Genomic DNA, 101079 nt, shown 5'->3' on the forward strand with positions numbered 1-101079 from the left:
TCCGGTCAGCAGCGCTGTGGACGGCACGGACGTATCGGCGGTCACGCGGTTCGCTCCTCGCTGAATTTCATGGGAGACCCTTTGGGGTAAGGGCCCGGCTTCGGTCGCCGTTCAGAGGGTACCGAGGCCTGGTAGAGCCGTTGTAGCACCACCCTCGCACGAACTCACCCTAGTCCAGGATCGCATGGGTGTTCGATCCCTCGATGGAGTGAAGTACATATCACGTTCCCTTCGAGGCATGAACCATTTAGGCTCCGGGCACGTCCTCATGAACAACCGGCAATCCAGCCGGGAGGACCGACACCTGACAGACAGCGCGAACCCGTACAGACACAAAGACACGCAATACGGCTCATTCGCCGCCACCCGGCAGCAGACAGCCGCCTCGAAAGAAAATTTCGAGGAAAAGCCGCGAGCGGGAACGTTTTCGGCCTGGTTGGATGTTGACCCTGGTACGACAGCTCGTCGAGCTAGAGAAGAGGCGACGTGACTACTGTTCTGACCCCCGCGAGCCCGCTGACGGCCGCTGACCGCTGCGACCGTTGCGGCGCCCAGGCATATCTGCGCGTCGTCCTCCTGAGCGGCGGAGAACTGCTCTTCTGCGCCCACCACGGTCGCAAGTTCGAGCCGGAACTCAAGAAGATCGCCGCTGAGATACAGGACGAGACGGAGCGGCTGACGTCCGTTCCCGAGAGCGTCAACGACGAAGAACGCTGACCTTCGCATCAACGACGAGCGGGTACCGGCGACAGGCCGGTGAGTGGGCGGTCACACCCTGGAGACAGGGAGTGACCGCCCACACTCGTACCGCATCGTCGAGAGTTCTCAGCGGCCTGCCTTCAGTGCCTGGACGGCCTCTGAGACCCGTGTGTAGACCCCTGGGCTCCCCGGGCGCCCACAGCCGCTCCCCCAGGACACCAGGCCGATGAGACGGCCCTGGGCGACCAGCGGCCCGCCACTGTCCCCCTGGCAGGCGTCACGGCCGCCGGCGGGCTCTCCGGCGCAGACCATGGACGCGGCGTCGTAGGTGCCGGACTCGTCGCCGGGATAGGCCCGCTCGCAGGCCGTGTCGGAGAGCACGTGCACATCCGCGGCCCGCAGGCTGCTCGCGTAGTCACCGCCGCCCGTCAGATCGCCCCAGCCGTAGACGGTGGCGGCGGTCCCCGGCTCGTACGCCGGATCCCCCGAGGGGGCCATTCGGATCACGGAGGCGGCCGGCAGCGGCTCGGCGAGGGTCAGCACGCCGAAGTCCCCGGCGTTCGTATCACTGTCGTAGTGCGGGTTGACCCAGATGTCGCTCACGGCGATCTCCTTGCCGTCGCGGGACATCAGGTCCCCGCGGCCCGCGATGACCTTCAGATCGCGGTCGTCGCGTGGTGGCGCCCCCAGCACGTCCTCGCCGAGGCAGTGGGCCGCGGTCAGGACGGTGGTCGGACCGACGACCACTCCTCCGCAGAACTGTCCTGCGCGCGTACCCCCGAACCGGTCACGGCTGGACAGGGCGACCGTCCACGGACTGTCGGAGATCTGGACCGGACGGCTTCCTATGACAACGCTGTCGGAGGACGCCAGGGCGGGGGTGGTCAGTGATATCACCGCGGTGGCGGCCGCAAGGGCCAGCGTCGGGGCGTAGGGACGGCGCATGCGCGCTCCTCACACTGGGAGGGTCGTGGAACACCCAGAGTGATCCAGCAGGCGATCACACGCATTCCGCGCGCACGGCGAGGGCCCGGCCTCCGAGAGGAGGCCGGGCCCTGGTCGACGTGCGGCCGAGGCCTAGTCGAGGTAGTCGCGCAGCACCTGCGAACGCGACGGGTGACGCAGCTTCGACATCGTCTTCGACTCGATCTGGCGGATCCGCTCACGGGTCACGCCGTACACCTTGCCGATCTCGTCGAGGGTCTTCGGCTGACCGTCGGTGAGACCGAAGCGCATCGAGACGACGCCCGCCTCGCGCTCGGACAGGGTGTCGAGGACCGAGTGCAGCTGCTCCTGGAGGAGCGTGAAGCTGACCGCGTCGGCCGGGACGACGGCCTCGGAGTCCTCGATGAGGTCACCGAACTCGCTGTCGCCGTCCTCGCCCAGGGGGGTGTGCAGGGAGATGGGCTCACGGCCGTACTTCTGGACCTCGATGACCTTCTCGGGGGTCATGTCGAGTTCCTTGGCCAGCTCCTCCGGGGTGGGCTCACGGCCCAGGTCCTGGAGCATCTGGCGCTGGACGCGCGCGAGCTTGTTGATGACCTCGACCATGTGCACCGGGATACGGATGGTGCGGGCCTGGTCGGCCATGGCGCGGGTGATCGCCTGACGGATCCACCAGGTGGCGTACGTGGAGAACTTGTAGCCCTTGGTGTAGTCGAACTTCTCGACCGCGCGGATCAGACCGAGGTTGCCCTCCTGGATGAGGTCCAGGAAGAGCATGCCGCGACCGGTGTAGCGCTTGGCCAGGGAGACCACCAGACGGAGGTTGGCCTCCAGGAGGTGGTTCTTGGCGCGGCGGCCGTCCTCGGCGATGATCTCGAGCTCACGCTTGAGCTTGGGGGCGAGCTTGTCGGCGTTGGCCAGCTTGTCCTCGGCGAACAGACCGGCCTCGATGCGCTTGGCGAGCTCGACCTCCTGCTCGGCGTTGAGCAGCGGGACCTTGCCGATCTGCTTGAGGTAGTCCTTGACCGGGTCGGCGGTGGCACCGGCGGCCGCGACCTGCTGCGCGGGCGCGTCGTCCTCGTCCTCGTCGGACAGGACGAAGCCCTGGGCGCCGTCCTCGGTGGGCTCCTCCGCACCGGGCTTGCCGGGGGTCTCCTCGACCGTCTCCTCGTCGACGAGCTCGGCGTCGTCCTTCTTGGCGCTCGTCTTCTTGGCCGCCGTCTTCTTGGCGACCGTCTTCTTGGCGACGGCCTTCTTCGCCGTCGTCTTCTTGGCTGCGGTGGGCTTGCCTGCGGAGGCGTCCTCGGCCGAATCGTCGGCGAGGGCAGCCGGAGCCGCGGTGGCGGTGGCCTTCTTGGCAGTCACCGTCTTGGCCGCCACGGTCTTGGTGGCGGTGCGCTTGGCCGGACTCTTCGCTGCGACGCTCTTTCGGGTGCGCTTGGGCTCCGCGGCACTGACCATCAGCGTCACACCCTCTTCCTCGAGGATCTGGTTGAGGCTGCGCAGTACGTTCTTCCACTGAGTGGCCGGAATCTGGTCAGCTTCGAAGGCCCGACGCACGTCATCGCCGGCGATCTGCCCCTCAGCCTTTCCCCGCTCGATGAGCGCCATGACAGAGACGGACTCGGCGATCTCCGGCGGGAGCGTACGGGATGTGCTGGCCGACACGAACAACCTCTCGGAACGTTGGAAAACGGCTTCCGGCCCTGTCCGCTGTGGACAGGAACCGACGACCGCCGACTGGGGATGGGCCGACGGCGCGGGCGGGGACCGGGAAGATGCACAGCGCCACACACGGCGTCTGTATTCCTTCCTCGGCTATCACCTCTTAGGTCATCGCGCTGCCCCGAAGAGCGTTACGCCCAATCTGCGTGGCCCGAGTCACACCCCGTAAGTGCCCAAAAGATGACAGATCCTGTCAATCCAGGTTAGTTCATGATCCGCCGCCCGGTCGCACCGTCGGGACCTCACCTCATCCGGGAAGGATTCGGTGAGGTCCCGACGGGTGATGACTCTCGGGTCCGACGCCGCCACGGAAGCGCACACGCTCCGGACCGCGTCACCCCCGCCGCGCGATCAGTGCTCGCGCGGCGCGGGCACGACACGCTCCACCTCGGGGTGGACGGTGAGGAGCTGCCGCATGGCCGTCTCGGCCGCCGCGCCGTCCGCCGCCGCCAGGGCGTCGACGATGCGCGCGTGGTGACCCAGCGAGGCCTCGTTCGGCCGGTCACAGCCGGTGACCGGGCTGCCGGAGACCTGGAGGGCCGCCGACACGATCCCCGAGAGGTGCTCGAGCATCCGGTTGCCCGCGAGCTGGATGAGCAGCGAGTGGAACTCGGTGTCGGCCCGCGAGAAGGTCAGGGCGTCACCCTGCGACATGGCGTGGCCCATGATCTCGACCATGTCGCCGAGGCGCTGCTGGACCTCCTCGCGCCCGTGTCCGGCCGCGAGGCGCGCGGCGAGCGGCTCGATCGTCCAGCGGAGCTCGCTCAGCTCGCGCCGCTGGTCGTCCCGCTGCGGACCGAAGGCCCGCCACTCGATGATGTCCGGGTCGAGGAGGTTCCAGTCGCTGACGGGGCGCACGCGCGTGCCGACGTTCGGGCGGGCACTGACCAGCCCTTTGGCCTCCAGGACGCGGAGCGACTCACGGACGACGGTCCGGGAGACCTCGAATCGCTGGCCGATCTCCTCCGGCACGAGCGGACGGTCCGCGCCGAGGTCTCCGGAGACGATCATCTGGCCGAGCTGCTGGACGAGTTGGCCGTGCAGTCCGCGGCCGCGGCTGCCGGCGGCGCGTCGGCCGACGCGGCCGAGCTCCGGCTCGGCGCTCTCCCACACAGGGGGACCGACGCGGTCGGCACCGGGCGCGTCGGCATAGGGGTAACGGTCGAGTTCGCCCGGTCCGGCGAGGCCGGAGTCTGAGGAACGGGCGGCGGTCATCATGGTCTGCGCAAGGATACTCACGGGTCTTTTGTCGGCGCCGGTTCCAACTGCCTTGAGGTCTTTGGTGAAAAGCACACGAAAGGGTGATCGCTCACACCGTCGCAATTGACGCCTTATCGGAAAGAAATGGGCGTTCTCCGGGGAGTTGTGCGCACAGGGGGAACGGAAGGGTGCGGACGGTCGTCATCGGGCCCGGCTCCGCAGGGTCGTGAGCAGATATGTGCAGAGCAGTGCGGTGAGCGACAACAGCAGTGCTTCGCCCACGGGTTGGGCGAGTACCCGCACGACGGCCGCCAGGTAGCGCTCCCCGCCGAACGGCCACTGCATGAGGACCAGCTCCCGGAGCCGCTCCGGGAACCCGGCCGCCGACCGCACAGACGGTCCCTCAAAGGCTTTTTGTACGAGCGGTACGACGACGACCGGCACCGCGAGGACCGCGGCGAGCCCGGCGGCGGTGGACCGGAAGACGCCGGCCGCCAGCACGCCCGCCCACGCGCAGCCCACCACGAGACCGAACCAACTCGCGCTCAGCGACAGCCAGTCCGACGGAACTCCGGCGAGCTCCCGTCCGTAGACGAGGTAGAGCATTTCGAGGTCGCATCCCACGGTGAGGAACGCCAGTGTCAGCGCGGTGGCCGAGGCGAAGAGGAGCTTGGCGGTCAGCAGTCCCAGCCGGCGCGGGACGGTGCCGCGGTCCGCGGCCAGGGCGGGGTGGCGGAACTCCTCGCCGAAGGCGACGGCTCCCAGCAGTCCGGCGCCGAGCGCAGCGGGCGGGAGCGGGAGTTCCCGCGGCCACGCGGCCAGCAGACGCGGCTGCGGCGTGTGACCGATTCTGGCCAGCAGGAGGGACAGGAGGACCGAGGTGACGAGAACGGCGGCCGCCGTGAAGTAGCCGGTACCGACACCGGCGGCCCTGCGCAGTTCGTAGCGCAGGGGGCGCAGCGGGCTCCGGGCCTGGCGTACGGCAATGGGCGGCGGAAGGGCGGAGGCGTCGTCCGAGGCCGGGGTCTCGGCGAGGCCCGGCTCGTCCGCGGAGCCTGGCTCGTCCTTGGAGCCCGGCTCCTCGGCGGGTCGCTCACCCTCCTCCGACGGCGCCTTGGCCGACGAGGGCCCCATGTCTCCTGTCTCGTCGGCGAGTTGGTGTACGAGGATGCCGTGCCGGAAGGCCGTCTCGCCGACGTCGGCGCAGGTGCTGCCGTACACCGAGAGCCGGTTGCCCTCCTCGCGCACGACTTCCACCGAGCGCTGCGCCGTTCGGGCTTCCTTGGTCAGCAGGGAGCCCAGCCGGGCGGCATGCGGGCTGCGGACGGCGACGCGCGGCCGGAGCCGGGTGCGGGCGAACTCGGCGGCCTCTTGGTCGGCGACGAGGCGACCCCGCTCCAGCGTCACGACCCGGTCGGCGGTCCGTGCGGCCTCCTTGGGGTCGTCCGTCGTGAACAGCACGGTGCCGCCCTGGTTCGCGTGCGCGCGCAGCATCCCGTGCAGCCAACGGCCTTCCCTGACGGACAGTCCGCCCGCGGGGGCGTCGAGCACGAGGGTGTGGGGATCGGGCAGGAGAGCGCAGGCGAGCCCGAGCCGGCGGTCCATGCCGCGGGAGAGCGTGCCCAGACTCTCGTCCCGCAGGCTGACGAGCCCGACCACTTCGAGGACTTCGTCCGCACGGCGCGCGGGTACCCCGGCGGCGGCGCAGAGCATGCGGAGCTGACCTCGGACCGTGCGTGCCGGATGACCCGGCACCTCGCCCAGGAGTACACCGACCTCACGGGCGGGATGGGCGATCCGATGCAACGGCCTGCCCCGGAAGTAGGTGACTCCGCGGCCCTGTTGGAGTTCGAGCATGAGTCTCAGGGCCGTCGTCTTGCCCGCGCCCGGGGCTCCGAGGAGCGCCGTGACGTGTCCCGCGTGCGCCTCGAAGGACAGGTCGTCGACAGCGGGCGGACGCGCCTTGCGGGAGTTGCTGGTCAGTCCGATGGCCTGGATCACTCAAAGCAAGATAGCGCGACATTCCGGATTTTCCGGGCACCATGCGACACCATGCGGCTCGCCTCCGGCAGGCCTCGCGGCTCCGACGAGGGCGCCGAGGTCCCGGCGCCCGGAACCGCGTTCGCGGCCTTCCTCAGACCTCGGGGCGCAGCATCGGCGGGTTGAGCAGCGTGGCGCCGCCCGCACGGAACAACTGGGCGGGGCGGCCGCCCTGGCGCGTGGTCGTGCCTCCGGTGGGCACGAGGAAGCCCGGTGTGCCGGTCACCTTGCGGTGGAAGTTGCGCGGGTCGAGCGCCACGCCCCACACGGCCTCGTAGACACGACGCAGCTCGCCCACGGTGAACTCCGTCGGGCAGAAGGCGGTCGCCAGCGACGAGTACTCGATCTTGGACCGGGCGCGCTCCACACCGTCCGAGAGGATCTGCGCGTGATCGAAGGCGAGCGGTGCCGCCTGCTCCCCGTCCCGCCCGTATCCGCCCTGCTGCAGCAGTTCCTCGACCGGCGCCCAGCGCGCGCTGTTCGCGTCACCGCCCGCGCGCGGAGCGGGCAGGTCGGGAGCGAGGGCCAGGTGCGCGACGCTCACCACCCGCATCCGGGGGTCGCGCTTCGGGTCGCCGTAGGTCGCGAGCTGCTCGAGGTGCGCGCCGTTGTCCTGTGCGGGCACCGACGGGTCGTGGGCGCACAGTCCCGTCTCCTCGGCCAGCTCACGGGCCGCGGCCTGCGCCAGGTCCTCGTCGGTCCGCACGAATCCGCCGGGCAGCGCCCATCGCCCCTGGAACGGCTGCTCGCCCCGCCGTACCGCCAGCGCGCACAGGGCATGGCGGCGCACGGTCAGCACGACCAGGTCCACGGTCACGGCGAAGGGCGGAAAGGCTGACGGGTCGTAGGGCATGCCGCGATCATAGTCGTCTGCCTGACGATAAACACCTCCTTCGGAAGCCCGGTACAAGGTTGATCGACTTCGGTCCCGTACGGCGCACCGCCGCCCGGAAGCCGGTCGACGACGCCTCCCGCGGCGTCACACCCCCAACTGCAGTCCGTCACCCGCTTCCTCGACCATGGCGAGCCCGAGTCTGCTGACGCGCACGGAGAAGGGAGCGCCCGAGATCCGCAGGCCCGTCAGCACGATCTCTCCCAGAGGCGCGGCCCGGAACGGGCGCAGGGTCACTGTGCCCGCGGGCGCATCGGGGCGAATCCCTGCCAGGGCGCAGAGCAGCAGTACCCCTGCGGCGGCCGAGGTGGCCGCGGGCCGGGAGGCGGCCGGATGAGGAACCGGCGCACTCCCCCGCGCGCGCTGCTCCCCCGCGTACATCTCGGGCAGTCTGCCGCCGAAGGACTCGGCCGCCGCCAGTACGCCACGCAAGAGGGAGCCGGCCTCCTTCTCGTGGCCCGCGGCGGCGAGCCCCGTGACGGCGACGGCCGTCTCGTGGACCCGTACCGCCCCGCTGCGATGACCGAACGGGTTGTACGCCGCCTCCTTCGCCCCGAGGCTGCGCAGCCCCCAGCCCGAGTCCATGGGCGGACCGCCGAGCAGCCGCGCAAGCTGCTCGGTCCGCGCCTTGTCGAGCAGACCGGGGGCGTGCTCACCCGCGCCCGACAGGCCTGTGTCGAGGAGATGGGCGGCGCCCGAGCCGAGCTGAGGCACGGGGCGTCCGTCCTTGGTGCGGGCGGCGGCCGGTCGGCCGCCGGCCGGGTCCTCGATCCAGAAGTCGTCGCGGAACGCCCCCCGCATCGCCCGGGCCCACTGCCGCAGCCCCGTGCCGCCGGTCCGTCCGTGCGCGTCGAGCAGATCGGCGCCCAGCAGCGCGGCGCGATGGGCGTGTGCCTGTGTCTCGCAGCGGAACGGTCCGCCCGGTTGGGGGTCGGGCAGATAGGTGCCGTCGCCGATCGTGGTCCGCAGCCACTCCAGGCACCGTTCGGCCGCGGGCAGCAACTCCTCCACCTCCCGCTCGGGCAGCCCCCAGCGCCAGGCCTCGGCGAGAAGCACGGGGAAGAGCAGGGTGGCCTCGGTCGCCGTGCAGCCGGGCGGTAGGTGCGGCCCGCTGTCCCGGAGCGGTCCCGGGATCAGTCCGGCGTGCGGTCCCGGACCGGCGAGTTGGGTGCGGGCCAGAGTGCGCAGCGTGCCGGCGGCGAGACGGGTGCCCAGCGGCAGGGTCATCCGGGCCGCTGCCAGTGCCTCGGCCGGAGCCAGCCCGCAGCGCCAGGGCGCTCCCGCCGCGAGGTGGGTGTCGGCCGGGTGCCGGGAGTCGCGCAGCAGCAGGGCTCGAAGGTCGTCGACGCTGGTTCTCAGCAGCGCTTTGGCTCCGGGCTCGCCGCTCACCACCCGGGCCTCGGCGAACGGGCTCGCCGCGCCCCGGCCCGCCGCTCTGAGCGGCCCCTGGCCGTCCGGTCTGACACGCAGTTCCAGCGTGAGCGAGCCGCCCGGCGCCAGTTCGACTTCCCAGCGCAGCAGTCCCGCCGAAGCCAGGGCGTCGGTGGGCGGCGGATCGGCGGAGACGATCACATGGCCCGTGGGGCTCGACCAGCGCAGACCGGCGGCGTGGACACTCGCGGGCAGCTCGGCTCCGGCCCGGCCCGAGGCGACGTCGCCCAGTTCCGCGAGGTCCGTCCCGAGGGCGACCTCGACGGGCAGGCGCAGGGCGCGAAGAGCCGAGCTGCGCAGGGTGATCCTTTCGACGCCGTCCGCCTGGCGGGTTCTTTCGACGATCACGTCCGGGTCCGGACCGGTGTCGGGGCAGGCGCGCAACGTACCCACGAAGCGGGCGCGGTCGGCCGCGAGCATCCGGGCCTGCATGGCCAGCGGCTCCCGGCCCGCGACCCGCACGAGGCAACGGGACAGAGTCCGTCGGCCCGCCATGTAGAAGCCCTCGAGGCCACGGCCGGTGAGCTGTCCTTCCTCCGTCGAGATCACCAGTCCAGGCAGGGCGGCACAGATCAGGGTGGTGTGGGCCGGGGGCAGATCCGCCGGCCGGCCCGGCACGGGAAGGGGCGTCCGCGGAGCACCGGGACCGCGCCCTGCCGGGAGCAAGGGCGCGCCGGGTTCGCGGCCCGGCCGTGGGGCCGCCGGAGCGCCCCCGCGTCCGGCGGGCTGTGCGGGCTCGGGACCGGACGGGCGACCGCCGTCGGGCGCCGAGGACGGATGGGGCATGGACATGGGCTTGCTTCCTCCGCGCTCGATGCGCCTGGAGTGCGCTGGGCTCCGGGTGGGGGCTCCGCGGGGTTGGCGGCGTTGGGGCGGCGCAATCCGGCCACGGATTCCGCCACTCAGGTGAACGGGCCAGCCCGGTCCCGGGTCACGCGTTTGACCAGGAAGCCGACCGAATGGCGGTGGGGCCGGGCACCGGTCGCTCCAGCGTCGGTGGGACGGTGGCCGACAGCGCGGGTCCTGCCCCGGCCCGTCGAGGGACCCGCCGTCGGGCAGTGGCGTGCCCCGGAAGCTCACCCTTCCTCCCCGGCGCCATGTCGCTCGCCGTTCTCCGGCCCTCGCCGTTGGCCGTCGGCCCGGTCCGCAGCTCGCCGGGGCCGGTTTCCGGTTGGGGAGGCGTCGCCCGCCGGGCGGCGCCCCTGGGGGGTCGAGGCCCCAGGGCCGCGCCGGGTCGCCCGGCCGCCGCCGCTCGCCGCGGAACGAGGCCGGCGGCGGCGCGGTGCGGCGGGCGTCGAGAGGGGGGCGGCCGTCGTCGGCGTGGCAGCCGTAGAGGTGGGGATGGCCGGTGTTGTGGGCGGGGTGGCCGTCGCGGGTGAGGTGGCGGACGTCCTCGACGGAGTGGCCGTCGAGGGCGGCCCGGCCGATGTCCTTGGGTCGGTGGCCGTCGGCGGTGCGGCGGCTGGACTCGTGGGCAGGTCGGCCGGTGTGGGGGAACCGAGCGGCGTGGAGTCGGCGGACGGCAGGGGCGGGCAGGAGTCGACCGGGCGTTCCGCTTCGGTTGGCCGTTCCGTGTCGATCGGCGGTTCCGTGCCGATCGACCGCATGTCCTCGGTGGACCGCTCTGCCTCGGTCGGCTGCACACCCTCGGTCGGCCTTTCCACCTCGGTCGGCCCTTCCACCTCGCTCGGGTCGCTGTGCGTGCGTTCCGCGCGCAGGCAACGGCGGACGGATTCGGGGTCGAGGCCCTCATTGCAGGCCTGGTGGAGGAGGCGGGCGAAGAGATACTCGGGGTCGGCACCGAGCGCCATGGCGAGTGCCTCGCGCGCTTCCAGCTCATCTCCCATGGACCAGGCGACCCATCCCGCGAGGGTGAGTGGTGCCGCGGCGTGCTCGCGGTAGGGGCCGACGCAGCGACGGGCCAGGGCCCGCCACAGGCGAAGCGCCGGGGCGGCCTCGTCGCCCTCCATCCACTGGGCAGCGCGGTCGCGGGTCGTGCGGTCCTGGAGGCCGAGGATCAGTGTGGCGGCCTCGTCGTTCTCCAGGAGTCCGTCGTCGCGCAGGTCCGACGGGCGTGTGCCCGACACGGGAAAGGCCGCGGCGAACCGGTCCCTGATCCGCCGGGCCAAGGCGAGGGTTTCCTCGGCCACCTCGGCCCGGCTGTCGTCCATGAGGATCCTCGGCACGAGCGCGATGCTTGCTGTGTCGAGCGCGAGTTCCTGCCCCAGCGCGGCCGTGGACTCCCAGGGTTGGAACCTGGCTGTCAGGTCCTTCAGTGATCCGCGCACCTGAAGGCCCGCGTACGTCGCGGCGGCGGCGAGGACGGACGTCCCCGGCAGCCCCATCGACGTGCCCTCCGGCGGGCAGCATCCCTGCCCCGGGCAGGTGTAGGTCCAGAAGCGTCCGTCGGAGATGCAGAGTGCCTCGATCACCGGAACGTCGAGACGCCCGCATGCCGTCCGCAGCATCTGTGCGAGCGGGCGCAGACGTTCCATGACGTCCCGGCCCGATTCACCGCGCCCGGGTTCCTGGCACAGGTACACCACCATGCTCTCGGGACGGTTGCCCCGGCGCTCGCTCCCCTTCACCAGCCCCTGGGCGAGCTGATCGGAGGCCGCCGGCCAGTCGTCGGCTTGGGCCGGGATGCCGAGCCGGGCCCGGCCCCCGAACCGGCCCCGCCGCTCCCTGTCGTGAAGGGCGACCAGCACGATGCTGTCGTCCGGGCGGTATCCGAGGAGATAGGGCAGCGCGTCGGCCAGCTCCACCGGGGTGCGGAGAGTCACCTGATGCTCTCCGCCCGGAAGGCCCACGCCGCCCGAGTGATGATCGTCGCGGGTCCGCTCCGCGTCGCCGCCGTGGCGCAGCCCGCGAGGAATGGCCGGACCGCCGTGGATCACCGGGCCGATCTGACCGACCGGCCGGGCCCGGCTCTCGTGGCCGGGCCGACCGGCTGGACCGTCCCGACGGTCGACGGTCCGGCCGCCCGAGCCGTCCAGCCCCTCGCGGGAGTGGCCGCCCAGACCGTCCGCGCCTGCGCGGGAGTGGCTGTCCAGCCCCTCCAGTCCTTCACGGGAGCGGGAGCGGCCGTCCAGCCCCTCCAGCCCTTCGCGGGAGCGGCCGTCCAACCCCTCCAACCCATCGCCGGACCGTCCGTCCGGATCGTTCCACGCGTCGGCGCCGAGGCCGCCCGGCCCGCTCCGGCCACCCGGGCCGCATTCGGTGCGCCCGCTGCCCTCGCCACCTACGAGGCCTTCCTCACCGGATCGATCGCGCTCGGGGTTCCAGCCGTATCCGCTGACCGAGCCGATGTTCTTGTCGCCGGACGTGCCGGTCGATTCGTCGCGATTAGTCATGCGGTGACCATCCCGCGGATCGCAAGATTCCGGTTGGGCCTGTGGATAACCGTCACCATGATCACGACAGAAGTTGTCCACAGCTCGACGTCTCGTTCGCGCTTTGTCCGACCCATCCGGTTGCATGGAGCCATGACCAACGCAGACCCGCGACCCACAGACCCCGACAACGCACACGACACCACCCGCGCAGAACTCCGGGCAACGGCCGACGCCGTCCTGGCCCGCCTCGTCGGCGCGCCGGCGGGCGAGGCGCGGCTGCGCGAGGACCAGTGGCGCGCCATCGAGGCGCTGGTGGCCGACAAGCGCAGAGCGCTGGTCGTGCAGCGCACCGGCTGGGGCAAGTCCGCGGTCTACTTCGTCGCGACCGCCCTGCTGCGCGAGCAGGGCGCCGGTCCCACAGTGATCGTCTCGCCGCTTCTCGCGCTGATGCGCAACCAGGTGGAGGCGGCGGCCCGTGCCGGAATCCGCGCACGGACGATCAACTCCTCCAACACGGAGGAGTGGGAGACCATCCAGGCCGAGGTGGCGGCGAGCGAGGTCGACGTCCTCCTGGTGAGTCCGGAACGACTGAACAATCCCGACTTCCGTGACCAGGTGCTGCCGAAGCTGGCCGCGGCCACGGGCCTGCTGGTGGTGGACGAGGCGCACTGCATCTCCGACTGGGGTCACGATTTCCGCCCGGACTACCGCCGTCTGCGCACCATGCTCGCCGACCTCCCGCCCGACACCCCGGTGCTGGCCACCACCGCGACGGCCAACGCGCGCGTGACGGCCGACGTCGCCGAGCAGCTCGGCACCGGCGTGAGCACGGACGCGCTGGTGCTGCGCGGCCCCCTGGACCGGGAGAGCCTGAGCCTCAACGTGCTACGACTGCCGGACGCCGCGCACCGGATGGCCTGGCTCGCCGAGCATCTGAACGACCTGCCGGGCTCGGGAATCATCTACACGCTGACCGTGGCCGCGGCGGAGGAGGTCACCGCGTTCCTGCGTCAGAGCGGGTACACCGTGGCCTCGTACACCGGGAAGACGGAGAACGCCGACCGTCAGCAGGCCGAGGAGGACCTGCTCGCCAACCGCGTCAAGGCACTGGTCGCCACGTCGGCGCTGGGCATGGGCTTCGACAAACCCGACCTCGGCTTCGTGGTGCACCTGGGCTCACCCTCCTCACCGATCGCCTACTACCAGCAGGTGGGACGCGCGGGCCGCGGCGTGGAGCACGCCGAGGTCCTGCTCCTGCCGGGCAAGGAGGACCAGGCGATCTGGGAGTACTTCGCCTCGATCGCCTTCCCCCCTGAGGAGCAGGTGCGGCGCACTCTGGACGTCCTGGCCAGGGCCGAGCGTCCGCTCTCCCTGCCCGCGCTGGAACCACTGGTCGAGCTGCGCAGATCCCGCCTGGAGACCATGCTCAAGGTGCTCGACGTGGACGGGGCCGTGCACCGGGTCAAGGGCGGCTGGATCTCCACCGGTATGCCCTGGACGTACGACACCGAGCGCTATGCCTGGGTCGCCAAGCAGCGGGCGACCGAGCAGCAGGCGATGCGGGACTACGTGTCGACGACCGGTTGCCGCATGGAGTTCCTCCGGCGGCAGCTCGACGACGAGGGCGCCGCGCCGTGCGGGCGCTGTGACAACTGCGCCGGCGGGCGGTTCCAGGAGTCCGTGTCCGCGGCAGCGCTGGACGCGGCGACCGGCGAGCTGGACCGCGCGGGTGTCGAGGTCGAGCCCCGGAAGATGTGGCCGACCGGGCTGGCGGCGGTCGGCGTCGACCTGAAGGGCCGCATCCCAGCCGGCGAACAAGCCGCTCCGGGCCGCGCCCTGGGGCGACTCTCGGACATCGGCTGGGGCAACCGGCTGCGGCCCATGCTCGCCCCGCAGGCCCCGGACGGGCCTGTTCCGGACGATGTCGCCCAGGCCGTGGTCGGTGTCCTGGCCGACTGGGCGAAGGGCCCTGGTGGCTGGGCCTCCGGGCAGCCCGACGCGACGCCGCGCCCGGTGGGCGTGGTGACCATCGCCTCGCGCTCGCGGCCGCAACTGATCAACTCGCTCGGCGCGCGGATCGCGGAGATCGGCCGGCTGCCGCTGCTGGGGTCCGTGGAGTACGTCGGCGAGGCGTCCCAGATCTCCCGCAGCAACAGCGCGCAGCGGCTCAAGGCGCTGGACGGCTCCCTGACAGTGCCGCCACGGCTGGCCGACGTCCTGAGAGAAGCGGAGGGTCCGGTATTGCTGGTGGACGATGCCACGGACACGGGCTGGACGCTGGCGGTGGCATCACGGATGCTTCGCAGAGCGGGAGCCCAGGCAGTGTTGCCGCTGGTCCTCGCCGTACAGGCGTGACTCGTGTGTCGCTATTCGAAACACCGGGCAGGTATATAGGACGCTAATCGCCCGAAAACGGTCGGTGGCCCCAATTGCTCGTTGCCGCAACCCAGTTCGACAGGAAGAATTGAGCTCCGCTCCCCGCACGGTTTGCCCGTGGTCCGGTAGGGCTCTGCTGCGGCGTGCCATTCCCCCAAGTCCGACCCCGCCCGCTGTCCGGGCACGTAGCCGAAGGGAGGACCGTGACCTTCGGATTCGCTCCGTCCTCGGCGGCAACCATGTCTCCCGACCTGTCCGCCGCTTCCACCAACCCACTCACCCGCATGCTGGAACCCGCCGAATGGGCCTCGGCCGGAATTCCGCTTCTGCGCGATCCCCGTGAGGTCGTGAGCGGCCTTCACGCCCGGCACCGGCCCAGACCGACGACCGCGGTCGTCGCGGTGCTCGACCAGGACGAGCGGCTGTTGGCGAGCGCCTCCTTCACCCGGCGTTCGGCACCCGCCGACGGCTGGATGTTCCGTAACGCGCTGCTCGCACAGCTTCGCCGGGTCATCCCGCACGACCTGCGGCGCCGCACTCCCGCGCGCACGGCCGTCCTGCTGTACTGCCGGGAAGGCGACGCGCGCTGGACGGAGGAGGACGGGGCCTGGATGTGGGGGCTGCGCGACGCCTGCACGCTCCACGGGCTGCGGTGCGGTGCGTACATCACGCTGACACGTGACGGCTGGCAAGTGCTCGGCGAGGGCCGGGGCGGACGCCGCCCCAACTCGGAGTCGGCCCCGGAGTTCTACGTGGGTGAGGTGCTGCCGCCCCTGCCCCGCACGGGCGGCGTCGCCTCCGAGGTGATGCGCCGGGCGGCCGCCCGCTGAGGTCCGGTCCGTCACAGCCGGTGGCCCGCCTGGGGGAAGGCGGGCCGCACACGGCGGCCGGACGATTCGCTGGTCCGTACACACACGCGGCCGGGCGGTACGAAGGGGTCTTCAGCACGCGCCGGCGAACCGTGGTGCCTCGCCCCTCTCAGCTAGGTGAACCCGCGGCCGTGCAACTCGCGCACCGATGCGGCACGAGCGCGCGGCCCGATCCGGAGCACGCCGAAGCTCGGCGATCGAGAGGGCATACACCGAACGCCTGCCGCCGTCGGCGTGCAGGCCGAACCCAGCGATGCGCCGCGGTGCACGCAAGGTGACCGTGCACATGCCGGACCAAGTACTCCAGAGAGCGCCAGTGGAAAACAGGAAGGCGCGCATGTGGAGCGGTCGGGCTCGGGGCCGCGGCACCGGCCGGGATGCCACCCTCTGGCATCGGCTCGGATGCCGACCTGCGGCATTCGGATGCCGACCTGTGGCATCGGACGGGATGCTGAGCAGGTCCGCAGGTGCGCGGCGGACTCGACGTGTGTGGGTACGCCGAAGGGACCGCCGTGCAGGTGCCGCCGTGGCGGCACCCTCAGCGTCCCGCCGGGCGCGTTCCGGACCGGGTCCGGAACGCGCTCAGACGCCTGCGGCCAGGACCGAGTTGATCTGCTGCGGGTCTCCGCAGACGATCAGCAGGGCACCGGCCCGGCCGAGGGCCAGGGGCAGGGCGGTCGCGGCGACCTCGCCGGAACCACCGTTGACCGCGACCACGACCACGGGACGGGAAGCGGCGCGGGGCGCGGCAGCGGCGTCGGCGTAGAAGACGTCGTCGCCGGCGTCGTGCTGCGCCCAGTAGGCGGCCTCGCCGAAGGAGAGCTCGTGCGCGGCCCACGGGTGGGGATCGCCGGTGGTGATCACCAGCACCTCACCGGGGGCGCGGCCCGACTCCAGCAGCAGGTCGACGGCTTCTTCCGCGGCGTCCAGCGCACCGTCGGCCGAGGCCGGGACGAGCTGGATCTGCGGGGTGACGGCCGCGGGTGCGGCCGGCTTGGCGGACGGCCCCGGTGCGGCCACGACCGGCTCGCGCGGGGTGCGTTGGGCCGGCATCGGCCGGACAGGACCCGGACGGCCGGGACGCGGCGGGGCCGCGGGACGGGGACCGGGTACAGGGCGGGGGGTCGGCGCGGTACGGCCACTGGCCGGAGTGACGCGGGGACCCTGGGCACTCTCGTGAATCTGAGGCTCCTCGGGAATGAGAGGCATGAGCTGATATCTATCAAACGCCGGTGCGACGGGCCCCGGCGGGTGGCACATGAGTGCGAACGGAGTCGTCAGAAGTCGAAGCCGAGCTGGCCTTCGATCTCCGGGACGTTTCCGTCCGTCAAGCTGCGGGCCTTCTTGAGGTGCCGCCACTGGGGCAGCGCATCAAGATACGCCCACGACAGCCGGTGGTACGGGGTGGGGCCCCGCTCCTCCAGCGCGGCTTTGTGGACCGGCGACGGGTACCCGGCGTTGGCCGCAAAGCCGAAGTCTGCATGGTCGATGCCCAGTTCGGCCATCATTTTGTCGCGCTGCACCTTGGCGATCACCGAGGCCGCCGCGACGGCGACGCAGGACTGGTCGCCCTTGATCACCGTACGGACCTTCCAGGGAGCCCCGAGATAGTCGTGCTTCCCGTCGAGGATGACCGCGTCGGGGCGGACCGGCAAGGCATCAAGGGCGCGTACGGCCGCGAGGCGCAGCGCAGCCGTCATGCCGAGTCGGTCGATCTCGTCCGGGGAGGCGTGCCCGAGGGCGTACGCCGTCACCCATTTCTCCAACTCCACGGCGAGCGCGGTCCGGCGCTTGACGGTCAGGAGCTTGGAGTCGGTGAGCCCGTCGGGCGGGCGACGCAGTCCGGTGACGGCGGCGCAGACGGTGACGGGGCCTGCCCAGGCACCGCGCCCCACCTCGTCGACACCGGCAATGACCTTCGCTCCGGTCGTGGCGCGGAGGGAGCGCTCGACGGTATGAGTGGGGGGTTCGTACGGCATGGCGCCCTCAGACTACGCCGCCCGGAGCCCCGCGCGACACCCAGGTCCCCGGGCCGCGGGAAAGCCCTCGCCTGCACCGGCGGAGTCGACCGTCACGCTGCCCAGTGCCACCCGGCGCGCACCGGCGGAGCCACCCCAGAGCCAACCCCACGCGGACCGGCGAAGCCGCCTCGCGGACACCGGCGGGGCCGGCCGAGGCGCGCCCGTCACCCCAGGCACTCCCACCGGCCGGCCGGTCCGGCCAACCGCCCCACACCGACAAGTCGGCCAATCCCCCGCCCACCCATGACGCCGACAAGATCAGCCCGATGGGGACGACCCTCACAGCAAGATCAGCCCACCCGCACGCACAGCAACGGGACCATCATCTGGTCGATCATCTCCTGGAGATCCCGCTCGCTCCATTCGCTCGCGCACACCTTGGCGCGGTACATCATCATCGCCGGGACGGCGTCGAAGACGTACGAGTTCGCGGCCTCGGGGCGCACCTCGCCCCGGTCGATACCGCGCTGGACGACCTCGCGGAGCAGATGCAGCGTGGGTTCGACAACCCGGCCACGGATGACCAGATTGAAGCGCTCGGCCTGCCTGACATCGCATTCGTGAAGCACCGAGCGAAGCGCGATTCCCGGCGGCGAGAACATCGCCTCGCGCACCCGGCGGCACACCTGGAGCAGATCCTCGCGGACGCTGCCGAGGTCGGGGGCTCGCGTCAGGTCCGGCAGTCCGGCCTGGAGGGCGTCCGCGACCAGGTCGACCTTCGAGGGCCACCGGCGGTAGACCGCGGCCTTGCCGGTCTGCGCGCCGGCGGCCACGCCCTCCATGGTGAGGCCGTTCCAGCCGACCGCGCCGAGCTGCTCCAGGGCGGCTTCCAGGATCGCGCGCTCGAGAACGGCGCCGCGACGGCGCGAGGCGGGCGCCTGAGCGGGGGCGGCCGTCCAACGCGAAGTAACCATCAGAGTGTCTCCGTCGTACAGGGAGCGGTATTCAGGGAGTTCGGACTTCAGGGACTTCGGACTTCAGAGAGTTCGGACTTTCGGACGAGGGGTGTGCGCGGCCGGGTCGTCCGCGTCGGGCAGCGGCTTCAGTGAACGCTTGCGTTCACTGACGGGGAGTCACTACCGTTGACGCGCAAGTGAACGCGTGCGTTCACTAACTCACTTGTGGGGGAAGCATAGTGACAACCTCTCAGTTGATTAAGGACAGCAATCCAGGTGCGGCACGCCGGGAGGGACATCCCGGCATCGCGCTCACCGTCATCGCGGCCTGCCAACTCATGGTGGTACTCGACGCGACGATTGTGAACATCGCGCTCCCGCACATTCAAGACGCACTCGACTTCAGCACGACAGACCTGACATGGGTGGTCAGTTCGTACACCCTCACCTTCGGTGGCCTGCTACTTCTCGGCGCACGGGCAGGTGACATCCTCGGTCGGCGCCGGGTCTTCATGACCGGCATCCTGCTGTTCACCTTCGCCTCGCTGCTCGGCGGACTGGCTCAGGAGCCCTGGCAGTTGCTGGCGGCGCGGGCCCTGCAGGGCGTGGGTGGCGCGATCGCCTCCCCGACATCGCTGGCCCTGATCACGACGACCTTCCCCGAAGGCCCGGAGCGGAACCGGGCGTTCGCCGTCTTCGCAACGGTGTCGGCAGGTGGCGGCGCCATCGGCCTGCTCGCCGGAGGCATGCTCACGGAGTGGCTGGACTGGCGCTGGGTCCTCTTCGTCAACGTGCCCATCGGCATCCTGATCGCCGTTCTCGCGCCGATGTACATCAACGAGTCCCGGCGCCACCCCGGACGCTTCGACGTCGCGGGCGCGCTCACCTCGACGGCCGGTATGGCGTCCCTGGTGTACGGCTTCATCCGCGCGGCGGAGAACGGCTGGCGGGACGGTCTCACGATCGGGTCGTTCGGCGCGGCCGCGGTGCTGTTGCTGGCCTTCGGGATCATCGAGACGCGGGCGAAGGAACCCATCACCCCGTTGAGGATGTTCGCCGACCGGAACCGTTCGGGCACGTATCTGATCATGCTGAGCCTCGCCGCCGCGATGTTCGGCATGTTCTTCTACATCGTGCTCTTCGTGCAGAACGTGCTGGGGTACACGCCGATCTCGGCCGGTGTGGCGTTCCTGCCGGTGACGGTCGCGATCGCGGTCGGCGCGGGACTCTCGCAGCGGTTCCTGCCGGTGCTCGGCCCCAAGCCGTTCATGGTCACCGGCTCGTCGCTCGTCGCCCTCGGGCTCGGCTGGCTGACCTTCATCAGCCCCGACGACTCGTACGCCGGTGGAGTTCTCGGACCGATGCTGCTGTTCGGCTTCGGCATGGGCCTGAACTTCGTGACGCTGACGGTGACCGCGGTCTCCGGCGTCGCCCAGCACGAGGCGGGCGCGGCCTCCGGTCTGCTCAACGTCACCCAGCAGGTGGGCGGTTCGCTCGGCCTCTCCATCCTCACCACGGTCTTCGGCTCGGCCAGCCGCGACGAGGCCCAGAAGCAGATGCCGAAGTTCCTGGCGGACGGCTCGGCCGAGCAGAAGGCGGCCTTCGCCAAAACCCACCAACTGCCCGCGCCTTGGGGGCATGACGTGCTCGCCCACGGCATCTCGACCGCCTTCATCCCGGCGGTGGGCATGGCCCTGCTCGCCCTGACCACCGCCGCACTGGTGATCAGGGTGCGCAAGAGCGACATGGAAGCTCTCGCGGGGACGGCGGCTCCGGCAGCGGGCTGAGGGCGCACGCCGCACCGCCGGGACACCTGCGGTGGGCCCACGGGCGCCGTGAGCCCAAGGGCGCTCCCGCCGGTGCGGCGAGAGCGCCCTTCCGGACCGAGATCGCGGTCCAGTGATACGCGGTACGGGCCCAGGCATGCGCAGACGCAGCCGGTCTCAGCCCGTACGGAGCCGGTACGCAGCCGGTCCTAGCGGTACGGGCCGGTCAGGCCGGCCGCCGGTGACGCCGGTTGCACCGCCGGCTGGTCGCACCGGCGATCGGCGACCGGTGACGCCGGTCGTCCCGATGACCCGGCTCGTGCCGGTGACGCCGGTCGCGCCGTTGGCGCCGAAGACCAGCCACGCCGAGCATCGGCCGAAGGCGTCAGCGGTACTCGGGCACCTCGGTCAGCGAGTTGCACACGCTCTCGTCGACCGACGCGGCGGGCGGGTCGTCACGAAGGATGTCCCGGGCCCGGGCCTCACCCCAACTCATCGCGTACCAGGGCGTGTCGTCCTCGCCCAGTTCGTCGGCGATCGCACTCAGCACACAGGAACGCGCCGGCTCCTTGAGCTTGTCGAGGGCCGGTACGGCGTCGGCCGACAGATCGCGGGCGTACAGGATGTCGAACTTGCCCGTGTCCTCGTACCGCTGGACGTTGTTCTCGGCGATCAGGCCGTCCGGCGACATCAGCCCGAACGCGAGGACGCCGACCGCCGCGCTGGCCGCGACGACGCGGGGCAGCCAACGGGCACCCCAGACACCGGCCGCCATGATGAGCACGATGACCAGGCCCAGCCACAACTCCCCGGCCAGCACCGAGATCCTGAGCCGCGTCAGCCCGTAGGCCTCCACGTACATGTCCATACGCCGCACGGCGGATGCCACGACAACGAGCGCCAGGGCGCAGAGAGTTCCCAGCACACCCCGCACCAGCTTGCGGTCGCCGGCGCCGTCCCGCGGCGCCCAGCGCAGCGCGAACACCACGACGAGCAGGGTCAGCAGCGTGACGATCAGGAGCTGCCAGAAGCCCTGGCGCGCGTACTCCGCGTACGTCTGGCCGGTCTTCTTCAGCACGGCGTCGTAGCCGCCGAAGAGCACGACGAGCTGGACCGCGTTGAAGGCCGCGAAGAGCACCGTGAGCACGATCAGCGGGAGGGCCCACTCGACACGGTTGCGCGGGGTCCCGGGGCGCACCACGACCCGGTCGAGTCGCACCGGCGCGGCCGCCGTGTGGGCCGCGGCCAGCGCCACGACCAGGCCCGCCACCAGGAGCACCACGCGCACGGGTCCGCCGGTGACCGAGGTGTCCGGCACCAGGTCGCCGAGCAGATCGGCGAAGGCGGCGTCGGCTCCGGCGAACAGGGCGCCGAAGACCAGCAGCAGAAGCACGCTCACCACGAGCGAGCGCAGGCCGACGCCGACGCCGCGACGGGCCCCGCCGAATCGTTCCCGCAGTCCGAGCCAGCCCCAGGTGACCCCGGTGACGACCGAGTTGATCACGCTGATGGGGCCGAGCAGGATCGCGGGCCAGGTGCGGCCGCCGTTCAGCGCGAGCGAGCCGAGCCCGATGGCCGCCGTGACGGCCAGGAACGAGGGCCAGTCCGCGTCCCGCAGAGCCGGCACCGCCAGCAGGCCGAGGCCGCCGATGCCCCAGACCAGGCTCCACGCGCGCGGGCGGCGCCCGGCGGCCCGGCCGGCGAAGTACGCGGCGAGCCCGGCGGGGATCGCCGCCAGCAGGAGGTTGATCCCGAGACCGCCGTCGAGGAGCAGCATGCTCAGCACGCCGGTCGCGAGCACGGCCCACAGCGTGGGCGTGCGTACCGGGGCGGGCGATGTGACCCACAGCCCCGACGACCACACGTCCGGGGCGGCCGATGTGCCCGCCTTGCCCGTCCTCGCCTGCGGCGGCCGGGCGGCCTGAGCCCGCGCCCCGCCTACGGCCCCGGCACCGGCGGCCCCGGCACGGGCGGCCCCAGGCGCATCCGCACCGTCGGACTCATCCGCTCTCTTGGAGCCACCTGCGCCCCCGGACTCCTCCGTGCCCTCGGAGCCACCCGCACCCCCGGACTCCTCCGCGCCCCCCGACGCGGCAGGATCCGTGGAGTCCGTGGGCTCCTGTGTCTCCGTGGGCCGGGGCTCGGCCTCCGGAATCGCTTCGCCTGCCTCCGGTCTCTTCCGCTGCTCCGATGCCTCGTCTCCTCGCTCAGGCGTGGACGGTATGTCGGACAAGGGATCCCCTCCCAGCCGGTCACCGGGCAGCCCGGATCACGCCACTGGGGCGGAGAGGCTGTCAGCCGGTGTTTCGTCGGCACACACCCGTCATGATCAACGGGCGGCGTGGCGCACAGGGTATCCAGGGGCCATGCGGCTCACCACGGCGCTACGGGGCTGTAGCAAGCCTGTGACACAGCCCGGCGCCCTCCGAGGTCCAACCCCCGCGCCCGCCCTCCCCAGAGCGCCCCAGAGGCCGCTTCACGCGGCATCCAGGGACCTTCGTAGGCGTCCCCGACGAATCCCCGGAAGCAGCAGTACGAATCCCAAGGGCTCCGCGCGGCAGCCGTACGAGGAACGGCGCCGAACGCACCCACCGCACCGAACATGCCAACCGCCGGGTCCCCCGGACACCTGGACACACCGCAGCCCGGTACTCGACACACCACCGCCCGCCACGCCCCGCACACCCCACGAGCCGCCCACCCACCCGCCGGACACGCGGCCTACCCGCCGGACACGCCCCCCGGCATCCATCCCGGCAGCGTCTCCGTCGCCTTCAGCCACGGCCCGGGGGGCGCGCCGGCCTTTCCGGAGGCGATGACGCCGCCGACGATGGAGCAGTTCGTGTCCACGTCGCCGCCGACCTGGGCGGTGGCCCAGAAGCCCTCCTCGTAGTCGCCCAGGGCGCGGGCCGCGGACCAGAGGGCGAAGGGGACGGTGTCGTGTGCCGACGTACGCCGTCCGCAGCCCAGCACGGCGGCCACCGTCGCGGCGTCGCCGTAGTCGAGCATGTCGCGGGCGCGGCGCAGGCCGGCGCCCACGGCGCTGCGGGGTACGAGCGCGATGACGCCGTCCAGCAGGGCCTCGGCGCTGGGCGGGCCCGCCGGGTCGGCGGCCAGGGCGGCGGCCGCGGCGACGGCCATGGCGCCGACCACGGCCTCGCGGTGCTGGTGCGTCGGATAGGCGGAGATCTCCGCCTGGTGGGTCGCCTGCTCCGGGTCGTCTGCGTACCAGGCGCCCAGCGGAGCGATCCTCATCGCGGCGCCGTTGCCCCAGGAGCCCTGTCCCTTGAAGAGGGCCGACGCGAGCTCGCGCCAGTCTCCGCCCTCCCGGATCAGCCGCAGCAGCCGGTTGACCGCGGGGCCGTAGCCGCGGTCGAAGTCGTGGTGGTCGGCGAAGGAGTGGGCCAGTGCGTCCTGGTCGACACGGTGGTGCGTGGCCAGGACGGCGACCACGGAACAGGCCATCTCGGTGTCGTCCGTCCACTGCCAGGGACGGGGCGGCAGCTCTCGGCGCTTGAGGAGGGGGTAGTTCGCGGGCACGAAGAACTGCGAGCCCAGCGCGTCTCCCACCGCGAGTCCGCGCAGGCTGGCGAGGGCGCGCTCGAAGCGCCCGTCGGGAGAGGTGTCAGCGATCATCGCCCTGCCACTCTATCCGGTGGCTCCGAACGACTTCCGGATCACGCCACTGCTCGAAGGGACGGTCGAGGGTGTACCGGCCGTCCTCCCCCAGAACGAGCATCCTCACCTCCGCGTTCCCCGGGTTGGAGAGCGATTCGAACTCGGCGACCGTCCAGTGGAACCAGCGCATGCAGAACAGCCGCATGGCCAGGCCATGGGTCACCAGCAGTACGTTCGGCGGGTGGTCCGGGGCCTCGAAGCTGCGGTAGAGGCTCTCCAGGAAGCCGCCGACCCGGTCGTACACGTCGGCGCCGGACTCTCCTTGCGCGAACCGGTAGAAGAAGTGCCCGTACGCGTCGCGATAGGCCTTCTGGAGGCGTACGTCGTCACGGTCCTGCCAGTTGCCCCAGTCCTGCTCGCGCAGTCGAGGCTCCTCGCGCACCCGCACGAGCTCGGGGTCCAGATGGAAGGCGCGGAAGGTCTCGTGGGTACGACGGTAGGGGGAGACGTAAACGCTTACGCGCTCCCTTCCGAAGAGCTCGCGCAGCCGTTTGCCGGTGTCCTCCGCCTGTTGCCACCCCGTCTCCGTGAGCGCCAGTGCGTGGTCGGGCTCGCGTTCATACACGGTGTCATCGGCATTGCCCACCGACTCGCCGTGCCGGACAAGGACGATGCGCCGTGGTCGTGCCATGCCAAAACCCTAGATCGTGTCGGCTCCGTTCGAGCGGTCGTACGGTCTCATAAGGCGCAGGTCACACCGTTCCGGCAGTACAGGTCACACTTTCCCGCACATCAGTTCGCCCGACGGGGGGTGCCGTCAGACGATCCAGCCGGGTTCGAGCTGCACGACGTCTCCCGCGAGGGCCGCTATGTCGGCCTCGAGCTGGGCGCGCAGCGCCAGCCGCTCCAGCCGCTCGGCGCGGTACTTCCCGTGCTCGGCCGCCGACTGCCACATGGACAGGACCAGGAACTCACTGCCGGGCGCCTCGCCGAACATGCCCCTGATCATGCCGGGCGAACCGGCCATCGCGGGGTTCCAGACCTTCTCCTGCATCAGGGCGAAGTGTTCCGCGCGTTCCTCGTGGACACGGCAATGCGCGACCCGGACCACGTCGGAGTCCGTGAAACGCGGTTCGAAGCCGGTCTTCACGTCGAAGCGGTAGTCGAACAGCTTGACCTGGGAATCCTTGAAGGTGCCGGACTGCGACGCGGCGAGCCGGTCGTGGGACCGGGCCATGAAGGAGTCGTAGAAGGCGCGGCTCTCCCAGAAGGAGAAGATGTGCGCGACACCGGACCGTCCCACACTCCACCCTCCCCCCTGTCCCCGGAATCCCGGCTCCCCCAGAAGCCCCGCCCACTTTCGCTGCCCGCGTTCGAAACCGCGGCGGTCGACCACGGTGCAGCGAATCCACTTGACCAGCACCGCGCCATCGTAAGGCCCCGGAACGTGGCGCCGGTCACGCTCCGGCGGAGTGGATCCGGGCGCACGCCCCGGCGCCCATGGCACGATGGGCAACCGGCCCTGCTCTCAGGGGAGTTGGACCGGCGACTGTTGAGGAACGGGGAGGGGACATCCGGTGAACGGTCTCAACAAGGGAATCCGCAAGGCCGAGTTGGCGATCAAGTGGGATCCCAGCCCCGTGGGCGAGCCCGCGACCGATCTCGACATCGTGGCGGCGACGTTTCTGGCGTCCGCGCCGAACGGCAACCCGGACTACGTGGTGTACTTCGGCAGTCGCTCGCCGGACGGCACCATCTATCTGAACCGCGACAGCAAGGACGGCAAGGGCTTCGGCTGGGACGAGGTCATGACCCTGGAACTCGACCGCCTGGACAGCCGGTACGCGCGCGTGGTCGTCGGGGTCCTCATTCAGCAGCGCACCGAGGCGCGGACGTTCGTCGGTGTCCTGAACCCCGCCTTCCGTCTGCGCGAGGGCTACACCGTGCTGACGGAAGGCGACTTCGGCGACGTCCTGGGTTCGACGGCCGCGACCATCGGGGAGTTCGTGCGCGACCACTCCGGTGAATGGACGTTCCACGCGGGCATCCACGGCTACGACACCGACCCGGCGACCTTCGCGAGGGTCATGGGCAACCCGCAGGAGGCGTGAGGCCCAGCCCGGCGACCGCCTGCCTGCGCCGACCGCGCTGTCCGCATGGCGCCGGCCGTCCGGTCCGCGCCGCGTCGGCCGTCGGTGCCGAGCCGCCGCGGGCCCGCCCGATGACGGCGGGTATGACGGCGGGCGTTCAGCCGCTCTTCCAGCCCGGAACCGTCGGCAGCACCAGCTCGGCGACGCGGAACAGCGCCGCGTCGTCGGGTGCCACGCCGTCCTGACGCCAGACGGAGATCTCGAACGAACCGCCGCCCCCCTTGGGGTCCTTGGCGACCAGCAGGCTGCGGGCGGCGCCACCGGGGCCGCTCTCGGCCTTGCCCGAACCGAGACTGAGGGCGATCGTCCGGTCCGAGTAGAGGACCGCCGGGTGGCCCAGGATCTGTCTCGGCTCCGCCTTAGGCAGCAGATCCAGGCCCTGTGAGACGGAGAGCCGGTCGTCCGAGGCCGACAGCTTCACGGAGTACGTCTTCAGGGTCACGTTCGCCTCAGGGCTGGCGATCTTGGTGCCGCCGTCGAGGGTGATCCAACTGTCGTCGCCGTCGGCCGTCCGCGCGCGCTCGTCCGGCGTCCCGAGCAGAACCGGCAGATCCGCGCGGTTGAGCGCCTGGCACAACTGCACACCGGAGACGCGCTTCGGCGGCGGGGTGCTGAGCCGGTCGGAACACCTGACCGGGTCGTCGGCGCCGCCGCCGCTGTTCGGAAGGATCCGCGAAATCCCCCATATGCCCCCCGAGACGCCCGCGACGAGCACCACCGCAGCCACGGCCTGAACCCCCGCGTTCAGGCCTCTCCTCGATCCGACCACCTTGTCGGCCATGTCCCCCGCCCTCCCCCTGCACGCTCCGTGCGCGCGGAGGGAGACTAGCCGTTGATCGTTTCATGGGAAAGGCGAATTCGTCCCGGTCCGCCGCCGGACCCGGCGGCGGCCTCCGGCAACGCCGAGGGCGGTGGAGCCGACTGCTCGCTCCACCGCCCTGATCAGCCTCTTACGCCCGGCAGGCGCGCGACGTCAGCCGCGCCGCCCGTCCGGCCCGTGTCAGCTGCAACCGCTCGTCGAACCGCAGCCCTCGCAGATGTAGCAGGAACCGGCCCGCTGCATCTTCGTACCGCAGGAGAAGCAGAGCGGGGCGTCGGCCTGGATGCCGAGCTGCATCTCCACCAGCTCGGCGCTGGTGCGGACCTGCTTGGGAGCGGGCTCGGCCACGACCGCCTCGGTCTTCGGGGCGGCGACGGCCTTCAGCTCCTGGGCGAGGGGCGCGGACTGGGCCAGACCCTCGACGTCGAGCTCGTCCTCGGAGGGCTCGTAGGAACCCGTCTCCAGGTGACGCTGACGCTCCTCGGCGGAGTGGATGCCGAGCGCGGAGCGCGTCTCGAAGGGCAGGAAGTCGAGCGCCAGGCGGCGGAAGATGTAGTCGACGATCGACTGCGCCATCCGCACGTCCGGGTCGTCCGTCATGCCGGCCGGCTCGAAGCGCATGTTCGTGAACTTCGAGACGTACGTCTCCAGCGGCACGCCGTACTGCAGACCCACCGAGACTGCGATCGAGAAGGCGTCCATCATGCCCGCGAGGGTCGAGCCCTGCTTCGACATCTTGAGGAAGACCTCGCCGAGACCGTCGTCGGGGTAGGAGTTGGCGGTCATGTAACCCTCGGCGCCGCCGACCGTGAAGGACGTCGTGATGCCGGGACGGCCCTTGGGCAGGCGCTTGCGGACCGGGCGGTACTCGACGACCTTCTCGACCGCGGTACGGATGGTGTCCTCGGCCTTGGCCGTGACCTCGGCCTTCTCCTTCTCCTTGGTCTTGGCGGAGAGGGGCTGGCCGACCTTGCAGTTGTCGCGGTAGATCGCGAGCGCCTTGACGCCCATCTTCCACGCCTCGAAGTAGACCTCTTCGACGTCCTCGACGGTCGCCGTCTCCGGCAGGTTGACCGTCTTGGAGAGCGCGCCGGAGATCCACGGCTGGATCGCGGCCATCATGCGGACGTGGCCCATCGCGGAGATGGAGCGCTCGCCCATGGCGCAGTCGAACACCTCGTAGTGCTCGTGCTTGAGACCCGGGGCGTCGATCACGTTGCCGTGCTCGGCGATGTGGGCGACGACCGCCTCGATCTGCTCCTCCTGGTAGCCCAGGCGGCGCAGGGCCTGCGGGACGGTGCCGTTGACGATCTGCATCGAGCCGCCGCCGACGAGCTTCTTGAACTTGACCAGGGCGAGGTCGGGCTCGAGGCCGGTGGTGTCGCAGGACATCGCGAGACCGATGGTGCCGGTCGGGGCGATGACGGAGGCCTGCGCGTTGCGGAAGCCGTTCTTCTCGCCGAGGCGGATCACGTCCTGCCAGGCCTCCGTGGCGGCGGCCCAGATCGGGGTGTCCAGGTCGTCCACGCGGACGGCCGAGGTGTTGGCGTCGGCGTGCTGCTTCATGACGCGCTGGTGGGGCTGCGCGTTGCGGGCGTAGCCGTCGTACGCGCCGACGACCGCGGCGAGTTCGGCGGAACGCTTGTACGACGTACCGGTCATCAGGGAGGTGATGGCGCCGGCGAGCGCGCGGCCGCCGTCGGAGTCGTACGCGTGGCCGGTCGCCATCAGCAGGGCGCCGAGGTTGGCGTAGCCGATGCCGAGCTGGCGGAAGGCGCGGGTGTTCTCGCCGATCTTCTCGGTCGGGAAGTCGGCGAAGCAGATGGAGATGTCCATCGCGGTGATGACCAGCTCGACGACCTGGGAGAAGCGCTCGACGTCGAAGGACTGGTGGCCCTTGCCGTCGTCCTTCAGGAACTTCATCAGGTTCAGGGAGGCGAGGTTGCAGGACGTGTTGTCCAGGTGCATGTACTCGCTGCACGGGTTCGAGCCGTTGATACGACCGGACTCCGGGCACGTGTGCCAGTGGTTGATCGTGTCGTCGTACTGGATGCCCGGGTCAGCGCAGGCCCAGGCGGCCTCGGCCATCTTGCGGAAGAGGGACTTGGCGTCGACCTCCTCGATGACCTCACCGGTCATGCGCGAGGTGAGACCGAACTTGCCGCCGGTCTCGACGGCCTTCATGAACGTGTCGTTCACGCGGACCGAGTTGTTGGCGTTCTGGTACTGGACGGACGTGATGTCGTCGCCGCCCAGGTCCATGTCGAAGCCCGCGTCGCGCAGGGCGCGGATCTTCTCCTCTTCCTTGACCTTGGTCTGGATGAAGTCCTCGATGTCGGGGTGGTCGACGTCCAGGATGACCATCTTGGCCGCGCGGCGGGTGGCGCCGCCCGACTTGATCGTTCCTGCGGAGGCGTCGGCACCGCGCATGAAGGAGACGGGACCCGAGGCGTTGCCGCCCGAGGAGAGGAGCTCCTTGGAGGAGCGGATGCGGGAGAGGTTCAGGCCGGCGCCGGAGCCGCCCTTGAAGATCATGCCCTCTTCCTTGTACCAGTCGAGGATCGACTCCATGGAGTCGTCGACGGCCAGGATGAAGCAGGCGGAGACCTGCTGGGGCTGGGGGGTCCCGACGTTGAACCAGACCGGGCTGTTGAAGCTGAAGATCTGGTGCAGGAGGGCGTACGCCAGCTCGTGCTCGAAGATCTCGGCGTCGGCGGGCGAGGCGAAGTACTTGAAGTCCTCGCCGGCCTTCCGGTACGTCTTCACGATGCGGTCGATGAGCTGCTTGAGGCTCACCTCGCGCTGCGGGGTGCCGACGGCACCCCGGAAGTACTTGCTGGTGACGATGTTGACCGCGTTCACCGACCAGAAGCCGGGGAACTCGACGCCACGCTGCTCGAAGTTGACCGAGCCGTCGCGCCAGTTGGTCATGACGACGTCACGGCGCTCCCATTCCACCTCGTCGTACGGGTGCACGCCGGGGGTGGTGTGGATGCGCTCGATGCGCAGTCCCTTGCTGGCCTTGGCTCCGCCCTTCGCGCGGGAACCTCGTGCCGGACCGCTCGCCGTCTCTGTCATGCCGCCTCCCTGTAACAGGCTAAAACGCGCTCAAGTGCCGCGAACTTCCCGTGGCACGGTGTGTGTCTGATGCCGCGCACGCCGTTGGTACGGCCGTGCGCTGCAAGTCTGTGGTCGCCGCCCGCGGGCGGGCCCGGAGGACCCGAGGGGTCCGGGCCGCGGTCAGTCGGCGGCGGTGGCGGGCACGGGAACCTCGACGGTTCCGCGCTGCCCGTGATCGGTCTCCTGGCGCACCGCGTCCGGGACGTCGTCGTCCTCGGCGGGGCGCTGATTCACCTGCCTGAGTTCCGCGATGGCGGCTTCGAAGTCGTCGAGCGAGTCGAAGGCCCGGTACACGGACGCGAACCTCATGTAGGCCACGAGGTCGAGTTCCTGCAAGGGTCCGAGTATGGCCAGCCCCACGTCGTGGGTGGTCAGCTCGGCGCTTCCGGTGGCTCGCACGGCCTCCTCGACCCGCTGCCCGAGCTGGGCGAGCGCGTCCTCGGTGACAGGCCGTCCCTGGCACGCCTTGCGCACGCCGTTGATGACCTTGATGCGGCTGAAGGGCTCGGTCACACCGGAGCGCTTCACCACCATCAGGGAGCACGTCTCCACGGTCGTGAAGCGACGGGAGCAGTCGGGGCACTGGCGGCGCCTGCGGATCGACGTGCCGTCGTCGGTCGTACGACTGTCGACGACGCGGCTGTCCGGGTGCCTGCAGAAGGGGCAGTGCATGGCTCCAACCCTCCTTCACAGCACGACTCAGAAACCTCGCGGGACCTCACGGGCCCCTCGAAGCAGGCTCCAGCATAGGCGATGCCCGAGGGTCAGGAGACCCGGGGGACCACAACTTCTGGGATGCCTCCGCAATCCAACCACTAGATGTGGGGATCAGCTCGTGAAACCGCCCACGCCGCGCGTGTCGTACACGTAAGGGCACGTGCCGCACAGGCATACCCATCCCGGACACACGGGGATAGCGTGGTCGACGCACGGAAGGGGCCGGTTCCCGGCCGGTCGGCCATCGGATGGCAGACTGGGCGACGGCCCAGGTCAGCCGACACGGCGGCCGCCTCCGGCGCTGAAGGGTACAGCAATGGGCCCTTTTGTCCGCCAGGCGCGTCGACAGCCATACACCCGGACACATGCTCACGTCAGGCAATTCGCGGTTTTTCACTCGAACGTGTGTTTGGCGCAACCTTTCGAAAGCAACTACCGTTGTCCAGCAGGGAGACCATCGAGAGGGGCCGACGTGACCACCACCGCAGACAGCGCCACCATCACCGCCCAGGACCGCTCCCAGGGCCGACTCGAGCCGGTGCATGTGATGAACGAAGCCGCGAATCATGAGGGGCCAAAGCGCTCCCTGCCTGGCCGACCTCCAGGCATCCGGGCCGACAGCTCGGGACTCACGGACCGGCAACGCCGGGTGATCGAGGTGATCCGGGACTCCGTGCAGCGGCGCGGCTACCCGCCGTCGATGCGGGAGATCGGGCAGGCCGTCGGCCTCTCCAGCACCTCCTCCGTCGCGCACCAGCTCATGGCGCTGGAGCGCAAGGGCTTCCTGCGGCGCGACCCGCACCGCCCCCGCGCCTACGAGGTGCGGGGCTCGGACCAGTCGTCGGTGCAGCCGACGGACACGGCGGGCAAGCCGGCCGCGTCGTACGTACCGCTCGTCGGCCGGATCGCCGCCGGTGGCCCGATCCTCGCCGAGGAGTCGGTCGAGGACGTCTTCCCTCTCCCCCGCCAGCTCGTGGGCGACGGGGAGCTGTTCGTCCTGAAGGTCGTCGGTGACTCGATGATCGAGGCCGCCATCTGCGACGGGGACTGGGTGACGGTCCGCCGTCAGCCGGTCGCCGAGAACGGTGACATCGTCGCCGCGATGCTGGACGGCGAGGCCACGGTGAAGCGCTTCAAGCGGGAGGACGGCCACGTGTGGCTGCTGCCGCACAACTCGGCGTACCAGCCGATCCCCGGTGACGAGGCGACCATCCTCGGGAAGGTCGTCGCCGTACTGCGCCGGGTGTGACACCGCGACGGGCGGTCCACCGCCCCCGCCCCTGACCGGGCCCCGGAACCACTGCGCCGGTTCCGGGGCCCTGCGCGTTCTGGCCGGGGGCCCTGACCAGGGGTGACTGGTCCGGGGTCTCCGGGCGACCCCGGGTCCCGGAGACCTCGTGACCCCGACGGGTCCCGAGGTCGGGCGAACCCCGGGAGGGGTCCCGGGGGGGCGGACGAACCCTGGGGGTCCCGGAGATCAGGCGACTTCGGCAGGTTTCGGGGTCCCGGGGAGATCCCGGGGAGAGGTCCCGGAGATCAGGGGGCCCGGCGGGGTCCGGAGGCCGGGGAACCCGGGGATGTCCCGGAGGTCGGGCGAAGCCCGGGAGCGGTCCCGGAAGTCGGGACACCCGGCAGGATTCGGAGGCCCGGGGAACCCGGGGAGGTCCCGGAGGTCGGGACACCCGGCGGGATTCGGAGGCCCGGGGAACCTGGGGAGGTCCCGGTGGTCGGGTGAACCCCAGGGCTGTCCCGGAGGTCGGGCGAAGCCCCGGGATCTCGGGCTGCCGGGCGGACCCCCGGAGGCCGGGGGCTGCGCCGCGGTGCTGGACGGCTGGGCAGGCGCCGGGCTTCGTTGAGCGGTACGGGTTCGCGAACTGGCCTTCAGCCATGGCCAGGTGCCGGACGGCCCGGCGCGGGGGCGTCGAGCCGACCCCGGGCCCCAGGGGCGCCGGGGCGGGGCGGGCGACCAGGCGGCGGGTTGGCTGGGACCGGGTCGGGTTACTCGGGGTCCGGGGTCGGGGACGGGGCCGTGGGGAGTTCTGTCGTTCTGGCTTTTTCGTCGATCGCAGCCAGGGATCTGCGGACCTGGTTCGGGTCCGTGGTGTACCAGAAGTCCGGGAGCGAGGCCTTCAGATAGCTGCCGTAGCGGGCCGTGGCCAGACGCTGGTCCAGCACGGCCACCACACCCCGGTCACCCGTGGCACGGACCAGGCGGCCGGCGCCCTGGGCCATGAGGAGCGCGGCATGGGTGGCGGCGACGGCCATGAAGCCGTTCCCCCCGTTCTCCTCGACCGCTTTCTGGCGGGCGCTCATCAGCGGGTCGTCCGGGCGCGGGAAGGGGATCTTGTCCATGACGACGAGCTGACAGCTGGGCCCCGGCACATCGACGCCCTGCCAGAGCGAGAGGGTGCCGAACAGGCAGGTCTTCGGGTCGGCCGCGAAGTTCTTGATCAGCTCGCCGAGCGTCTCCTCGCCCTGGAGCAGGATCGGGAACTCGGGGATTCGGGTCCGCAGCTCCTCCGCCGCGAGCTGGGCCGCGCGCATCGAGGAGAACAGACCGAGCGTGCGACCGCCGGCGGCCTGGATCAGCTCTGTGAGTTCGTCGAGCATGTCCCCGCGGTCGGCGTCCCGTGCGGGGCGCGACAGATGCCGGGCGACGTACAGGATGCCCTGCCGGGGGTAGTCGAACGGCGAGCCGACGTCGACACCCTTCCACGGCGGGACGTCCTCGCCCTCCGTGCCCTCGGGCGCGAGCCCCATCGAGGCTCCGACACCGTTGAAGTCACCACCGAGCTTGAGCGTGGCGGACGTCAGGACGACCGAGCGGTCGGAGAACAGCTTCTCCCTCAGGAGCCCGGACACGTTCATCGGAGCGACCCGGAGCGAGGCTCCGAAGCGGTCGTGCCGCTCGTACCAGACGACGTCGTACTCGGAGCCGTTGGCGATGCGCTCCGCCACGGAATGCACGGACTCGACGGACGCCAGTGCCTGCTTGCGGACGGCGTCCTCGTCCTGGACGGACTTGTCCCGGGTGGAGCCGAGGGCGGTGATCACCGTACGGGCGGCGTCGCGCAGCGCCATCAGCGCGTACCCGAGGTCCTCCGGGATCTCCTCCAGGCGGCCCGGCAGCGCCAGCTCCATCAGCCGTTCGAAGCCCTCGGCGGCGGTCTGGAGCTGGTCGGCGGCCTTTTCGTTGACGAGCTTCGCGGAGCGGCGCACGGCGCGGTTGACCTGCCCCGGGGTGAGCTCGCCGGTGGCGACACCGGTGACCCGGGAGACCAGCTCATGGGCCTCGTCGACGATCAGCACCTCGTGCTGCGGCAGGACCGGCGCGCCCTCGATGGCGTCGATCGCGAGCAGAGCGTGGTTGGTGACGACGACCTCGGCGAGCTTGGCCCGCTCGCGGGCCATCTCGGCGAAGCACTCGGCTCCGTAGGCGCACTTCGTGGCGCCGAGGCACTCCCGGGAGGACACCGACACCTGGCCCCAGGCCCGGTCGGAGACGCCGGGGGTGAGGTCGTCCCGGTCACCCGTCTCGGTCTCGTCCGACCAGTCGCGCAGCCGCAGCAGGTCCTGTCCCAGCTTGCTGGTGGGCGCGGCCGCCTCGAACGGGTCGAAGAGGCCCTCCTCCTCGTCCTGCGGCACGCCCTCGTGCAGGCGGTGCAGGCACAGGTAGTTCGACCGGCCCTTCAGCATCGCGAACTCGGGACGGCGGCGCAGCAGCGGATGCAGCGCGTCGACGGTGCGCGGCAGGTCCCGCTCCACGAGCTGGCGCTGGAGCGCCAGGGTGGCCGTCGCCACGACCACCCGCTCGCCATGCGCGAGCGCGGGAACCAGGTACCCGAGGGACTTTCCGGTGCCGGTGCCCGCCTGGATCAGCAGGTGGGAGCTGTCGTCGATGGCAGCCGCGACGGCTTCGGCCATCGTCACCTGGCCGGGGCGCTCCGTGCCGCCGACAGCGGTGACGGCAGCATGCAGGAGTTCGGGGAGTGAGGGCTTCGTCATAGCGTTGCCAGCCTACGGGGCGCCACTGACAACCGAGCGATCAAGGCCGGAACCGAGGGCGTGATCGCGCCGGACGCGCGCCGGGGGATCACGGCTGGTGAAGGGCCGCGCGCGGCGGGTGTCTCCCGGGCGTCCGGGGCGGCGGAGGGATGGGACACGGGGACTCCTCGGCGGGGAACCGGGTCGGGGGTGATCGGCCGGTGGACCGGGAACGGCGGCTCTACAGCAGATCGCGCAGGGCCCGGTCCCGGATCATGAGGGCCGCCCTCTTGTCCGGCAGATCGACCTCCGCGGAGAAGCGGAAGCCCGCGCTCAGGAACGCGGACACGGAGGGCGTGTTGCGGAGGTCGGGTTCCGCGACGACACGGGCGCAGGAGGCGCGCTGGTCCAGTACGTGGTCGGCGACGGCCCTGAGCAGGGTGGACCCGAGCCCGCGCCCGCGGTCGGCGACCCCGCCGATGAGGAGGTGGATGCCGGTGTCGTGGGGCCGGGCGGGGTAATGGCGGGCCAGGGGATCGAGGTCCGCGCGGTAGATCTCCCAGTAGCTCATCGGGGTGCCGTCGAGCACGCCGAGACACGGGACGCTGCGTCCGTCGCCGTCGAGCTGCCGGAGCACGTGCTCCTCGACCACGGACACGGATCCCGCCAGCTCCCAGAACTCCGCGACGGCGGGGTCGTTCATCCAGCGGTGGACGAGCGCCAGGTCGCGGCGCGGACGCACCGGGACGAGCTGGAGGACGCCTGCGGGTGTCTTCGCCGGCCCCCAGCCGCCGACCCGGTCGAGCAGATCGCCCCCGTCCGGCCTCCTGTCCGCGGTCTGGTCCCGGGATCCGCCCGGGACTCCGTCCGGAGCCTCTTCCCCGGTCTCGTCCCCCGATCCGGCGCCCTGCGCGAACAGGGCGATCAGTTCGTCGGAAAGGCGCAGGTCGAGCGTGTCCTCGCAGTCCGTGCCGGTGCCGGGGTCGGTGCTCTCATCGGTGGGGGGCACGACGGCGCTCCTCTCGGGAGACGGGGTGGGTCATGCTCCCCAGGGATGAGGGGAGTCGGAGATCAGGAATGGAGAGGGTTGGCGATGGTGACGTAGACGGACTGGGTGTCCACGGGGCCGACGAGTTCGTCGAGGCCGTGCAACCGGGTCAGCAGGTTGGCCTTGCACCGCAGGACGGGTGAGTCGAGCAGCAGGGCGGGCAGCGGAGTCCGCAGCCGGGCCGGGCCGGTGATCACGCCGCCGAGGAAGCGCCGGAACGCGGCGAGCAACAGGGCCTCGTCGGCGAGCCGTTGGGAGCCGAAGGCGCCGATGAGCCCGAACACGTTGTTGATGGCCAGGTAGTACGCGAAGCGTTCGTCGGTGACCTCGTCGGGGACGAAGGTGTCGCTGTGCGCGCCGATGCCGGGCAGCCGCCGGTCGAGTTCGGCTCGCCGGGACTCGCGGAAGTAGTAGCCCTGGTTGTCCCGGTAGCGGCCGCCCGTGGGCCAGCCGTCGGCGTCCAGCACGAGCAGGGTGTTCTGCTGGTGGGCCTCCAGGGCGATGCCCGCCTCGCTGTCCAGCCAGAGCACGGGGCGGACGACCTGTTCGAGATAGCGCAGGAACCATTCGGTGGCGACGGCGCCGCGCGGGCGGCCGGTCCGGCCCGCGAGCCCGGTGACGACCTCGGTGAGCCGGGACCGCATGAAGGGGCCGCGCTCGGCCGGGTTGTGCGTGCCCAGGCGGGCGTACGGCCGGGGTGAGACCAGTCCCGCGACGCAGCCGACGTCGTCGGTGGGCGTGAACGGGTTGTGCCGGATCATCACGTCGAGCCCGGGGAGCGGGTCGCCGTCCCGGTCGTCGACGGCGAGCCAGGACGGGTCGCGGACGATGTCGAAGCCGGGATGGACGGACTGCCACTGCTCGGACAGGCCGCCGCGCAGCAGACGGTGGACCTCGGCGCCGCGGTGGAGTTCCTTGCGGAGGTTCTCGCGGCGGGAGTTGGTGATGCGCAGTCCCAGCGACAGTTTCAGCATCGCGGGGGCACCGGAGCGGTAGACGGTGCGGACGGAGGAGGTGGGGTGCCAGGGCGTGCCGTGCGGGCCGAGGTCGCGGAGCAGCCCGGCGTCCAGCAGGGCCGCGGTCCCGGGACGACTTCGGACCTCGCGCATCTGCCAGGGGTGCAGGGGCAGTACGGCGGAGAAGCCCTCGGGGAGGGACAGGCCGGGCCCGGCCAGCCGCAGGGTGAGCTGCTCCGCCGACACGGGGCGGCCGCGTTCCGTCCAGGCCGAGTCGGACGCGAGGACCGAGGGGGCGACCGCCATCCAGTGCAGGGGGAAGAAGCCGCGCAACTCGGGTGAGTAGAGCATGCCTTCGGTGTCGGAGAGGCCGTCGCGCCCCTTGGGCATCGGGTGCAGGGGGTGGCCGAGGAGGAGCGCCTGTTCCGCGGCGAGGAAGTGGTCGGGCGGGTCGGCGGGGTGCTCCCTGCGGTCCCTGATGAACACGGCGGTGCGCCGGACCGAGTCGGCGACGCGGCCGACGAGGTCGGTGCCCTCACCGGCCGGACTGTCCGTGTGCCCGGCGCCGGCCTCACCCGACGCCTCAGCCCCAGCCCAAACCCCCGAAGCTGCCGCGCCCGGTCCCGTTCTCGTTGCCGCTGCCGCTGCCGCTGCCGCTGCCGCAGGGTCGTCGGCCGGTGCCGGATGCACCGTGTCCGCGGCCGGAGTCCCGGGAGCCGTCTGGCGAGCGAGAAGGGCCGCCACGGTCACCGCGTCGACGGCCGGTGCCTGTTCGGGCGTTCCGGCCAGACGGGGAAGCCCGAAGCGGTGCCAGCCGGAGCGGGACCAGTGGTGGACGGGTACGAGCAGGGTCACTCCGCTGGCCGGCAGTGCGATGCGCAGCGTTCCGTCGTCGGGGGCGGCCAGGTCGTTCTCCCGTACCCAGCAGCGCAGCAGATTCTCGACGGCCGCCGCCTGCGCCGCGGTCCGGGTGTCGGGGTGGTCGAGCAGGTCCAACAGGTCCAGCGGGTCCACGGTGGCCCGGCCCGGCCTTCGGGGCGCCCGGGCCGCGTCCGTCTGCCGGGGAACGGACTCGGGTGCGGGCAGGTGCGGGGCCGGTACGGGGACGGCCGTTCGCTCGTACGGGGAAGGAGGGCTGTCGGGTGCGGGGGTGGTGTTCACGAGAGGTTCCTTGCGGGTCGTTCGGGCTCGTGCGGCGACGTGACCGGGCCTGAGCCGGAGTGCGCCGGGGCTCTTGGCGTTCCGGGTCGGTCCGTGGAGCGGCGGTGGGGCGGGGAAATACCGAGGGGCCGGGCCGTCACTCGGGACCGGCGGCCCCCGGCGCCCCGTCCCTGCCCGGTCTCCGCTCCCCCAGGGCCGCCGCGCTCACCGCGCTCACCGCGTCCGCCAGGCGGTCGAGCACGGCGGAGGCCTGTTCGTCGCTGATCGTCAGGGGTGGAAGGAGCCGTACGACGCTCGACCGGCGGCCTCCGAGCTCCACGATCAGACCTCGGCGCAGGCACTCCCGCTGGACGGCGGCGGCGAGTTCGGGGGAGGCGGGACGGGGGCCGTCGGGGGTGGGGTGCGGCGGTCCTTCGGGGTCGACGAGTTCGAGGCCGATCATCAGACCCCGGCCGCGTACGTCCCCGACGCACGGGAACTCCGAGGCGAGCGAGCCCAACCGCTCCAGCATGCGGGCCCCGACGGTCGCCGCGCGCTCGGCGAGGCGGTGCTCACGGACGTAGGCCAGGGTGGCCGTGCCGGCGGCCATGGCCAGTTGGTTGCCGCGGAAGGTGCCGGCGTGGGCGCCGGGCTCCCAGACGTCGAGGTCGTCGCGGTAGACGACGACGGCCAGGGGCAGGCTGCCGCCGATGGCCTTGGACAGCACCATCACGTCCGGGGTGATCCCGCTGTGTTCCACGGCCCAGAACGCGCCGGTCCGGCCCACTCCCGTCTGGACCTCGTCCACGATCAGCGGGATGGACCGGGCCTCGGTGATCTCGCGCATCCGCCGGGTCCAGGCGTCCGGCGCGGGAATGACCCCGCCCTCGCCCTGGACGGGTTCGAGGATCATCCCGGCGGGGAGCGGCACCCCCGACTTGCTGTCGTCGAGGAGGGACTCCGTCCAGCGCGCGGAGAGTTCGGCGCCGTGCTCACCGCCGATGCCGAACGGGCAGCGGTAGTCCTGCGGATAGGGCAGGCGCGCGACCCGTACGTCGGTCGCGCCCCCGGAGGCTTCGAGCGCCCCCGCGGTCATCCCGTGATAGGCGCCGGTGAAGGCGAACATGCCCGTGCGGCCGGTCGCCGCGCGCACCAGCTTGAAGGCGGCCTCCACGGCGTCCGTCCCGGCCGGTCCGCAGAACTGGACCCGCGCGCGCTCGGCGAACCGCGGGGGGAGGCTGCGGAACAGCTCGGTGGTGAAGGCGTCCTTGACCGGTGTCGCGAGGTCCAGGACGTGCAGCGGCGCCCCCGAGTCGAGGACCTTTCTGATCGCTTCGAGGACGACGGGGTGGTTGTGCCCGAGGGCCAGGGTCCCTGCTCCGGAGAGGCAGTCGAGATAGCGGCGCCCGTCGGCGCCCTCGATCGTCAGCCCGCGAGCCCGTACGGGGACGATCGGCAGGGCGCGCGCGTACGTACGAGCCGCCGACTCGCGCGCCGACTGGCGCCGCAGAATGCCCTCGTGCGCGGCGCGCGCCCGCTCGGCCGCTCCGGCGCCGGCGTCCCGCGCCCCCTCGGGTTCCCCTGGCGCCCCCACCGGCACCACCGCTGACTCGGTCACGGCCACGACTTCAGGTCCTCCCGCTGTTCAGAGGCGAGTTGGCAGGAGGGTCCGGACGCAGGCGGCAGGCCCCCCGTACGTACCAACGACGCCGGTCGCTTTGGGAAGCGGGTGGATTCGGGGTTCCTTACCGGTTCTTTGCCGGGACGGAACGGCGGCCCGCACAGTGACCTTCCGTCAGGAAGCGGCGGGAGCGGCGGACGCACGCCCCCGTAGCTGAACCGTTGCCGTTCCGTCGGGCGTCCCGCACAGCGACCGCATAGTCTGTGATGCCGTTCGGCCGTGCCGGACGTACCGCTCAGGCGCCCGCAGACGCACCGCACAGTTCCCATACGTTCAGGGGGAGTTACCCACCATGCGATCCATACGCCCGCCCTTCGCCGCCCGTCGAGGCAGGAGCGCGCGCCGCAGACCGTCCCCCGTCCTGGCGGCTCTCGGTCTGGCCGCGGCCCTGACGCTGACGGCCACCGCCTGCGACTCGGGCAGCGACACGGCGAGCGGCGAGCCGACCGCCTCCGCGTCCCAGGGCGGCGACGGAAAGATCCAGATCCCGGACGACATCAAGAACAAGCTCAAAGAGCACGGCATCGATGTCGACAAGTGGAAGAAGGGCGCCTGGAAGAACTGGGACAGGGACGAGTGGCTGCGCCAGGCCGACGACTTCATCAACCCGATCATCAAGGGGCTCTGGGACCCGTCCCGTATGCGCGGCGCCGACGACCCGGACAAGAACAAGGGCGTGGACGACGCCGACCTGAGCGGTGACCAGGGTGTCACCGACCCGGAGCCGGCCCCGGTGACGGCGCGGGCCGTGAATCCGTCCTACCACGCCAGCGTGCCGGTGGCGGGCAAGGTGTTCTTCGACGCCCCCGAGGGCACGATGGTCTGTTCGGCGACGGTGGTCGAGGACCCGGCGCACCCGGGCAAGTCCAACCTCGTGTGGACCGCGGGCCACTGCGTGCACGCCGGCAAGAAGGGCGGCTGGTACCGCAACATCGCCTTCGTGCCCTCCTACAACGACCAGGGCAAGACGGAGGCGCAGTTGGAGAGCGCCCCGCGCGAGGAGGTCGCTCCCTACGGTGTCTGGTGGAGCGACTGGGCGCAGACCTCGGACCAGTGGATCGAGCAGGGCGGTTCCACGGGCGGCCAGGGGGCGTCGTACGACTACGCGGTGCTGCACGTGACGCCGGAGAAGGGCAGCGGCGGCCAGTCCCTCGAGGAGACGGTGGGTTCGGCGCTGCCGGTGAACTTCAACGCTCCGGCCGTGCCCAAGGTGTCCGCCATCACGGCCACCGGATATCCGGCGGCGGCGCCGTTCGACGGCCAGAAGCTGTACCAGTGCACGGACAAGCCGGGCCGGCTGTCGGTCACCCGGTCCGACCCGACGATGTACCGCATCGGCTGCACGATGACCGGTGGTTCCTCGGGCGGCGGCTGGGTGGCCACGGGGTCGGACGGCAAGCCGGCCCTGGTGTCCAACACCTCGATCGGACCGGTCAAGTTCGGCTGGCTGGCGGGTCCGCGGCTGGGCGATGTGGCCAAGGGCGTGTACGACTCGGTGAGCGCGAAGTTCGCCGGGCGGTGACACGCGTGACGTGACACGTCCGGGCGGGCGCGGGAGGCCGGGGCGGGGGATTCCCCGCGGAGCCGCCCGCGCCCGGCCGGCACGGAGACAGGGATTCGACCGGGGGGTACGAAAACCGATGAGATTCTCAGGACCGCGACGCAGGGCCCTCGCCGCCGGCCTCATGGCCGCCCTGGCACTGGCCGCGACCGCCTGCGGCACCGGTGACGACCGGGCGGACGGCGGGTCCGCCGCCTCCGCTTCGCGGGGGTCGGCGAGCGGCGACGACAAGATCGACGTCCCGGACGGCATCAAGGACCGGCTCAAGGAGCACGGGATCGATGTCGACCGGTGGAAGAACGGCGACTGGAAGAACTGGGACAAGGACAAGTGGCTCGGTGAGGCCGAGGACTTCGTCAATCCGGTGATCGACGGGCTGTGGAAGCCCGAGCGGATGAAGTCCGCCAAGGACCCGGCCAAGACGGTCTCCGTGCAGGACGCGGCGGCGGACCAGGGCGTCAGCGACCCCGAGCCGGCCCCCGTCGACGCGCGGGCCGAGCAGACTCCGTACCACGAGCACGCCGCACCGGTCGGGAAGGTCTTCTTCGACTCCCCCGAGGGCTCGATGGTCTGCTCGGGCACGGTCGTCAAGGACGTGAACCACCCCGGAAAGTCCAACCTCGTGTGGACCGCGGGCCACTGTGTGCACGCCGGAAGGAACGGCGGCTGGTACCGCAACATCGCCTTCGTGCCCTCCTACAACGACCGGGGCAGGTCCGAGGCACAGCTCGCCGGTGCCGGCGCCTCGGAGATCGCGCCGTACGGCCAGTGGTGGGCGGACTGGGCCTCGACCTCCGACGAGTGGATCTCGGGCGGTGACGAGACGGGCGGTGCGGGCGCCCCGTACGACTACGCGGTGCTGCATGTGCGTCCGGAGCAGGGCGGAAGGTCGCTGGAGGAGACCGTCGGCAACGCGCTGGACGTGGACTTCTCCGCGCCGTCGGCCCGGGACGCCGGGACGGTGGGCGCCTGGGGCTACCCGGCCGCGCCGCCCTACGACGGACTGAGCATGTTCAAGTGCGTCGACACGCCCGGCCGCCTGTCCCTGAGCCCGGCCATGCCCACGATGTACCGCATCGGCTGCACCATGACCGGCGGTTCGTCCGGCGGCGGCTGGTTCCGGGTCGTCGACGGCCGGACCGAACTCGTCTCCAACACCTCGATCGGCCCGGCCGCGCACACCTGGCTGGCGGGACCGCAGTTGGGCGGGGAGGCCCAGGCGCTCTACCGGCAGATGAGCGAGGAGTACGGCGGCCGGTAGCCGGCTCCGTCCGCCGATCGCGACCTCGCGCACGCGTGCACGGCGAAGGCCCGCCCCCTCGAGAGGGGGCGGGCCTTCGTGCGTACTGAGCGATCGCCCGCCGACGTGCCGAACCGGTTGCCCGACGGAGCGCCAGCGTGCCGGCCGGTCGTCGCCTAGCGGAGTGCCGGCGCCGCCACGTACGGAGCGAGGTCCGCCGCCAGTTCCTCGTGGACCCTCACCTTGAGCAGGGTGCCCTCCCCGGTGTGCTCCTCGGAGATCACCTCGCCCTCGGTGTGGGCGCGGGCGACCAGCTTGCCGTGCGTGTACGGAACGAGCGCCTCGACCTCGACCGAGGGGCGCGGCAGCTCGTTGTCGATCAGCGCGAGCAGTTCCGCCATGCCCTGGCCCGTGCGCGCCGAGACGGCGATGGAACGCTTCTCGATGCGCAGCAGGCGCTGGAGCACCAGCGGGTCCGCCGCGTCCGCCTTGTTGATCACCACGATCTCGGGGACCTTGGTCGCGCCGACGTCGGTGATGACCTCGCGGACCGCGGCGAGCTGCTCCTCCGGTGCCGGGTGCGAACCGTCCACGACGTGCAGGATCAGGTCGGAGTCGCCGACCTCCTCCATCGTGGAGCGGAACGCCTCGACCAGGTGGTGCGGCAGGTGGCGGACGAAACCGACCGTGTCGGCCAGCGTGTACAGCCGCCCGCTCGGGGTCTCGGCCCGGCGCACGGTCGGGTCGAGGGTCGCGAACAGCGCGTTCTCGACGAGGACGCCCGCGCCCGTGAGGCGGTTGAGCAGCGACGACTTGCCGGCGTTGGTGTAACCGGCGATGGCGACCGAGGGCACCTTGTTGCGGCGGCGCTCCTGGCGCTTGATCTCGCGGCCGGTCTTCATCTCCGCGATCTCCCGGCGCATCTTCGCCATCTTCTCGCGGATGCGGCGCCGGTCCGTCTCGATCTTCGTCTCACCGGGACCACGGGTGGCGAGGCCGCCGCCCTTGCCGCCGCCCATCTGACGGGACAGCGACTGACCCCAGCCTCGCAGCCTCGGCAGCATGTACTGCATCTGCGCGAGCGCCACCTGCGCCTTGCCCTCGCGGGACTTGGCGTGCTGGGCGAAGATGTCGAGGATCAGGGCCGTACGGTCGATGACCTTGACCTTGACGACGTCCTCGAGGTGGATGAGCTGGCCGGGGCTCAGTTCACCGTCACAGATGACGGTGTCGGCGCCGGTCTCGATGACGATGTCCCGGAGTTCGTTGGCCTTGCCGGAACCGATGTACGTGGCCGCGTCGGGCTTGTCGCGGCGCTGGACGACGCCGTCGAGCACGAGCGCTCCCGCGGTCTCCGCGAGGGCGGCCAGCTCGGCCAGCGAGTTGTCCGCGTCCTGGATGGTTCCCGAGGTCCAGACACCGACGAGGACGACGCGCTCCAGGCGGAGCTGTCGGTACTCGACCTCGGTGACGTCCTCGAGCTCGGTGGAGAGGCCCACCACGCGGCGCAGGGCCGCGCGCTCGGAGCGTTCGAACTGCTCGCCGTCCCGGTCTCCGTCGATCTCGTGGCTCCAGGCGACGTCCTCTTCCATCAGGGCATCGGCCCGAAGACCTTCGGGGTAGTTCTGCGCGGAGGTCTGCGCGTCCTGGGAAGGGGAAGAAGAGGAGGTCATTGGATCCTTACGTAGATGGGGTGAGCCGCGGGCCGACGTACGCCGCCCGTCACAGTGCACAACGTGTGCGACCACCGGGAGATTCCCGGATCCGGCCGGGGCAACCCTCCGAAGGGGCCGCGCCGCCGGCTCGAAGATGGTCGCACGGCACTGTACGGCGCGTCACGCGACTTATCGTGACCCGCCGACCACCCCTCGGACACGCACGGACACCGCCGAAGACCACCGAAGACCACCGGAGACCACCCGGCATCCCGCGGACATCGCTGCCCGCGGGATGCCGCGTACGCCCGGCCCCGGACCCGGCCCCGGCCCTGGCCCCGGTGCTCCGGGACGCTTCAGCCGCTCCGACGGCCCGGCCGGCGGGCCGCTCACGTGTGCTTGCGAGCCTTCGGGGCGTCGCTCTTCCAGTCCGGGTGACCCGGCATGGGGGGTGTCTTCGCGGCGTAGAGCCACTGCCTGAAGAAGCCGGTCAGGTCCCTTGCGGCGACGGCGGACGCGAGGTCCACGAAGTCGGCCGTCGAGGCCACGCCGTCGCGGTTGACGCCCACCCACGTGCGCTCCAGGCGCTCGAAGGCCCTGCGCCCGATCTCCTGGCGCAGCGCGTACAGGGCCAGGGCCGCGCCGTCGTAGACGTTCGGCCGGAAGATGCTGATCTTCTGGCCGGGCTTGGGTCCCTTGGGCCGCGCGGGCGGGCCGCCCGTGGCACGCCAGGAGTCGGACAGCCGGTAGGCGGCCTTCATCCGCTTCTCCATGGGCTGGTGCGCCTTCTCCTCGGCGTACAGGGCCTCGTACCAGGTGGCGTGCCCTTCGTTCAGCCACACGTCGGACCAGGTGCGGGGGGTGACGCTGTCGCCGAACCACTGGTGCGACAGCTCGTGCACCATGATCGAGTCGACGTACCACTTCGGGTAGGCGGGCTGGGTGAAGAGTTCCTTCTCGAAGAGCGACAGCGTCTGCGTCTCCAGCTCGAAGCCGGTCTGGGCCTGGGCCATCAGCAGCCCGTAGGTCTCGAAGGGGTACCGTCCGACTTTGCTCTCCATCCAGGCGATCTGGCCGGGGGTCTTGCGCAGCCACGGCTCCAGCGCGGCGCGGTCGGCGCTGGGGATCACGTCCCGTACGGGCAGACCGTGCGGGCCCTCCCGGTGCAGCACGGCGGAGCGGCCGATGGACACCTGGGTCAGCTCGGTGGCCATGGGGTGCTCGGTCCGGTACGTCCAGGTCGTGGCCCCGCGGGCACGGCGGGTGCCCTCGGGGAGACCGTTGGCGACGACCGTGTACCGGTCGGGGGCCGTGACGCTGATGGTGAACAGGGCCTTGTCGGAGGGGTGGTCGTTGCACGGGTAGACCAGGTGGGCGGCGTCGGCCTGGCCGGCCATCGCGAGCCCGTCCTTGGTCCGTACCCAGCCGCCGTCCTGGCCCTTGGCGCTCACCGGGTCGCTGGTGTGCCGCACGGTGATGCGCAGCGGGCTCCCGGCGGGCAGGGGTTCGTCCGGCGTCACGACCAGGTCCTCGCCGGCCTGGGTGAAGCGGGCGGGGGTGCCGTCGATCAGGACCGACCGGACGCTGCCGTGCGCGAAGTCGAGGTTGACGCGGTCGAGCGTCTCGGTGGTCACGGCGTCGATGGTGGTGACGGCCGTGAGCGGCTTGTCGTTGCTGCCGGGGTAGGTGAAGTGGAGGTCGTACGACTCGACGTCGTACCCGGGGTTGCCGAGGGTGGGGAAGAGACGGTCGCCGACCCCCAGGGGCACGGCCGGGTCCGGGGCGCTCGCGGCGATCAGGCAGACGGAGACGGCCGAGGCGAGCAGGGCCGCCGTGACACGGCGGCTCCTCGGGCGTGCGGGCGTGGGGGTGGGGTTGTGCGACATGGACCACGGCTACCAGCGCGCACCCCCTCGGCGCCGCCGACTCGCATCCGTCCCACCCGAACGGGTCGATCCCGGGACTCATTGGGGCCAGCACGGAACCCGCGGCTCCGAGCCGTGCCACCGGGCCGCGGACGCCCGCTCCACGGGCATCGGCCCGACCGGACACCGACGCCCGCTCGACCGCGCTCCCGCTGTCCGGTCGGCCGGGACACCTTCCCCCGGTGCGTCCGGGGCGCCTTGACCCTACTGGGGCGTCGGGGTCGGGTGCTGCGGGCGGCTCACGTCGTACACGCCGGGTACGTTGCGCATCGCGCGCATCAGGGCGGGGAGGTCGGCCGCGTCCGGGAGTTGGAGCGTGTACGTGTGGCGCACGCGCTGCTGGCTCGGGGGTTCGACCGTCGCGGAGACGATGGCGACCCCCTCGGCGGCGATGGCCTCGGTGAGGTCGGCGAGCAGGTGCGGCCGTCCGAACGACTCGGCGACCAGGGTGACGCGGCACTCGGTGGTGTCGCCCCAGCGCACTCCCACCTCCGGGCGCCCCGCGCTCTTCATGCGGGCCGCTCCTGCGCACTCGACGCGGTGCACGGTGACCACTCCCCCGCGGACGGCGAAGCCGGTCACCTCGTCGGGAGACACGGGTGTGCAGCAGCCGGCCATGCGGACGGACGCGCCGGGGAGGTCGGCGACGGCGCTCGCGGGGCGGGCGGCCTGCGTCTCGGTACCGCGGGCCGCCCCCGCCTCGGCGGGCCGGGCCGGGGCCGCGACGGGCTGCCGGGGTCCGGTGGCGGAGGCGGTGGCCGCGTCCTCGTGGCCGGGGGCGGGGTGGGTGGCCATCCAGCGCTGGATGGCGATCCGCGCGGCGGGCGTGTGCGCGTGCTCCAGCCACTCCCTGGACGGCTCGGAGGCGGGGTCCTGACCCATGAGGAGCTGAACGGTGTCGCCGTCCCTCAGGACCGTACTCAGCGTCGCCAGGCGGCCGTTGACGCGGGCGCCGATGCAGGCGTGCGCGTCCTCGCCGTACTGCGCGTACGCCGCGTCGACGCAACTGGCGCCCTCCGGAAGGCCGAGCGAGCCTCCGTCGGCGCGGAAGACGGTGATCTCCCGGTCCTGGGCCAGGTCTTCGCGCAGCGTCGACCAGAACGTGTCCGGGTCGGGCGCGCCCTGCTGCCAGTCGAGCAGCCGGGACAGCCAGCCGGGGCGGGTGGGGTCGGCGCGCTCGCCGTCGAAGGGGCGCTCGCCCGCGCCGTCCGACTGGTCCTCCGACGGTGCCGTGTAGGGATTGCCGAGCGCGATGACTCCTGCCTCGGCGACCTTGTGCATCTGGTGGGTACGGATGAGGACTTCGGCGACCTGGCCGTCGCCGCGGGTGACGGCCGTGTGGAGCGACTGGTAGAGGTTGAACTTGGGGACGGCGATGAAGTCCTTGAACTCCGAGACCACCGGGGTGAGACAGGTGTGGAGTTCGCCGAGGACCCCGTAACAGTCGGCGTCCTCGTTCACGAGGACCAGGAGGCGGCCGAAGTCGGCGCCGCGCATCGGGCCGCGTTTGCGCGACACCCGGTGCACGGACACGAAGTGCCTCGGCCTTATGAGGACTTCGGCCTGGATCCCGGCGTCGCGCAGGACCGCGCGTACCTCCTCGGCGATCTCCGCGAGGGGGTCGTCCTCGCGGTTCGCGTTCTCGGAGATGAGCTCGCGGGTGTGCTCGTACTCCTCGGGGTGCAGGATCGCGAAGACGAGGTCTTCCAGTTCGGTCTTGAGCGCCTGGACGCCGAGACGCTCGGCGAGCGGGATGAGCACGTCCCGGGTCACCTTGGCGATGCGCGCCTGTTTCTCGGGGCGCATGACCCCGAGGGTCCGCATGTTGTGGAGCCGGTCCGCCAGTTTGATCGACATGACCCGGACGTCGTTGCCGGTGGCGACCAGCATCTTGCGGAAGGTCTCCGGTTCGGCGGCGGCGCCGTAGTCGACCTTCTCCAGCTTGGTCACTCCGTCGACCAGGTAGCAGACCTCGTCGCCGAACTCCTCGCGGACCTGATCGAGCGTCACTTCCGTGTCCTCGACGGTGTCGTGGAGCAGGGAGGCGGTCAACGTCGTGGTCTCGGCGCCGAGTTCGGCGAGGATCAGGGTCACGGCGAGCGGGTGGGTGATGTACGGCTCGCCGCTCTTGCGCATCTGGCCGCGGTGCGAGGACTCCGCGAGGACCCAGGCCCGGCGCAGGGGCTCCAGTTTGGCGTCGGGGTGGTGGGCGCGGTGGGCCTCGGCCACGTGCCCGATGGCGTCCGGCAGCCGGTCCCGGGCCGCGGGCCCGAGCAGCGCGGCCCGCCCCAGCCGGCGCAGGTCGATCCGCGGCCGGGACTTCTTGCGGTGCGCCGGGGGCACCTCCGGCTCCAGGGACGCCGAACGCCGGCTGGCGGGCGTAACGGGGCCTGGCGTCGCGGGATTCGTCGCCTCCGCACTCATGGGCACCTCCGGCTGCGTCAGACCGGCGGACGGGTGCCCCATGGCGAACTCGGCTCAGGGGATGGTGTCGATCCCCCGTCCGGGCCGGTGCTTGATGCTACCGACCCCACCACGCCCGGCTGACCGCCTCTCGCCGAGCGTGAAACGGATCACTCATTCGAGCGAAGGTTTTGGGGTTTACGGTTTCGATTTTCTGGAATGGACGGCAAGGACGTACGACGTCCGTCCTGCACGACGCGGCGCGCCCGGCGCCGGCTCGACACAGCGCCCGGCTCGGTGCGGCTCCGGCATGCCCCGCGTGGCTCAGCGCAGCGCGCCGTCCAGCCAGTCCGCGTCGATCTCGCCCTCGGCGACGATGACGGCGGGGCCGGTCATCTCGATCTCGCCGTCGGCGTGCTCGGTGATGACGAGGCGTCCGCCGGGCACGTCGACGGTGTACGTCACCGGGGTGCCGGTCACGGCGGGGTCGGCGCCGTCGCGGCGGGCGGTGGCGACGGCCACGGCGCAGGCGCCCGTGCCGCAGGAACGGGTCTCGCCCGAGCCGCGTTCGTGGACCCGCAGGGCCACATGACGCGGTCCCCGGTCGACGACGAACTCGACGTTGACCCCGTCCGGGTAGGCCGACGCCGGGGCGAACGGCGGCGGGGTGAACAGGTCACCGGCGTGCGCGAGGTCGTCCACGAAGGCGACCGCGTGCGGGTTGCCCATGTTCACGTTGCGCGCGGGCCAGCTCCGGCCGCCGACGCTGACCGTGACCTCCCCCTCGGGCAGGAGCGCCTTGCCCATGCCGACGGTGACGTCTCCGTCCTTGGCGATGTGGACGGGCTTCACGCCTCCGCGCGTGGCGATCGCGGTGTCGCCCTCGGGGACGAGGCCGGCGCGGTGGAGGTGGTGGGCGAACACGCGCACGCCGTTGCCGCACATCTCGGCGACCGAGCCGTCGCCGTTGCGGTAGTCCATGAACCACTCCGCCTCGGCCGCCATCCCGGCGGCCTCGGGGTGCGCGGCGGACCGCACGACGTGCAGCAGACCGTCGCCGCCGATGCCCGCGCGGCGGTCGCACAGAGCGGCGACGGCGGCGGGAGGAAGGTCGATGACGTTCTCCGGGTCCGGGATGATCACGAAGTCGTTCTCGGTCCCGTGCCCCTTGAGGAAGGCGATCCGCGTGCTCATTCCTCGATCGTAAGGGGTCGCGCCGACAGCCCCGTCCACGCGGTGCGGGTGCCGCTGCCGGGACGGCACCCGGGGGTCAGCGCAGTCGGGCCACGCGTCCCACGGCCAGCACGGCCACCGCGGCGACGATCACGACGTACGCGAGGACCACACGCCAGTCGGGGCGTCGGCCGGAGCCGCGCGACGGGAAGCCGGGCAGCGTGTAGCCGACCCGGCGGGCCGCCATCATGCCCCAGCCCGCGGCGCACAGGCAGATCAGCAGCCCCAGCATGGCGACCACGGCACCGCCGTCACCGAACTCGAAGGCGAGCGGGAAGGCGAACATCAGGGAGCCCGTCGCGCCCAGCGCCACGATCGGCGCGAGCTGCCAGATGCGCAGCAGACGCTGCGGGCGCAGCTCGACCTCGACCTCAGGCTCCGGGGACATCTCGCCGGGGCCCGGACCGTCGGCGATCACTCCGCCGGGGGTGTCCTCGGGGCCGTCGGAGCTTAGGCGCTCTTCACCCAGCTCCGGCTCGACGCCGTGGTCGGCGTCCGGATCGATGCTCAGACGAACTCCGTCCCGATCGGCACCGTACTCGGTGCCGCGTGCAGTGTCGCGAGGGCCGGCCTCCATCGCCACGCGCCCTCCCAAACTCGGACTTCACTGGTCGATCGAAGCTCGATGATGGCACGGCGCCGGAGGCCCGGATGACGGCCGGAGCGTCCCGATGCCATGACGTGATCAGGCTGTGACCGGTCGTTCGAGCAACGTCAGTGCGAGTTCCGGGAGTTCTGTGAGATCCGCCGCAGCCCCACTGAGCCAATGCACCCTGGGGTCCCGCCGGAACCATGAATCCTGACGGCGCGCGAAGCGCTTGGTGGCGCGAACGGTCTCGGCCCGGGCCTCGTCCTCGGTGCACTCCCCGGCGAGCGCCGCGAGGACCTGCTGGTATCCGAGCGCGCGGGAGGCGGTGCGCCCGGCGCGCAGGCCCTGCGCCTCCAGCGTGCGCACTTCGTCCACGAGGCCGGCCTCCCACATGCGGTCGACCCGCCGGGCGATGCGCTCGTCGAGCTCGGGGCGGGCCACGTCGACGCCGATCTGGAGGGTGTCGTAGACGGATTCGTGGCCGGGCAGGTTGGCGGTGAAGGGCTTGCCGGTGATCTCGATGACCTCCAGCGCGCGGACGATCCGGCGGCCGTTGCTGGGCAGGATCGCCTGGGCGGCCCCGGGGTCGGCCATGGCGAGCCGCGCGTGCAGGGCTCCGGAGCCGCGCAGGGTGAGCTCCTCCTCCAGGCGGGCGCGTACGGCCGGGTCGGTGCCGGGGAACTCCATCTTGTCCACGGCCCCGCGGACGTACAGCCCGGAGCCGCCCACCAGGACGGGCCAGCGCCCCTCGGCGAGCAGCGCGTCGATCCGGGCGCGGGCGAGCCGCTGGTACTCGGCGACGCTGGCGGCGACCGTCACGTCCCAGATGTCCAGGAGGTGGTGCGGGACGCCGCCGCGCTCGGCGGGCGTCAGCTTGGCGGTGCCGATGTCCATCCCGCGGTAGAGCTGCATCGAGTCGGCGTTGATGACCTCGCCGCCGAGACGCCTGGCGAGGAAAACGCCCAGATCGGACTTTCCTGCGGCGGTAGGTCCGACGACGGCGATGACCCGGGGTGCGGGAGGTGCGCTGCTCACGGTCCCAGTCTCGCAAACCCTGGGACCTCCCCCGCAACGAGCCGCGTGACGCGGGGGTTCCGGGTTCGTTCCCTCATGCGGGGTTCCGGCCGCCGGTCCCGAGGACCGGTGACCCGGGTGACGCAACGGGCCGCACCGGGCGACGCGGAACTTCGCCCTCACGAGTAACGTAAGGAGCTGATATGGGCGTTTTTGAACGGCTTCTCCGGAGGTCGAAGGCCACCGAGGAGGCACCGGCCGTCGAGGCGCGGGTGGCCGTGGAGGCCGAGGGTTCGTCCGAGGACGAGGGCGGGGCGACGGCGGGCGACGCCGGGACCGCCACCGCGGAGGACGTCGGCATCCCCAGGCAGCAGACGCCGGAACAGGCGGCCGACCACGAGGCCGGCAAGGGCTCCCGCACGTAACTGTCCCGCCAGGGAAGGCGAACCATGGGTCTGATGGACAATCTGAAAGCCAAGCTGGAGCCCGCCAAGGACAAGGTCTCCGGGCTCGCGCAGCAGCACGGGCACAAGGTCGCTCACGGCCTCGACAAGGCCGCCAAGGTGGTCGACGACAAGACCAAGCACAAGTACAGCGACAAGATCCACACGGGCACGGGCAAGGCGAAGGACGCCGTGGACCGCCTCGCGCACAAGGACGGCGGCCCGGACGCGAGTCCGCCGGACGCGCAGACCCCGCCTCCGGCGTCCTGAACGGCCCGGACGACGGCGGACGGCCGCGAGGAGCCGGGCTCCTCCCGGCCGTCCGCCGCGTCTGACCTACGACCAGGCCGCCACCACGTAGCCCACCCCGTAGGGCGCGTCCTCGTAGAGCAGGGCGCCGCCCAGTCCCGCGCCCTCGGCCGCGCCCGCGAGGACCTGCCAGGGGGCTCGGCCCGCGGCCTTCAGTTCGTACGCCAGAGACGTGTCCAGCGCCTTGAGGGCCTCGACGTCCGCCGCCCCGAGCGCCCGCGCGACCTCCGCGTCGAATCCCTCCGCGCGCTCGTCGAGATAGCCGGGCGCCTTGAGGGTCCTGCACGCACTGGCGTCCCCCATCACCAGCAGGGCGACCCGTCCGGCCCGCCCGCCGATCTGCTCCCCGGTCCGGACGCACCGCTCGGCCTCCAGCGGCTCGCCGACCCCGAGTCCCTCCACGGGGGCGTCGGACCAGCCGGTGCGCTCCAGCAGCCAGGCGGCGACGGCGAGGGAGGGCGGCAGCTCACGTTCCGGGGCCGCTGAGTCGGCGCCGTCCGGGTCCGGGAGGGAGGCGTCCGCCTTCGGACGGCCGAGGCACACGTCGAGGTCGACCCCGAAGCCGCTGAACGAGCCCCGGGTGCCCTCCGGATGGAGCCCGCGAGCGTTCTCGTCGGCCGGGCCGACGACCACCAGCAGGTCGGGACGCGACGCGGCGAGCACACCCAGCGCGTCCGTGCACGCGGCGCGCGCGGCGTCCAGTTCGGGGGCCGCTCCGGCGGCGACATCGGGGACGAGCAGCGGGGGGCAGGGGCAGACTGCGGCGGCTACGAGCATGACCCGCAGCGTATCGCCGCACACCACCGGCACGCTCCGGCGCGACGGCCCCGCACGAGCGCGCCGACCGTCGTCGGGCCGGTCGCACCGAGCAACGGCCCGCCGCCGGGACGGCAGCGGGCCTCCGTGGCGGTCCCGGTCAGTCGCAGCCGCAGCCGCTGCCCGTCGCGACCGGAAGCGGTTCCGGGGCGCCGATCCTCGGCAGGCCCAGCATGACGCCGGCCGGCTTGGCGGCCTCCGCGGCGTTGCGCTTCTCCCAGGCGTCGCCCGCGCGGGTGCGGCGCACGTCGAGGACGGCGCCCTCGGCGAGCAGGTGGTGCGGGGCGGCGTACGTGATCTCGACGGTCACCACGTCACCGGGGCGGACCTCCACGTCGGGCTTGGTGAAGTGGACCAGCCGGTTGTCGGGGGCGCGGCCCGAGAGGCGGTGGGTGGCCCCGTCCTTGCGGCCCTCGCCCTCGGCGACCATCAGCTCCAGGACGCGGCCGACCTGCTTCTTGTTCTCGTCCCAGGAGATCTCCTCCTGGAGGGCGACGAGACGCTCGTAGCGCGCCTGGACGACCTCCTTGGGGATCTGGCCCTCCATGGTGGCCGCCGGGGTGCCGGGGCGCTTGGAGTACTGGAACGTGAAGGCCGCCGAGAAGCGGGCCTCGCGGACGGCGTGGAGGGTCTGCTCGAAGTCCTCCTCCGTCTCGCCGGGGAAGCCCACGATGATGTCGGTGGTGATCGCCGCGTGCGGGATGGCGGCGCGGACCTTCTCGATGATCCCGAGGAAGCGCTCCTGGCGGTAGGAGCGGCGCATCGCCTTCAGGACGGTGTCCGAGCCGGACTGCATCGGCATGTGGAGCTGCGGCATGACGTTCGGCGTCTCGGCCATGGCGGCGATCACGTCGTCGGTGAAGTCGCGCGGGTGCGGCGAGGTGAAGCGCACGCGCTCCAGTCCCTCGATCTTCCCGCAGGCGCGCAGCAGCTTGCTGAAGGCCTCGCGGTCGCCGATGTCGCTGCCGTACGCGTTGACGTTCTGGCCGAGGAGGGTGATCTCGGAGACGCCCTCACCGACCAGTGCCTCGATCTCGGCCAGGATGTCGCCGGTCCTGCGGTCCTTCTCCTTGCCGCGCAGCGCGGGCACGATGCAGAAGGTGCAGGTGTTGTTGCAGCCGACGGAGATCGACACCCAGGCCGCGTACGCGCTCTCGCGGCGGGTCGGCAGCGTGGAGGGGAAGGCCTCCAGGGACTCGGCGATCTCGATCTGCGCCTCTTCCTGGACGCGGGCGCGCTCCAGGAGGACCGGCAGCTTGCCGATGTTGTGCGTGCCGAAGACGACGTCCACCCAGGGCGCCCGCTTGACGATGGTGTCGCGGTCCTTCTGGGCGAGGCAGCCGCCGACGGCGATCTGCATGCCGGGGCGCTTCGTCTTCATCGGGGCGAGGCGGCCGAGGTTGCCGTAGAGCTTGTTGTCGGCGTTCTCCCGGACGGCGCAGGTGTTGAAGACCACGACGTCCGCGTCGCCGTCCGCGCCCTCGGGAGCCCGCACGTAACCGGCGTCCTCGAGGAGCCCGGAGAGCCGTTCGGAGTCATGGACGTTCATCTGACACCCGTAGGTGCGCACTTCGTACGTCTTGGATTCCTGAACGTCCACTGCCTGACTCCGGTCGCCGCTGCTCATGGGACAAGGGTAGGCGGTGCCGGGAGTGCGTCCGGACGCCGGAGCGGGCGCCGGCCGTCGTCCGTCACCCGACGTGCGGTTTCCGGTACCCGGCGTGCGGTCGCACCGCCGCCGGTCAGCCGCCCGGTGCGGCGAACGGTTCGGCGACGAACCGCTCGGCGACGGTCCTCGCGGCGGTGCCGAGCAGGATCGTGTAGTGGTTGGAGCCCTCGATCAGTTCGGCGGGCAGACGGCCGGGGCCGCCGGTCCAGTCCTCGACGACGGACGGAGCGAGCATGGGCGGCTCCTGGCCGAGCAGTCCGAGCGGCGCGTGCAGCAGCAGGGCCGGGACGCTCAGGCCGGTGAGGGCGGCGGCGACGGGGCCGACGGACGTCAGCAGGTCGCGTCCGTCGTGCCGCACGGCCTCCTCCCGCACCTTCGACCGCCTGGCGCCGCCGGTCCCCGTGACGTCGTAGCGCACGTACGCCTCGATGTCCGCGTTCCAGTGCGGTCCGAGTGCCGGGTGCGCGCGGAAGAAGTCGACGTAGGCCTCGTCGCTCTCGTACGTCCGGCCGAGGCGGGCCAGCGCGGGTCCGAGCGTGGTGTCGAGGACGGTGTCGGGGTCCGTTCCGGGCGGGACGGGCAGCGGCAGGCCGCCGTCGACGAGCAGCAGCCGGTCGAACAGTCCGGGTCGGCGCGTGGCCGCCCGCAGCGCGGTGTAGGCGCCCATCGAGTGCCCGGTCAGGGCGACCGGCCGGCCCTCGCCCAGGTCCTCGGCCAGGCGGCACAGGTCCCCGGCGTGCCGGTCGAGGCCGTACGGGCCGGGGGTGTCCGCGCTTCCGCCGCGCCCGCGCAGGTCGGGCGCGAACAGGCTCCACTCGTCGGGGAGATGACGGGCCACGGCGCGGAAGGACATCCCGGATCCGGTGATGCCGTGGGCCGCGAGGGCGGTCCGCGGGCCCTCTCCGAACCTCAGGACACGGAGGGTTCCGCCCTCGACGGGCAGATCGAGTTCGGCCGGCTCGTTCATGCGCTCTCCTGCTCGTCGCTGGTACCCGTACGGTGGCCGCGCCCCCATGGCCTCCCCGCAGAGGGCGGCCTTCCTGCCGGGGGCGGGGCGGTTCGGCCTCCCCAGGGCGGCGCCCCGGGTATGGCCTCCCCATGGCGGCGCCGATGGCAACGCCCCGGGGAGGGCCTTCCCCTGTCCCCCGCTCCGGGTGTCACGCGTCCGGTGCGCTCCACCCCTGCCGCCGCAGCACCTCCGACACGTCCGGTGCCCGGTAGTGCTCCCCCTTGAGGACCTTGCCGTCGGCCCTGCGGGCGACGTGCCCGTCGGGGCCGAGCTTCGTCATGTTGGCCCGGTGGATCTCGGCGATCACCGCGTCGAGGTCGATTCCGTGGACGAGCGCAGTGCCGTACGCCACGTACACAACATCGGCGAGCTCGTGCGCGAGCCGGTCGAGCGGGCCGCCGACCGCGACCTCGGCGACCTCGGCGGCCTCCTCCGCCAGCAGCTCGCCCCGGTGGGCGGCGAGCTGCGGGGAGACCTCGGTCGGCGTGCCGCGGACGTCGAGGCCGAAGGCGAGGTGGAACTCACGGACCAAGGAGGCCGGTGAGGGCCCCGGCGCGAGCTGGGACGCGGCGGATCCGGACGGCGGGACGTGCGACGGCGGGGACGGCTGCATTCGGCGAGCCTACCCAGCCGCGGGGGCCCACTCCCGGGTCCGGCCCTGGCCAGGACCGGGCCCGGGCTGGCAGGATCGCGCGCATGTTCCAGGCACTCACCCGTATCGGCCGGCGTCGCGCCCTGTTCGGCTCGGCGGCCGTCTGCGCGCTCGCCGGGCTGCTGCTGTGGTGGCTGCTGCCGCTGGGCGAGGAGTCCCCGAGCGGGACGATCACCTTCAGCACGGGCACCCCGACCGGGGTCTACCAGATGTACGGCAAGCTCCTGCAGGGCGCCATCGCCAAGGACATGCCCGACCTGGACGTGCGGCTGCTCAACAGCGACGGATCGCAGGAGAACATCAGCCGGGTGGCCACCGGCAAGGCCGACTTCACCATCGCGGCGGCCGACGCCGTGGAGACGTACCTCCACCAGCACAAGCCGGGCGCGAAGCGGCTGCGCGGCTGCTCGCGGCTCTACGACGACTATGTGCACCTGGTCGTCCCGCGCTCCTCGCCCGTGCAGTCCGTCGAGGACCTCAAGGGCATGAAGGTCGCCGTGGGGCCGGGCGGATCCGGGGTGCGGCTGATCGCGAACCACGTCCTCGAGGCGGCGGGCCTGGACCCCAAGAAGGACATAACACCCCTCGACGAGGGCATCGCGACCATGCCGGGACTGCTCGAACAGCACAAGATCGACGCGTTCTTCTGGTCGGGCGGTCTGCCGACGAACGCCGTCCAGAAGCTCTCCAGGTCCTACGACATCCGGCTGGTGCCGATCGGCAGCGACCTCGTCGAGAAGCTGCACGAGCAGGGCGGCGCCTCCAGCTACTACCGTTCGGCCGTGATGCCCGCCGACGCCTATCCCGCGTCGCAGCGCGGTTCCGCCGTGCCGACGCTGGCCGTGGCGAACTTCCTGATCACCCGGGAGGACGCGGACGCGGATCTCACCGAGGAGCTCACCCGCACGGTGATCGCGAGCCGCGACCGCATCGGCGCCGTGGTGCACGCGGCCCAGCTCGTGGACCTGCGCACGGCGATCTACACGGACCCGCTGCCGCTGCACGAGGGCGCCCGGCGGTACTACCGGTCGATCAAGCCGTAGGGCCTGTCCGGCCCTTCCCCTCCGCCCGGCCCGGCGTGACCGCGGTGGGGCACGCCGGGGGATCCGGGCACGCCGGGGGATCCTTCAGATCACCGGCTCCGACCTGGGCACGGTCACCGTCACCCGAAGACCGTGCGGTTCGTGGTGGCCGTACGCGATGGAACCGCCGCCCGCGGCGAGCAGGGCCCGGGAGATGGAGAGGCCGAGGCCCGAGCCCTTGATGTTCTGGTGGGCGGCGCTGCGCCAGAAGCGGTCGCCGATGCGGGCCAGGTCCTCGTCGCCGAGGCCGGGGCCGCCGTCGGTGACCACGACGGTGGAGGACGCCCCGTTCGAGGCGACCGTCACCTCGACGCTCTCCCCCTCCGGCGTGAACTTGACCGCGTTGTCTATGACCGCGTCCAGGGCGCTGGACAGGGTGACGGGGTCGGCCCACGCGGTCGTGGGCGGGCAGTTCCCCGCCAGCCGCACGCCCCTGCTGTCGGCGACCGGCTGCCAGGACGCCACGCGCTCGGCGGTCAGGGCGCCGATGTCGGTCAGGCGCACATCGGCTTCGGCGTGCTCGGCCAGTGCCAGGTCGAGCAGGTCGTCGAGCACCTGGGTCAGCCGCTTGCCCTCGGTGCGTACGGACGCGATCTCCTCGTTGCCCTCGGGGAGTTCGAGGGCCAGCAGCTCGATCCGCAGCAGCAGCGCCGAGAGGGGGTTGCGCAGTTGGTGCGAGGCGTCGGCGACGAAGGCGCGCTGCTGTTCCAGCACGCTCTCGACGTTGTCCGCCATCTCGTTGAACGACCGTGCCAGCCGCTGGAGTTCGGGCGGCCCGCCGGCGGGCGCGACCCGGGACTTCAGCCGGCCGGTCGCGATGTCGTGGGTGGTGGCGTCGAGGACGCGTACGGGCCTGAGCACCCAGCCGGTGAGGCGCAGCGCGGCGCCGAGCGCGAGGAGCATCGCGGCGATCTCGCCCGCGCCGATGATCAGCCAGCCGTGCAGGGCCGCCGAACGCATCTGCCCGGTGGGCGAGTCGGTGACGACGACGCCGATGACGTCGCCGTCCCTGATGACCGGGGAGGCGACGACGAGACGGTGGTGCTGCCAGGGCCAGACCTGTCCGGGATCGTGGCTGCGACGGCTGACGAGTGCCTCGTTGAAGGCGTCGCGGGCCGGCCCGGTCTTGGGCAGGAGCCAGCTCTCCGGGGCGTTGGCCATCGGCTCGTCGTCGCGGTAGAAGACGCCGACGCGGATGCCGTACACCTCGTAGTAGCGGGCGAGTTCGGTGCGCAGGGTCTCGCCGCGCTCGTCCGGGAAGCCGGCCCGGGAGCGGCTCGGGGAGTCGGTGACGTACTGGGCGAGGGCCGCGAAGCGCGCGGTGTCGTCGATGCGGTCGACGACGACGCGCTGCTGCTGCTGCGCGGCGACGCTCGCCGCGAGCGGGACGCCGAGCGCGAGCAGCACGGCCGCCATCAGGACGATGAGCAGCGGCAGCAGTCGGGTACGCACCGGTGCCCGCTACGCGGCCGGGGCGACGAGCCGGTACCCGACGCCGCGCACGGTCTCGATCAGCGCCGGCATGCGCAGTTTGGAACGCAGCGACGCCACGTGCACCTCCAGCGTGCGGCCGGTTCCTTCCCAGCTCGTGCGCCACACCTCGCTGATGATCTGTTCCCGGCGGAACACCACTCCGGGGCGCTGGGCCAGCAGCGCGAGCAGGTCGAACTCCTTGCGCGTGAGCTGGACCGCCGAACCGTCCACCGTGACCTGGCGGTTGGGGAGTTCGATGCGCACGGGTCCCAGGAGCACCAGGTCCTCGCCGGGCGCCGACCCGTCGTCGTGGGCGGTGCGCCTGCTGACGGCGTGGATCCGGGCGAGCAGTTCCCCGGTGTCGTACGGCTTCACCACGTAGTCGTCGGCGCCCAGGTTGAGGCCGTGGATGCGGGAGCGGACGTCCGCGCGCGCGGTGACCATGATCACCGGTGTGGCGGTCCGTTTGCGGATCTTGCCGCAGACCTCGTAGCCGTCCTGGTCGGGCAGTCCGAGGTCGAGCAGCACGACGCCGAAGCCGTCGCTCTCCGGGACGAGGGCCTGGAGGGCCTCCTCGCCGCTGCGGGCATGGGTGACCTCGAAGCCGTGCCGTGCCAGCACCGCGGACAGGGCGGCGGCGACGTGGTTGTCGTCCTCGACGAGAAGCAGTCTCATCCCGGCCCCCTCCGGCTCATCGGTCGTACCGTCCTGGTCGTACCGTCTCGGTCGTACCGTCTCGGTCGTACGGTCTCGGGTCTCATCGGTCGAACGGTCCCCGTTTCAACAAAGTGGTGCACGCGCGCGTGCACCAAGGAAGTCACGCCGATGGACAAGGACGGCGTCAAGGGGCTTCGGGTTGCCCGGGGCTTCCGTTATCCAGCCGGTACGCGCATGCGCGCGATCGCTACGACACGTGTCCGATTGCTATCGGATCGTGATGCTCAGATTCCCCTCAGATGTAATGACGCTGGTCGTAAGGGGTCACTACTGTCCTCGGAAACCGAGGAGGACGGAGCCCCCAAGCGATGACCGATGCATCGGTGGCCAAGGACGCCATGGCCGGGACCGACGAACTGGTCGTCCTGAAGAGCGTCGACAAGCACTTCGGGGCCTTGCACGTGCTCCAGGACATCGACCTGACGATCACCCGTGGTGAGGTCGTCGTGGTCATCGGGCCCTCCGGGTCCGGGAAGTCCACCCTGTGCCGCACCATCAACCGTCTGGAGACGATCGATTCGGGCGAGATCTCGATCGACGGCAAGCCGCTGCCCCAGGAGGGCAAGGCGCTCGCCCGGCTCCGGGCCGACGTGGGCATGGTCTTCCAGTCCTTCAACCTCTTCGCGCACAAGACCGTGCTCGAGAACGTGATGCTGGGGCAGATCAAGGTCCGCAAGACCGGCAGGCAGGCGGCGGAGGAGAAGGCCCGCGCCCTGCTCGACCGCGTCGGCGTGGGCACGCAGGCCGACAAGTACCCGGCCCAGCTGTCGGGCGGCCAGCAGCAACGCGTCGCCATCGCACGGGCGTTGGCGATGGACCCCAAGGTCATGCTCTTCGACGAGCCGACCTCGGCGCTGGACCCCGAGATGATCAACGAGGTGCTCGAGGTCATGCAGCAGCTCGCCCGGGACGGCATGACCATGATCGTCGTCACCCATGAGATGGGCTTCGCCCGTTCGGCCGCCAACCGGGTCGTCTTCATGGCCGACGGCCGCATCGTCGAAGAGGCTGTGCCGGACCAGTTCTTCAGCAATCCGCGCAGCGACCGCGCCAAGGACTTCCTCTCGAAGATCCTGCACCACTGACGTTCCCGTCCAGGGGCCACGCGCCCCGTCCAGGGGGATCACGCGCCCCCTTCCGAGGGCCCACGCGCGCCACCCGCCCGTCGACGGCCGTACTCCGCTCTTACTCAAAGGATGTTCATCATGAAGCTCCGCAAGGCAGCCGCCGTCTCGGCCGCCGTACTCGCGCTCGCCGTGTCCGCCACCGCGTGCGGTTCGAGCGACAACAACGACAGCGGCTCCTCGTCCTCGGGCGGCGGCAAGATCAAGGTCGGCATCAAGTACGACCAGCCCGGTCTCGGCCTGAAGCAGCCGGACGGATCCTTCGCCGGTTTCGACGTGGACGTCGCGACCTATGTCGCGGGCCAGCTCGGGTACAAGCCCGGCCAGATCGAGTTCATCGAGACGAAGAGCGCCGACCGTGAGAACGCGCTCGCCCGTGGTGACGTGAAGTTCATCGCGGCCACCTACTCGATCACCGACGAGCGCAAGCAGAAGGTCGACTTCGCGGGCCCGTACCTGCTGGCCCACCAGGACCTTCTCGTGAAGAAGGACTCGACCATCGCCAAGGGCACGGACCTCAACGGCAAGAAGCTGTGCTCCGTGACCGGTTCGACCTCGGCGCAGAACGTCCAGAAGACGATCGCCCCGAAGGCCAACCTGAAGCAGTACAGCGGCTACTCGGAGTGCATCGCCGCCCTCCAGAGCGGCGCCGTCGACGCGGTGACCACCGACGACTCGATCCTCGCGGGCTTCGCGGCGCAGGACAAGTACAAGGGCCAGTTCAAGCTCGCCGGCCTCAAGCTGAGCAACGAGAACTACGGCGTCGGCATCAAGAAGGGCGACGCCGAGCTGGAGAAGAAGATCAACGCCGCACTGGCGAAGATGGTCAGCGACGGCTCCTGGAAGAAGGCGGTCGAGAAGAACTTCGGCCCCGCGAACTACCAGTACGAGCAGGCCCCGAAGATCGGCGTCATCGTCAAGTAACGCGGGCACAGCCCAGCAGCAGGGGGATCACCGGGTAACTCGGGGCCCTCGGGCAACGCGGGAGACCGCGGTTCACACGGGGCTTCGCAGGTGTGCCGCCGCCCGTCGCGATCACGGCGGCGGCACACCGCGCCCACCCCGTCCGCCACGTACGCCACCACCCGGAAGCGCGGGAGATCGTGTTCGACTTTCTTCAAGGTTATGACGTCCTGGGGGCGTTCTGGACGACGGTGCAACTCACCGTCTACTCCGCCCTCGGCTCCCTGATCCTGGGCACACTGCTGGCCGCGATGCGGGTCAGCCCGGTCCCGCTCATGCGCGGATTCGGCACCGCCTACGTGAACATCGTCCGGAACATCCCGCTGACGGTCATCATCGTGTTCAGTTCGCTCGGTCTCGCGGACATCTTCGGTGTGACGATGGGGTCCGACGACTTCAAGGTCCAGGGCTTCCGGCTCGCGGTGCTCAGCCTCGTCGTCTACCACGCGGCCTTCGTGTGCGAGGCGCTTCGCTCCGGCATCAACACCGTGCCGGTCGGCCAGGCCGAGGCGGCCCGCGCGATCGGGCTCGGCTTCGGGCAGACGCTGCGGCTGATCGTCCTGCCGCAGGCGTTCCGCTCCGCCGTCGTCCCGCTGGCAAACGTACTGATCGCGCTGACCAAGAACACGACCGTGGCCGCCGCCATCGGCGTGGCCGAGGCCGCGACCCTGATGAAGACGATGATCGAGAACGAGGCCCAGACGGTCCTCATCGCCTCGGTCTTCGCTTTCGGATTCGTGGTCCTGACCCTCCCCACCGGCCTCTTCCTCGGCTGGCTGGGCAAGCGACTGGCGGTGAAGCGATGACCTCCGTCCTCTACGACGCCCCGGGTCCCCGGGCCAAGCGCCGCAATCTGCTCCTCTCGGTCCTCTTCTCCGTCCTGGTCGCGCTGCTGCTGTGGTGGATCTGGACGGCGATGGACGACAAGGGCCAGCTCAAGTGGGACCTGTGGGAGCCGTTCACCACGGCGGACGCCTGGAACACCTATCTGCTGCCGGGCCTCTGGGGCACCCTGAAGGCCGCCGGGCTGAGCATGGTGATCGCCCTCCCGCTGGGCGCCGTCCTCGGTATCGCGCGCCTCTCCGACCACCGCTGGGTGCGCGTCCCGGTCGGCGCCGTGGTCGAGTTCTTCCGGTCCATCCCGGTCCTGCTGCTCATGCTGTTCGCGAACGAGCTGTACGCCCAGTCGGCGAACGTCGCCAGCGAGGACCGCCCGTTCTACGCGGTCGTCACGGGTCTGGTGCTCTACAACTCCTCGGTCCTCGCCGAGGTCGTCCGCGCCGGCATCCTCGCGCTCCCCAAGGGCCAGACGGAGGCCGCGTACGCGATCGGCCTGCGCAAGGGCCAGACCATGAGCAGCATCCTCCTGCCGCAGTCGGTCACCGTGATGCTCCCGGCGATCGTCAGCCAGCTCGTGGTCATCGTGAAGGACACCGCGCTGGGCGGTGTGATGATCAGCTATCAGGAGCTCCTCGCCGCGCGCAGCACCCTCGCGGCCAACTACGCGAACGTCATCCCGAGCTTCATCGTGGTCGCCGTCATCTTCATCGTCGTGAACTTCACGATCACCAGCTTCGCCTCCTGGCTGGAGGGCCGGCTGCGCCGCGGCAAGAAGTCGACCGGCGCGGTGCTCTCCGCGAACGACGCGACCATCGCGGGTACCGCGGCGACGGGCGCGGGCGGGGGCGGGGGTATGGAGTGACGCGCCCGGGCGCGTGATCCGACGAGCCGGGGCGCGATCCGACCGATCGGGGGCACGATCTGACGGATCGTCCGAACATCGGTCGATCAGTGTGACCGAAGGGGTCAGTGACGGGACCGCCACTGACCCCGTCACTTGACGCAAGCAGCGGCAATGGGTTGCATACGTTCTGTGATCGTGCACCCTGCTCCACCTGCCTGTTCCCGTACGTCCCTCAGGACACAGCTCCGTGCAGGGGGCACCGCGCCGTGGACCCGGTGATCATCGTCGGAGCCGGGCCCGTGGGGCTCACCCTCGCCCTTGCGCTGGCCCGCCAGGAGGTCCCCTCCATCGTCCTCGACGAGGGCCCCGGCAAGGACGAACAGAGGCTCGCGCGGACCGTGGTGCTGCGCGAGGACACGGTCGCGCTCGTCGAACGGCTGACGGGCCTGCCGCTCGACGACGCAGGCTTCCGTTGGGCCGGATGGCGGTCGATGCGGCGCAGGCAGGTGATGCGCGAGATCGTGTTCGACGGGCAGGGTTCCGCGGGGGCGAACGGCGCCTTCGATCCTCTCGGCGGCGAGGCCGTGCGGGGCGACGCTCCTCGGGGGACCGTCGCCGCACGCGGCACCGCCGCTTCCCGGCTCCTGGAAGACCCGGTGGACGGCACGGAGTTCACCGCTCCGCTGCACATCGCGCAGCACGCGCTGACCGGCGCGCTGCGCGAGGCCATCATCCACGAGCGGCTCATCAAGGTCGCCGTGCTCAGCCGCCTCGACTCCGTCGAACAGGACGCCTCCGGCGTCACGGCGCACACCCGGGGCCCCGACGGCACCTGGTGGCGCGGCAGTTATCTGGTCGGCTGCGACGGACCGCGCTCGACGGTGCGCAAGCTCCAGGACATCCGCTTCCCCGGGCGCACCGCCGTCGAACGGCACGCAGTGGCAGCCCTGCGCACGGAACTCCCCTGGCCCGGCGAAGCGTTGCTGCACCGGATGACGCCGTGGCGCGCCTCCGGGCCCTCGGCCGGCGAGGTGAGCGCCCGTCCGCTCGCCGAGGACGTCTGGCGGCTGGACTGGCTGCTGCCCCCGGGCAAGGACCTCGTCACGCCCGACCTGCTGGTGGCACGCGTCCGGGAGACCCTCGCGGGCTGGAGCGGCGGCGCCACACCCGCGTACGAACTGCTCGACACCGGAGTCCACACCGTCCACCACCGACTGGCCCGCCGCTGGCGCGCCGGCCGGGTCTTCCTCGCCGGGGACGCGGCCCACCTGCTCGGCGCCCTCGGCACCCAGGGCCTGGACGAAGGGCTGCGCGACGCCGACAACCTCGCCTGGAAGCTGGCGCTCGGCTGGCACCACGGTCCGCACGCCGCGCTCCTCGACAGCTACCAGACGGAGCGGCGAGCGGTGGTCGCCGCCCGGCTGCGCGCCGCGGACCAGGCACTGCCCCTGCTGCGGAGCGGTGGCGGCCTGCGCGCCTACGTCCCCGGGACCGCCCGCGGACACGACACGCTGCTGACGGACGGCCATCTGGGCCGCGGCCCGCTCGGCGCGCCGGGGGCGTACACCGGATCCCCGCTCATGCCCCCGCCAGCCGAGTCGCACGCCGTCGTCGACACCGAGCCCGGCGCGCCGGTCGTCGACGTGCGGGTGACCGCGGAGGACGGCTCGTTCGTACCGCTGCGCGAGCGGCTCGGGCGCGGGGTGCTGCTCGTCGTGCTGATCGCTCCGGGTACGGGGGTGTGGGAGCGCAAGCACTGGGTGACGGCCGGCGTCATGCCACGGCTCGCCGCCGCCGTGACCGCGCTTCCCCACCCCGCCGAGCTCCTCGTCGCGGAGAGCTACCCGGGTGCGGCGGCGCACACCGTGCTGCTGGTCCGCCCCGACGGACACCTCGTCGCCGCGTTCGGCGGGGTCCGGCCGGCCGACCTGTACGAGGCGGCCGAGGCGGCCCTCGGCGGGCCGGCACGGGTGGACGCGGAGAGCGCCGCGGAGGCGACCGCGGGCAGGCGCTGAACGCTCCGTGACCGTCCGGCCCGGGTCTCCGTGATCTCCGGGCCTTCATGGTCCATATAGTGACGGTGAGTTGACCGGTCTGCGCCACCATGGTCTACTCCGGATCGTGACCGACACCTGTGTGCGCCTGTGGCGGAGGGTCCATATGGACCTCGTCCGCTATGCGGGCTGCGTGTGTCGCCCGTCCTTCTGACTTCGCATCCTCTTCTTCCGCGCGCCGCCGCCGTGCCCCGCGCGCTCCTCTCGCGAACTCTCAGGACGGTCCGAGTGTCTGTGCCACCCTCTGTCTCCACGTCTGTCCCCCTCTCCGCCGCCGCCCCCGTCGCCGCTGCCGTGCCTTCCGCCGTCTCCGGCGCCCCCCGGATCCCCACCCAGGCCGACCTCCTGGACTTCGTACGCCGTACGGCGGCCGACGCCGAGCTGATCGCCTCGCTCCCCCTCGACCCCGAGGGCCGTACCTGGGTGCGGCTCGAAGGCCCCGCCGGCAGTGAGGCCTGGCTGATCGGCTGGCCGCCCGGGACCGGGACCGGCTGGCACGACCACGCCGAATCGGTGGGCGCCTTCCTCACCGCGGCCGGCGAGCTCAAGGAGCACTCCCTCGCCGCGCGGCTGCCCGCCGACGGCTGGAAGACCCTGGAACTCGCCGAAGAGATCGACCGGCAGCGGAAGCTGCCCGCGGGCACCGGCCGCGCCTTCGGCCGGCATCACGTGCACGAGGTGCTCAACGAGTCCACCGAGGAGCACGCCATCTCGGTCCACGCCTACTACCCGCCGCTCCCGCAGATCCGCCGCTACAGCCGTACGGGGCAGATCCTGCGTCTGGAGCACGTCGAGCGTCCGGAGGACTGGCAGTGAGCGGCAGCGGGCAGCCCATCGGTATCGACGCCCTGCTGGAACAGGTCCGCGCGGGCCTGGACCGGGTGGAGGCCGAGGAGGCCTTCGAGGCGGTGCGGCGAGGGGAGGCACTCCTGGTCGACACCCGGTACGCCGCCCTGCGGGACCGGGACGGCCTGATCCCCGGCGCTCTCGTCGTCGAGCGCAACGAACTGGAGTGGCGGCTGGACCCCACGGGCAGTCACCGCGTGCCGGAGGCCACGAGTCACGACCTGCGGGTCGTGCTGTTCTGCAACGAGGGGTACGCCTCCAGCCTGGCCGCCGAGTCCCTGCGCCGGCTGGGACTCCACAGGGCCACCGATCTGATCGGCGGCTTCCAGGCCTGGAAGACCGCGGGCCTCCCGGTGACGGCTGCGGACCCGGAGAGCTGACGGCTTTCGTCTCGCGGAGCCCGGCGTGGAAAGCCGACCGCTTGCGCCTCGCGGAGCCCCGCGCGGAAAGCCGACCGCTTGCGCCCCGCCGAGACCGACGCGGAAAGCCGGCCGCTTGCGTCTCGCCGAGACCGACGCGGAAGGCCGGCCGCTTCCGCCTGGCGGAGACCTGCACGAAAAGCCGACCGTCTCCGCCTCGCGGAGCCCGATCCCCCGGACGAGCCGCCCTCGTACGAGGGCCCGCGAGGGCAGGGTGACGGACGACCGTGGGATCAGAATCCCTCGTCGAGCCCTTCCGTGTCCTCGCCCTCTTCCTCCAGCGCCTGACGGACCACGCGCAGGGCCATGCCCTGGGAGTAGCCCTTGCGGGCCAGCATGCCGGCGAGGCGTCTCAGCCGCTTGTCCCGGTCCAGTCCGCGGGTGGAGCGCAGTTTGCGCGCGACCAGCTCACGAGCGGTCGCCTCCTCCTGCTCGGAGTCGAGCTGTCCGACGGCCTCGTCGATCAGCGTCGATTCCACGCCCTTGGTCCGCAGTTCCTGGACGAGCGCGCGCCGGGCCAGCCCCCGCCCGTGGTGCCGTGACTCCACCCAGGCGTCCGCGAAGGCGCTGTCGTTGATCAGCCCGACCTCCTCGAACCGTGACAGCACCTCGTCCGCCACCTCGTCCGGGATCTCGCGCTTGCGCAAGGCGTCCGCCAGTTGCTTGCGCGTACGCGGGGTCCCGGTGAGCAGGCGCAGACAGATCGCTCGCGCCCGCTCAGCCGGGTCCCCCGGGGACTCCCCCTTCTCAGCCCTCGACGAGGAGGGGGTGTCTCCGTCCCGCCGGCCGTCGGACGGTTCGCCGAAACCGCCGCCCCGTCGACGACCTCTTCCACCACGCGGTCCGCCGGCGGCACGTCCACCGCGTCGGGAGACCGCGTCCGGCGAACCGTGACCGCGCGGCAGGCCGTCACCGTGCCGTGCGTCACCGCCCGTCGAACCTCCGCCGTCCGGATCCCCGTCGTCCGGACCGCCACCGTGGAAACCATCGGCTCCGTAGAACCCGCCGCCGGTGCCGTACAGCCCACCGTCGGCTTCGTGGAGCCCGTCATCGGTGCCGTACGACCGGCTGCCGTACCCCCCGGCACCGTCGTACGACCCGTCACCGTCTCCGGCCGGACCGCCGTGTCCCCCGCCGTACCCCTGCCCCGACCGCGTGTCGGGGGTCTGGGGACGGGCGTACTCGGCCCAGTCGGTTCGTCGTGTCATGGACTAGCTCTTGGCCGCCGCGGCCCTGGACTTGGTGGCCTTGGCAGCCGGAGCGGGCACCGTCTTCGCGGCGTCGTCCGGGGCCGAGACCGCTGCGTCCGCGCCCGGCTCGGCGGCGGGCTGCTCGGGCTTCACACCGACGCCCAGCTTCTCCTTGATCTTCTTCTCGATCTCGTTGGCGAGGTCGGGGTTGTCCTTCAGGAAGTTGCGGGCGTTCTCCTTGCCCTGGCCGAGCTGGTCGCCCTCGTACGTGTACCAGGCGCCGGCCTTGCGGACGAAGCCGTTCTCCACGCCCATGTCGATCAGGCCGCCCTCGCGGCTGATGCCCTGGCCGTAGAGGATGTCGAACTCGGCCTGCTTGAACGGCGGCGCGACCTTGTTCTTGACGACCTTGACGCGGGTGCGGTTGCCGACCGCGTCGGTGCCGTCCTTCAGCGTCTCGATGCGCCGGATGTCGAGGCGCACCGAGGCGTAGAACTTCAGCGCCCGGCCACCCGTCGTCGTCTCCGGAGAGCCGAACATGACGCCGATCTTCTCGCGGAGCTGGTTGATGAAGATCGCCGTCGTCTTCGACTGGTTGAGCGCGCTGGTGATCTTGCGCAGGGCCTGGCTCATCAGCCGGGCCTGGAGACCCACGTGCGAGTCGCCCATCTCGCCCTCGATCTCGGCCCGCGGCACCAGAGCGGCGACGGAGTCGATGACGATGAGGTCGAGCGCACCGGAGCGGACCAGCATGTCCACGATCTCCAGGGCCTGCTCGCCGTTGTCCGGCTGGGACAGGATCAGGTTGTCGATGTCGACGCCGAGCTTCTTCGCGTACTCGGGGTCGAGGGCGTGCTCGGCGTCGATGAACGCCACCTGGCCGCCGGCCTTCTGCGCGTTCGCCACCGCGTGCAGGGTGAGGGTCGTCTTTCCGGAGGACTCCGGGCCGTACACCTCCACCACGCGGCCGCGCGGCAGGCCGCCGACGCCGAGGGCGACGTCGAGCGCGGTCGACCCGGTGGGGATGACCTCGATGGGCTCATTCGGCCGCTCGCCCAGGCGCATCACGGCGCCCTTGCCGAACTGCCGTTCAATCTGCGCGAGCGCGGCGTCGAGCGCCTTCTCGCGGTCGGTTCCTGCCATGGGTTCCACCCGGTTTGCTTGAGTCGATCGCTTCACGTCAAAGACGCTAACGCCTGCCACTGACAATGCGCCCCGACGCCCGTCCGGCCTGTGGATAACTCGGGCACATCCCTGCCGAAACCATGCCGAATCACCCGTCGCGAGCTCTGCCGGAACCTCCATAAGAATGGATGTTCGATTTTCGTGTCAAGCGCACCACGCGGCACTTCCGAGACTACGGTCGCCCTCCGACAACGACGGGAGATCCGGCGTCCTCGGGCCCTCGCGGCCGCCCCGACACATCTCCCGAAGCCCGGTACCCGCCCCGCCCTCCGGCTACTCCCCGGGGCGCAGGACCGGTGCCTCCGGGCGGACGACGACACCGGCGGGAACGCCCGGCAGGCTGTGGGCCATGCCGACGACGACGCGCCCCCCGACACCGCGCCCCCTGCCGACACCGCCGTCCTCGCTCCGGCCGGCCGAGCGGCTCTGCCGGGCCACGGGCGCCCTGCTCGTCCTCTCGGGCCTCCTGCATCTGCTGGTCTTCGCCGTCGACGGCGGCCCGTGGGACGGCCCCGTCTCCTGGCGCAAGCCCGTCACCTTCGGACTCTCCTTCGGGCTGACCCTGATCGCGGTCACGTGGGTCACCTCGTACGTGCGGATGGAGGCGAGGCGGCGCAGCGTGCTGCTCGTCGTGTTCGCCGCGGACTGCGTGCTGGAGGTCGGCGGGATCACCCTTCAGGCGTGGCGCCGGGTTCCGTCGCACCTCGACATGGAGACCGGCTTCGACACCGCGGTCTCCATGATGCTCGCGGTGGGCGGCGGGATTCTGGTCGTGGTGCTCACCGCGTTCGCGGTCGCCTCGTTCCGCCGCAGGCCCTCGGGGCCCGTGGGCATGCCGCTCGCCGTGCGTTCGGGGTTCGCGATCCTGCTCGTCGCGCTGGCCTCGGGCGCCGCGATGATCGCGCGCGGGGTCGTCCTCACCAGGACCGGCCACCAGGAGGCCGCGTACCACTCGACGGCTCCGCTCAAGCCGCTGCACGGTGTGAGCCTGCACGCCGTGCTGGTGCTGCCCGCGCTGGCCTGGCTGCTCTCCCGCACCGGCGAGGAGACCCGGCAGCGGATCGTGTGGGCGGCGGTCGGTCTCTACGCGGCGGCCGTCGTCGGCACCGGCGTCCAGGCGGTCCTCACCTGGTGACCGTCACCGGCCGAGCTGCCGTCGCACCCGCGCGAGGAGGCCCGCCGAGCTGCGGACGCGGTGCCCGTGCACCCGCGGGTCGTCCGTGACGTCGTAGCGCTTCACGTACGCGCCGAGGAACGCCTGGAGGGTCGCGACGGCGGGGATGGCGATCAGCGCGCCGACGGCTCCGAGGAGCGCGGTCCCCGCGATCACGGACCCGAAGGCGACCGCGGGGTGGATGTCCACCGTCCTGGAGGTCAGCTTCGGCTGGAGCACGTAGTTCTCGAACTGCTGGTAGACCACGACGAAGACGAGCACCCACAGCGCGTACCAGGGGTCGATCGTGAACGCGATCAGCATCGGCAGGGCACCCGCGAGATAGGTGCCGATGGTCGGGATGAACTGCGAGACCAGGCCGACCCACACACCGAGCACGGGCGCGTAGGGCACGCCCAGCGCCTCCAGCAGGATGTAGTGGGCGATGCCCGAGATCAGCGCCATCAGGCCGCGTGAGTACAGATAGCCGCCGGTCTTGTCGACGGCTATCTCCCAGGCGCGCAGCACCTCGGCCTGCCGGGCCGGCGGCAGCACCGAGCACAGGGCGCGCCGCAGCCGGGGTCCGTCGGCGGCGAAGTAGAACGAGAACAGCGCGACCGTCAGGAGCTGGAAGAGACCGCCGAGGACCTGGCCGGACACGTCCAGGACGCCGGTGGCGCTGTTCTGCACGTACTTGCGCAGCCAGTCGGAGTGGAGCAGGCCCTCCTGGATGTCGACCCGTCTGAGGTCGGTGTGGAAGTGCGTGTTGATCCAGTTGATGACCGAGTCGAGGTAGTCCGGGAAGCCCTCGATCATCTTGATGATCTGGCCCGCGAGCATCGAGCCGAGCAACGTGACGAACCCGGCGATCATGATCAACGAGCCCAGGAAGACGAGGAACGTGGCGAGCCCCCTGCGCATGCCCCGGGAGGCCATCCAGCTCACCGCGGGTTCTATCGCGAGCGCGAGGAAGAACGCGATCAGGATGTTGATCAGCAGGCCGGTGAGCTGGTGGAACGCCCAACTGCCGAGCTGGAACACGGCGACCAGCGCCAGGGCGAGCACCATGGCGCGGGGCAGCCAGCGCGGCATGCGCGGACCCGCCCCTGCCGCGTCGGCGGCGGGCGGACCGGGCGGCGTCGTGCCGAGCGGTGATGACTGCTGATCGACCTGCGTGTTCTCGTCTGTCGGGGCCACGCGCCAAGTCTGGCCCACGCCACCGACACCGGATCCACGTCCCCCCGGACTTTCCCGGTCTTCGGTCCGGTTCAGTGGTTTTCGTGCGGAACGTTCATGGTCGCGCACACCACGCGCCACACGTCCTTGGCCTCCCAGCCCGCGTCCAGCGCCTCGTGGACCGTGCGTCCGCCCAGTTCCGTCATCACATGATCGCGCGCGAACGTCTCGGCGTACCCCGCGCCGAAGTGATCAGCCATTCGCTGCCAGAAGACCGTCAACCGCATGACACCAGTATCCCGCCCCTGAGAGTGGCCCCGGTCCGGGGCCGCGTGGCGAGACCGCTTTCCGCCCTACGGTCTGACGCATGGCCGAAACCGGAGCATCCCGACTCCCCCAGACGCCCCCCGCGCAGTCCGCCCTCGCCCGCGCCGAGCACTTCGTCTGGCTCACCGCGCGCGTGCTGGAACAGCGCCGCTTCGCCTATCACTTCCTCGGTGGCGACGCCGACGCGGTGGAGACGGCCCTGGCCGCCTACCGCAACGACGACGAAGGGTACGGTCACGCGCTCGAACCCGATCTGCGCGGCCCGGTCAGCCAGCCGCTGCACACGGGGCACGCGCTGCGCGTGCTCGACTCGATCGGGCGCTGCGGCGGGCAGCGCGTGGAACGGGTGTGCCGCTATCTGACGTCCGTGTCGACCGCGGACGGCGCGCTGCCGGCCGTCCATCCCAGCCAGCGCGGCTATCCGGCGGCTCCGTTCGTGCCGGTCGTCGACGATCCGCCGAGCGAACTCCTCGCCACCGGCCCGATCGTGGGGCTGCTGCACCGCAACGAGGTGTGGAACGCCTGGTTGTTCCGGGCCACGGACTTCTGCTGGCAGGCGGTGGAGTCCCTGGAGAAGTCGCATCCGTACGAGATCGAGGCGGCCGTCGCCTTCCTGGACTCGGCGGCCGACCGCCCGCGCGCGGAGGCGAGCGCCGACCGGCTGGGCCGGCTCGTCCGTGAGCAGCGGCTCGCCGTGCTGGACGCCGGGCGCCTGGAGGCCTACCCCGTCGCGCCCGGCTACGCGCCGCGCGAGCACCACTTCCCGCACGACTACGCGCGGACGCCGGACTCGCTCGCGCGCGCGTGGTTCACCGACGAGGAGATGGCCCGCTCGCTGGACCACCTCGCGGCGGAGCAGCAGGAGGACGGCGGGTGGCCGATCCACTGGCGTCAGTGGGCGCCGGGCACCGCCCTGGAGTGCCGTCCCATGGTGACCGTCGAGGCCCTGCGCACGCTCCGGGCGTACGGCAGGGCCGTCAACTGAGGCCCACGGGTCCGGCGCGGCGGTGCTCGGGCGGTGTCCGTGTCAGCCGGTCAGCGCGCGGACCCCTGCCGTCACCACCACGGCGGCGGCGACGACCACCAGGAACGGGGCTCGCAGGATCAGCGCGACGGCCGCCGCGGCGAGCCCGGCGGCCTTGGCGTCGAGGACGAGGACCCGGCCGTCGGCGAACGTCTGCTGGGCCGTGAGAGCGGCCAGGAGCGCGACGGGCAGCAGGGCGGCGAGGCGCTGGACGAGCGGTCGCTCCAGCACGCCCGCGGGGATCAGCAGACCGATGAGCTTGACGGCGTAGCAGCCGACGGCGGTGACGCCGATGGCGATCCAGATGCTCAACGTACCTCTCCTGACGCGTCCGGCCCGTCGTCGTGCGTACCGGCCGGTGAGCCGTGTTCCGCGCTGGCTCGCGAACGGTTCTCCACCTCGGACGGCGGCCCGTCGCCCGCATCGGCCGGCAGCGCGTCGCACGAGGCACCGGCCGGCGCCTCGTGCGACGTGCCGGAGGAGGCGTCTCGGGCGGTGTCCGCGCGGCGGCGCCCCGTCGCCCAGAGCACGGCGGGGGCGGCCAGGGCGGCCACCAGCACGGGGACTCCGGCGGGCAGCACGGGCAGCAGGCCGAGTCCGAGAAGGACGGCGATTCCCGCGACGGCGCGTTCCGTGGTGGTCTTCAGCATCGGCGCGAGCAGCGCCAGGAACACCGCGGGTCCGGCCGCGTCCAGGCCCCACGCGTCGGTGTCGCCGATGGCCTCGGCCCCGGCCGCGCCGAGCAGGGTGGTGAGGTTCCACAGCAGGTAGAGGGACAGGCCGGTGACGGTGAAGCCGATCCGGACGCTGCGGCGGTCGGGCTGGGCGAGCGCCACGGCCGTGGTCTCGTCGATCACCCACTGGGCGGCGAACGGGCGCACCGCGCGCGGGAGGGCCAGGAGCTGGGACAGCCGCAGCCCGTAGAACGCGTTCCGGACCCCGAGGAAGAACGCGCCGGCGGCCGCGGTGAGCGGATTGCCCCCGGCCGCGAGCGCGCCCACGAGCGCGAACTGCGAGGCCCCGGTGAACACCAGGAGGCTGAGGGCGCAGGTCTGGAGCAGGCTGAGCCCGCTGCCGGCCGAGGTCACCCCGAAGGCGAAACCGGACAGGCCGACGGCCACCCCGACGCCCAGGGCGTCGCGGACGACGGCCGCGTCGGGTTTTCCGCCTTCTTCACTGCGTATGTCTGGGAGAACTGTCTGTTGTGCCACGCTCGGACGGTACGAGGAGTCGCCCGCCGGCGTCTTGTACGTTCTTGCGCTCTCGCTGGTAGGCGCCCGGAGGGACACCCACGATCCGGCTGAAGTGGCGGTTGAGGTGCGGCTGGTCGGTGAAGCCGACGGCGACGGCCGCCTCCGCGGGTGTGGACCCGGCGTCCAGGAGGTGGCGCGCCCGGCGCACCCGGGCGTCGGTCAGCCAGGTGTGGGGCGGCATGCCGTAGGCGTCCCGGAAGGCGCGCAGCAGCGCGAACGAGCTGGTGCCGAGGTCCGCCGCGAGCCGCTCCAGGGTCGGCGGCTCGGCCATCCTCTCGTCCAGCACGCCACGCGCGCGTGCCGCGAGCCGGCCGCCGGCGGTGCGTACGGCCCGTTGCGGCAGCGTGCCTCCGTTCAGGCGCAGCAGCCGGGTGACGGCGACCCTCAGCAGGGTGTCGGCGGCCAGCGCGTTGCCCTCCTCCGCGGCTCGGAGCACCTGGTGGACCAGGCCGGCCGCGTAGGGGTCGTCGAGGACCGGGCGGCTGAATCCGGGGGTGCCGCGGAGGGTGGTGGTCTCGGCGGCGATCTCGGCGACCGTCTCCGGCGAGGGGTACACGGCCCCGTACTTCCAGCCCTCGGGGACGCCGGCGCGCCCGGTGTGCGGGGTGTCGGGGTTGACCAGGGCGAGTGACCCAGGGCCCGCGTACTGGTCGGCACCGCCGTGGTGGAACACCTCGACACCCTCGGCGACGGCGGCGATGACGAAGTTCTCGTGGGTGTGCCGCACGAAGATCTTCTCGACGTAGCGGGCGCGCAGCAGATCGACACCGGGCAGCTCCGCGTACTGCCAGTGCCGTGCCCGCTCCTGCCCCGAACCTGCCACACCCTCATTGTCCGCCACCCACCGAACCACCTGGCCGCGGCACCTCGGCGCCCCGCTCGCCCTGCCACGCCGCGGCGCCACCCCGCCGACCGGCTCGCCCTGCCACCCTGCCGACCACCTCACCCTGCCGCCTCGCCACGGCACCTCACCGACGGCCTCACCCTGTCACCTGGCCGCATCGGCTCACCACGCCACCCCGGCGACCGGCGCGCCTTGCCACCGCGCCACCGCACCGACCACCTGGCAGCGCCGGCTCGCCCCGCCGCCTAGCCGCACCGCCCGCCGCGCCATCTCGCCGCGCGACCCAGCCGCACCGGCTCGCCGACCGGGGCGCCACCGCACCGCCACCGCATCGCGGCCGACCGCCACCGACCGCCCCACCCGCCCCCTTCGCCCGCATCTGCCCCGGTCCGGCACGGCACCGATCTCCCCCACCGCGCCCGGTCAGCGCGTTCTCGCAGGTCAGCGCGATTGTCAGTGGGCGGGTGCAGGATGGACGCATGGTCAGCTCCGCGCACCCTGCGCTCGACGGCTTCTCCCCCGCGACCCGCGGCTGGTTCACGGGGGCCTTTTCCGCGCCCACCGCGGCCCAGGCCGGGGCGTGGGCGGCCATCGGCGCGGGTTCGGACGTGCTGGTCGTCGCCCCGACCGGCTCCGGCAAGACGCTCGCCGCGTTCCTCGCCGCGCTCGACCAACTGGCTTCGACGCCGCCCCCGGCGGACCCCCGCAAGCGCTGCCGAGTGTTGTACGTGTCACCGCTCAAGGCGCTCGCGGTCGACGTGGAGCGCAATCTGCGCAGCCCGCTGACCGGCATCCGGCAGGAGTCGGTGCGGCTCGGGCTGCCGGAGCCGGAGGTGAAGGTCGGCATCCGTTCCGGCGACACCCCTCCCGCCGAGCGCCGAGCGCTGGCCACCCGCCCGCCGGACATCCTGATCACGACCCCCGAGTCGCTGTTCCTGATGCTGACCTCGGCCACACGCGACGCGCTGACGGGCATCGAGACGGTGATCCTGGACGAGGTGCACGCGGTCGCGGGCACCAAGCGCGGCGCCCACCTCGCGCTCACCCTGGAGCGCCTCGACGAACTGCTGCCGAAGCCGGCCCGGCGGATCGGCCTCTCCGCGACGGTGCGTCCGGTGGACGAGGTGGCGCGCTATCTCTCGCCGCGCCGCAAGGCGGAGATCGTCCAGCCGCCGTCCGGCAAGGAGTTCGACCTGTCCGTGGTGGTCCCGGTGGAGGACCTGGGCGAGCTGGGCGGGTCCCCCGCCGCCGACGGCAAGGAGGGCGCGGAGAAGCCCTCCATCTGGCCGCACGTCGAGGAGCGGATCGCCGACCTCGTCCAGTCCCACCGCTCGACGATCGTGTTCGCCAATTCACGCCGCCTGGCCGAGCGGCTGTGCAACCGGCTGAACGAGATCGCCTACGAGAGGGCGACGGGCGAGCCCCTGGAGGAGGCGCACGCGCCGGCCGAGCTGATGGGCGGCTCGGGCGCGGCGCAGGGGGCGCCGCCGGTCATCGCCCGCGCTCACCACGGCTCGGTCTCCAAGGAGCAGCGGGCGCAGGTCGAGGAGGATCTGAAGGCCGGGCGCCTGCCCGCGGTGGTCGCCACCTCCAGCCTCGAACTGGGCATCGACATGGGCGCGGTCGACCTCGTCGTCCAGGTGGAGTCGCCGCCGTCGGTGGCCTCGGGGCTGCAGCGGGTGGGCCGCGCGGGTCACCAGGTCGGCGCGGTGTCCACCGGTGTCGTCTTCCCGAAGTACCGGGGCGACCTGGTGCAGGCGGCGGTGGTCACCGAGCGGATGCGCACCGGCTCCATCGAGTCGCTCCGGGTGCCGGCCAACCCGCTGGACGTGCTGGCCCAGCAGCTCGTCGCGATGACGGCGCTCGACACCTGGCAGGTCGACGATCTGCTCACCACGGTCCGCCGGGCGGCCCCCTTCGCCTCGCTCCCGGAGTCGGCGTTCACCGCCGTCCTGGACATGCTCGCGGGCCGCTACCCCTCGGACGCCTTCGCCGAGCTGAGGCCCCGCGTGGTCTGGGACCGCGTCGCGGGCACGGTGACGGGCCGCCCCGGCGCCCAGCGTCTCGCCGTGACCTCCGGGGGCACCATCCCCGACCGCGGTCTCTTCGGGGTGTTCCTCGCGGGGGCCGACCCCAAGAAGGGCGGCGGCCGGGTCGGCGAGCTCGACGAGGAGATGGTCTACGAATCCCGGGTGGGCGATGTGTTCACCCTCGGCACCAGCTCCTGGCGCATCGAGGACATCACCAGGGACCGGGTCCTGGTCTCCCCGGCGCCCGGCGTCCCCGGCAGGCTGCCCTTCTGGAAGGGCGACCAGCTAGGGCGTCCGCTGGAACTGGGCCGCGCGGTGGGCGCGTTCCTCCGCGAGGTCGGATCGCTCTCCGAGGGCGACGCCCGGCTGCGGCTGCTGGCGGCGGGCCTGGACGCCTGGGCCGCCGACAACGTCATCGCGTACCTCACCGAGCAGCGTGAGGCGTGCGGGCACGTCCCGGACGACCGCACGATCGTCGTCGAGCGCTTCCGCGACGAGCTGGGCGACTGGCGTGTGGTCGTGCACTCCCCCTTCGGCGCCCAGGTGCACGCTCCCTGGGCCCTCGCCCTGGGCGCCAAGCTCTCCGAGCGCTACGGCATGGACGCCCAGGTCATGCACGCGGACGACGGCATCGTGCTGCGGCTGCCCGACGCCGATCTGATGGGCCTGGACCTGCTCGACCAGGCACCGGCGAAGCCGGGCACGGAGTACGACGCGGAGCAGGCCCCGGTCGGCGCGGCGGACGTCGCCTTCGACAAGGGCGAGGTCAACCAGATCGTCACGGACCAGGTCGGCAGTTCGGCCCTGTTTGCCGCCCGCTTCCGCGAATGCGCCGCCCGCGCCCTGCTCCTGCCGCGCCGCAACCCCGGCAAGCGCACCCCGCTGTGGCAGCAGCGGCAGCGGGCCGCACAACTGCTCCAGGTGGCGAGCGAGTTCGGGTCCTTCCCGATCGTCCTGGAAGCGGTGCGCGAATGCCTCCAGGACGTCTTCGACGTGCCGGGGCTCACGGAACTGATGGGCGACATCGAGTCCCGCAAGGTGCGGCTCGTCGAGGTCACCACGCCCGAGCCCTCCCCCTTCGCCCGTTCCCTGCTCTTCGGATACGTGGCCCAGTTCCTTTACGAGGGCGACTCGCCGCTCGCCGAGCGGCGGGCCGCCGCGCTGTCGCTGGACTCCCGGCTGCTCGCCGAGCTGCTGGGCCAGGCCGAGCTGCGCGAGCTCCTGGACGCGGACGTCCTGACCGAGCTGGAGCGCGAGCTCCAATGGCTCACCGAGGACCGGCGCGTCAAGGACGTGGAGGGTGTCGCCGACCTGCTGCGTCTGCTGGGACCGCTCACGGAGGCCGAGTTGGGCGAGCGGGGCGCGGACCCGCGGTGGGCGAAGGAGCTGGCGGCCGCCCGCCGCGCCATCCGGGTCAGGATCGCGGGAGCGGACCACTGGGCGGCCGTCGAGGACGCGGGCCGGCTGCGCGACGCGCTCGGCACGGCCTTGCCCGTCGGTGTCCCGGAGGCCTTCACCGAGCCGGTCAAGGACCCGCTCGGCGACCTCCTCGCCCGGTACGCCCGCACCCACGGGCCGTTCACCTCGGCGACGGCCGCCACCCGGTTCGGTCTCGGCACGGCCGTCACCGACGGCGCGCTGCATCGCCTCGCCGCGAACGGCCGGGTCGTCCAGGGCGAGTTCCACCCCGCGGGCATCGGCCAGGAGTGGTGCGACGCCGCGGTCCTGCGCCGGCTGCGCCGCCGTTCGCTCGCGGCGCTGCGCCATGAACTCGAGCCGGTCCCGCCCGCCGCGCTCGCCCAGTTCCTGCCGCAGTGGCAGCACGTGGGCAGCGGTCACGGGCTGCGCGGCATCGACGGACTGGTGCGCGCCGTCGAGCAGTTGCAGGGCGCCTCGGTGCCGGCGTCCGCGCTGGAGAAGCTCGTGCTGCCGTCCCGGGTCGCCGGTTACACCCCCGCCCTGCTCGACGAGCTCACGGCCGCCGGCGAGGTGGTCTGGGCCGGGGCGGGTTCCCTGCCGGGCAAGGACGGCTGGGTGTCGCTGTATCTCGCGGACGCCGCCCCCCTGCTCCTTCCGGCCGCGCACCCCCTGGAGCCGACGGCGCTGCACGAGTCGGTTCTCGGCACCCTCTCCGGGGGCTACGGCCTGTTCTTCCGCCAGATCGCCGACCAGGTCCGCGCCACGACGCACCCCGACGCGACGGATCCGCAGCTCGCCGACGCGATCTGGGAGCTGGCCTGGTCCGGGCGGCTGACGAACGACACGCTCGCGCCGATGCGCTCCCTGCTGGGTTCGGGCCGCACCGCGGGCTCGACGGCCCACCGCGCCAAGCGCTCGGTCCCCCGCGGGCGCTACGGCTCCCTGACGGGCGGGGCCCGCCCCCAGTCGCGTACGGGTCCACCCACCGTGGCGGGCCGCTGGTCGCTGCTGCCCGAGCGCGAGCCCGACGCCACCGTCCGCGCGCACGCCCTGGCCCGCACCCTGCTCGACCGGCACGGCGTGGTGACCCGGGGAGCCGTCGCGGCGGAGGGCGTCGAGGGAGGCTTCTCGGCGGTGTACCGCATCCTGTCGGCCTTCGAGGACAGCGGTCAGGCACGGCGGGGTTACGTGGTCGAGGGGCTCGGCGCGGCCCAGTTCGCCATGGACGGCGCGGTGGACCGACTCCGGGCCGCGGCGAACGCGCGCGACCGGGGCGCCGCCCTCCTCGAACCCGCCGTCCCGGACAACTCCCCCGCCGCCCACGGCTTCCCGGACACTCCGGTCTTCCCGCCCTCCGGCCCGGGCTTCGACGGCAAGGGCCACGGCGGGAACTACGTCGACCGGGACGGCATCGCGGACGGCCCGGACTCCCTGAACGACCTCACCCGCGGTCTCGACCTCGGCCCAGGCTCCCCGCTCGGGCCCGGCTCCGCCCTCGACTTCGACTTCGACGCCGAGGACGACCACACGTTCTCCGCCGATTCCGCCCTCGCGGCCGGTGCCCCCCACCCCGACGCACCCGACCCCTACGCGTCCCACAGCCGGAACGACCGCTCCGGCCGCGGCGGCCCGGGGTACCCGTCGAACGGCTCCGGCCATCCCGGCACGGGTTTCCCCGGCGCCCGGCCCCGTTCCCGTACCGCCTCCCCCGCGGTCGTGCTGGCCGCCGCCGACCCCGCGAACGCCTACGGCGCGGCCCTCCCCTGGCCCGAGTCCCCGACCGAAGCGGGCCACAAGCCGGGCCGCAAGGCGGGTTCCCTGGTCGTCCTGGTCGACGGCGAACTGGCTCTGTACATGGAACGCGGTGGCAAGACACTGCTGGCCTGGCCGGCCGACCCGGACACCTCTCTCGCGCAGGACACCCGTCTGGGCGCCGCCGCGGAGGCGCTCGCCGCAGCGGCCCGCGCGGGCTCGCTCGGCACCGTCACCGTCGAGCGCGTCAACGGCGTCTCGGCCCTGACCTCCCCCCTCGGCACGCTCCTGGAGGGAGCGGGCTTCATCGCCACCCCGCGCGGGCTGCGCCTGCGCGCCTGACCGGCCGACCCCCACCGTGCCACCCTGGAGTCATGCCCGAAGGAGACACCGTCTGGCAGGCCGCGAGGCGCCTGCACGTCGCCCTCGCGGGCAAGGTCCTGACCCGTTCCGACCTGCGGGTGCCGCGGTACGCCACGGCCGACCTCACCGGTCGCACCGTCCTGGACGTCACCCCGCGGGGCAAGCACCTCCTCACCCGGATCGAGGGCGGCCTGACCCTGCACTCGCATCTGCGGATGGACGGATCGTGGAAGGTGTACGAGCCCGGCCGGCGCTGGAGCGGAGGCCCCTCCCATCAGATCCGGGCCATCCTCGGCACCTCGGACCGCACCGCGGTCGGCTACCGCCTGCCCGTCCTGGAACTGCTGCGCACCGCCGACGAGGCCCGGGCGGTCGGCCACCTCGGACCCGACCTCCTGGGCCCCGACTGGGACCCGGACAAGGCCCTGGAGAATCTCCTGCGCGACCCCGAGCGCCCCCTCGGCGAAGCCCTCCTGGACCAGCGCAATCTCGCCGGGATCGGGAACGTGTACAAGAGCGAGCTGTGTTTCCTGCTCGGCGTCACGCCCTGGCTCCCCGTCGGAGTGCTGCCCGCCGACCGCGCCGTCCACCTGCCGGCCCTCGCCCAGAGGCTGCTGGAGTTCAACCGCGACCGTCCGATCCGTGTCACGACCGGACGCCGCGAACAGAACCTGTTCGTGTACGGGCGCACCCCTCGCCCGTGTCTGCGCTGCGGGACGCCGGTCCGCTCGGGGAACCAGGGCGACGGATCCCGCGAGCGCCCCACGTACTGGTGCCCCCGCTGTCAGACGGGCCCCACCCCGCCGCCCGCCCGTCCGCGCGGCAATGTGCGCACGACCAATTGACGACCCGTCAGATTCCTTCGTACCGTCCCTTCATGGGCCTCGCCGCGTACGACCTCACCGGACGCACCGCTTTCGTCACCGGCGCGGCCGGAGGCATCGGCCGCGCGACGGCGGTCCTGCTCGCGGACGCGGGCGCCACCGTGCACTGCGCGGACCTCGACGAGCCGGGCCTGCGCGAGACGGCGAAGCTGATCGAGGGCCAGGGCGGCACGGCGCTCCTCCACCCGCTCGACGTCACCGACCGGGCCGGGCTCCAGCGGGCCGTGGCCGCGTGCGGCCGCCTCGACGTCATGGCGGCGATCGCCGGGATCATGCACAGCAGCCCGGTCCTGGAGACCCTGGACGAGGATCTGGACCGGGTCCTGAACGTCAACTTCAAAGGGGTCCTGTACGCCTGTCAGGAGGCCGCGCGCTCCATGATCGCGAACGGTGTCCGCGGCAGCGTCGTCACCATGGCGTCGGGCGCGATCGACTCCGGCGGTCCGGGCCTGTTGTGCTACAGCGCCGCGAAGGCGGCGGTCGTACAGCTCACGAAGACGCTGGCGACGGAGGTCGGTCCGCACGGCATTCGCGTCAACGCCGTGGCGCCCGGCTGGATCCGCACCCCCATGACCGACCGTCACGGTGAGCGCCAGGCTCACACCGAGGCGTTCATGGCGCGCCTGTCGCCGCTGGGCCGCGTCGGGGAACCCGAGGACATCGCCCACGCCGTGCTGTACCTGGCCTCGGACGCCTCGGTCTTCACCACGGGTCAGATCCTCCGTCCCAACGGCGGGGTCGCGATGCCCTGGTAGCCCGCCCGGCGGCCCGCCGGCGCCGGATCTCCCGCCAGTGCCCCCGCCAGTGCTCACGCCACCGGTCCGATCCGACGGCGCCGCCGGCCCGGGACTTCGGCACGCAGTGCACGGGCAGCAGGCTGAGTCCCCATCCGCCGGCGGCTATCGCCCCTTCGAGGACCCCCGCGTCGGGTGCCAGAGCGAGCCGGAGCACGCTGAACCACCACAGCGCACCGAGCACCAGACAAGCCCCCCTGCGCAACGTCCGCCCCGCCATGACACCTCCTCCGGCGCGGCACCGGGCCGCCGATCTCACGCGCGAGCAGGGCACACCGGCGGGATGCACGGGCCGGGGCCGGGCGGGGGGCGCTCAGCCGTTCTCCGCCTGGAACATCCAGTGGTGCTTCTCCAGGTCGGCCGTGATGGCGATGAGGATGTCCTGGCTCACCGGATCCGGGTCCGCGGTGACGGCCACCCGTTCCCGCATCCGCGTGATCACCGCGCCGAGCGCCTCCACGAGCGTCCGTACGGCGTCGGTGTCCTTGATCCAGCCGTCGGGGGTGTGTCCGACGCCGCTGCTCGACGCCACGGTCGCGGCCCGTCCGTCCGGCGGGACGCCCAGCGTCGAGGCGCGTTCCGCCACGGTGTCCGAATGCAGTCGCGCGACGTCCACGACCTCGTCGAGCTGGAGGTGGACGGACCGGAAGCGGGGCCCCACCACGTTCCAGTGGACCTGCTTGGCCACCAGGGAGAGGTCCACGAGATCGACCAGGGCGCCCTGGAGCGCCTCGGAGACGGTCTTCAGGTCCGCCTCCGGCAGGGAGCTCTTCACGACGTACATCCGCATCCTCCGATCGACGACGACTCCGGTGGCCGGTCCGGCTGCCGCGGGCTCACGACGGCCGGCATCGGCTTCGCCGGGTCCCTCCACCATGGAGGCCGCGCCGGATACCGGCAAACGGGCCCATGAGGGACTTCGTGGCACACGAAAGCCCCGGCCCGGCTTCTCCGGATCTCCCCGGGGAAGCCCCGGCCGGGGCTTCGGTGATACGTCTCTCAGCTCGGGTTGCGCGAGCTGGTGAGCGTCAGGCGGCGACGACGTCGACCGCTTCGGCAGGCGCCTTGATCGTGACCCGTTCCGGTGGCACGCCGGTCACCGATACGGAATTGAGCATCGGGCGACGCACCGGTGCGGGCACCGGTTCGGTGGCCGCAGCCGACTGTGCCAGCTCCGCGAGGGCGAGCTCGTCGCTCACTTCCCGCATGAGCTCGGACATCCGTACGTCCAGCGCGTCGCAGATCGCGGAGAGCAGTTCGGAGGATGCCTCCTTCTGCCCCCGCTCCACCTCGGAGAGATAGCCGAGTGAGACTCGGGCGGACGAGGAGACTTCGCGCAGAGTACGGCCCTGGCGCTGGCGCTGCCGACGCAGCACGTCACCCAGCAGGCGACGGAGCAGAATCATCGGTGGCTCCCTCCTCGGACCGCGTAGCCGCATCCTTCACGCCCCACCGTACCGCCTTGCGCCGCGGCCGTGCGGGGAGCGATGTCGTGTTCACTCAGGGCTGCAAACATCAAAACCCCCCGTTCTGTTCCGTATCCTGTGCCCGCTCATTCCCGGTCTGTTCGCCCGCGAGCTCCTGAAGGAGCACCGCGAGTACGCTGCGTACACTCTCCATACGGATTTCCGCCCGGTCGCCGTTCAACCGCAGCGGCACCACTTTCCCGCCGCGAACGGTGTCGGAGGGGCCTTCGAAGGGTCCGTCGACGGCCACGTAGACCGTACCGACCGGCTGTCCGTCCTGTGGATCGGGACCGGCGACGCCCGTCGTCGCGATCCCCCAGTCGGCTCCGAGCGCCGCCCGCACCCCGGCCGCCATCTGCGCCGCGACCTGCGCGTCCACCGCGCCGCGTTCGGCCAGAAGAGTGACGTCGACACCGAGCAGCTCGTGCTTCAGTTCGGTGGCGTACGCGGTCACGGAGCCGCGGAACGCCTTCGAGGCGCCGGGCACCGCGGTGATCTCCGCGGCCACCAGGCCACCGGTGAGCGACTCGGCGACGGCGAGCGTCTCGCCCCTCACCGTGAGTAGTCGCACCACTTCGGTGGCCGTGGGACTCACCGCTCGGCCTCCGCGGCGGCCGCACGCCGCTCGGCGATTCCGCGACGCCGCAGCACGACGGCCTGGCGCACGTAGTCGAGCCCGGTGACCACGGTCAGCACGATCGCGACGCCCATCACCCAGAACCTCAGACTGGCCAGCGCCCCGGTCAGCGGCAGGATGTACATCCCGACCGCGGTGCCCTGGGCCAGGGTCTTCAGCTTGCCGCCCCGGCTCGCCGGGATGACGCCGTAGCGGATCACGACGAAGCGCAGCAGGGTGACCCCGAGTTCACGCCCCAGGATCACGAAGGTGACCCACCAGGGGAGGTCGTCGAGGGCCGACAGGCAGACCAGCGCCGCGCCCATGATCGCCTTGTCGGCGATGGGGTCGGCGATCTTCCCGAAGTCCGTGACGAGGTTGTACGTGCGCGCCAGGTGGCCGTCGAAGATGTCCGTGATCATGGCGACGGCGAAGGCCGCCCAGGCCCAGGCCCGCATGGCGGGGTCGTAGCCGCCGTCGGCCAGCATCAGCGCCACGAAACCCGGCACGAGGACGAGCCGGATCATGGTCAGGATGTTGGCGATGTTCCAGAGGCTGGCCTGGTTGACGGCCGCGGCGCCCAGTTTCCCGCCACGAGGCGTCTTCGGGCCTCCGGGAGCGTCGGACGCCCCCGGGGCACCGGAGGTGCCGGGAGCGCTCGACGAGCCGGAGGCGCCGGAGCCGTGGGATGCGCCCGGAGCACCGGATGCGCCGGGGGCGCCCGTCGCGCCTTTGGCGCCCGGGGAGCCGCCTGCCGCGGATGCCGGGGCTCCGGTCATCTGGCCGCCTCCTCAGTACATGCGAGCGAGCCGAGGAGAAGCGGCTCGGCCACCAGGTCGACACCTTCCGTGCCGACCACCTTGGCCTCGACGATACGGCCGACGGTCAGACCCTCGCCGCTCGTGAACAGGACCTGGCCATCCGTCTCGGGCGCCTGGTGCGCGGCGCGGCCGTACGCGCCGTCCTCGTCGTCGATGCCCTCGACCAGCACGTGCACGGTCTCGCCCACGCGCTCCTCCGCGCGCTGGGCGACCAGTTCCTCGGCGAGCCGGGACACCCGCGCCAGACGCTCGGCGACGACGTCCTCGTCCAGCTTGTTCTCGTACGTCGCCGCTTCGGTGCCCTCCTCGTCGGAGTAGCCGAAGACGCCGATCGCGTCGAGGCGGGCTCCGGTGAGGAAACGCTCCAGCTCCGCGAGGTCGGCCTCGCTCTCGCCGGGGAAGCCGACGATGAAGTTGGAGCGCACGCCGGCCTGCGGGGCCTTGGCGCGGATGGTGTCGAGCAGTTCCAGGAAGCGGTCGGTGTCGCCGAAGCGGCGCATGGAGCGCAGCACGTCGGGCGCGGAGTGCTGGAAGGACAGGTCGAAGTACGGGGCGACGTTCGGAGTCGAGGTCAGCACGTCGATGAGCCCGGGGCGCATCTCGGCGGGCTGAAGGTAGCTGACCCGCACGCGCTCGATGCCGTCGATCTCCGCGAGCTCGGGGAGCATCGTCTCCAGGAGACGGATGTCACCCAGGTCCTTGCCGTACGAGGTGTTGTTCTCGGAGACGAGCATCACCTCCTTGACGCCCTGTTCGGCGAGCCAGCGGGCCTCGTTCAGGACGTCGCTGGGGCGGCGCGAGATGAACGAGCCGCGGAAGGAGGGGATGGCGCAGAACGTGCAGCGGCGGTCGCAGCCGGAGGCGAGCTTCACCGAGGCGACCGGGGATCCGTCCAGCCGGCGGCGCAGGGGCGCGCGGGGGCCGGAGACCGGGGCGACGCCTTCGGGGAGGTCGGTGGGGGCGCCGTGGCCGGGAAGGGCCACTTCCTCGCCGGCGCTCTGCCGCTCGGCCGGGCTGATCGGCAGCAGCTTGCGCCGGTCGCGCGGGGTGTGGGAGGCGTGGATGCCGCCGTTCAGGATGGTCTGGAGGCGGTCGGAGATGTCGGCGTAGTCGTCGAAGCCGAGCACGCCGTCGGCCTCGGGGAGCGCTTCGGCGAGTTCCTTGCCGTACCGCTCGGCCATGCAGCCGACCGCGACCACGGCCTGGGTTCTGCCGTGCCCCTTGAGGTCATTGGCTTCGAGGAGGGCGTCGACGGAGTCCTTCTTGGCGGCTTCGACGAACCCACAGGTGTTGACGACGGCGACGTCCGCTTGCTCGGCGTCCTCCACGAGTTGCCAGCCGTCCGCCTCCAAGCGGCCTGCGAGCTCCTCCGAGTCCACCTCGTTACGGGCGCAGCCAAGGGTGACGAGTGCGACGGTACGGCGTTCAGGCATGGGCTCAAGACTACTTTGTCTGGCCGACACCCCACGTCGACGGGGTTGGCCGATCTTGGCCGACCCCGTCGACGGTGTGCTACCGGGGACCCCCTATCCGACCTGCGGGTCGCCCTTCGTGTACGTCAGACGCTCCACGGCGCCCGGCTGGAACTGATCCTCGATCTTCTTGCCGTTGACGAAGAGCTGGATGGCTCCGGCGTCACCGAGGATGAGGTTGATCTTGGAGCTGTCCTGGAAGGTCTTCGACTCGCCCTGCTTGAGCAGCCCGTCGAAGAGCATCCGCCCGTTGTGGTCCTTGGCGGAGATCCAGCTCCGTCCGTCCGCGGCGCTGACCTGGACGGTCACCTTGTCCTGCGGAGCGGCCGCGATGGCGCTGTCGGAGGGTTCGGGCTTCGGGTCGGCGGGCTTGGTGGCGGTCGCGGACGGCGCGGCGGACTTCTTGGTGGTCGGCGTGGACCCCTCGGCGACCTGGGTCTTGGAGTCGTCGCCGGCGCCGCCGCCCTTGACCATGGTGAACCCGACGAAGCCGATCACCGCGACGATCGCGGCGACCATGGCGGCCGTCCAGTTCGGCCCACGGCGCTCAGGGCGGATACGTTCCGCCTCGAACAGCGGGGCGGCGGGCGTCGGCGCGGGACGGCCGCCGTGCTCGGCGTCGTACTGCGCGAGCAGCGGAGCCGGATCGAGCCGGACGGCGCGGGCCAGGGTGCGGATGTGCCCGCGCGCGTAGACGTCGCCACCACAGGGGGCGAAGTCGTTCTGTTCGATGGCGTGGATGATCGTGATACGGACGCGGGTGGCGTTGCTGACGTCGTCGACGGTCAGATGGGCCTCGATGCGTGCCTTCTGAAGGGCACGTCCGATCGAGAGCCGTTCGGCCGCAGGGTCGTCTTCGAACGGACGCTCGTCTTCGGGGGAGTTGCCGTCAGGTGAGTTGACGATGGACACGGGGGCGCCTTTCGAGCGTGTAGCCACCTGTGCTGGAAGTACAGTCTAGGGGGGGTACGAAAGGGTGGGGCAACCGGACGGTGGGACTTTGTACGCCATCAGAATGGCCGGTCATCCTGATATAGGGACATGGTGGCGTCCCTTCGCTCAACTTGACGTGCGACAAGGCGAAACGGTTGCCCACCGACTCCTTACGGGTGAGTCACGTTCACATATCAGCCGGGTGCGGAACATGACGTTCCGCCATCCGCCCGACACCACCGCCGCTCCCTGAGCGACCGCCACGCGCCCTCCGCGCCGTTGCCGGCTGTCCGTCCCCCCTCGCCGGGGTTCCGGGCGGTGTCGACCCGGACCGGTCCGAACGGCACCGCCTAGGCTTCTGCTTCCCCGCGCATCACGGCCAACACCCCGTCCAGCTCGTCGGCCTTCACGAGGACGTCACGCGCCTTGGAACCCTCGCTGGGTCCGACGATCCCGCGCGACTCCATGAGGTCCATGAGCCGGCCGGCCTTGGCGAAGCCGACGCGCAGCTTGCGCTGGAGCATCGAGGTGGACCCGAACTGCGTGGAGACGACCAGCTCCGCGGCCGCGCACAGCAGATCGAGGTCGTCGCCGATGTCCTCGTCGATCTCCTTCTTCTGCTTGGTGCCCACGGTGACGTCGTCCCGGAAGACGGGCGCCATCTGATCCTTGCAGTGCTGCACGATCGCCGCGACCTCGTCCTCGGTGACGAAGGCGCCCTGCATACGCGTGGGCTTGTTGGCCCCCATCGGCAGGAAGAGTCCGTCGCCCTTGCCGATGAGCTTCTCGGCACCGGGCTGGTCGAGGATGACCCGCGAGTCCGCGAGGGAGGACGTGGCGAAGGCCAGCCGGGAGGGGACGTTCGCCTTGATCAGACCGGTGACCACGTCCACGGACGGCCGCTGGGTGGCGAGCACCAGATGGATGCCGGCCGCGCGCGCGAGCTGCGTGATGCGCACGATCGAGTCCTCGACGTCGCGCGGCGCGACCATCATCAGGTCGGCGAGCTCGTCCACGATCACCAGGAGGTACGGGTACGGGGTCAGCTCGCGCTCACTGCCCTCGGGCAGCTTGACCTTGCCGTTCCTGATGGCCTCGTTGAAGTCGTCGATGTGCCGGAACCCGAACGCCGCGAGGTCGTCGTAGCGCAGGTCCATCTCCCGGACGACCCACTGCAGCGCCTCGGCGGCCCGCTTCGGGTTGGTGATGATCGGCGTGATGAGGTGCGGGATGCCCTCGTACGCGGTCAGCTCGACGCGCTTGGGGTCCACGAGGACCATCCGCACGTCCTCGGGGGTCGCCCGGACCATGACCGAGGTGATCAGGCAGTTGATGCAGGACGACTTGCCGGAACCGGTGGCTCCGGCGACCAGGACGTGCGGCATCTTCGCCAGGTTGGCCATCACGTAGCCGCCCTCGACGTCCTTGCCGAGCGCGACCAGCATCGGATGGTCGTCCTCCGCCGCGTCCGCGAGCCGCAGCACGTCACCGAGGTTGACCATCTCGCGGTCGGTGTTGGGGATCTCGATGCCGACCGCGGACTTGCCGGGGATCGGGCTGATGATCCGCACATCGGGGCTGGCGACCGCGTACGCGATGTTCTTGGTCAGCGCGGTGATCCGCTCGACCTTCACGGCGGGGCCGAGCTCGACCTCGTAGCGGGTGACCGTCGGCCCGCGCGTGAAGCCGGTGACGGCGGCGTCGACCTTGAACTCCCGGAAGACGTTCTGCAGGGAGGCGACGACCGCGTCGTTGGCGGCGCTGCGGGTCTTGCCCGGGCCGCCGCGCTCCAGCAGGTCGAGGGAGGGCAGGGAGTAGGTGATGTCCCCGGAGAGCTGGAGCTGCTCCGCGCGCGGGGGCAGTTCGCGCGGCGCGTCGGGCGCGGCCTTGGTGAGGTCGGGCACGACCTGCTCGGCCGGCAGGGTCTCCTGCTTGGGCCGCTTGGCGCCCGGGACGGCCTTGGCGCGGGCCGCCGGTACCGGCGTCGTCTCCTCGTACCCGTCGCGTTCGACGCTGACGCCCTGCGTCAGATCGGCGACCAGGGGCGAGGGCGGCATCCCGTGCAGCACGGCACCGTCCAGCGCCGCGGCGGCGGCCGCCGCGACGTCCACGGCGTCCATCGGACGGTTCATGTCGGGCTGCTGCGCACCGGGCCGCCGGGGGCGGCTACGGCGCCGGGTGAGCGCCTCCTGCTCGGCGCTGTCGGGGTCGTACGCCTCGGGGGCGCGCGAGCGCCCGCCGGGGCGCCCGGCGATCCCGTCGCGCCACTGCTCGTCGTAGCGCTCCTCGTCCTCGCGGAACGCGTCCTCGTCGAAGTCGGCCTGGACGATGCCGAGCTTCTGGCCGAGCAGCCGCAGCCGCTGCGGAATCGCGTTGACCGGGGTCGCGGTGACGACGAGCAGTCCGAAGATCGTGAGCAGCACCAGGAGCGGTACGGCCAGGACGTCACCCATCGTGTACGTCAGCGGGGTGGCCGACCCCCAGCCGATGAGTCCGCCGGCGTCCCTTATCGCCTGCATCCCCTCGCTCCGCGCCGGCGAACCGCACGCGATGTGCACCTGCCCGAGCACGCCGATCACGAGCGCCGACAGCCCGATCACGATCCGTCCGTTCGCGTCGGGCTGCTCGGGGTGCCGGATGAGCCGCGCCGCGATCACGGCGAGGAGTATCGGGACGAGGAGGTCGAGGCGGCCGAAGGCGCCGGTCACCAGCATCTCGACGAGATCGCCGACCGGACCGCGCAGATTGGACCACGTACCCGCCGCGACGATCAGCCCGAGGCCGATGAGCAGGAGCGCGAGCCCGTCCTTGCGGTGCGCCGGGTCGAGCCCCTTGGCGCCGCGCCCTATCCCGCGGAAGGCGGCTCCGACGGCATGGGCGAGACCCAGCCACAGGGCGCGTACGAGTCTGTACACGCCCGCGGTCGGGTTGGGCGCCGGCGCGGGGGCGGGCTTCTTCACGGCGGCCCTCTTGGCGGGCGCCTTGCCGGCGGCCGCCTTCTTCGCGGGGGCCTTTTTCGCCGGGGCCTTCTTCACCGGAGCCTTCGTCGGAGCGGCCGCCTTCTTCGCGGGCGGCTTCTTGGCTGCGGACTGACGTGAGGCCATGTGTGTGAGGTTACCGGTGGAGACGACAGCGGACACGTGTGCCCAGTGCTTCACCCGATCGTGTCGCCGTTGCGGGGAGCGGAACTGACGCTTCCTCAAAGCGCCGCGGGCGTTCCCTCACGCCGCGGCGGAAGTCCTCTGGCTGTCTGACGCGCCGTCCGGCACGCCCGTGCGGACCTCAGCTCTGCGAGGGCAGCGAGGGTGCCCCGCTGCCGGTGCCCGGCTCCAGCGCGTCCAGCGCCCTGCGCAGTCCGGTGAGTTTGCGCTCCAGATGCGCCGCGGTCGCCACGGCCGCCGCGTCGGCGGAGTCGTCGTCGAGCTGCTTGGACAGCGCCTCGGCCTGCTCCTCTACGGCCGCGAGCCGCGCGGAGAGTTCGGCGAGAAGCCCGGCGGGCTCCTTGGCCTCACCGAGCGCCGCCTTGCCGCCGCCCTCGAGCTGTAGCCGCAACAGGGCCGCCTGCTCACGGAGTTGGCAGTTCTTCATGTACAGCTCGACGAACACCGAGACCTTCGCGCGCAGCACCCACGGGTCGAAGGGCTTGGAGATGTAGTCCACGGCACCGGCCGCGTACCCCCGGAAGGTGTGGTGGGGGCCGTGGTTGATGGCGGTGAGGAAGATGATCGGGATGTCCCGGGTCCGCTCCCGCCGCTTGATGTGCGCGGCCGTCTCGAATCCGTCCATGCCGGGCATCTGAACATCCAGCAGAATGACCGCGAAGTCGTCCGTGAGCAGCGCTTTGAGCGCTTCCTCCCCGGACGATGCCCGAACCAGTGTCTGATCGAGCGCGGAGAGGATCGCCTCCAGCGCCAACAGATTCTCCGGCCGGTCATCGACCAGGAGGATCTTGGCCTTCTGCACCATGGCCCGCCCTCCTCGCCCCGGCATGGGGCCTCCCCTGTCCGCAGGACTAGGGGAAGCGCCGGGCGCCGCCCCTGGGGACGACTCCCTTGCGCCGTCCGTCCTTGTGCCGGTCATGCTAGCCGCACCCCGCCCGTCGCCACACCCTGTCACCGTGATGTCACTGTGCACGTAGCAGAAACGCGGCAGGGGACCAGAAGGTTCCCCGTATCCCGTGCTTCTACACGGCTTCGGGCACAGTCCGTCATCCGACGCCGGGCCGCCGGAAACGGCCGTGCCGCACGGTGTACCGGTGCCCGGCACACCGTGACGACCCGCGTCGCTCCTTCGAGTGTGTCACCCCTCGCGCATCCACTGCGCCATCACCGACAGCAGGTGATCGGGATCGACCGGCTTGGTCACGTAGTCGGAGGCACCCGACTCGATCGCCTTCTCCCGGTCGCCCTTCATGGCCTTCGCCGTCAGAGCGATGATCGGCAGGCCCGCGAACTGCGGCATCCGCCGGATCGCCGTGGTCGTGGCATAGCCGTCCATCTCGGGCATCATGATGTCCATCAGAACGACCGTCACATCGTCGTGCTGCTCCAGGACCTCGATGCCCTCGCGGCCGTTCTCCGCGTACAGCACGGACAGTCCGTGCTGTTCGAGGACGCTGGTCAGCGCGAAGACGTTGCGGATGTCGTCGTCGACGATCAGCACCTTCTCGCCCTCGAAGCGGATGCCCCTGCCCCGCTGCGCTCCCGCGTCCTGCTGACCCGCGGCCGCCCAGGGCTCCTGAGCGGCGCCCGCGGCACCGTCCTGCTGCCCGGAGACGTCCGCGCGCTGCTCGGCCGTGGGCAGTGCCCTGCGGCGCCTTCTGAACAGCGCGGCGGGCCCGTTCTGGGCGTCCTGGTACGACTTCACCTCGGCCGGCATCCCGATGCTGTGCAGTTCACCCTCCGAGGCCAGCAACTCCCCCGCCTCCAGCGCCGGGGCGAGCTGCCCGTACCCCTGAGGCGGCAGTTCGCTGGGGTGCAGCGGCAGGTACAGCGTGAAGGTGGAGCCGCGTCCCGGCTCGCTCTGGGCGTAGATCTCGCCGCCGAGCAGCCGCGCGATCTCCCTCGAGATGGACAGCCCGAGGCCCGTACCGCCGTACTTGCGGCTCGTCGTGCCGTCCGCCTGCTTGAAGGCCTCGAAGATCACCCGCATCTTGCTCGCCGCGATCCCGATACCCGTGTCGGTCACGGAGAACGCGATGAGGTCCGCGTCCGCGTCCCGCAGCGACCCCGACTCCAGGAGCTGCTCCCTGATGGCCACCGGCACGTCGGCCCCCGCGGGCCTGATCACCAGCTCGACCGCTCCGGAATCGGTGAACTTCACCGCGTTCGACAGGAGGTTGCGCAGCACCTGGAGAAGGCGCTGCTCGTCGGTGTGCAGCGTGGCGGGCAGCTCCGGCGAGACCCGTACGGAGAAGTCGAGCCCCTTCTCCGCGGTCAGCGGACGGAAGGTCGCCTCCACGTAGTCGACGAGCTGGACCAGCGCGATGCGGGTCGGCGACACGTCCATCTTGCCCGCCTCGACCTTGGACAGGTCGAGGATGTCGTTGATGAGCTGGAGCAGGTCGGAGCCCGCGCCGTGGATCGTCTCGGCGAACTCGACCTGCTTGGGCGTGAGGTTCGTGTCCGCGTTGTCGGCGAGCAGCTTGGCCAGGATCAGCAGCGAGTTGAGCGGCGTGCGCAGTTCGTGCGACATGTTCGCCAGGAACTCGCTCTTGTAGCGCATGGAGACCGCGAGCTGTTCGGCGCGCTCCTCCAGGACCTGCCGCGCCTCCTCGATCTCGGTGTTCTTGACCTCGATGTCGCGGTTCTGCTGGGCCAGCAGCTCGGCCTTGTCCTCCAGCTCCGCGTTCGAGTCCTGGAGCGCCTTCTGCCGGTTCTCCAACTCCGCCGAACGCTCCCGCAGTTGCTCGGTGAGCTCCTGCGACTGCCGCAGCAGCACCTCCGTCTTGGTGTTGACCGAGATGGTGTTGACGCTCGTCGCGATCATTTCCGCGATCTGGTTCAGGAAGTCCTTCTGGATCTGCGTGAAGGGCGTGAACGACGCCAGCTCGATGACACCGAGCACGGTTCCCTCGAAGAGCACCGGGAGCACGATGACCTGCGCCGGAGGCGCCTCCCCCAGCCCGGAAGAGATCTTCAGGTAGCCGCTCGGCGCGTTCTCCACGAGGATCGTGCGCTTCTCCTGCGCCGCCGTCCCGATCAGCGCCTCACCGGGGCGGAACGAGGTGGGCATGGAACCCATCGAGTAGCCGTACGACCCCAGCATCCGCAGCTCGTACGCCTCCTCGTCCTCCGTACCCGCGTCCGCGCCGTCGACCAGCGGCATCGACAGGAAGAACGCGCCGTGCTGGGCGGAGACGACCGGCGTCAGCTCGCTCATGATCAGCGAGGCCACGTCGTCGAGATCGCGGCGGCCCTGCATCAGCGCCGAGATGCGGGCGAGGTTGCCCTTCAGCCAGTCCTGCTCCTTGTTCGCGATCGTGGTGTCGCGCAGGTTGGCGATCATCTTGTTGATGTAGTCCTGGAGCTCCTGGATCTCGCCGGAGGCGTCCACGTCGATCTTCAGGTTCAGGTCACCGCGGGTCACCGCGGTCGCCACGCGCGCGATGGCGCGCACCTGCCGGGTCAGGTTCCCGGCCATCTCGTTCACCGACTCGGTGAGGTCACGCCACGTGCCGTCGACGTCCCGGACCCGCGCCTGACCGCCCAACTGCCCCTCGGTGCCCACCTCGCGGGCCACCCGGGTGACCTCCTCCGCGAACGACGAGAGCTGGTCGACCATCGTGTTGATGGTGGTCTTGAGCTCCAGGATCTCGCCGCGGGCGTCGATGTCGATCTTCTTGGTCAGATCGCCCTTGGCGATGGCCGTGGTGACCATCGCGATGTTGCGCACCTGGCCGGTCAGGTTGGACGCCATGCCGTTCACCGACTCGGTGAGGTCCTTCCACGTCCCCGCGACTCCCGGGACGTGCGCCTGACCGCCGAGGATGCCGTCCGTACCCACCTCGCGGGCCACCTTGGTGACCTGCTCGGCGAACGAACTCAGCGTCTTGACCATGGTGTTGAAGGTGTCGGCGAGCTGCGCGACCTCACCGCGCGCCTCGATCGTCACCGTGCGGGTCAGGTCGCCGTTGGCGACGGCCGCCGCGACCTGCGAGATGTTCCGCACCTGCATGGTCAGGTTGTAGGCCATCAGGTTGACGTTGTCGCTCAGGTCCTTCCAGATGCCCGTGACACCGGGCACCCGCGCCTGACCGCCCAACTGGCCCTCGGTGCCCACCTCGCGGGCCACCCGGGTCACCTGCTCCGCGAACGACGAGAGCTGGTCGACCATCGTGTTGACGGTCGTGACCAGTTCGAGGATCTCGCCCCTGGCGTCGACGGTGATCTTCTTGGACAGGTCGCCCATGGCGACCGCGGTCGTGACCTCGGCGATGTTGCGCACCTGGATGGTCAGGTTGTTGGCCATGAAGTTCACGGACTGGGTGAGGTCCTTCCAGGTGCCCGAGACACCCTGCACCTCGGCCTGCCCGCCGAGGATGCCCTCGGTGCCCACCTCGCGGGCCACCCGCGTCACCTGCTCGGCGAAGTTCGAGAGCTGGTCCACCATCGTGTTGAGGGTGTTCTTCAGCTCCAGGATCTCGCCGCGCGCGTCCACGTCGATCTTCTGCGACAGGTCACCACGGGCCACCGCGGTCGCGACCTGCGCGATGTTGCGCACCTGGGCGGTGAGGTTGCCGGCCATGCCGTTCACCGAGTCGGTCAGGTCGCGCCACACACCGGCGACGCCGGGCACCTGCGCCTGACCGCCCAGCCGGCCCTCCGTACCCACGTCACGGGCCACCCGCGTCACCTGGTCGGCGAACGCGGAGAGCTGGTCGACCATCGTGTTGATGGTGTTCTTCAGCTCCAGGATCTCGCCGCGCGCGTCCACGTCGATCTTCTGCGACAGGTCACCACGGGCCACCGCGGTCGTCACCTGCGCGATCTGCCGCACCTGCGAAGTCAGGTTCCCCGCCATGAAGTTGACGGAGTCCGTGAGTTCCTTCCAGGTGCCGGAAACGCCGTCCACCCGGGCCTGGCCGCCGAGCCGGCCCTCCGTGCCCACGTCACGGGCCATCCGCGTCACCTGGTCGGCGAAGCTCGAAAGCTGGTCCACCATGGTGTTCACGGTGACCTTCAGCTCCAGCATCTCGCCGGCCACCTCGACGGTGACCTTCTGCGACAGATCGCCGTTGGCGACCGCCGTGGTCACCTGGGCGATGTTGCGCACCTGACCGGTCAGGTTCTGGAACGCCGTGTTGACGGAGTCGGTCAGGTCCTTCCAGGTGCCGGCCACTCCCGGGACCTGGGCCTGGCCGCCCAGCTCACCCTCGACACCGACCTCGCGCGCCACGCGCGTGACCTCGACACCGAACGACGAGAGCTGGTCGACCATCGTGTTGACAGTGTTCTTCAGCTCCAGCATCTCGCCGGCGACCTGGACACTGACCTTCTGCGACAGATCACCGTTGGCCACGGCGGTCGTCACGGCGGCGATGTCGCGCACCTGGGTCGTCAGGTTGCGGAAGACGGTGTTGACCGAGTCCGTGAGGTCCTTCCACGTTCCCGCCGCCCCCGGCACGTTCGCCTGACCGCCGAGCCGGCCCTCGCCGCCGACCTCGTTGGCGACACGGGTCACTTCGTCCGCGAACGTCCGCAGCGTCTCGGTCATCTGGTTGATCGTCTCGGCGAGCTGAGCGACCTCACCGCGCGCGGAGACGGTCACCTTCTGCGACAGGTCACCGCTCGCGACCGCCGTGGTCACCTGCGCGATCCCGCGCACCTGGGCCGTCAGGTTGCCGGCCATGAGGTTCACCGAATCGGTGAGGTCCTTCCACACGCCGGCCACACCGGGCACCTGCGCCTGACCGCCGAGCTCACCCTCCGTGCCCACCTCGCGCGCGACGCGTGTCACCTCGGAGGAGAAGGAGGACAACTGGTCCACCATCGTGTTGACGGTGTTCTTCAGCTCCAGCATCTCGCCGGCCACATGAACGGTGACCTTCCGCGACAGGTCACCCTTGGCGACGGCCGTGGTCACGAGAGCGATGTCACGCACCTGGGCGGTGAGCCGGTACGCCATCGTGTTGACCGAGTCCGTGAGGTCCTTCCACGAACCGGACATGCCACGGACCCGGGCCTGACCGCCCAGCTTGCCCTCGGTGCCCACCTCGCTGGCCACGCGGGTGACCTCGTCGGTGAACGTCGAGAGCTGGTCCACCAGATTGTTGACGGTCCGGCCGACCTTCAGGAACTCACCGCGCAGCGGATGCCCGTTCCCGTCCGCCGCCTGCGCGCGCAGGTCCATGCGCGGCGACAGATCGCCCTCCGCGACAGCGGACAGTACCCGGCCGACCTCGGAGACGGGTCGTACGAGATCGTCCACCAGCGCGTTCGACGCGTCGATGGCGGCCGCCCAGGCGCCTTCGCCCGCGCCCGCCTCCAGCCGCTCCGTGAGCTTGCCCTCACGGCCCACCACCCGCCGTACCCGCGACAGCTCACCCGTCAGATGCAGATTCCGGTCCGCGACCTCGTTGAAGACAGCCGAGATCTCGGACATCACGCCGTCACCGGAAACAGTGAGCCGCTTGCGGAAGTTGCCGTCCCTCATCGCCACCAGGGCCGTCAGCAGCCGGTTCAGGGCCGCCGTGTCCACCTCGGTGGTGCCGGTGCGCGGTGTGCGCCCGCTCTTCAGGGACTGTCCGCCTTTCGCGCGCGTCCTACCGCCCCGCGTCGCTGCGCCAGACTCCACTGTGTCCCTCCCGCAAGGGTCGACCAATACTGCTCGGCGTACTCGGGTACTTCTTTTCGTGGTGCGCGGGAGGCATGCGACCTGCCCGGACCTTCTCCTGGAGCCTGCCCAGTGTTTCACCCCGGCCGAACCAGGCCATAACAGTTCGGCAGCTTCGCACATCGTCCGCACACCCGCGGGACAATCCTTCGGCCCCGGTCGGAGGCAATCACACGCACCTGTCCGAACGGAACACCGCACTCTTCAAGACGGAAACACCCGTGACCGGCATCCGCAGGGGCCGCGGAGGTAAGTAACCTTGCAAGCGGCTGTCCAGCCGTGCCGGTCCCGTCCGGCCTGGGCGGTGGCACGAGTACGAGCGGGCAGGCATCGGAGGGGCACCGCACCATGACCACCGGACTGCATCCCGGGGAGACACCCCAGGATCCCCGGCAGACAGGGCACCACGCTCTGCCCACGCAGGAGCGGGCCGGCCACGGAACCCCGCACGCCACCGACGACCGGACAAGGAGTTCTGTGATCACCGCGCGCGCGGCCGCCAGTTTCGAACCCGTGGGACGGTCCGTCGCGACCGCCCGCTCGTTCGTCCGGGACACCCTCCAGGGCTGGGGCTTCGCCGACATCGTCGACGACGCCGTCGTTCTGACCAGCGAGCTGGTCACCAATGCCGTCGTGCACGCGGGCACCTCCGCCGATGTCCTGTGTCTGCGCAGCGACGACGGCGTGCGCATCGAGGTGGCGGACCGCTACCCGGAACGTGAGATTCCACTCCAGGCCGCGGCCATCAACATGGGGAGCCCGGACCGCGAGGGCGGCCGCGGCCTCCAGCTCTGCGCGGCCCTGGCCCGCCGCTGGGGCGTCGACTACACGCCCACCCACAAGCAGGTCTGGTTCCAGCTCGACCTCCCCGAGCGCGCGATCGGCACCCGCGCCGCCGGCCCCTCGCTGCCCGCCGACCTGCTCCCCCTGGCCGACGGCCGCGTCCGCGTGGCGGTCGTCCAGATCGACCGCACCGGCGCCATCAACGCCTGGAACGAGGACGCCGAGGAACTCTTCGGCTACGCGGCCGAGCAGGTCACCGGCAAACCGCTCACCGACTTCGCGGCCTGGCCGCACACCCCCGGCACCGGCACCGGCATCGTCGAGGCCCTCCAACTCTCCCGCTGGGAAGGCAGTTACGGCGTCCGCTGCGCCGACGGCCGGGTCACCCCCGTGTACGCCTCGCACCTGCGCGTCCGCGACACCAGCGGCGAGCCCTCCACCGTCTGCCTCCTCGTACGTGACCACGAACGCGCCGTCCTGCAGACCCCGTTGCGCGGGCCCGCCTCCGACTCGGGCTCCCACACCGAGGGCCAGGCCACGGATCCGTTCGAGGTCTTCATCGGATCGCCGGCCCCGGACGACCTCGACGGTCTCCTCCAGCGCACGGTGGAACGCGCCCGCGACATGCTCGACGGCGACTCCGCCTTCCTGCTCCTCGCCACCGACGACGAGACGGAGTTGGAGGTGCGCGCCTCCACGGGCCTGCCCTCCGCCCGCCAGCGCTTCGCCCGCGTCCCGGTCGAGGCGGGCCCAGGACGCTACGGCTCGGCCCGGATGCCCGCCGTCCACGAGGACCTCACCCTCGTCCCCGGCGCCGTACCGCTCCTCGGCGGCACCGGCATGCGCTCGGTCGTCACCGTCCCGCTCAAGGTCGAAGGCCGGCTGACCGGCTCCCTCGGTGTCGCCGCCGAATCGCCGGGACGCTACTCCAACGAAGAGGCCCTGCGCCTCCAGTTCGCCGCCGACCGCATCGCCCTGGCGGTGGAATCGGCCCGCCTCGGCGAGCTGGAACGCCTGCGCCGCGGCTCGCTGTCCTTCCTCGTCGAGGCCTCGGACCTGCTCGCCGGCACCCTGGACCGCGACCAGACGCTCGCCCTCATGGCCCAGATGACGGTCCCGACCCTGGCCACCTGGTGCGCCGTGTACACGATCGCCGACCAGGCCTCCGATCCGTACCTCTCGTACGTCCTGCACGAGGACGAGGAACTCATCGACGGCCTCAAGGCGTTGCTCTCGAAGGTCGCCCCACCGGACCCGGTGCCCACCCCGGGCGCCCGGGTCTGGTCGGCTCCGGCCGCGGCCGCCCACGACGCCGCCCTGCGCACCTCGATGCGCAGCCTCGGCCTCGGCGGGCAGACCTCGGTGAGCTCCGGCATCGGCCCGACCCTGGCGACGGCCGCGGCGGTCGGCGGCGAGACCGTCGTCCTGCCCCTGGTCGCACGCAACCGCGTCATCGGCATGCTGACCCTCGGCAAGCCCTCGGACGAGCATTTCCGCCAGGAGATCCTGGAGTTGGCCGAGGACCTCTCCCGACGGGCGGCTCTCGCCCTGGACAACGCACGCCTGTACTCGGAGCGCACGGCCATCAGCCAGTCCCTCCAGCGCAGCCTCCTGCCCCCCGAACTCCCCCAGATCGAGGGCGTCGAGGTCGAGGTCATCTACCGGGCGGCCGGCGAGGGCAACGAGGTCGGCGGCGACTTCTACGACCTCTTCCCCATCCGTGACGGCGCGTACGGCTTCGCCATCGGCGACGTCTGCGGTACGGGCCCGGAGGCGGCGGCGGTCACGGGCCTGGCCCGGCACGCACTGCGCCTGCTGGCCCGCGAGGGCTACGGCGGCCCCGCGGTCCTGGAGCGGCTGAACTCCGCGATCCTCGACGAGGGCGCCCGCAGCCGCTTCCTGACCCTCCTCTACGGCGAGTTGTGGCCCCAGGAGGACGGCAGCGCGGTCCTGAAGGTCGTCTGCGCCGGCCATCCGCTCCCGCTGCGCCTGCGCCAGGACGGAACGGTCGAACCGGCCGCCGAGCCGCAGCCGTTGCTCGGTGTCATGGAGGACCTGGAGCTGTACGAGCAGAGGGTCACGCTCGATCCGGGCGATGTCCTGCTGTGTGTCACGGACGGCGTCACGGAGCGGCGCGAGGGCACCCGCATGCTCGGTGACGACGGCCTGGCGGACGTCCTCACCACGTGCACGGGGCTGACGGCCGGCGCGGTCGCCGCGCGCATCATGCGCGCGGTCGAGCGCTTCGCCTCCGACGCCCCGTCGGACGACATGGCGATCCTGGCGATGCGTGTCCCCGGCCTCCCCACGGACTGATTTCCGCGGGACGGACGCTCCTGGGACTCGGGTCCCAGGAGCCGAGGTCCGTCGGCCGGATATACCGGAAACGCGAAAGGCCCCCGCCCACAAGGGCGGAGGCCTTTTCTTCCTGAGCCCCCCAACGGAATCGAACCGTTGACCTTCTCCTTACCATGGAGACGCTCTGCCGACTGAGCTAGGGGGGCCTGTCGCTTTTGAGGTTTCCCTCGCGGCAACAAGAGAGATCATACCCTGAATTGGGCCGTGCTCCCAACCAGTGCGGCCCTGATCAGAAGGCCGGCTGCAGCAGTCCGCCGAGCGCGTTGCACGCGGAGACGATCCGCTGCATCTCCCGCTTCGTCAACGTCCCGTCCACAGGCAGCGAGAGGGTCTCGTCGGCGGCCCGCTCGGTCTCCGGGAGGTGTACGTCCCTGCGGAACCCGGGGAGGCGGTGCACCGGTGTCTTGACCGGCACGCGGCACTCGACTCCCCTGGCCCGTACGGCCGCTGCGAAGGCGTCACGGTCCGGACGTCCGTTGCCGGGGACCCGCACCACGTACTGCTGGTAGGTGTGTCCGTCACCGCTGACCGGCGTGCGGACGCCCCTCAGCCGGCCGTCGAGGTAGGCGGCCCGCTCCCTGCGCTGCGCGATCTCGTCGTACGGCGCCTCGGACTCGCCCTGTTCCAGCACCAGCACCTCGTGCCGCTGCCCCAGCTCCCGCAGCCGCGTCAGGTCGGCGGTCCGCCCGAAGCGGTGCACGACGACGAGCGCCGCCGTCCGCGGGGTTATGACGGCCTCCACCGCGTCGGGGGCGAGGCAGTACGTCACCGGGTCTATGTCGGCGAAGACGACGGTGGCGCCGGCCTGGATGACGGCGTCGGCGACCTCCACGTTCCCGAAGGCCGGGACGACGACCTCGTCACCGGCACCGACGCCCGCGGCGGTGAGCATGGCAGCAGTACTCATGATGGGGATATTGGTCGCGTAACGTGAACTTCAAGTGACGCCAAACAAAAAAGAGCTGGTCCCCGAACCGAAGTTCGGGGACCAGCTCTCTAAATTTAGTTCGGCGGCGTCCTACTCTCCCACAGGGTCCCCCCTGCAGTACCATCGGCGCTGTGAGGCTTAGCTTCCGGGTTCGGAATGTAACCG

At 71.5% G+C, this 101079-nt stretch carries 77 protein-coding genes, 1 tRNA gene, 1 rRNA gene and 1 pseudogene (1 of these 80 only partly in view); 26 read left to right on the top strand and 54 right to left on the bottom strand.

Annotation, left to right across the window (positions count from 1 at the left end; all coding sequences use genetic code 11):
* Nucleotides 1-45 carry the start of a type IIA DNA topoisomerase subunit B gene (locus tag ACFRIC_RS34320; protein WP_382794183.1) on the bottom strand. It extends 2079 nt beyond the left edge of the window, so only the first 45 of its 2124 coding nucleotides appear in the window; it begins with the start codon at nucleotides 43-45; its stop codon lies off the left edge, out of view.
* 441 nt (nucleotides 46-486) lie between these two features.
* Between ACFRIC_RS34320 and ACFRIC_RS34325 the strand changes: the two genes are divergently transcribed.
* The gene (locus ACFRIC_RS34325) at nucleotides 487-717 is read left to right on the top strand and encodes a hypothetical protein (RefSeq protein ID WP_121406526.1); all 231 of its coding nucleotides are present in this window, start codon (nucleotides 487-489) and stop codon (nucleotides 715-717) included.
* 108 nt (nucleotides 718-825) lie between these two features.
* Here ACFRIC_RS34325 and ACFRIC_RS34330 read toward each other — a convergent pair whose 3' ends face one another.
* The 7 genes from ACFRIC_RS34330 to ACFRIC_RS34360 form a co-directional block, all read right to left on the bottom strand.
* Complete coding sequence (locus tag ACFRIC_RS34330) at nucleotides 826-1644, bottom strand: serine protease (RefSeq protein ID WP_382794186.1); 819 nt, start codon at nucleotides 1642-1644, stop codon at nucleotides 826-828.
* Between the two features lie 132 nt (nucleotides 1645-1776).
* The gene (locus tag ACFRIC_RS34335) at nucleotides 1777-3312 is read right to left on the bottom strand and encodes an RNA polymerase sigma factor (protein WP_382794189.1); all 1536 of its coding nucleotides are present in this window, start codon (nucleotides 3310-3312) and stop codon (nucleotides 1777-1779) included.
* A gap of 408 nt (nucleotides 3313-3720) precedes the next feature.
* Nucleotides 3721-4608: a FadR/GntR family transcriptional regulator gene (locus ACFRIC_RS34340; protein WP_382794192.1), complete on the bottom strand. Its 888-nt coding sequence runs from the start codon at nucleotides 4606-4608 to the stop codon at nucleotides 3721-3723.
* A gap of 162 nt (nucleotides 4609-4770) precedes the next feature.
* Nucleotides 4771-6570 carry an ATP-binding cassette domain-containing protein gene (locus tag ACFRIC_RS34345; RefSeq protein ID WP_382794195.1) on the bottom strand — a complete coding sequence of 600 codons (1800 nt, stop codon included), beginning with the start codon at nucleotides 6568-6570 and terminating at the stop codon, nucleotides 4771-4773.
* Nucleotides 6571-6703: 133 nt separating this feature from the next.
* Nucleotides 6704-7462, bottom strand: coding sequence for an NUDIX hydrolase (locus ACFRIC_RS34350; protein WP_339132012.1), 759 nt, complete (start codon nucleotides 7460-7462; stop codon nucleotides 6704-6706).
* A gap of 126 nt (nucleotides 7463-7588) precedes the next feature.
* A complete protein-coding gene (locus tag ACFRIC_RS34355; RefSeq protein ID WP_382794198.1) occupies nucleotides 7589-9550 on the bottom strand; it encodes a glycogen debranching N-terminal domain-containing protein in 1962 nt (653 codons plus the stop codon).
* Between the two features lie 458 nt (nucleotides 9551-10008).
* A complete protein-coding gene (locus tag ACFRIC_RS34360) occupies nucleotides 10009-12285 on the bottom strand; it encodes a DUF4192 family protein (RefSeq protein ID WP_382794200.1) in 2277 nt (758 codons plus the stop codon).
* Between the two features lie 132 nt (nucleotides 12286-12417).
* Between ACFRIC_RS34360 and ACFRIC_RS34365 the strand changes: the two genes are divergently transcribed.
* Nucleotides 12418-14622 (top strand): RecQ family ATP-dependent DNA helicase, encoded by a 2205-nt coding sequence (locus tag ACFRIC_RS34365; RefSeq protein WP_382794202.1) that lies wholly within the window; start codon nucleotides 12418-12420, stop codon nucleotides 14620-14622.
* 224 nt (nucleotides 14623-14846) lie between these two features.
* On the top strand, nucleotides 14847-15473 hold the full coding sequence (locus tag ACFRIC_RS34370) for a hypothetical protein (RefSeq protein ID WP_382794204.1): 627 nt from the start codon (nucleotides 14847-14849) through the stop codon (nucleotides 15471-15473).
* Between the two features lie 621 nt (nucleotides 15474-16094).
* Here the strand turns inward: ACFRIC_RS34370 and ACFRIC_RS34375 are convergent.
* The 3 genes from ACFRIC_RS34375 to ACFRIC_RS34385 all read right to left on the bottom strand — a co-directional run bounded on the left by ACFRIC_RS34375 (nucleotide 16095) and on the right by ACFRIC_RS34385 (nucleotide 18447).
* Complete coding sequence (locus tag ACFRIC_RS34375; protein WP_382794207.1) at nucleotides 16095-16721, bottom strand: hypothetical protein; 627 nt, start codon at nucleotides 16719-16721, stop codon at nucleotides 16095-16097.
* A 68-nt stretch (nucleotides 16722-16789) separates the two neighbouring features.
* A complete protein-coding gene (locus ACFRIC_RS34380) occupies nucleotides 16790-17491 on the bottom strand; it encodes a ribonuclease HII (RefSeq protein WP_382794210.1) in 702 nt (233 codons plus the stop codon).
* A gap of 332 nt (nucleotides 17492-17823) precedes the next feature.
* Nucleotides 17824-18447: a TetR/AcrR family transcriptional regulator gene (locus tag ACFRIC_RS34385; RefSeq protein WP_382794212.1), complete on the bottom strand. Its 624-nt coding sequence runs from the start codon at nucleotides 18445-18447 to the stop codon at nucleotides 17824-17826.
* 221 nt (nucleotides 18448-18668) lie between these two features.
* Here ACFRIC_RS34385 and ACFRIC_RS34390 point away from each other — a divergent pair, with 221 nt between their 5' ends.
* Nucleotides 18669-20216: an MFS transporter gene (locus ACFRIC_RS34390; RefSeq protein ID WP_382794215.1), complete on the top strand. Its 1548-nt coding sequence runs from the start codon at nucleotides 18669-18671 to the stop codon at nucleotides 20214-20216.
* Between the two features lie 364 nt (nucleotides 20217-20580).
* On the opposite strand, the gene ACFRIC_RS34395 is transcribed toward ACFRIC_RS34390, so the two are convergent.
* Complete coding sequence (locus tag ACFRIC_RS34395; protein WP_382794373.1) at nucleotides 20581-22005, bottom strand: DUF4173 domain-containing protein; 1425 nt, start codon at nucleotides 22003-22005, stop codon at nucleotides 20581-20583.
* On the opposite strand from ACFRIC_RS34395, the gene ACFRIC_RS34400 reads away from it, so the two are divergent.
* Nucleotides 21971-22120, top strand: a complete 150-nt coding sequence (locus ACFRIC_RS34400; protein ID WP_382794387.1) for a hypothetical protein — start codon at nucleotides 21971-21973, stop codon at nucleotides 22118-22120. The genes ACFRIC_RS34395 and ACFRIC_RS34400 overlap by 35 nt on opposite strands.
* A 796-nt stretch (nucleotides 22121-22916) precedes the next feature.
* On the opposite strand, the gene ACFRIC_RS34405 is transcribed toward ACFRIC_RS34400, so the two are convergent.
* The 3 genes from ACFRIC_RS34405 to ACFRIC_RS34415 all read right to left on the bottom strand — a co-directional run bounded on the left by ACFRIC_RS34405 (nucleotide 22917) and on the right by ACFRIC_RS34415 (nucleotide 25236).
* The gene (locus ACFRIC_RS34405; RefSeq protein WP_382794217.1) at nucleotides 22917-23831 is read right to left on the bottom strand and encodes an ADP-ribosylglycohydrolase family protein; all 915 of its coding nucleotides are present in this window, start codon (nucleotides 23829-23831) and stop codon (nucleotides 22917-22919) included.
* On the bottom strand, nucleotides 23821-24504 hold the full coding sequence (locus tag ACFRIC_RS34410) for a histidine phosphatase family protein (RefSeq protein ID WP_382794220.1): 684 nt from the start codon (nucleotides 24502-24504) through the stop codon (nucleotides 23821-23823). The genes ACFRIC_RS34405 and ACFRIC_RS34410 overlap by 11 nt, the downstream gene beginning before the upstream one ends.
* Before the next feature lie 126 nt (nucleotides 24505-24630).
* On the bottom strand, nucleotides 24631-25236 hold the full coding sequence (locus ACFRIC_RS34415) for a YdbC family protein (protein WP_382794222.1): 606 nt from the start codon (nucleotides 25234-25236) through the stop codon (nucleotides 24631-24633).
* Nucleotides 25237-25390: 154 nt separating this feature from the next.
* Here ACFRIC_RS34415 and ACFRIC_RS34420 point away from each other — a divergent pair, with 154 nt between their 5' ends.
* A complete protein-coding gene (locus ACFRIC_RS34420) occupies nucleotides 25391-25924 on the top strand; it encodes a TerD family protein (RefSeq protein WP_382794225.1) in 534 nt (177 codons plus the stop codon).
* Nucleotides 25925-26060: 136 nt separating this feature from the next.
* On the opposite strand, the gene ACFRIC_RS34425 is transcribed toward ACFRIC_RS34420, so the two are convergent.
* The 3 genes from ACFRIC_RS34425 to nrdR form a co-directional block, all read right to left on the bottom strand.
* A complete protein-coding gene (locus ACFRIC_RS34425) occupies nucleotides 26061-26744 on the bottom strand; it encodes a DUF6215 domain-containing protein (protein ID WP_382794229.1) in 684 nt (227 codons plus the stop codon).
* A gap of 219 nt (nucleotides 26745-26963) precedes the next feature.
* Nucleotides 26964-29861 (bottom strand): vitamin B12-dependent ribonucleotide reductase, encoded by a 2898-nt coding sequence (locus ACFRIC_RS34430; protein WP_382794232.1) that lies wholly within the window; start codon nucleotides 29859-29861, stop codon nucleotides 26964-26966.
* 162 nt (nucleotides 29862-30023) lie between these two features.
* The gene (nrdR, locus tag ACFRIC_RS34435) at nucleotides 30024-30575 is read right to left on the bottom strand and encodes a transcriptional regulator NrdR (protein ID WP_339131999.1); all 552 of its coding nucleotides are present in this window, start codon (nucleotides 30573-30575) and stop codon (nucleotides 30024-30026) included.
* A 517-nt stretch (nucleotides 30576-31092) separates the two neighbouring features.
* Here nrdR and lexA point away from each other — a divergent pair.
* Entirely contained in the window at nucleotides 31093-31869 is a 777-nt protein-coding gene (gene lexA, locus ACFRIC_RS34440; RefSeq protein WP_103549644.1) for a transcriptional repressor LexA, read from the top strand.
* A gap of 749 nt (nucleotides 31870-32618) precedes the next feature.
* Here lexA and ACFRIC_RS34445 read toward each other — a convergent pair.
* The 4 genes from ACFRIC_RS34445 to ACFRIC_RS34460 all read right to left on the bottom strand — a co-directional run bounded on the left by ACFRIC_RS34445 (nucleotide 32619) and on the right by ACFRIC_RS34460 (nucleotide 39372).
* Nucleotides 32619-34625 carry an ATP-dependent DNA helicase gene (locus ACFRIC_RS34445; protein WP_382794237.1) on the bottom strand — a complete coding sequence of 669 codons (2007 nt, stop codon included), beginning with the start codon at nucleotides 34623-34625 and terminating at the stop codon, nucleotides 32619-32621.
* A 220-nt stretch (nucleotides 34626-34845) separates the two neighbouring features.
* Entirely contained in the window at nucleotides 34846-35613 is a 768-nt protein-coding gene (locus ACFRIC_RS34450; protein WP_382794240.1) for a GNAT family N-acetyltransferase, read from the bottom strand.
* A gap of 62 nt (nucleotides 35614-35675) precedes the next feature.
* Nucleotides 35676-37769, bottom strand: coding sequence for an IucA/IucC family protein (locus ACFRIC_RS34455; protein ID WP_382794243.1), 2094 nt, complete (start codon nucleotides 37767-37769; stop codon nucleotides 35676-35678).
* A 136-nt stretch (nucleotides 37770-37905) separates the two neighbouring features.
* A complete protein-coding gene (locus ACFRIC_RS34460) occupies nucleotides 37906-39372 on the bottom strand; it encodes a diaminobutyrate--2-oxoglutarate transaminase family protein (protein ID WP_382794245.1) in 1467 nt (488 codons plus the stop codon).
* Between the two features lie 349 nt (nucleotides 39373-39721).
* Between ACFRIC_RS34460 and ACFRIC_RS34465 the strand changes: the two genes are divergently transcribed.
* Together ACFRIC_RS34465 and ACFRIC_RS34470 are read left to right on the top strand one after the other, a co-directional pair.
* Nucleotides 39722-40951: a trypsin-like serine peptidase gene (locus tag ACFRIC_RS34465; RefSeq protein WP_382794247.1), complete on the top strand. Its 1230-nt coding sequence runs from the start codon at nucleotides 39722-39724 to the stop codon at nucleotides 40949-40951.
* A 118-nt stretch (nucleotides 40952-41069) separates the two neighbouring features.
* On the top strand, nucleotides 41070-42251 hold the full coding sequence (locus tag ACFRIC_RS34470; RefSeq protein WP_382794250.1) for a trypsin-like serine peptidase: 1182 nt from the start codon (nucleotides 41070-41072) through the stop codon (nucleotides 42249-42251).
* A gap of 155 nt (nucleotides 42252-42406) precedes the next feature.
* Here ACFRIC_RS34470 and hflX read toward each other — a convergent pair whose 3' ends face one another.
* From hflX to miaA, 6 genes are all read right to left on the bottom strand, one after another.
* Nucleotides 42407-43903, bottom strand: coding sequence for a GTPase HflX (hflX, locus tag ACFRIC_RS34475; RefSeq protein WP_382794253.1), 1497 nt, complete (start codon nucleotides 43901-43903; stop codon nucleotides 42407-42409).
* Nucleotides 43904-44274: 371 nt separating this feature from the next.
* Nucleotides 44275-45771: a M1 family metallopeptidase gene (locus ACFRIC_RS34480; RefSeq protein WP_382794256.1), complete on the bottom strand. Its 1497-nt coding sequence runs from the start codon at nucleotides 45769-45771 to the stop codon at nucleotides 44275-44277.
* A gap of 243 nt (nucleotides 45772-46014) precedes the next feature.
* The gene (locus ACFRIC_RS34485; RefSeq protein ID WP_382794259.1) at nucleotides 46015-48234 is read right to left on the bottom strand and encodes a RelA/SpoT family protein; all 2220 of its coding nucleotides are present in this window, start codon (nucleotides 48232-48234) and stop codon (nucleotides 46015-46017) included.
* Nucleotides 48235-48537: 303 nt separating this feature from the next.
* The gene (gene dapF, locus ACFRIC_RS34490) at nucleotides 48538-49407 is read right to left on the bottom strand and encodes a diaminopimelate epimerase (protein ID WP_382794262.1); all 870 of its coding nucleotides are present in this window, start codon (nucleotides 49405-49407) and stop codon (nucleotides 48538-48540) included.
* A gap of 76 nt (nucleotides 49408-49483) precedes the next feature.
* Nucleotides 49484-50023, bottom strand: a complete 540-nt coding sequence (locus ACFRIC_RS34495) for a hypothetical protein (protein WP_382794376.1) — start codon at nucleotides 50021-50023, stop codon at nucleotides 49484-49486.
* A 108-nt stretch (nucleotides 50024-50131) separates the two neighbouring features.
* Nucleotides 50132-51070, bottom strand: coding sequence for a tRNA (adenosine(37)-N6)-dimethylallyltransferase MiaA (gene miaA / locus ACFRIC_RS34500; protein ID WP_382794264.1), 939 nt, complete (start codon nucleotides 51068-51070; stop codon nucleotides 50132-50134).
* A gap of 182 nt (nucleotides 51071-51252) precedes the next feature.
* Here miaA and ACFRIC_RS34505 point away from each other — a divergent pair, with 182 nt between their 5' ends.
* Nucleotides 51253-51474, top strand: a complete 222-nt coding sequence (locus ACFRIC_RS34505) for a hypothetical protein (RefSeq protein ID WP_382794267.1) — start codon at nucleotides 51253-51255, stop codon at nucleotides 51472-51474.
* A 24-nt stretch (nucleotides 51475-51498) separates the two neighbouring features.
* Nucleotides 51499-51762 (top strand): antitoxin, encoded by a 264-nt coding sequence (locus ACFRIC_RS34510; protein WP_382794269.1) that lies wholly within the window; start codon nucleotides 51499-51501, stop codon nucleotides 51760-51762.
* A gap of 66 nt (nucleotides 51763-51828) precedes the next feature.
* On the opposite strand, the gene ACFRIC_RS34515 is transcribed toward ACFRIC_RS34510, so the two are convergent.
* From ACFRIC_RS34515 to ACFRIC_RS34530, 4 genes are all read right to left on the bottom strand, one after another.
* Nucleotides 51829-52578, bottom strand: coding sequence for a class III extradiol dioxygenase subunit B-like domain-containing protein (locus tag ACFRIC_RS34515; RefSeq protein WP_382794271.1), 750 nt, complete (start codon nucleotides 52576-52578; stop codon nucleotides 51829-51831).
* Nucleotides 52579-52717: 139 nt separating this feature from the next.
* Nucleotides 52718-54244, bottom strand: a complete 1527-nt coding sequence (gene miaB, locus ACFRIC_RS34520; protein WP_382794274.1) for a tRNA (N6-isopentenyl adenosine(37)-C2)-methylthiotransferase MiaB — start codon at nucleotides 54242-54244, stop codon at nucleotides 52718-52720.
* A gap of 115 nt (nucleotides 54245-54359) precedes the next feature.
* Nucleotides 54360-55253, bottom strand: a complete 894-nt coding sequence (locus ACFRIC_RS34525; RefSeq protein WP_382794277.1) for an alpha/beta hydrolase — start codon at nucleotides 55251-55253, stop codon at nucleotides 54360-54362.
* 190 nt (nucleotides 55254-55443) lie between these two features.
* Nucleotides 55444-55908, bottom strand: a complete 465-nt coding sequence (locus ACFRIC_RS34530; protein ID WP_382794280.1) for a MazG nucleotide pyrophosphohydrolase domain-containing protein — start codon at nucleotides 55906-55908, stop codon at nucleotides 55444-55446.
* 83 nt (nucleotides 55909-55991) lie between these two features.
* Between ACFRIC_RS34530 and ACFRIC_RS34535 the strand changes: the two genes are divergently transcribed.
* A complete protein-coding gene (locus ACFRIC_RS34535) occupies nucleotides 55992-56990 on the top strand; it encodes a TAXI family TRAP transporter solute-binding subunit (protein WP_382794282.1) in 999 nt (332 codons plus the stop codon).
* Between the two features lie 84 nt (nucleotides 56991-57074).
* Here ACFRIC_RS34535 and ACFRIC_RS34540 read toward each other — a convergent pair whose 3' ends face one another.
* Entirely contained in the window at nucleotides 57075-58481 is a 1407-nt protein-coding gene (locus tag ACFRIC_RS34540) for a sensor histidine kinase (protein ID WP_382794285.1), read from the bottom strand.
* A 9-nt stretch (nucleotides 58482-58490) separates the two neighbouring features.
* Complete coding sequence (locus ACFRIC_RS34545) at nucleotides 58491-59177, bottom strand: response regulator transcription factor (RefSeq protein ID WP_382794288.1); 687 nt, start codon at nucleotides 59175-59177, stop codon at nucleotides 58491-58493.
* 350 nt (nucleotides 59178-59527) lie between these two features.
* Here ACFRIC_RS34545 and ACFRIC_RS34550 point away from each other — a divergent pair, with 350 nt between their 5' ends.
* The 8 genes from ACFRIC_RS34550 (at nucleotide 59528) to ACFRIC_RS34585 (ending at nucleotide 66270) form a co-directional block, all read left to right on the top strand.
* Entirely contained in the window at nucleotides 59528-60304 is a 777-nt protein-coding gene (locus tag ACFRIC_RS34550) for an amino acid ABC transporter ATP-binding protein (protein ID WP_382794291.1), read from the top strand.
* Nucleotides 60305-60424: 120 nt separating this feature from the next.
* Nucleotides 60425-61267, top strand: coding sequence for a glutamate ABC transporter substrate-binding protein (locus ACFRIC_RS34555; RefSeq protein ID WP_382794293.1), 843 nt, complete (start codon nucleotides 60425-60427; stop codon nucleotides 61265-61267).
* Between the two features lie 179 nt (nucleotides 61268-61446).
* Complete coding sequence (locus ACFRIC_RS34560; RefSeq protein WP_382794379.1) at nucleotides 61447-62112, top strand: amino acid ABC transporter permease; 666 nt, start codon at nucleotides 61447-61449, stop codon at nucleotides 62110-62112.
* On the top strand, nucleotides 62109-63008 hold the full coding sequence (locus ACFRIC_RS34565) for an amino acid ABC transporter permease (protein ID WP_382794295.1): 900 nt from the start codon (nucleotides 62109-62111) through the stop codon (nucleotides 63006-63008). The genes ACFRIC_RS34560 and ACFRIC_RS34565 overlap by 4 nt, the downstream gene beginning before the upstream one ends.
* A 248-nt stretch (nucleotides 63009-63256) precedes the next feature.
* Nucleotides 63257-65005, top strand: a complete 1749-nt coding sequence (locus ACFRIC_RS34570) for an FAD-dependent monooxygenase (RefSeq protein WP_382794297.1) — start codon at nucleotides 63257-63259, stop codon at nucleotides 65003-65005.
* A gap of 145 nt (nucleotides 65006-65150) precedes the next feature.
* A complete protein-coding gene (locus tag ACFRIC_RS34575) occupies nucleotides 65151-65198 on the top strand; it encodes a hypothetical protein (protein WP_352018865.1) in 48 nt (15 codons plus the stop codon).
* 140 nt (nucleotides 65199-65338) lie between these two features.
* Nucleotides 65339-65860, top strand: a complete 522-nt coding sequence (locus tag ACFRIC_RS34580; protein WP_382794382.1) for a cysteine dioxygenase — start codon at nucleotides 65339-65341, stop codon at nucleotides 65858-65860.
* Nucleotides 65857-66270 (top strand): rhodanese-like domain-containing protein, encoded by a 414-nt coding sequence (locus tag ACFRIC_RS34585; protein WP_382794300.1) that lies wholly within the window; start codon nucleotides 65857-65859, stop codon nucleotides 66268-66270. The genes ACFRIC_RS34580 and ACFRIC_RS34585 overlap by 4 nt, the downstream gene beginning before the upstream one ends.
* Nucleotides 66271-66542: 272 nt before the next feature.
* Here ACFRIC_RS34585 and recX read toward each other — a convergent pair whose 3' ends face one another.
* Nucleotides 66543-67517, bottom strand: coding sequence for a recombination regulator RecX (gene recX / locus ACFRIC_RS34590; RefSeq protein ID WP_382794304.1), 975 nt, complete (start codon nucleotides 67515-67517; stop codon nucleotides 66543-66545).
* A gap of 3 nt (nucleotides 67518-67520) precedes the next feature.
* Nucleotides 67521-68642 (bottom strand): recombinase RecA, encoded by a 1122-nt coding sequence (gene recA / locus ACFRIC_RS34595; RefSeq protein ID WP_382794307.1) that lies wholly within the window; start codon nucleotides 68640-68642, stop codon nucleotides 67521-67523.
* Nucleotides 68643-69033: 391 nt separating this feature from the next.
* Here recA and ACFRIC_RS34600 point away from each other — a divergent pair, with 391 nt between their 5' ends.
* Entirely contained in the window at nucleotides 69034-69819 is a 786-nt protein-coding gene (locus tag ACFRIC_RS34600) for a hypothetical protein (RefSeq protein WP_382794310.1), read from the top strand.
* Nucleotides 69820-69822: 3 nt separating this feature from the next.
* Here ACFRIC_RS34600 and ACFRIC_RS34605 read toward each other — a convergent pair whose 3' ends face one another.
* Both ACFRIC_RS34605 and ACFRIC_RS34610 read right to left on the bottom strand, forming a co-directional pair.
* Entirely contained in the window at nucleotides 69823-71034 is a 1212-nt protein-coding gene (locus ACFRIC_RS34605) for an AI-2E family transporter (protein WP_382794313.1), read from the bottom strand.
* A gap of 71 nt (nucleotides 71035-71105) precedes the next feature.
* Entirely contained in the window at nucleotides 71106-71300 is a 195-nt protein-coding gene (locus ACFRIC_RS34610; protein WP_382794316.1) for a DUF3046 domain-containing protein, read from the bottom strand.
* 80 nt (nucleotides 71301-71380) lie between these two features.
* Between ACFRIC_RS34610 and ACFRIC_RS34615 the strand changes: the two genes are divergently transcribed.
* Nucleotides 71381-72325, top strand: a complete 945-nt coding sequence (locus tag ACFRIC_RS34615) for a hypothetical protein (protein WP_382794319.1) — start codon at nucleotides 71381-71383, stop codon at nucleotides 72323-72325.
* 42 nt (nucleotides 72326-72367) lie between these two features.
* On the opposite strand, the gene ACFRIC_RS34620 is transcribed toward ACFRIC_RS34615, so the two are convergent.
* From ACFRIC_RS34620 to ACFRIC_RS34630, 3 genes and pseudogenes are all read right to left on the bottom strand, one after another.
* Nucleotides 72368-72676 (bottom strand): AzlD domain-containing protein, encoded by a 309-nt coding sequence (locus ACFRIC_RS34620; RefSeq protein WP_382794322.1) that lies wholly within the window; start codon nucleotides 72674-72676, stop codon nucleotides 72368-72370.
* Nucleotides 72673-73575 carry an AzlC family ABC transporter permease gene (locus ACFRIC_RS34625; protein ID WP_382794325.1) on the bottom strand — a complete coding sequence of 301 codons (903 nt, stop codon included), beginning with the start codon at nucleotides 73573-73575 and terminating at the stop codon, nucleotides 72673-72675. The genes ACFRIC_RS34620 and ACFRIC_RS34625 overlap by 4 nt, the downstream gene beginning before the upstream one ends.
* Nucleotides 73479-74440: pseudogene (locus ACFRIC_RS34630) on the bottom strand (AraC family transcriptional regulator); the annotation flags it as partial. The gene ACFRIC_RS34625 and the pseudogene ACFRIC_RS34630, both read right to left, overlap by 97 nt.
* Before the next feature lie 500 nt (nucleotides 74441-74940).
* Between ACFRIC_RS34630 and ACFRIC_RS34635 the strand changes: the two are divergent.
* From ACFRIC_RS34635 to ACFRIC_RS34645, 3 genes are read left to right on the top strand one after another with little or no spacing between them, the layout of a single operon-like run.
* Nucleotides 74941-80004, top strand: a complete 5064-nt coding sequence (locus ACFRIC_RS34635; RefSeq protein ID WP_382794328.1) for an ATP-dependent helicase — start codon at nucleotides 74941-74943, stop codon at nucleotides 80002-80004.
* Nucleotides 80005-80036: 32 nt separating this feature from the next.
* Nucleotides 80037-80870 (top strand): Fpg/Nei family DNA glycosylase, encoded by an 834-nt coding sequence (locus ACFRIC_RS34640; RefSeq protein ID WP_382794332.1) that lies wholly within the window; start codon nucleotides 80037-80039, stop codon nucleotides 80868-80870.
* A 32-nt stretch (nucleotides 80871-80902) separates the two neighbouring features.
* The gene (locus ACFRIC_RS34645) at nucleotides 80903-81664 is read left to right on the top strand and encodes an SDR family NAD(P)-dependent oxidoreductase (RefSeq protein WP_382794335.1); all 762 of its coding nucleotides are present in this window, start codon (nucleotides 80903-80905) and stop codon (nucleotides 81662-81664) included.
* On the opposite strand, the gene ACFRIC_RS34650 is transcribed toward ACFRIC_RS34645, so the two are convergent.
* The 10 genes from ACFRIC_RS34650 to ACFRIC_RS34695 all read right to left on the bottom strand — a co-directional run bounded on the left by ACFRIC_RS34650 (nucleotide 81612) and on the right by ACFRIC_RS34695 (nucleotide 96806).
* A complete protein-coding gene (locus ACFRIC_RS34650) occupies nucleotides 81612-81923 on the bottom strand; it encodes a hypothetical protein (RefSeq protein ID WP_382794338.1) in 312 nt (103 codons plus the stop codon). The genes ACFRIC_RS34645 and ACFRIC_RS34650 overlap by 53 nt on opposite strands.
* 93 nt (nucleotides 81924-82016) lie before the next feature.
* Complete coding sequence (locus ACFRIC_RS34655; protein WP_382794341.1) at nucleotides 82017-82487, bottom strand: Dps family protein; 471 nt, start codon at nucleotides 82485-82487, stop codon at nucleotides 82017-82019.
* 244 nt (nucleotides 82488-82731) lie between these two features.
* A complete protein-coding gene (locus tag ACFRIC_RS34660) occupies nucleotides 82732-83109 on the bottom strand; it encodes a helix-turn-helix domain-containing protein (protein WP_037620346.1) in 378 nt (125 codons plus the stop codon).
* Nucleotides 83110-83218: 109 nt separating this feature from the next.
* Nucleotides 83219-83764, bottom strand: coding sequence for a CinA family protein (locus tag ACFRIC_RS34665; RefSeq protein WP_382794345.1), 546 nt, complete (start codon nucleotides 83762-83764; stop codon nucleotides 83219-83221).
* Complete coding sequence (pgsA, locus tag ACFRIC_RS34670) at nucleotides 83761-84564, bottom strand: CDP-diacylglycerol--glycerol-3-phosphate 3-phosphatidyltransferase (protein ID WP_382794348.1); 804 nt, start codon at nucleotides 84562-84564, stop codon at nucleotides 83761-83763. Before pgsA ends, ACFRIC_RS34665 begins: the two co-directional genes overlap by 4 nt.
* Nucleotides 84561-86039: a 30S ribosomal protein S12 methylthiotransferase RimO gene (gene rimO, locus ACFRIC_RS34675; RefSeq protein ID WP_382794351.1), complete on the bottom strand. Its 1479-nt coding sequence runs from the start codon at nucleotides 86037-86039 to the stop codon at nucleotides 84561-84563. Before rimO ends, pgsA begins: the two co-directional genes overlap by 4 nt.
* A 93-nt stretch (nucleotides 86040-86132) precedes the next feature.
* A complete protein-coding gene (locus tag ACFRIC_RS34680; protein WP_382794354.1) occupies nucleotides 86133-86990 on the bottom strand; it encodes a helix-turn-helix domain-containing protein in 858 nt (285 codons plus the stop codon).
* 371 nt (nucleotides 86991-87361) lie between these two features.
* Entirely contained in the window at nucleotides 87362-90115 is a 2754-nt protein-coding gene (locus ACFRIC_RS34685) for a DNA translocase FtsK (RefSeq protein WP_382794357.1), read from the bottom strand.
* Nucleotides 90116-90293: 178 nt separating this feature from the next.
* Nucleotides 90294-90977: a response regulator gene (locus ACFRIC_RS34690; RefSeq protein ID WP_365869116.1), complete on the bottom strand. Its 684-nt coding sequence runs from the start codon at nucleotides 90975-90977 to the stop codon at nucleotides 90294-90296.
* A gap of 333 nt (nucleotides 90978-91310) precedes the next feature.
* Nucleotides 91311-96806 carry a HAMP domain-containing protein gene (locus tag ACFRIC_RS34695; RefSeq protein ID WP_382794362.1) on the bottom strand — a complete coding sequence of 1832 codons (5496 nt, stop codon included), beginning with the start codon at nucleotides 96804-96806 and terminating at the stop codon, nucleotides 91311-91313.
* 387 nt (nucleotides 96807-97193) lie between these two features.
* On the opposite strand from ACFRIC_RS34695, the gene ACFRIC_RS34700 reads away from it, so the two are divergent.
* On the top strand, nucleotides 97194-99944 hold the full coding sequence (locus tag ACFRIC_RS34700; protein ID WP_382794365.1) for a SpoIIE family protein phosphatase: 2751 nt from the start codon (nucleotides 97194-97196) through the stop codon (nucleotides 99942-99944).
* Between the two features lie 115 nt (nucleotides 99945-100059).
* On the opposite strand, the gene ACFRIC_RS34705 is transcribed toward ACFRIC_RS34700, so the two are convergent.
* From ACFRIC_RS34705 to rrf, 3 genes are all read right to left on the bottom strand, one after another.
* Nucleotides 100060-100132 (bottom strand) — tRNA-Thr (locus ACFRIC_RS34705).
* A gap of 83 nt (nucleotides 100133-100215) precedes the next feature.
* The gene (locus tag ACFRIC_RS34710) at nucleotides 100216-100878 is read right to left on the bottom strand and encodes a DegT/DnrJ/EryC1/StrS family aminotransferase (RefSeq protein ID WP_382794384.1); all 663 of its coding nucleotides are present in this window, start codon (nucleotides 100876-100878) and stop codon (nucleotides 100216-100218) included.
* A gap of 113 nt (nucleotides 100879-100991) precedes the next feature.
* A 5S ribosomal RNA gene (gene rrf / locus ACFRIC_RS34715) occupies nucleotides 100992-101079 on the bottom strand; the annotation flags it as partial.

This window comes from Streptomyces sp. NPDC056738 (assembly GCF_042790435.1).
In the GTDB taxonomy this organism is placed as follows: Bacteria; Actinomycetota; Actinomycetes; order Streptomycetales; family Streptomycetaceae; genus Streptomyces.

What these genes read in the sequence shown, in the direction of transcription:
- ACFRIC_RS34330 (WP_382794186.1), bottom strand. Translation starts at nt 1,644, where the DNA reads ATGCGCCGTCCCTACGCCCCGACGCTGGCCCTTGCGGCCGCCACCGCG.
- ACFRIC_RS34350 (WP_339132012.1), bottom strand. Translation starts at nt 7,462, where the DNA reads ATGCCCTACGACCCGTCAGCCTTTCCGCCCTTCGCCGTGACCGTGGAC.
- ACFRIC_RS34360 (WP_382794200.1), bottom strand. Translation starts at nt 12,285, where the DNA reads ATGACTAATCGCGACGAATCGACCGGCACGTCCGGCGACAAGAACATC.
- ACFRIC_RS34365 (WP_382794202.1), top strand. Translation starts at nt 12,418, where the DNA reads ATGACCAACGCAGACCCGCGACCCACAGACCCCGACAACGCACACGAC.
- ACFRIC_RS34375 (WP_382794207.1), bottom strand. Translation starts at nt 16,721, where the DNA reads ATGCCTCTCATTCCCGAGGAGCCTCAGATTCACGAGAGTGCCCAGGGT.
- ACFRIC_RS34380 (WP_382794210.1), bottom strand. Translation starts at nt 17,491, where the DNA reads ATGCCGTACGAACCCCCCACTCATACCGTCGAGCGCTCCCTCCGCGCC.
- ACFRIC_RS34385 (WP_382794212.1), bottom strand. Translation starts at nt 18,447, where the DNA reads ATGGTTACTTCGCGTTGGACGGCCGCCCCCGCTCAGGCGCCCGCCTCG.
- ACFRIC_RS34400 (WP_382794387.1), top strand. Translation starts at nt 21,971, where the DNA reads ATGCTCAGCACGCCGGTCGCGAGCACGGCCCACAGCGTGGGCGTGCGT.
- ACFRIC_RS34405 (WP_382794217.1), bottom strand. Translation starts at nt 23,831, where the DNA reads ATGATCGCTGACACCTCTCCCGACGGGCGCTTCGAGCGCGCCCTCGCC.
- ACFRIC_RS34410 (WP_382794220.1), bottom strand. Translation starts at nt 24,504, where the DNA reads ATGGCACGACCACGGCGCATCGTCCTTGTCCGGCACGGCGAGTCGGTG.
- ACFRIC_RS34425 (WP_382794229.1), bottom strand. Translation starts at nt 26,744, where the DNA reads ATGGCCGACAAGGTGGTCGGATCGAGGAGAGGCCTGAACGCGGGGGTT.
- ACFRIC_RS34430 (WP_382794232.1), bottom strand. Translation starts at nt 29,861, where the DNA reads ATGACAGAGACGGCGAGCGGTCCGGCACGAGGTTCCCGCGCGAAGGGC.
- nrdR (WP_339131999.1), bottom strand. Translation starts at nt 30,575, where the DNA reads ATGCACTGCCCCTTCTGCAGGCACCCGGACAGCCGCGTCGTCGACAGT.
- ACFRIC_RS34445 (WP_382794237.1), bottom strand. Translation starts at nt 34,625, where the DNA reads ATGACGAAGCCCTCACTCCCCGAACTCCTGCATGCTGCCGTCACCGCT.
- ACFRIC_RS34465 (WP_382794247.1), top strand. Translation starts at nt 39,722, where the DNA reads ATGCGATCCATACGCCCGCCCTTCGCCGCCCGTCGAGGCAGGAGCGCG.
- ACFRIC_RS34470 (WP_382794250.1), top strand. Translation starts at nt 41,070, where the DNA reads ATGAGATTCTCAGGACCGCGACGCAGGGCCCTCGCCGCCGGCCTCATG.
- hflX (WP_382794253.1), bottom strand. Translation starts at nt 43,903, where the DNA reads ATGACCTCCTCTTCTTCCCCTTCCCAGGACGCGCAGACCTCCGCGCAG.
- ACFRIC_RS34480 (WP_382794256.1), bottom strand. Translation starts at nt 45,771, where the DNA reads ATGTCGCACAACCCCACCCCCACGCCCGCACGCCCGAGGAGCCGCCGT.
- ACFRIC_RS34485 (WP_382794259.1), bottom strand. Translation starts at nt 48,234, where the DNA reads ATGAGTGCGGAGGCGACGAATCCCGCGACGCCAGGCCCCGTTACGCCC.
- dapF (WP_382794262.1), bottom strand. Translation starts at nt 49,407, where the DNA reads ATGAGCACGCGGATCGCCTTCCTCAAGGGGCACGGGACCGAGAACGAC.
- ACFRIC_RS34495 (WP_382794376.1), bottom strand. Translation starts at nt 50,023, where the DNA reads ATGGAGGCCGGCCCTCGCGACACTGCACGCGGCACCGAGTACGGTGCC.
- ACFRIC_RS34505 (WP_382794267.1), top strand. Translation starts at nt 51,253, where the DNA reads ATGGGCGTTTTTGAACGGCTTCTCCGGAGGTCGAAGGCCACCGAGGAG.
- ACFRIC_RS34510 (WP_382794269.1), top strand. Translation starts at nt 51,499, where the DNA reads ATGGGTCTGATGGACAATCTGAAAGCCAAGCTGGAGCCCGCCAAGGAC.
- ACFRIC_RS34515 (WP_382794271.1), bottom strand. Translation starts at nt 52,578, where the DNA reads ATGCTCGTAGCCGCCGCAGTCTGCCCCTGCCCCCCGCTGCTCGTCCCC.
- miaB (WP_382794274.1), bottom strand. Translation starts at nt 54,244, where the DNA reads ATGAGCAGCGGCGACCGGAGTCAGGCAGTGGACGTTCAGGAATCCAAG.
- ACFRIC_RS34525 (WP_382794277.1), bottom strand. Translation starts at nt 55,253, where the DNA reads ATGAACGAGCCGGCCGAACTCGATCTGCCCGTCGAGGGCGGAACCCTC.
- ACFRIC_RS34530 (WP_382794280.1), bottom strand. Translation starts at nt 55,908, where the DNA reads ATGCAGCCGTCCCCGCCGTCGCACGTCCCGCCGTCCGGATCCGCCGCG.
- ACFRIC_RS34535 (WP_382794282.1), top strand. Translation starts at nt 55,992, where the DNA reads ATGTTCCAGGCACTCACCCGTATCGGCCGGCGTCGCGCCCTGTTCGGC.
- ACFRIC_RS34545 (WP_382794288.1), bottom strand. Translation starts at nt 59,177, where the DNA reads ATGAGACTGCTTCTCGTCGAGGACGACAACCACGTCGCCGCCGCCCTG.
- ACFRIC_RS34550 (WP_382794291.1), top strand. Translation starts at nt 59,528, where the DNA reads ATGACCGATGCATCGGTGGCCAAGGACGCCATGGCCGGGACCGACGAA.
- ACFRIC_RS34555 (WP_382794293.1), top strand. Translation starts at nt 60,425, where the DNA reads ATGAAGCTCCGCAAGGCAGCCGCCGTCTCGGCCGCCGTACTCGCGCTC.
- ACFRIC_RS34565 (WP_382794295.1), top strand. Translation starts at nt 62,109, where the DNA reads ATGACCTCCGTCCTCTACGACGCCCCGGGTCCCCGGGCCAAGCGCCGC.
- recX (WP_382794304.1), bottom strand. Translation starts at nt 67,517, where the DNA reads ATGACACGACGAACCGACTGGGCCGAGTACGCCCGTCCCCAGACCCCC.
- recA (WP_382794307.1), bottom strand. Translation starts at nt 68,642, where the DNA reads ATGGCAGGAACCGACCGCGAGAAGGCGCTCGACGCCGCGCTCGCGCAG.
- ACFRIC_RS34600 (WP_382794310.1), top strand. Translation starts at nt 69,034, where the DNA reads ATGCCGACGACGACGCGCCCCCCGACACCGCGCCCCCTGCCGACACCG.
- ACFRIC_RS34610 (WP_382794316.1), bottom strand. Translation starts at nt 71,300, where the DNA reads ATGCGGTTGACGGTCTTCTGGCAGCGAATGGCTGATCACTTCGGCGCG.
- ACFRIC_RS34615 (WP_382794319.1), top strand. Translation starts at nt 71,381, where the DNA reads ATGGCCGAAACCGGAGCATCCCGACTCCCCCAGACGCCCCCCGCGCAG.
- ACFRIC_RS34635 (WP_382794328.1), top strand. Translation starts at nt 74,941, where the DNA reads ATGGTCAGCTCCGCGCACCCTGCGCTCGACGGCTTCTCCCCCGCGACC.
- ACFRIC_RS34640 (WP_382794332.1), top strand. Translation starts at nt 80,037, where the DNA reads ATGCCCGAAGGAGACACCGTCTGGCAGGCCGCGAGGCGCCTGCACGTC.
- ACFRIC_RS34645 (WP_382794335.1), top strand. Translation starts at nt 80,903, where the DNA reads ATGGGCCTCGCCGCGTACGACCTCACCGGACGCACCGCTTTCGTCACC.
- ACFRIC_RS34650 (WP_382794338.1), bottom strand. Translation starts at nt 81,923, where the DNA reads ATGGCGGGGCGGACGTTGCGCAGGGGGGCTTGTCTGGTGCTCGGTGCG.
- ACFRIC_RS34655 (WP_382794341.1), bottom strand. Translation starts at nt 82,487, where the DNA reads ATGTACGTCGTGAAGAGCTCCCTGCCGGAGGCGGACCTGAAGACCGTC.
- ACFRIC_RS34660 (WP_037620346.1), bottom strand. Translation starts at nt 83,109, where the DNA reads ATGATTCTGCTCCGTCGCCTGCTGGGTGACGTGCTGCGTCGGCAGCGC.
- pgsA (WP_382794348.1), bottom strand. Translation starts at nt 84,564, where the DNA reads ATGACCGGAGCCCCGGCATCCGCGGCAGGCGGCTCCCCGGGCGCCAAA.
- rimO (WP_382794351.1), bottom strand. Translation starts at nt 86,039, where the DNA reads ATGCCTGAACGCCGTACCGTCGCACTCGTCACCCTTGGCTGCGCCCGT.
- ACFRIC_RS34685 (WP_382794357.1), bottom strand. Translation starts at nt 90,115, where the DNA reads ATGGCCTCACGTCAGTCCGCAGCCAAGAAGCCGCCCGCGAAGAAGGCG.
- ACFRIC_RS34690 (WP_365869116.1), bottom strand. Translation starts at nt 90,977, where the DNA reads ATGGTGCAGAAGGCCAAGATCCTCCTGGTCGATGACCGGCCGGAGAAT.
- ACFRIC_RS34700 (WP_382794365.1), top strand. Translation starts at nt 97,194, where the DNA reads ATGACCACCGGACTGCATCCCGGGGAGACACCCCAGGATCCCCGGCAG.
- ACFRIC_RS34710 (WP_382794384.1), bottom strand. Translation starts at nt 100,878, where the DNA reads ATGCTCACCGCCGCGGGCGTCGGTGCCGGTGACGAGGTCGTCGTCCCG.